Annotated in this window: 105 protein-coding genes, 2 pseudogenes, 1 riboswitch and 1 other annotated feature (1 of these 109 running past the window's edge); of the genes and pseudogenes, 24 read left to right on the plus strand and 83 right to left on the minus strand. The window is 37.4% G+C overall.

The annotated features are described in order from the left end of the window. Positions 1-270: 270 nt before the first annotated feature. From AC3CH7_RS12790 to zapA, 5 genes are read right to left on the minus strand one after another with little or no spacing between them, the layout of a single operon-like run. Positions 271-684 (minus strand): DUF350 domain-containing protein, encoded by a 414-nt coding sequence (locus AC3CH7_RS12790; RefSeq protein WP_008179180.1) that lies wholly within the window; start codon positions 682-684, stop codon positions 271-273. Positions 685-706: 22 nt separating this feature from the next. Next, positions 707-3,073 carry an endonuclease MutS2 gene (locus tag AC3CH7_RS12795; protein WP_200990586.1) on the minus strand — a complete coding sequence of 789 codons (2,367 nt, stop codon included), beginning with the start codon at positions 3,071-3,073 and terminating at the stop codon, positions 707-709. Between the two features lie 18 nt (positions 3,074-3,091). Then, positions 3,092-4,801, minus strand: coding sequence for a DNA polymerase/3'-5' exonuclease PolX (polX, locus tag AC3CH7_RS12800; RefSeq protein ID WP_488381764.1), 1,710 nt, complete (start codon positions 4,799-4,801; stop codon positions 3,092-3,094). A gap of 59 nt (positions 4,802-4,860) precedes the next feature. Then, positions 4,861-5,400: a CvpA family protein gene (locus AC3CH7_RS12805; protein ID WP_012295574.1), complete on the minus strand. Its 540-nt coding sequence runs from the start codon at positions 5,398-5,400 to the stop codon at positions 4,861-4,863. Positions 5,401-5,405: 5 nt separating this feature from the next. After that, positions 5,406-5,666, minus strand: coding sequence for a cell division protein ZapA (gene zapA, locus AC3CH7_RS12810; protein WP_012295575.1), 261 nt, complete (start codon positions 5,664-5,666; stop codon positions 5,406-5,408). 135 nt (positions 5,667-5,801) lie between these two features. Here zapA and rnhC point away from each other — a divergent pair, with 135 nt between their 5' ends. Together rnhC and AC3CH7_RS12820 are read left to right on the plus strand one after the other, a co-directional pair. Beyond that, positions 5,802-6,728, plus strand: coding sequence for a ribonuclease HIII (rnhC, locus tag AC3CH7_RS12815; protein WP_197223716.1), 927 nt, complete (start codon positions 5,802-5,804; stop codon positions 6,726-6,728). Between the two features lie 402 nt (positions 6,729-7,130). Beyond that, positions 7,131-7,775, plus strand: a pseudogene (locus AC3CH7_RS12820) (transposase); the annotation flags it as partial. Between the two features lie 159 nt (positions 7,776-7,934). Here the strand turns inward: AC3CH7_RS12820 and pheT are convergent. From pheT to AC3CH7_RS12835, 3 genes are all read right to left on the minus strand, one after another. Beyond that, positions 7,935-10,352, minus strand: coding sequence for a phenylalanine--tRNA ligase subunit beta (gene pheT, locus AC3CH7_RS12825; protein WP_036217381.1), 2,418 nt, complete (start codon positions 10,350-10,352; stop codon positions 7,935-7,937). Positions 10,353-10,364: 12 nt separating this feature from the next. Continuing rightward, positions 10,365-11,402: a phenylalanine--tRNA ligase subunit alpha gene (gene pheS / locus AC3CH7_RS12830; protein WP_012295579.1), complete on the minus strand. Its 1,038-nt coding sequence runs from the start codon at positions 11,400-11,402 to the stop codon at positions 10,365-10,367. A gap of 391 nt (positions 11,403-11,793) precedes the next feature. Continuing rightward, on the minus strand, positions 11,794-12,558 hold the full coding sequence (locus tag AC3CH7_RS12835; protein WP_012295580.1) for a TrmH family RNA methyltransferase: 765 nt from the start codon (positions 12,556-12,558) through the stop codon (positions 11,794-11,796). A 193-nt stretch (positions 12,559-12,751) separates the two neighbouring features. Here AC3CH7_RS12835 and AC3CH7_RS12840 point away from each other — a divergent pair, with 193 nt between their 5' ends. Then, the gene (locus AC3CH7_RS12840) at positions 12,752-13,147 is read left to right on the plus strand and encodes a (deoxy)nucleoside triphosphate pyrophosphohydrolase (RefSeq protein ID WP_031416407.1); all 396 of its coding nucleotides are present in this window, start codon (positions 12,752-12,754) and stop codon (positions 13,145-13,147) included. 7 nt (positions 13,148-13,154) lie between these two features. Here AC3CH7_RS12840 and AC3CH7_RS12845 read toward each other — a convergent pair whose 3' ends face one another. The 3 genes from AC3CH7_RS12845 to AC3CH7_RS12855 form a co-directional block, all read right to left on the minus strand. After that, the gene (locus AC3CH7_RS12845; protein ID WP_031416408.1) at positions 13,155-14,132 is read right to left on the minus strand and encodes a sensor domain-containing diguanylate cyclase; all 978 of its coding nucleotides are present in this window, start codon (positions 14,130-14,132) and stop codon (positions 13,155-13,157) included. A gap of 26 nt (positions 14,133-14,158) precedes the next feature. Then, complete coding sequence (locus AC3CH7_RS12850; protein WP_488381765.1) at positions 14,159-14,950, minus strand: alpha/beta fold hydrolase; 792 nt, start codon at positions 14,948-14,950, stop codon at positions 14,159-14,161. A gap of 148 nt (positions 14,951-15,098) precedes the next feature. Then, entirely contained in the window at positions 15,099-16,448 is a 1,350-nt protein-coding gene (locus AC3CH7_RS12855) for an FAD-binding oxidoreductase (RefSeq protein WP_488381766.1), read from the minus strand. 165 nt (positions 16,449-16,613) lie between these two features. Between AC3CH7_RS12855 and AC3CH7_RS12860 the strand changes: the two genes are divergently transcribed. The 3 genes from AC3CH7_RS12860 (at position 16,614) to AC3CH7_RS12870 (ending at position 18,515) form a co-directional block, all read left to right on the plus strand. Then, positions 16,614-18,023, plus strand: coding sequence for a LysM peptidoglycan-binding domain-containing protein (locus tag AC3CH7_RS12860; RefSeq protein WP_012295585.1), 1,410 nt, complete (start codon positions 16,614-16,616; stop codon positions 18,021-18,023). A 120-nt stretch (positions 18,024-18,143) separates the two neighbouring features. Continuing rightward, positions 18,144-18,311 (plus strand): YfhD family protein, encoded by a 168-nt coding sequence (locus AC3CH7_RS12865; protein WP_139015345.1) that lies wholly within the window; start codon positions 18,144-18,146, stop codon positions 18,309-18,311. A gap of 12 nt (positions 18,312-18,323) precedes the next feature. Further along, on the plus strand, positions 18,324-18,515 hold the full coding sequence (locus tag AC3CH7_RS12870; RefSeq protein ID WP_012295586.1) for an H-type small acid-soluble spore protein: 192 nt from the start codon (positions 18,324-18,326) through the stop codon (positions 18,513-18,515). 45 nt (positions 18,516-18,560) lie between these two features. Here AC3CH7_RS12870 and AC3CH7_RS12875 read toward each other — a convergent pair whose 3' ends face one another. Both AC3CH7_RS12875 and AC3CH7_RS12880 read right to left on the minus strand, forming a co-directional pair. Further along, positions 18,561-20,711 (minus strand): bifunctional diguanylate cyclase/phosphodiesterase, encoded by a 2,151-nt coding sequence (locus AC3CH7_RS12875; protein ID WP_227256899.1) that lies wholly within the window; start codon positions 20,709-20,711, stop codon positions 18,561-18,563. A gap of 187 nt (positions 20,712-20,898) precedes the next feature. Continuing rightward, positions 20,899-21,576 carry an RNA polymerase sigma factor gene (locus tag AC3CH7_RS12880; RefSeq protein WP_488381767.1) on the minus strand — a complete coding sequence of 226 codons (678 nt, stop codon included), beginning with the start codon at positions 21,574-21,576 and terminating at the stop codon, positions 20,899-20,901. Between the two features lie 101 nt (positions 21,577-21,677). Here AC3CH7_RS12880 and sspI point away from each other — a divergent pair, with 101 nt between their 5' ends. Beyond that, positions 21,678-21,887 (plus strand): small acid-soluble spore protein SspI, encoded by a 210-nt coding sequence (sspI, locus tag AC3CH7_RS12885; RefSeq protein ID WP_008179231.1) that lies wholly within the window; start codon positions 21,678-21,680, stop codon positions 21,885-21,887. A 78-nt stretch (positions 21,888-21,965) separates the two neighbouring features. Then, complete coding sequence (locus tag AC3CH7_RS12890) at positions 21,966-23,345, plus strand: FAD-binding oxidoreductase (protein WP_031416415.1); 1,380 nt, start codon at positions 21,966-21,968, stop codon at positions 23,343-23,345. A gap of 41 nt (positions 23,346-23,386) precedes the next feature. Here AC3CH7_RS12890 and AC3CH7_RS12895 read toward each other — a convergent pair whose 3' ends face one another. From AC3CH7_RS12895 to AC3CH7_RS12950, 12 genes are all read right to left on the minus strand, one after another. After that, complete coding sequence (locus tag AC3CH7_RS12895) at positions 23,387-23,899, minus strand: GNAT family N-acetyltransferase (protein ID WP_012295590.1); 513 nt, start codon at positions 23,897-23,899, stop codon at positions 23,387-23,389. 17 nt (positions 23,900-23,916) lie between these two features. Then, a complete protein-coding gene (locus AC3CH7_RS12900; RefSeq protein ID WP_036164447.1) occupies positions 23,917-24,624 on the minus strand; it encodes an amino acid ABC transporter permease in 708 nt (235 codons plus the stop codon). An 11-nt stretch (positions 24,625-24,635) separates the two neighbouring features. Beyond that, positions 24,636-25,340, minus strand: coding sequence for an amino acid ABC transporter permease (locus AC3CH7_RS12905; protein ID WP_036164450.1), 705 nt, complete (start codon positions 25,338-25,340; stop codon positions 24,636-24,638). Positions 25,341-25,364: 24 nt separating this feature from the next. Continuing rightward, on the minus strand, positions 25,365-26,183 hold the full coding sequence (locus AC3CH7_RS12910; RefSeq protein WP_012295593.1) for a transporter substrate-binding domain-containing protein: 819 nt from the start codon (positions 26,181-26,183) through the stop codon (positions 25,365-25,367). Positions 26,184-26,202: 19 nt separating this feature from the next. Further along, on the minus strand, positions 26,203-26,481 hold the full coding sequence (locus AC3CH7_RS12915) for a glutaredoxin family protein (RefSeq protein ID WP_012295594.1): 279 nt from the start codon (positions 26,479-26,481) through the stop codon (positions 26,203-26,205). Positions 26,482-26,493: 12 nt separating this feature from the next. Next, positions 26,494-27,507, minus strand: coding sequence for an LLM class flavin-dependent oxidoreductase (locus tag AC3CH7_RS12920; RefSeq protein ID WP_488381768.1), 1,014 nt, complete (start codon positions 27,505-27,507; stop codon positions 26,494-26,496). Positions 27,508-27,553: 46 nt separating this feature from the next. Next, positions 27,554-28,882: an LLM class flavin-dependent oxidoreductase gene (locus AC3CH7_RS12925; RefSeq protein WP_036164455.1), complete on the minus strand. Its 1,329-nt coding sequence runs from the start codon at positions 28,880-28,882 to the stop codon at positions 27,554-27,556. Positions 28,883-29,067: 185 nt separating this feature from the next. Then, a complete protein-coding gene (locus AC3CH7_RS12930) occupies positions 29,068-29,964 on the minus strand; it encodes a LysR family transcriptional regulator (protein WP_012295597.1) in 897 nt (298 codons plus the stop codon). Positions 29,965-30,271: 307 nt separating this feature from the next. Next, the gene (gene argF / locus AC3CH7_RS12935) at positions 30,272-31,237 is read right to left on the minus strand and encodes an ornithine carbamoyltransferase (protein WP_031416420.1); all 966 of its coding nucleotides are present in this window, start codon (positions 31,235-31,237) and stop codon (positions 30,272-30,274) included. A 294-nt stretch (positions 31,238-31,531) separates the two neighbouring features. Beyond that, the gene (locus AC3CH7_RS12940) at positions 31,532-33,052 is read right to left on the minus strand and encodes a thiol-activated cytolysin family protein (RefSeq protein ID WP_012295599.1); all 1,521 of its coding nucleotides are present in this window, start codon (positions 33,050-33,052) and stop codon (positions 31,532-31,534) included. Positions 33,053-33,284: 232 nt separating this feature from the next. Further along, complete coding sequence (locus tag AC3CH7_RS12945; protein ID WP_008179256.1) at positions 33,285-34,373, minus strand: M42 family metallopeptidase; 1,089 nt, start codon at positions 34,371-34,373, stop codon at positions 33,285-33,287. A gap of 97 nt (positions 34,374-34,470) precedes the next feature. Continuing rightward, a complete protein-coding gene (locus AC3CH7_RS12950) occupies positions 34,471-34,956 on the minus strand; it encodes a dUTP diphosphatase (RefSeq protein ID WP_488381769.1) in 486 nt (161 codons plus the stop codon). Between the two features lie 105 nt (positions 34,957-35,061). Here AC3CH7_RS12950 and AC3CH7_RS12955 point away from each other — a divergent pair, with 105 nt between their 5' ends. After that, a complete protein-coding gene (locus AC3CH7_RS12955) occupies positions 35,062-35,454 on the plus strand; it encodes a hypothetical protein (protein ID WP_008179260.1) in 393 nt (130 codons plus the stop codon). 29 nt (positions 35,455-35,483) lie between these two features. Here the strand turns inward: AC3CH7_RS12955 and AC3CH7_RS12960 are convergent, their stop codons facing one another. The 23 genes from AC3CH7_RS12960 to citZ form a co-directional block, all read right to left on the minus strand. After that, positions 35,484-35,747: a DUF1294 domain-containing protein gene (locus tag AC3CH7_RS12960; RefSeq protein WP_012295601.1), complete on the minus strand. Its 264-nt coding sequence runs from the start codon at positions 35,745-35,747 to the stop codon at positions 35,484-35,486. Positions 35,748-35,880: 133 nt separating this feature from the next. Next, a complete protein-coding gene (gene rplT / locus AC3CH7_RS12965) occupies positions 35,881-36,240 on the minus strand; it encodes a 50S ribosomal protein L20 (protein WP_004226314.1) in 360 nt (119 codons plus the stop codon). A gap of 55 nt (positions 36,241-36,295) precedes the next feature. Then, on the minus strand, positions 36,296-36,496 hold the full coding sequence (gene rpmI, locus AC3CH7_RS12970; protein ID WP_004226312.1) for a 50S ribosomal protein L35: 201 nt from the start codon (positions 36,494-36,496) through the stop codon (positions 36,296-36,298). A gap of 31 nt (positions 36,497-36,527) precedes the next feature. After that, positions 36,528-37,031, minus strand: coding sequence for a translation initiation factor IF-3 (gene infC, locus AC3CH7_RS12975; protein ID WP_012295602.1), 504 nt, complete (start codon positions 37,029-37,031; stop codon positions 36,528-36,530). Between the two features lie 413 nt (positions 37,032-37,444). Continuing rightward, positions 37,445-39,376 carry a threonine--tRNA ligase gene (gene thrS, locus AC3CH7_RS12980; RefSeq protein ID WP_036217398.1) on the minus strand — a complete coding sequence of 644 codons (1,932 nt, stop codon included), beginning with the start codon at positions 39,374-39,376 and terminating at the stop codon, positions 37,445-37,447. Positions 39,377-39,801: 425 nt separating this feature from the next. Next, positions 39,802-40,731, minus strand: a complete 930-nt coding sequence (dnaI, locus tag AC3CH7_RS12985) for a primosomal protein DnaI (RefSeq protein WP_257216206.1) — start codon at positions 40,729-40,731, stop codon at positions 39,802-39,804. Positions 40,732-40,758: 27 nt separating this feature from the next. Further along, positions 40,759-42,123: a replication initiation and membrane attachment family protein gene (locus AC3CH7_RS12990; protein WP_036162294.1), complete on the minus strand. Its 1,365-nt coding sequence runs from the start codon at positions 42,121-42,123 to the stop codon at positions 40,759-40,761. A gap of 16 nt (positions 42,124-42,139) precedes the next feature. Next, a complete protein-coding gene (gene nrdR, locus AC3CH7_RS12995; RefSeq protein WP_008176873.1) occupies positions 42,140-42,610 on the minus strand; it encodes a transcriptional regulator NrdR in 471 nt (156 codons plus the stop codon). 185 nt (positions 42,611-42,795) lie between these two features. After that, the gene (locus tag AC3CH7_RS13000) at positions 42,796-43,818 is read right to left on the minus strand and encodes a glyceraldehyde-3-phosphate dehydrogenase (protein ID WP_008176871.1); all 1,023 of its coding nucleotides are present in this window, start codon (positions 43,816-43,818) and stop codon (positions 42,796-42,798) included. 203 nt (positions 43,819-44,021) lie between these two features. Further along, the gene (coaE, locus tag AC3CH7_RS13005; protein ID WP_031418638.1) at positions 44,022-44,615 is read right to left on the minus strand and encodes a dephospho-CoA kinase; all 594 of its coding nucleotides are present in this window, start codon (positions 44,613-44,615) and stop codon (positions 44,022-44,024) included. 13 nt (positions 44,616-44,628) lie between these two features. Further along, positions 44,629-45,501, minus strand: a complete 873-nt coding sequence (mutM, locus tag AC3CH7_RS13010; protein ID WP_488381770.1) for a bifunctional DNA-formamidopyrimidine glycosylase/DNA-(apurinic or apyrimidinic site) lyase — start codon at positions 45,499-45,501, stop codon at positions 44,629-44,631. A gap of 12 nt (positions 45,502-45,513) precedes the next feature. Next, a complete protein-coding gene (polA, locus tag AC3CH7_RS13015) occupies positions 45,514-48,141 on the minus strand; it encodes a DNA polymerase I (protein WP_488381771.1) in 2,628 nt (875 codons plus the stop codon). Between the two features lie 379 nt (positions 48,142-48,520). Further along, complete coding sequence (locus AC3CH7_RS13020) at positions 48,521-48,937, minus strand: hypothetical protein (RefSeq protein ID WP_031418637.1); 417 nt, start codon at positions 48,935-48,937, stop codon at positions 48,521-48,523. A gap of 184 nt (positions 48,938-49,121) precedes the next feature. Next, on the minus strand, positions 49,122-50,132 hold the full coding sequence (hflC, locus tag AC3CH7_RS13025; RefSeq protein WP_012295611.1) for a protease modulator HflC: 1,011 nt from the start codon (positions 50,130-50,132) through the stop codon (positions 49,122-49,124). After that, positions 50,132-51,094 (minus strand): FtsH protease activity modulator HflK, encoded by a 963-nt coding sequence (gene hflK, locus AC3CH7_RS13030; protein WP_031418636.1) that lies wholly within the window; start codon positions 51,092-51,094, stop codon positions 50,132-50,134. Before hflK ends, hflC begins: the two co-directional genes overlap by 1 nt. 99 nt (positions 51,095-51,193) lie before the next feature. Next, on the minus strand, positions 51,194-51,907 hold the full coding sequence (locus tag AC3CH7_RS13035) for an LrgB family protein (RefSeq protein WP_012295613.1): 714 nt from the start codon (positions 51,905-51,907) through the stop codon (positions 51,194-51,196). Further along, positions 51,904-52,272, minus strand: coding sequence for a CidA/LrgA family holin-like protein (locus AC3CH7_RS13040; protein WP_036162295.1), 369 nt, complete (start codon positions 52,270-52,272; stop codon positions 51,904-51,906). The genes AC3CH7_RS13035 and AC3CH7_RS13040 overlap by 4 nt, the downstream gene beginning before the upstream one ends. A gap of 376 nt (positions 52,273-52,648) precedes the next feature. Next, a complete protein-coding gene (gene pnpS / locus AC3CH7_RS13045) occupies positions 52,649-54,181 on the minus strand; it encodes a two-component system histidine kinase PnpS (protein ID WP_036164475.1) in 1,533 nt (510 codons plus the stop codon). Next, a complete protein-coding gene (locus AC3CH7_RS13050) occupies positions 54,178-54,894 on the minus strand; it encodes a response regulator transcription factor (protein ID WP_012295616.1) in 717 nt (238 codons plus the stop codon). Before AC3CH7_RS13050 ends, pnpS begins: the two co-directional genes overlap by 4 nt. Before the next feature lie 53 nt (positions 54,895-54,947). Continuing rightward, positions 54,948-55,388, minus strand: coding sequence for a MaoC/PaaZ C-terminal domain-containing protein (locus AC3CH7_RS13055; protein ID WP_008176852.1), 441 nt, complete (start codon positions 55,386-55,388; stop codon positions 54,948-54,950). A 284-nt stretch (positions 55,389-55,672) separates the two neighbouring features. Continuing rightward, positions 55,673-56,611 carry a malate dehydrogenase gene (gene mdh / locus AC3CH7_RS13060; protein ID WP_012295618.1) on the minus strand — a complete coding sequence of 313 codons (939 nt, stop codon included), beginning with the start codon at positions 56,609-56,611 and terminating at the stop codon, positions 55,673-55,675. A 183-nt stretch (positions 56,612-56,794) separates the two neighbouring features. Beyond that, a complete protein-coding gene (icd, locus tag AC3CH7_RS13065) occupies positions 56,795-58,057 on the minus strand; it encodes an NADP-dependent isocitrate dehydrogenase (protein WP_031418629.1) in 1,263 nt (420 codons plus the stop codon). Positions 58,058-58,136: 79 nt separating this feature from the next. Continuing rightward, positions 58,137-59,252, minus strand: coding sequence for a citrate synthase (gene citZ / locus AC3CH7_RS13070; protein WP_025114482.1), 1,116 nt, complete (start codon positions 59,250-59,252; stop codon positions 58,137-58,139). Between the two features lie 238 nt (positions 59,253-59,490). Here citZ and AC3CH7_RS13075 point away from each other — a divergent pair, with 238 nt between their 5' ends. Then, positions 59,491-60,456 carry an AI-2E family transporter gene (locus AC3CH7_RS13075; RefSeq protein ID WP_036162296.1) on the plus strand — a complete coding sequence of 322 codons (966 nt, stop codon included), beginning with the start codon at positions 59,491-59,493 and terminating at the stop codon, positions 60,454-60,456. On the opposite strand, the gene AC3CH7_RS13080 is transcribed toward AC3CH7_RS13075, so the two are convergent. The 8 genes from AC3CH7_RS13080 to AC3CH7_RS13115 all read right to left on the minus strand — a co-directional run bounded on the left by AC3CH7_RS13080 (position 60,440) and on the right by AC3CH7_RS13115 (position 70,768). Then, the gene (locus AC3CH7_RS13080) at positions 60,440-60,829 is read right to left on the minus strand and encodes an FxsA family protein (RefSeq protein WP_012295621.1); all 390 of its coding nucleotides are present in this window, start codon (positions 60,827-60,829) and stop codon (positions 60,440-60,442) included. The genes AC3CH7_RS13075 and AC3CH7_RS13080 overlap by 17 nt on opposite strands. 226 nt (positions 60,830-61,055) lie before the next feature. Further along, positions 61,056-62,816: a pyruvate kinase gene (gene pyk / locus AC3CH7_RS13085; protein ID WP_031418626.1), complete on the minus strand. Its 1,761-nt coding sequence runs from the start codon at positions 62,814-62,816 to the stop codon at positions 61,056-61,058. A 26-nt stretch (positions 62,817-62,842) separates the two neighbouring features. Further along, the gene (gene pfkA, locus AC3CH7_RS13090; RefSeq protein WP_031418625.1) at positions 62,843-63,802 is read right to left on the minus strand and encodes a 6-phosphofructokinase; all 960 of its coding nucleotides are present in this window, start codon (positions 63,800-63,802) and stop codon (positions 62,843-62,845) included. 311 nt (positions 63,803-64,113) lie between these two features. After that, entirely contained in the window at positions 64,114-65,070 is a 957-nt protein-coding gene (locus AC3CH7_RS13095; RefSeq protein ID WP_012295624.1) for an acetyl-CoA carboxylase carboxyltransferase subunit alpha, read from the minus strand. Next, positions 65,063-65,920, minus strand: coding sequence for an acetyl-CoA carboxylase, carboxyltransferase subunit beta (gene accD / locus AC3CH7_RS13100; RefSeq protein WP_012295625.1), 858 nt, complete (start codon positions 65,918-65,920; stop codon positions 65,063-65,065). Before accD ends, AC3CH7_RS13095 begins: the two co-directional genes overlap by 8 nt. 24 nt (positions 65,921-65,944) lie before the next feature. Then, on the minus strand, positions 65,945-66,586 hold the full coding sequence (locus tag AC3CH7_RS13105; RefSeq protein WP_012295626.1) for a FadR/GntR family transcriptional regulator: 642 nt from the start codon (positions 66,584-66,586) through the stop codon (positions 65,945-65,947). A 132-nt stretch (positions 66,587-66,718) separates the two neighbouring features. Next, positions 66,719-69,802 carry a DNA polymerase III subunit alpha gene (gene dnaE / locus AC3CH7_RS13110; RefSeq protein ID WP_036164479.1) on the minus strand — a complete coding sequence of 1,028 codons (3,084 nt, stop codon included), beginning with the start codon at positions 69,800-69,802 and terminating at the stop codon, positions 66,719-66,721. Positions 69,803-69,823: 21 nt separating this feature from the next. Continuing rightward, a complete protein-coding gene (locus AC3CH7_RS13115; protein ID WP_031418623.1) occupies positions 69,824-70,768 on the minus strand; it encodes a DHH family phosphoesterase in 945 nt (314 codons plus the stop codon). Between the two features lie 90 nt (positions 70,769-70,858). Between AC3CH7_RS13115 and AC3CH7_RS13120 the strand changes: the two genes are divergently transcribed. Then, the gene (locus AC3CH7_RS13120; RefSeq protein WP_031418622.1) at positions 70,859-71,164 is read left to right on the plus strand and encodes a YtpI family protein; all 306 of its coding nucleotides are present in this window, start codon (positions 70,859-70,861) and stop codon (positions 71,162-71,164) included. Between the two features lie 52 nt (positions 71,165-71,216). Here AC3CH7_RS13120 and AC3CH7_RS13125 read toward each other — a convergent pair whose 3' ends face one another. Both AC3CH7_RS13125 and AC3CH7_RS13130 read right to left on the minus strand, forming a co-directional pair. Continuing rightward, positions 71,217-72,524 (minus strand): DRTGG domain-containing protein, encoded by a 1,308-nt coding sequence (locus tag AC3CH7_RS13125; RefSeq protein ID WP_031418621.1) that lies wholly within the window; start codon positions 72,522-72,524, stop codon positions 71,217-71,219. A gap of 152 nt (positions 72,525-72,676) precedes the next feature. After that, entirely contained in the window at positions 72,677-73,360 is a 684-nt protein-coding gene (locus tag AC3CH7_RS13130; RefSeq protein WP_488381772.1) for a metal-dependent hydrolase, read from the minus strand. 231 nt (positions 73,361-73,591) lie between these two features. On the opposite strand from AC3CH7_RS13130, the gene AC3CH7_RS13135 reads away from it, so the two are divergent. Further along, positions 73,592-74,680 (plus strand): M24 family metallopeptidase, encoded by a 1,089-nt coding sequence (locus AC3CH7_RS13135; RefSeq protein WP_012295632.1) that lies wholly within the window; start codon positions 73,592-73,594, stop codon positions 74,678-74,680. 173 nt (positions 74,681-74,853) lie between these two features. Here the strand turns inward: AC3CH7_RS13135 and ald are convergent, their stop codons facing one another. Next, positions 74,854-75,969 carry an alanine dehydrogenase gene (gene ald / locus AC3CH7_RS13140; RefSeq protein ID WP_031418618.1) on the minus strand — a complete coding sequence of 372 codons (1,116 nt, stop codon included), beginning with the start codon at positions 75,967-75,969 and terminating at the stop codon, positions 74,854-74,856. Between the two features lie 401 nt (positions 75,970-76,370). Between ald and AC3CH7_RS13145 the strand changes: the two genes are divergently transcribed. Further along, positions 76,371-76,820 carry a universal stress protein gene (locus AC3CH7_RS13145; RefSeq protein ID WP_008176818.1) on the plus strand — a complete coding sequence of 150 codons (450 nt, stop codon included), beginning with the start codon at positions 76,371-76,373 and terminating at the stop codon, positions 76,818-76,820. 58 nt (positions 76,821-76,878) lie between these two features. On the opposite strand, the gene AC3CH7_RS13150 is transcribed toward AC3CH7_RS13145, so the two are convergent. The 5 genes from AC3CH7_RS13150 to mbcS form a co-directional block, all read right to left on the minus strand. Further along, positions 76,879-77,808 (minus strand): class I SAM-dependent methyltransferase, encoded by a 930-nt coding sequence (locus AC3CH7_RS13150; RefSeq protein ID WP_012295634.1) that lies wholly within the window; start codon positions 77,806-77,808, stop codon positions 76,879-76,881. Between the two features lie 89 nt (positions 77,809-77,897). Next, positions 77,898-78,401 carry a thiol peroxidase gene (gene tpx / locus AC3CH7_RS13155; protein WP_012295635.1) on the minus strand — a complete coding sequence of 168 codons (504 nt, stop codon included), beginning with the start codon at positions 78,399-78,401 and terminating at the stop codon, positions 77,898-77,900. Between the two features lie 137 nt (positions 78,402-78,538). Then, positions 78,539-79,165: an RDD family protein gene (locus AC3CH7_RS13160; RefSeq protein WP_012295636.1), complete on the minus strand. Its 627-nt coding sequence runs from the start codon at positions 79,163-79,165 to the stop codon at positions 78,539-78,541. Between the two features lie 12 nt (positions 79,166-79,177). After that, positions 79,178-80,191 (minus strand): signal peptide peptidase SppA, encoded by a 1,014-nt coding sequence (gene sppA / locus AC3CH7_RS13165; RefSeq protein WP_012295637.1) that lies wholly within the window; start codon positions 80,189-80,191, stop codon positions 79,178-79,180. A gap of 183 nt (positions 80,192-80,374) precedes the next feature. Beyond that, positions 80,375-81,958, minus strand: coding sequence for an acyl-CoA synthetase MbcS (gene mbcS / locus AC3CH7_RS13170; protein ID WP_036164489.1), 1,584 nt, complete (start codon positions 81,956-81,958; stop codon positions 80,375-80,377). 187 nt (positions 81,959-82,145) lie between these two features. Beyond that, positions 82,146-82,244: riboswitch (TPP riboswitch) on the plus strand. A gap of 85 nt (positions 82,245-82,329) precedes the next feature. Between mbcS and thiM the strand changes: the two genes are divergently transcribed. From thiM to thiE, 3 genes are read left to right on the plus strand one after another with little or no spacing between them, the layout of a single operon-like run. Continuing rightward, a complete protein-coding gene (gene thiM, locus AC3CH7_RS13175) occupies positions 82,330-83,097 on the plus strand; it encodes a hydroxyethylthiazole kinase (RefSeq protein ID WP_031418614.1) in 768 nt (255 codons plus the stop codon). Continuing rightward, positions 83,085-83,909: a bifunctional hydroxymethylpyrimidine kinase/phosphomethylpyrimidine kinase gene (thiD, locus tag AC3CH7_RS13180; protein WP_488381773.1), complete on the plus strand. Its 825-nt coding sequence runs from the start codon at positions 83,085-83,087 to the stop codon at positions 83,907-83,909. The genes thiM and thiD overlap by 13 nt, the downstream gene beginning before the upstream one ends. Further along, positions 83,899-84,540 carry a thiamine phosphate synthase gene (gene thiE, locus AC3CH7_RS13185; RefSeq protein ID WP_036164492.1) on the plus strand — a complete coding sequence of 214 codons (642 nt, stop codon included), beginning with the start codon at positions 83,899-83,901 and terminating at the stop codon, positions 84,538-84,540. The genes thiD and thiE overlap by 11 nt, the downstream gene beginning before the upstream one ends. A gap of 70 nt (positions 84,541-84,610) precedes the next feature. Here the strand turns inward: thiE and AC3CH7_RS13190 are convergent, their stop codons facing one another. The 5 genes from AC3CH7_RS13190 to ezrA form a co-directional block, all read right to left on the minus strand. After that, positions 84,611-84,829, minus strand: a complete 219-nt coding sequence (locus AC3CH7_RS13190; protein WP_012295642.1) for an alpha/beta-type small acid-soluble spore protein — start codon at positions 84,827-84,829, stop codon at positions 84,611-84,613. A gap of 152 nt (positions 84,830-84,981) precedes the next feature. Next, on the minus strand, positions 84,982-86,196 hold the full coding sequence (gene thiI / locus AC3CH7_RS13195; RefSeq protein WP_036164493.1) for a tRNA uracil 4-sulfurtransferase ThiI: 1,215 nt from the start codon (positions 86,194-86,196) through the stop codon (positions 84,982-84,984). Next, entirely contained in the window at positions 86,196-87,350 is a 1,155-nt protein-coding gene (locus tag AC3CH7_RS13200; protein WP_036164495.1) for a cysteine desulfurase family protein, read from the minus strand. Before AC3CH7_RS13200 ends, thiI begins: the two co-directional genes overlap by 1 nt. Before the next feature lie 116 nt (positions 87,351-87,466). Beyond that, on the minus strand, positions 87,467-87,934 hold the full coding sequence (locus AC3CH7_RS13205) for a GNAT family N-acetyltransferase (protein WP_031418608.1): 468 nt from the start codon (positions 87,932-87,934) through the stop codon (positions 87,467-87,469). Positions 87,935-88,017: 83 nt separating this feature from the next. Continuing rightward, on the minus strand, positions 88,018-89,721 hold the full coding sequence (ezrA, locus tag AC3CH7_RS13210) for a septation ring formation regulator EzrA (RefSeq protein WP_012295646.1): 1,704 nt from the start codon (positions 89,719-89,721) through the stop codon (positions 88,018-88,020). Between the two features lie 162 nt (positions 89,722-89,883). On the opposite strand from ezrA, the gene hisJ reads away from it, so the two are divergent. Next, positions 89,884-90,678 carry a histidinol-phosphatase HisJ gene (gene hisJ / locus AC3CH7_RS13215; protein WP_099805814.1) on the plus strand — a complete coding sequence of 265 codons (795 nt, stop codon included), beginning with the start codon at positions 89,884-89,886 and terminating at the stop codon, positions 90,676-90,678. A gap of 24 nt (positions 90,679-90,702) precedes the next feature. Beyond that, on the plus strand, positions 90,703-91,182 hold the full coding sequence (locus AC3CH7_RS13220) for a GAF domain-containing protein (protein WP_012295648.1): 480 nt from the start codon (positions 90,703-90,705) through the stop codon (positions 91,180-91,182). 82 nt (positions 91,183-91,264) lie between these two features. Here the strand turns inward: AC3CH7_RS13220 and AC3CH7_RS13225 are convergent, their stop codons facing one another. After that, complete coding sequence (locus AC3CH7_RS13225) at positions 91,265-93,145, minus strand: sensor domain-containing diguanylate cyclase (RefSeq protein ID WP_488381774.1); 1,881 nt, start codon at positions 93,143-93,145, stop codon at positions 91,265-91,267. Positions 93,146-93,613: 468 nt separating this feature from the next. Between AC3CH7_RS13225 and rpsD the strand changes: the two genes are divergently transcribed. Beyond that, positions 93,614-94,216, plus strand: a complete 603-nt coding sequence (gene rpsD / locus AC3CH7_RS13230; protein WP_008176787.1) for a 30S ribosomal protein S4 — start codon at positions 93,614-93,616, stop codon at positions 94,214-94,216. A gap of 391 nt (positions 94,217-94,607) precedes the next feature. Here rpsD and AC3CH7_RS13235 read toward each other — a convergent pair whose 3' ends face one another. From AC3CH7_RS13235 to AC3CH7_RS13260, 6 genes are all read right to left on the minus strand, one after another. After that, positions 94,608-95,030, minus strand: coding sequence for a hypothetical protein (locus AC3CH7_RS13235; protein WP_036164614.1), 423 nt, complete (start codon positions 95,028-95,030; stop codon positions 94,608-94,610). 9 nt (positions 95,031-95,039) lie between these two features. Next, a complete protein-coding gene (locus AC3CH7_RS13240; RefSeq protein ID WP_036164616.1) occupies positions 95,040-95,399 on the minus strand; it encodes a hypothetical protein in 360 nt (119 codons plus the stop codon). A gap of 709 nt (positions 95,400-96,108) precedes the next feature. Then, on the minus strand, positions 96,109-97,791 hold the full coding sequence (locus tag AC3CH7_RS13245; protein ID WP_012295671.1) for a methyl-accepting chemotaxis protein: 1,683 nt from the start codon (positions 97,789-97,791) through the stop codon (positions 96,109-96,111). A 38-nt stretch (positions 97,792-97,829) separates the two neighbouring features. Beyond that, the gene (locus AC3CH7_RS13250; protein WP_488381775.1) at positions 97,830-99,002 is read right to left on the minus strand and encodes an ATP-grasp domain-containing protein; all 1,173 of its coding nucleotides are present in this window, start codon (positions 99,000-99,002) and stop codon (positions 97,830-97,832) included. A gap of 463 nt (positions 99,003-99,465) precedes the next feature. Then, the gene (locus tag AC3CH7_RS13255; protein ID WP_036162313.1) at positions 99,466-99,645 is read right to left on the minus strand and encodes a hypothetical protein; all 180 of its coding nucleotides are present in this window, start codon (positions 99,643-99,645) and stop codon (positions 99,466-99,468) included. A 107-nt stretch (positions 99,646-99,752) separates the two neighbouring features. Beyond that, positions 99,753-100,475 carry an SDR family oxidoreductase gene (locus tag AC3CH7_RS13260; RefSeq protein ID WP_012295674.1) on the minus strand — a complete coding sequence of 241 codons (723 nt, stop codon included), beginning with the start codon at positions 100,473-100,475 and terminating at the stop codon, positions 99,753-99,755. Between the two features lie 125 nt (positions 100,476-100,600). Here AC3CH7_RS13260 and AC3CH7_RS13265 point away from each other — a divergent pair, with 125 nt between their 5' ends. Further along, positions 100,601-100,957 (plus strand): winged helix-turn-helix transcriptional regulator, encoded by a 357-nt coding sequence (locus AC3CH7_RS13265; protein ID WP_012295675.1) that lies wholly within the window; start codon positions 100,601-100,603, stop codon positions 100,955-100,957. 506 nt (positions 100,958-101,463) lie between these two features. Here the strand turns inward: AC3CH7_RS13265 and AC3CH7_RS13270 are convergent. Beyond that, positions 101,464-101,726: pseudogene (locus tag AC3CH7_RS13270) on the minus strand (ATP-binding cassette domain-containing protein); the annotation flags it as partial. Between the two features lie 747 nt (positions 101,727-102,473). On the opposite strand from AC3CH7_RS13270, the gene AC3CH7_RS13275 reads away from it, so the two are divergent. Both AC3CH7_RS13275 and AC3CH7_RS13280 read left to right on the plus strand, forming a co-directional pair. Further along, on the plus strand, positions 102,474-103,682 hold the full coding sequence (locus AC3CH7_RS13275) for an iron-containing alcohol dehydrogenase (RefSeq protein WP_488381776.1): 1,209 nt from the start codon (positions 102,474-102,476) through the stop codon (positions 103,680-103,682). A 140-nt stretch (positions 103,683-103,822) separates the two neighbouring features. Next, positions 103,823-104,626: a cobalamin-binding protein gene (locus AC3CH7_RS13280; RefSeq protein WP_488381777.1), complete on the plus strand. Its 804-nt coding sequence runs from the start codon at positions 103,823-103,825 to the stop codon at positions 104,624-104,626. A 52-nt stretch (positions 104,627-104,678) separates the two neighbouring features. Here the strand turns inward: AC3CH7_RS13280 and tyrS are convergent, their stop codons facing one another. Further along, positions 104,679-105,947, minus strand: coding sequence for a tyrosine--tRNA ligase (gene tyrS, locus AC3CH7_RS13285; protein WP_031418597.1), 1,269 nt, complete (start codon positions 105,945-105,947; stop codon positions 104,679-104,681). An 85-nt stretch (positions 105,948-106,032) separates the two neighbouring features. Then, positions 106,033-106,241 (minus strand) — a binding site (T-box leader). Positions 106,242-106,343: 102 nt separating this feature from the next. On the opposite strand from tyrS, the gene AC3CH7_RS13290 reads away from it, so the two are divergent. Continuing rightward, positions 106,344-109,400 (plus strand): transglycosylase domain-containing protein, encoded by a 3,057-nt coding sequence (locus AC3CH7_RS13290; protein ID WP_012295681.1) that lies wholly within the window; start codon positions 106,344-106,346, stop codon positions 109,398-109,400. A 112-nt stretch (positions 109,401-109,512) separates the two neighbouring features. Beyond that, positions 109,513-110,394 (plus strand): NAD-dependent epimerase/dehydratase family protein, encoded by an 882-nt coding sequence (locus AC3CH7_RS13295; RefSeq protein ID WP_481276613.1) that lies wholly within the window; start codon positions 109,513-109,515, stop codon positions 110,392-110,394. 49 nt (positions 110,395-110,443) lie between these two features. Here AC3CH7_RS13295 and argD read toward each other — a convergent pair whose 3' ends face one another. From argD to acsA, 5 genes are all read right to left on the minus strand, one after another. Next, entirely contained in the window at positions 110,444-111,574 is a 1,131-nt protein-coding gene (gene argD, locus AC3CH7_RS13300; protein ID WP_488381778.1) for an acetylornithine transaminase, read from the minus strand. A 73-nt stretch (positions 111,575-111,647) separates the two neighbouring features. Beyond that, complete coding sequence (gene argB / locus AC3CH7_RS13305) at positions 111,648-112,433, minus strand: acetylglutamate kinase (RefSeq protein WP_488381779.1); 786 nt, start codon at positions 112,431-112,433, stop codon at positions 111,648-111,650. After that, positions 112,396-113,628 carry a bifunctional glutamate N-acetyltransferase/amino-acid acetyltransferase ArgJ gene (gene argJ / locus AC3CH7_RS13310; RefSeq protein WP_488381780.1) on the minus strand — a complete coding sequence of 411 codons (1,233 nt, stop codon included), beginning with the start codon at positions 113,626-113,628 and terminating at the stop codon, positions 112,396-112,398. The genes argB and argJ overlap by 38 nt, the downstream gene beginning before the upstream one ends. Positions 113,629-113,672: 44 nt before the next feature. Further along, positions 113,673-114,707: an N-acetyl-gamma-glutamyl-phosphate reductase gene (gene argC / locus AC3CH7_RS13315; RefSeq protein ID WP_488381781.1), complete on the minus strand. Its 1,035-nt coding sequence runs from the start codon at positions 114,705-114,707 to the stop codon at positions 113,673-113,675. 234 nt (positions 114,708-114,941) lie between these two features. Further along, positions 114,942-115,343: the 3' portion of an acetate--CoA ligase gene (gene acsA, locus AC3CH7_RS13320; RefSeq protein ID WP_373561630.1), read on the minus strand. It continues 1,326 nt past the right edge of the window; 402 of the gene's 1,728 nt are visible here — the last part of the coding sequence; its start codon lies beyond the right edge, outside the window; it ends in the stop codon at positions 114,942-114,944.

A 115,343-nucleotide genomic window follows, 5' to 3' on the forward strand; every position in this document is an offset into this window, starting at 1 on the left:
CGGTTAGATACGATGAACACTCATTCATTCTCAAGTCTTTCAGATTAAAAATAACCTACGTATTTCTATATTTGAAAAATATTTTTTCTCTCAAGTCTTTCGTAAATTTAGTTGAGGCTACCTGCAATAAGCTAGCTCAATAAAAAACGCACCCTTTAAAAGGATGCGTTCAAATGTTTAAATAGTCATCATATAATAGACGCCCACTGCCAAAAATGCGATACAGACAATGATTAGTACCTTTGCTAATTTTTCCATGTCATGACACTCCTATGCAATACTTGCCCCAATTACAAACGATAGACCAACTGAAATGGTAAAGGAAATGAAACCAACTGAGCGATTATCATTGGCAATCTCTTGATCAACATTAAAACGAGGTGTCATAAATTCAAATAAGAAATAGGCAACAATTAACAGCGTAAAACCAAAAAGACCCCAGCCAATCATTTCACTTAATGTACTATGACGAGCAATGGAAAAACGAAAAATATTACAAATTCCTAGTATTTTTCCGCCTGTTGCAAGTGCCACAGCTACATTACCTTTTTTAATTTCTTCCCAATTTTTATACTTCGTCACGACTTCGAACAATGCCATCGACACGACTAAACATAACACAACAACACTAAAGTATCCTGCCGTTTCGATAATTGGATATCGCCAAAAGCCAGAATTCAGCATCTTTCTCCGTCCCCTTTATAGCTTATTTCAATTCAACAACTGTGACGCCTAAGCCCCCTTCGCCGGCTTCACCAAAACGGAAGGATTTCACACGCTTATTGTTTTTCAAATAGCTTTGAATACCTTGGCGTAAAGCCCCAGTACCAACACCATGGATAATAGATACACGACCATAATTCGCGAGTAAAGCATCATCAATATACTTTTCTGTCCTTAAAATTGCATCTTCATAGCGCTCTCCACGCAAATCCAATTCTAATTTCACATGGCCATTTCGATTTTTTACACCAGCTGTTCGTACAATAGGCTCTTTTTCAGGTTTAATATACTCCAAATCACTATCAGAGATTTTCATTTTTAAAATCCCCATTTGGACAACCCATTCAGTATTCGAAACTTTTTCTAACAAAGTACCTCTTTGACCATAGCTTAACACCTTTACCTCATCCCCGACAACTAAGTTTTGTGCACGGGCTTTTACTTGTGCAGCTTTTTTTAGTACTTTATTATTTTCAAGCGGTGTTGCTTCTTCCAAACGTTTACGTGCTTCAATCAGTTCGTGCTCTTTAACAACTTGGTCGGCATTTTTACGCATTTCTCTCAGCTCAGCAATAATACCTTCCGCTTCACGTTTCGCTTCTTCTACAATTTTACGAGCTTTTTCTTTAGCTTTCTTATCAAGTGCCTCTTTACGCTCTTCATAGGCTTGCAATTTATCTTGTAGCTCTTTACGTAAGCTCTCTGACTCTAACAATAATGCATGGGAACGCTCTGCATCATCCTCCGATTGACGACGTGTTTCCTCTAATGAAGCAATCATCGATTCAACCTCATGTCGATCTGTTCCTGTAAAGCCTTTAGCACGCTCAATAATGGACTCTGGGAGACCAAGGCGACTGGATATTTCAAATGCATTTGAACGTCCAGGAACACCAATTAATAAACGATAGGTAGGACTCAATGTTTCAATATCAAATTCTACACTGGCATTGGCAACACCAGGTCGATTATAACCGTATGCTTTGAGTTCAGGATAGTGAGTTGTAGCCATCACACGAGCACTACGACCATGCACCTCATCTAAAATAGAAATGGCTAAAGCTGCCCCTTCTTGTGGGTCCGTCCCTGCTCCTAACTCATCAAATAGAACAAGTGACTCATGATCAAATTTTTGTAAGATGTCGACAATATTGACCATATGAGATGAGAATGTGGAAAGCGATTGCTCTATAGATTGCTCATCTCCAATATCAGCAAACAATTGTTTAAACACAGCAAGCTGAGATCCATCCAATGCTGGTACCGGTAACCCTGCTTGAGCCATTAATGTACACAAGCCAACTGTTTTTAAAGTGACCGTTTTACCACCTGTATTTGGACCCGTAATGACTATTGCTGTTATGTCTTTCCCAAACTCAATATCGTTTGGCACAGCTATATCTATTGGTAACAGAGGGTGGCGTGCACGAACAAGGCGGATATAGCCGTCCTGATTCATTTTAGGCATTGTACACTTATTGGCTTGGCCATACTTGCCTTTAGCTAAAATGACATCGATATCCCCTAATACCTTTACTAAGTTAAATAAATCTGGTGCTACATCTTGCACCATTGCACTTAAAGCTAGTAAAATTCTTTCAACCTCAGCCTGTTCTTTCATTTTCAAACGATGAATTTCATTATTCGCTTGGACGATAGAATCTGGCTCAATGAATAATGTTTGTCCAGAAGAGGATTGGTCATGGACGATTCCACCGTAATGATGACGATATTCTTGCTTGACAGGAATGACAAAGCGATCATTCCGAATTGTAACAAGTGTATCAGATAGCATTTTCGATGCATTACTGCCACGGATTAAGCTCTCCAATTTAGAACGCACCTTGGCTTCTTCCGAGCGTAAGGATTGGCGAATAGTTCGTAAAGTTGTACTAGCCGAATCTAAAACGGCTCCGTTATCATCAATACAGTTATTAATTTCATGCTGTAATCCCGTTAATACAGGCATTGTTTCCTTTTTAGCGATGAAATGTGGAATCTCAATTACTTCATCGGCTTCTAAATCCTCGATAAAATTGCGGAGAATTCTACTAGCTCGAATTGTACTAGAAATTTCCATTAGCTCTATCGCTGCTAACATGCCCCCTATTTGTGCTCTTCTTGCAGATGGTCGAACATCAAATATCCCACCCATCGGTACATTACCTTTTACACGTAAAATGGATAAACCCTCATCCATTTCTTCTAATAGTTGTACTACTTTATCATAATCAGTCTGTGGTACAAGCTCCTCGATGGCTGATTTCCCAATTGAAGAAGTACAATAGGTAGCCACTTGTTGCCGTACTTTATCGTATTCTAGTGTTTTCAATGCGCGTTCTGCAATCACTGAGAACACCTCCTCAACCTATTTATTTCGTCGTATGAACGCTTCAAATTGATCACGCGTCCATGTATTCACAATCAAATCTTTTGGTATCCATGCTCTATTGGCATAGCGAACTCCAATATCCATAAAACGTAAATGTGTCGAATCATGGGCATCCGTATTAATTGCTATTGGTACACCTGCTGCTAAAGCCATTTCTAAATGTTCAACACATAAATCAAGACGGTAAGGGTTGGCATTTAACTCTAAAATTTTACCATATTCCTTCGCCCAGGCAATTAACTGTTTCATATTAGGATTATAGCCATCACGATCTTCAATAATTCGCCCTGTAGGATGGGCAATCATATGGACATAAGGATTTTGCATAGCTGTCAGTAGGCGTGCCATAATTTTTTCCTGTGATTGTGTAAAACTTGAATGGATAGAAGCAATCACAAAATCTAATTCCCGCAATACTTGATCATCAAAATCTAAGGTTCCATCCGGTAAAATATCCATTTCTGTACCTGTAAATAAATGAAATTCTGGGTGAGCTTCATTAAAAGCTTCAATTTCCACTCGCTGTTTTTTTAAACGCTCTGGTGTTAAACCATTTGCGACTTTTAGAAATTGAGAATGATCCGTAATAACGCCATATTGATAGCCATGTGCTAGTAATGCCTTGCCCATTTCTGCAACAGAATATGCACCATCCGACCACGTCGTATGCATATGCAAATCAGCCTTAATATCCTCAAGTCGAACTAATTTTTGTATTTCCTCTGTTTTGTCAAACTCCTTTGTCCCTGAACGTAAGCTAGGTGGAATCCAAGGTAAATCAAAATGAGCAAAAAATGCCGCTTCATCTTGAAATGTTAGAACCGTACCATCTTCCTGCTCAACACCATATTCACTAATTTTTTCTCCTCGCGCTTTTGCAAGTTGGCGCATGCGTACATTATGGTCCTTAGAGCCGGTAAAATGATGCAAGGCAGTTGCATATTCCTTGTCCTTCACTAAGCGAAAATCAACGCTGACTGGCTCATCTAAATCCAAAATCACCGAGATTTTTGTATCTCCTGCTGCAACAACCTCTTGAATGGCTAATGTATTTATTAAATTTTCACGGACTACCTCAACCGCTTCTGTTACAACAATAAAATCAATATCTTTACTAGTCTCCACTGCCCGCCGGAAACTTCCAGCTACTGAAAAACGTTCCACTTCCTCCATACTATCTAGAAGGGCCTCTATTTGTAAAACCACAGGCTCTAGCTGCCAAATGGGTAAACGCTCAGAACGATTAGCTAAATTGGCAAGCTCCTTTAAAATTTTCTCTTCTGTTTTGGCAGCAAAGCCGGCTAATTCACGAACCTTGCCTGCTTCACAAGCCTCCTTTAAGCTTTCCGCTGAATCGATGCCTAGCTCTTGGTGAAGCTTGGCTATCTTTTTTCCACCTAAACCTGGCAACTTTAACAATGGCAATATTCCTTTAGGTACAATCTCTTCTAGGTCTTTTAGCAAACTCGATTCACCCGTTACCATCAAATCCTCAATAACAGCAGCCGTCCCCTTGCCAATACCTTTAAGTTTGGTTACATCATCCATTTCACTTAATGAACGCTCGTCTCCTTCAAGTGCTGCGGCTGCTTTTCGAAAAGCAGATACCTTGAATGGATTTTCACCTTGCAATTCCATGTACAGAGCAATTTTTTCGAGTGTACGAATAATGGTTTTTTTATTCACCAATAATTCCTCCTATCGTAAAAACACTTCTCTCAAAACAGAGAGAAGTGCATAGTTGACTATTGCATATAAATATACCACCAGTTTTGGAACATCTTTGTAATGACCGGTGTATGCTCTAAAATAAGACCACTTAACAATGACTTCGACATTAAATTTTGTATGCTATCAATCGGTAGTAAAGCGCATACGTATAGCAAAATAAACATAATTAAATAGTTTTCAATCATGCCGAACAGCGCTCCTAGCCAACGATTTACTGTGTTCAGTACAGGTAAATAAGCGATAAAGTCAAAAATCGATGCCACAATTTGCAATGTTATTTTTACGGCGAAGAAAATTACCGCAAAAGCAATTACACGATAGAATGTGCGGTCTAAATCTAGACTGTCTATCACGACACCAAGACTACCTGTATCAGTAACTCCTGGATATGGAACCCAAAATACAAATTTTTGTGCTAATGGCTTATAATAAATATACGCAACAATTAGGGCTACTATAAAGCTGACAATGTGCATCATTTGTACAATAAAACCACGTTTTGCACCGACACCAATTCCAGCTAACAGTACCACTAATATGATTAAATCTAACATTCTCTTCAACCCTTTAATTTTTTCAATTCTTCTTCCAGTTGCTCCAGCCGCTCTTTTAATAGTAAATTATCATGTACTGTATTTACTGCTGTCAGAACAGCAAGTTTTGTGCTATCAAGTGAGGGATTATGTACGTTCATCTCGCGCATACGGTCATCAACAATCGAAGCAACAAGTCGCATATGGCCAATGGATTCCAAGCCGACCATTTTATATGTATGACCATATATTTCCACAGAAATTTTATTCTTTTCTTGTTTTTCCATAGTCGCACCCTCCTATAAATTCGATACTCGCAAGATTTTTTTCGCTTGCTAGCACCATCACACAAAAAAGCTATTTATTATCATACCATGAAAGGTATAAAATTGTGAACAATGAGGACAGAAAGGATCGATTAAATGTCAAATATTGTGCTTTCCATTTCAACAAATATTCAAAAAGAGGTGATGGCATACTATGCAGCCAACTATATTGAACGTAAGGCTGCTGGTGTAATCTTCGCCGCAAAACTACCAGATACCTCCATAACAATGTATAAATCAGGAAAATTAATGTTTCAAGGTGGTGGCGCTGAGCGTGAAGCTGCCCGCTGGGGGACAATTGAAAAAACACCGAATTCGAAATCAGCTATTATTGGGGCAAAGGGGGATACACTACCAGACCAATTTGCATCGATGTCCGTATTAGGCTCAGATGAAACAGGCACAGGGGATTATTTTGGCCCCATGACAGTAGCTGCCGTGTATGTACCTTCATCCAAAATTGAACTAATCAATGAGCTTGGTGTCAAAGACTCAAAAATGTTATCGGATGATTATATGCGGAAAATTGCTCCTGATTTACGAGCAGCCTGCGTTCATAGTGTTCTCATCTTACGCAATGAAAAATATAACAGCCTACAAGCAAAAGGCTATTCACAAGGGAAAATGAAAGCCATGATGCACAACAAGGCACTGCACAACACCCTGGCAAAAATGGCTCCCGAAACACCTGAATATATCTTAATTGATCAGTTTGCAGAACGGGGTGTTTATTACAATTACTTAAAAAACGAACGAGAAATTGTACAGGAAAGCGTGTACTTTTCTACTAAAGCCGAGCAATTGCATGTAGCCGTGGCCACAGCATCCATTCTAGCTCGTGCTGCGTTTTTAAAGGAAATGGATCGTCTAAGTGATATAGCAGGTCTAGAGTTAATGAAAGGGGCCTCAAACAAGGTAGATGTGCAAGCTGCACGTATTTGGCGTAAACAAGGCGAAGAATTTCTACGCTCCATTACAAAATGGCATTTTGCTAATACAGAAAAAGCGAGAAAGATGATTTAAAAAACTACTATATATAAATTAACCACTAAAAAAGATTGTCTATATGACAGTCTTTTTTCTTTTACAATGAAATAAAGTAAAGCCGTTGATTTCCACTACGGGCGGATGCTTTCCGCGGGCGGGGTCGAGCTGCTTCCCTCGCTTCGCTCAGTCCAGGATCTCGACTTTCCCGCTTTTCCCACAGGAGTCGCTGCCCTTCGTTCCAATCAACTTCTACATAAAGTACTCCATCTACATAGGGTGTTGAAAAGTAAATTTTTGAGGTGATAAACGATGATGACGAAGAATCCATCCAATGAACGAGAACAATTAGAAATGTTAACGATTGATCCATTAGTTCCCAACAATCATTTAGTGCGAAAACTAGAGGCTGCTATTGATTTTTCATTTATCTATCCTTTAGAAGGCTTTGTCTTAGGTGCCATTGTGACTCTGGAAAATGTGCACGATAGCCATGTATTGTAGCCACTTGTGGAAAGGGTCATTCAAAACGTTCAAAAACCATTAGCTGTTGCTGCAGACGCAGCCTATAAAACACCAGCGATTACGATCTTTTTGTTAGAGAATCAAATGTTGCCTGTTCTTCCATATACACGCCCTAAAACGAAAGATGGATTCTTCCGAAAGCATGAGTATATATATGACGAGCACTATAATTGTTATCTTTGCCCACAAGGGCAGATATTGAAGTATGCGACAACGACGAAGGAAGGATATCGCCAATATAAATCGAATCCTTTGATTTGTGCGAAGTGTCCATGCCTTTCCCAATGTACAGAAAGTAAGCATCATCAAAAACTCATTCAACGTCATATTTGGGCGTCGTATGTGGAGGAAGCTGAACATTTACGCCATTCCTATGACATCAAACAAATTTATGCCAAGCGCAAAGAAACGATTGAGCGTGTCTTTGCGGATGCAAAAGAAAAGCATGGTAAGCGATGGACAACCTTAAGATGTCTAAAAAAATGGTCCATGCAGGCGATGCTTACTTTTGCTGCCATGAATTTAAAGAAACTAGCTATTTGGACGTGGCAGACAGCTTAAGAGAGCATCTATGCTCGAAGAGAATGTTGGATAGCAATGATTTACTAAATATTGAAAATAAAAGAGAAAGAAAAATGACAAAAGTCATCGAGAGTAAACTTCTCGATGACTTTTGACTAAGTTTAAGACCATCTAAAACGACAGTCTTTATTATAAATTTTAGCGTACCTCTGTACCGTCGATTGTAGCAATTGCTTTTAGTACTTTATTGTGTGCAGCTACTACTTCTTCATCTGTTAACGTACGTTCTGGGTCGAAGTATGTGAGTGAGAATGCTACAGATTTTTTCCCTTGCTCCATTTTCTCACCTTCGTAAACGTCAAATACACGGATATCCTTCAATAATTTCACGCCGGCTTCATTAATAGCTTTAACGACTTCACCTGCAGTTGTTATACGGTCCATAATGAGCGCAATATCACGAGACATTGCAGGGAAACGAGGTACTGGTGTATAAGCAAGTGGCGCTTCTTGATTTGTTGCATTTAATAGAGCAACGAGATTCATTTCCATGATATAAGTATCTTTTACACCCCATGCTTTTTCCTCTGCAGGATGTAGTCCACCTATGATCCCAACTTGCTCGCCATCTAATAATATGCTAGCTGTACGACCTGGATGTAATCCATCAATTTGTGCTTTTTCAAATGAAATACGATTTCCTAGACCAAGCTTGCCAATGACACCCTCGATAACACCTTTTAAGACGAAGAAATCTACAGCCTTTTTCTCACCTTGCCATGCGTGATCTAGCCATTTCCCTGTAAGGACTGCTGCTAGATGCTCTTCTTCGAAAGGCTGTCCTTCCTCCGATTGACCAAGAAATACTGAGCCAATTTCATATAGTGCTACACTGTCTGCTTGGCGGGCAACATTATAGGCTGCTGCTTCGATTAAGTGTGGAACTAGGCTTTGTCGTAGTGTAGAGCGATCTTCGCTCATAGGCATTAGTAAACGAGTTACTGGCTCGGCTTTCAATGCAAATCGTTGTGACAGCGCATCAGATGTTAATGAATACGTCACAGCTTGATACAGACCAGCACCCTCCATATAGCTACGAACAACACGACGATTAGCTTGATAAGATGTCAAACTACCTACTTGTGTTGCACCTTCTGGTAATGTCATTGGAATCTCATCATAGCCATAAAGTCGAGCAATTTCCTCTACGATATCCTCTTCGATTTTAATATCCTGACGACGTGTTGGTGCATCAATAATTAATAAACCATTTGCAGCTTCTACTCCGAATTTTAGGCGCTCTAAAATAGAAAGCATATCCTCTAATGCGATCTTCATGCCTAAACGTTCGTTAATAAAATCTGGTGAAACGACAACACGTGCTGGTGTTTTGTCTAACTCGTCTACTATACATGTTCCTTCCAATACTTCACCACCAGCTAATGCAGCAAGTAATGTTGCAGCACGTTCGGCAGCAGGTAAAACACGGTTAGGGTCCACCCCTTTTTCAAAGCGAGCAGATGCATCTGATCGAAGGCCAAGATGACGAGATGTTTGACGCACTGTTAAGCCATCGAAATAAGCTGATTCAATGACAACAGTCGTTGTAGAATCCGTTACCTCAGAATTAGCACCACCCATTACACCAGCTATAGCAACTGGCTCTTTGCCATTCGTAATAACTAAATCTGACGCTCTTAATGTACGTTCTTGATCATCCAAAGTTGTGATTTTCTCACCATCTGTCGCTTTACGAACAACGATTTCACCCGTTGCTAGGCTATCATAGTCGAAGGCATGAAGTGGTTGACCATATTCCATTAACACATAATTCGTCACATCCACTACGTTATTATGCGGGCGCACACCTGCTGCCATCAAACGATTTTGAAGCCACATTGGAGACTCACCAATTTTGACATTTTTCACAACTTTTGCGACGTACATTGGATTTGCTTGCATATCTTCCACGCGAAGCTTTAGTAAATCCTCTGCTTTTTCATTGGCAGCTTGATAAGCGATATTTGGATACTTTACTTCCTCTGACAGGATAGCACCCACCTCATACGCTACACCCAGCATTGAAAGTGCATCTGAGCGATTTGGTGTTAAACCAAGCTCTAGCACCGTATCGCGTAAGCCTAGAATGGCTAGCGCGTCAGTTCCTACTTCCGCATCCTCCGGAAGCACGTAAATGCCCTCAGAATAAGCTTTAGGAACAAGCTTTCCTTCAATACCAAGCTCTTGTAATGAACAGATCATGCCATTTGATTCATGTCCTCGGAGTTTAGCCTTTTTAATTTTAATACCGCCTGGCAAATGGGCACCTGGGCGAGCCACAATTACTTTTTGACCAGCATCTACATTGGGAGCACCACAAATAATTTGTTGAGGCTCTTCTTCTCCAACATCAACTTGACAAATATTTAATTTATCGGCTTCTGGATGTTTATCCTTTGATACAACATATCCGACTACAACTTTATCCATTGCATTCGCACGATCAATGACTGCGTCTACTTCAATCCCTGAGCGTGTAATTTTTTCTGCTAATAGCTCAGGTGCTAAGTCCTGTGTATTGACATATTCTTTTAACCATTCTAATGATACTAACATATTTTATCCCCCTTACGCCTCTGTTCGCTCGAATTGTGATAAGAAACGAGTGTCACTTGTATAGAAATGTCGAATATCGTCGACACCATATTTCAACATGGCAATACGCTCTGCACCAATACCAAATGCGAAACCAGAAACTTTCTTCGGATCATAGCCAGCCATTTCTAAGACGTTTGGATGAACCATACCTGCTCCTAGTATCTCAATCCAGCCAGTGCTCTTACATACGTTACATCCTGCACCACCGCATTTAAAGCATGAGATATCCATTTCAACAGATGGTTCTGTGAATGGGAAGAAGCTCGGACGAAGTCGAATTTCACGTTCAGCACCAAACATTTTTTTTGCTAAGGTATCTAAAGTTCCTTTTAAATCACTCATACGAATATTTTCCCCAATTACTAAACCTTCAATTTGCATAAATTGATGTGAGTGAGTGGCATCATCATTATCACGACGGAATACTTTTCCTGGACAGATGATACGAATAGATTCACCTTTTTTAGCTTCCATAGTACGAGCCTGTACAGGTGATGTATGGGTACGTAATAATATTTCCTCGGAAATATAGAACGAGTCTTGCATGTCACGAGCAGGATGACCCTTTGGTAAATTTAATGCTTCAAAGTTATAGTAGTCCTTCTCTACTTCAGGACCCTCTGCAATTTCATAGCCCATGCCAATAAATAAATCTTCAATTTCTTCAATAACACGTGTCAATGGATGACGATTCCCGACTTTTATTGCACGTCCAGGTAAAGTAACATCAATCGACTCACTTGCTAATTTTTCAGCAATAGCCGCTTCTTCAAGTACAGCAGCCTTTGACTCTAATACTGCCGTTACGTTTTCACGAACATTATTCACTAAAGCACCCATTTTTGGTCGCTCTTCAGCTGATAATTTACCCATACCTTTTAATAAATCAGTAATGGGCCCTTTTTTCCCTAAATATGCAACACGTACTTCATTTAATTCTTTTAGACTTGCTGCCGCTTCAATTTTAGCAAGTGCTTCTTGCTCTAATTGCTTTAATTGCTCTTCCATGTTAAAACCTCCCTAGAAAATTAACGCCTGTTTTTAGGCATAAAAAAACTCGCCCCTAAAAAAGGGACGAGGACATATTCGCGGTACCACCCTAGTTATTGCAAGGCCCAATATCCTTACAATCACTTCATTGACATAACGACTTGATAAAGCCGGCTTACCTTTACAGCATTAGACTGGTCCCGGTAGCTGCTCACGGGCTGAATTCAAAATTGCATCGGTACGGCGTTGGCTCTCAATCTCCGGCCACACGCTCCCTGTCGTCCATTCACAATTTTTACTACTTCCCGGTCATAGCATTTCATATTTAAACTTACATTTTAGAGTTAATTATACAATAATAAACTGTTGCAAATCAAGGGACAACTAGCAACAAGCATGAATCACATAATTATCTCACAAAACCATATAGAACTATACCGGTTGCAACAGCTACGTTTAGTGATTCTGCCTGACCCAAAATAGGAATGATTATATTTTGGTCTGTCATTGCTAAAAGCTGTGGCTGAATACCACTTCCTTCATTCCCCATTATAATCGCAAATGCACCAGTATGATGAATGTCGCTATAAGGCACCGCGTCTTCATCCAATGCCGTACCAAATACAGGTACTCCTTGATCCTGTAAAAAGTCGACACATTCTGTTAATTCTTCACGTACTACAGGGATGTGGAAATGTGAGCCTTGTGCAGCTCGTAATGTTTTAGGATTGTAGATATCGGCACAACCCTTCCCTAAAATAACAGCGTCTAACCCAGCAGCATCAGCTGTACGTATCATTGTCCCAATATTACCTGGATCTTGAACAGCATCGATCAATAGCACTTTACGCCAAGATGTCTTCGCTTCCTCCTCTAAAACAGGTTGTTTACAAATAGCAAAAACACCTTGTGACGTTTCTGTTTCAGCAAATTCCTTCGCTACTACTGACGTCACCTCTACAATAGCGATTCCATCAATTGGCCATAGCATCGGTAAATCTACACCTTCACGCACAATAATCTGTAGGACTTGCTCCTTATGTTTTAATGCTTCTTCTATGAGGTGAAAGCCTTCGACTATGAATTCACCTGATCGTTCCCGCTCTTTTCTTGTTGTTGCCAATTTTTTCCAATATTTCACTAACGCATTTTGCGTAGATTCGATTCTCTTCATTGCTACCTATTACCGCCTTTTTCCTATATATTGACCATTATTATACCTTAGGAAATACCAAATTTCATAGCTATGTGAGAAAACTGTTATTTTTCTAAGACAAGTATAATTTTAGTACAGCTCTAATAAATCCATTATGCTATAATCATACATATTTCTCAGTAATTTTACAGTATCAAAAAAGGGGATGCGGATGAAAAAAACAATCCATGTAGTTGGTGCCATAATTGAAAATGATCGACAAGAAATTTTTTGTGCTTTAAGAAATACCCATATGGTGCTCGCTAATTATTGGGAATTCCCTGGTGGTAAAATTGAATCCGGCGAAACTCCTCAGCAAGCACTTTATCGAGAAATCCTTGAAGAATTCAACTGCATCATTCAAGTTGGTGATCCAGTAACGCAAACTCTTTATGAATATGAACCATTTTTCGTTCACCTAGAAACTTATCTAGCCACTATTGTCGAAGGTACTCCACAAATATTGGAACACGCTGAAGCAAAATGGGTTCCTCGTCAGCAATTGCTTGAGCTTTCTTTCGCTCCTGCAGATTTACCTTCCATTCAAAAATTATTAGCGGAACAATAAAACACATTTACTTCATATCATAAAAATGGGTCACTTGGTTACGACCATTTTTTTTCGATGCATACAAGGCGTCATCCGCATTCTTTAGCAAGGTCGTACCAGTATCTTTAGATGTGACGGTTGCCAAACCAATACTTATGGTCACTTGACCAGCTGGCCAATGATCTAACGCAACGGTTTTTCTTATTTGCTCCCCTATCTCTTTTGCTGCGGCAATCTCGGTTTCCGGTAAAATCATAACAAATTCCTCACCACCATAACGAACGACGGTATCTTCTTTACGCGCTCGTTGTGTTAATAGCTGTGCCAATTGAGCAAGAACATCGTCACCTACTTGATGTCCAAACGTATCATTAACCTTTTTAAAGTGGTCAATATCAAGAATGCATAGAGAGAAAGGCTTAGCTGATTCATAATAACTATTGAGCTGTTGTTCAAGTTTTTCTTGGAAGAATCTCCTATTTTTTAAACCCGTCAGTTTGTCTGTCTCTGATAATTCAACTAAGGAAGCATTCACGGTTAATAATTTTGCCTGTTGTTGTTCGATTTCTACATATATTTGCTCCAAATTGGCTAACGCCTGTTCTTTTTCTTGGTAGGCTGCCTCTAGTAGCTTCTTAGCTGAACGTAACTCTTGTTCATAATCAATACGCTTTTGCATTTTGACTAAAATACAATCAATTCGCTCTACCGTATCTTCCGTATACAATCTAGCATTCATTAGAAAAGGTATGGCCATACCTTCCTTATGTTTGAGATGAATAAACAATTCCTCTACTTGCTGTTCTAAATTTATCGCCGGATAAAAATAGGAGTGAAAAATTAATTTATTAGGAGTAGATAGAAGTATTTCTAAATGTTGTTGTAGCAAATCCACCTGTTCAAAGCCTATCCATTTTAGTAAGGTGTGATTGACCTCAGCAATCACTCCTTCATGAGTGATGGAAAGAAAACCACAGGGCGCATCATTAAGTCGTTGTTCCATTTACAATAATCCTTTCATTATCTTCTCTACAAAAAATCCATAATACACTGAATGGTTTCATTTGGGTGACTAATGTGAGGGTAATGTCCTTTCGCTTCCATTAAGCTAAAAGTACTGTCTTTAATATGTTTATGTAAATAATCTCCTACACTTATGGGCACAATACTGTCCTCGGAGCATTGTATAATTAAAACAGGGACTGTTACCTGTGATAATTCATTTCGATAATCCGATAAAAATGTTACCTCGGCAAATTCTCTCGCAATGACAGGATCTGCAGATTTAAATGTTTGTTTGAGTTCATCCGTTAATGCTGGATTTTCAGGATTGCTCATTGCGATAGGGGCCATATAACTTGCCCAACCCGCAAAGTTCATTTCCATCATCTCTAATAATTCCGAAATATCACTACGCTCAAATCCACCAATATATTCACCATCATTTAAATAACATGGAGAAGGACCAATCATAATTAATTTTTTAAAGTATTCCGGTCTTTTGATGGATGCAAGTAATCCAATCATGGAACTAATAGAATGTCCTACAAAAACACTTTGCTGTAATTTTAAAGATTCAATAATATCCAATAAATCTTGCATGTAGCCTTCCAAATTTTTATATTTCTCTGATATATAGGCATTTTTATCTGATCTTCCAGAGCCGGCATAATCGAATAAGATAATTTTATATTTGTCTATAAATGCAGGCGTAATATAACGCCACATGTTTTGATCACAGCCAAAACCATGTCCAAAAATAATCGATTGATCTCCTTGTCCAACTATTTTCACATGATTACGAACAACAATATTTTCCATCCAACTAACTCCTTTTAGAAATATATGTAATAGTTTTATTGTGAACTTTGGTACGGTAATTATCAAGATTAATTTCCACTTGTAGATTGGACATACTTTGATCATTAAAAAGAGCAGCAATGCGTCCGCATACTGCTCATCATATTGTCTATAACCATTTTCTAATTGGCGGAATACTTTGCGGAAAGTGAAAAACATTAAATGGATCATATTTTGTTTTCACTTCTCTCAGCCTTCTAAAATTACGACCATAATAGGCTGTTGGCCAATCCTGAATAAATCGATCTGGGAAATTGACATAATCACCAGTGGTATATGGAGATAAAGCTCTTCGTATGTTCTCCACCCATTCGATATTTTTCTTTTCTTCAGCTGGCTTTTTCCAAGAAGTATTGTATTCTTGAGCCATTATTGCATTTCGGTAATAATAGGCTGTGCGAGTTGGCGAAATTTCACTGACTGCTCCTCTTAAGGATTGTTGCCAAATTGTCGTATTTTGATTAGGGGCAAGCGTTAAAAAATCCTTCATTCTTTTAATGGCCTCAAAAGGAAGTGGTCTCTCTATAAAGGAACCTGATCTTTTATAGAGAACTGGTTGATTACCACTCGGTAGATCAAAAAATTCTACAGCCTTGATATAGGGTACTTCCTTTATCCATATATTTGTTGGTGAACCTGCCTTCCTTAGAGGTCGAAGAAGTTTTTTTAACTCAGCTGTAGGACCCACAAATTCCCCTTGTGCTACAACCTCTCCAACTTCCTTAGTCTTTAACTCAATTTGCGATGTCAAACGCTTATCGGTAAAGGGAGCCCATTTTTGCCAAGTATTAAAAGCAAGCTCAAAATCGTCCCATCCCCATGTGATAGAAAAGAGCGAAACTTCACTGATAGCATGAAGCTTGAATGTTAATGAAGTAACAATCCCAAAATTACCGCCGCCGCCACCACAACTTGCCCAAAAGAGGTCATTATGATTTTGCCTATTTGCTTGGATGATTCTAGCCCCATCCTGTCCACTTGCCGTCACTATCTCTACTTCGAGGAGATTATCACAAGTTAGCCCAAAAGGTCGTGACAGCATGCCAATCCCCCCACCAAGAGTTAAGCCAACTACACCAACGCTACTTTCTGTGCCAGCAGGTATCGTTACACCATTTTCCCATAATTCTCTGTACACCTTTCCTAAATTGGCTCCAGCATCGATTTTGACCGACATATCTTGCAAATTAATAGCCATGTGATTCATATCACTTATATCAATGACAAGTCCTTTATTTAATATCGAATAATTTTCATAGCTATGGCGGCCACTGCGAACCCTGAAAGGTTCATTGTTTTCTCTTGCCCATCTCAAGGCATTCACCACATCTTTTGTTCTTTGACAAAATACAATTATTCTCGGATATTTTGGATTACTTAAATTATTATTCGTCCTGGCTTGTTCATAATTCGGATCTTCAGGAGTAACGATTCTGCCTGTAAGTTTCGCTTTTTTCACCTCAAACCCCTTTCCTATCATACCTAACTTATGTCATATCCTATGCTAGGTATCATAGGGAAAGAATTTGAAGTTTTAAGCATTTTACTTTTCTCTTATAAAAATACTCATTTCTTCATTTGAATCATATGATGCAGTAATGAACTATCATGTAGGAGGTGTTCTATGATTATTCATGTAGTAAGTGCTGGGGAAACGCTATGGCATATTGCCAATCGTTATGGGGTATCTGTGCAATCTATTACCTTATTAAATGCGTTAGCCACACCAGATCAATTAGCCATCGGACAATCACTTGTTATACCGTCACCCTATACCACCTATACCGTTAAAAGCGGAGATACATTATGGGCAATTGCACAGCAATTTGGCGTTCCGCTAGAAGCCATCATTGCAGACAATCATCTAACTAACCCTGATATGTTAACCCCTGGCACTAAATTAATTATTCCACCAATCATTCATATTGTGGAGCCTGGAGAAACTTTATGGCAAATAGCTCAAGAGTATGAGACGACCATCCAAGCAATTGTTGCTGTAAATCATATAAACAACCCTAATATGATTTATGTCGGCGCTCAGTTAATCATCCCTAGAAAATTACCCCTCATTGAAGTAAATGCTTATTCTTACCAACCATCTGAGGAAGCGATTGATTCCATTAATGCCGTTGGTCATCTACTTACTTATTTTAGTCCTTTTGCATATATGATGAAGGAAGACGGTACACTACAGCCTATAAACGACGAAAAAATGATAGCAGCTGCACAGGCTAAAAACATCATTCCTATGCTAACGCTCACTAATTTTACTTCTACAGAGGGTGGCTCTAATTTAGCACATGTTGTCTTGTCCAATGAAGATTTACGTGTCAAGGTGATGAATAATGTTTTGCAGGTAATGCAAGAGAAGGGCTATCAAGTTTTGAATATTGATTTTGAAAATGTTTTACCAGCAGATCGAGAAAATTACAATGCGTTTATACAATTAGCTGCGGATACGCTTCATCCAATGGGCTATCTCGTGTCAACTGCACTCGCACCTAAAACAAGTGCAACGCAAGCTGGAACGTTATATGAAGCACACGATTACGCGGCGCACGGTCGAATAGCAGATTTTGTGGTTTTGATGACCTATGAATGGGGGTATCGCTTTGGTTCTCCTCAAGCGATTTCCCCTATTAATGAGATGAGAAGAGTTGTGGAATATGCACTGACAGAAATACCAGCAAATAAAATTTTATTAGGCTTTGAGCTATATGCTCGTGATTGGCTATTACCCCATGTCAAAGGCCAAGAAGCCGAAACTTTTAGTCCACAGCAGGCTCTTAATCGAGCCATTGAATATGGCGCTACTATCCAATTTGACCAAACAGCACAATCCCCATTCTATCGTTATGTCGATGAACAAGGGAGAAATCACGAGGTATGGTTTGAAGATGCAAGAAGTGCCCAAGCTAAATTTGACTTAGTCAAACAATATAACCTTCGAGGAATTAGTTATTGGGCTTTAGGTTTCCCATTTCCACAAAATTGGGTACTTTTAAATGAAAATTTTTCTATAATAAAACCTTAGCTTTTTCTTATTGTGTACTCAACTAATAAAGATATGCTACATTTTCCCGATTTTTTCCCATGATAAAAAGCTCATTTCAAAGCCATATTAAGATATATCAATTTGAAAGGAGCAACTCACATGGGAAGAGACAATAAACAAGGTCAAAGTAACAATAAAGGTTCATTACCTCAAACACCAAAAAATCAGAAGATCGCCCCTAATAAGGTTAGCGAGGAATTTTCTCAAGAGTTCATGGAGCTGATTAATTCAGTAACCCAAAATCAGCACAATAAGAAGAAAAAATAAGGGGGGCTTCTGTTGGATTATCAACGTGCACATGAAATTGTCGCCTCACCGTTAGAATATGAAGTGAGCTATAATGGTGTATCCGTTTGGATTGATAAACTCCATGATGATGAGAAAACAGCGACTGTTCACCTACGACGCTCTTTAGAGGAGCGTTCTGAAGTAGATATATCCGAACTGAAGGAAGAATATCTCGTTCACTAGAAAAGAAAGAACCTGCTTCATCACTAAGCAGGTTCTTTGCATTGCTTACACACTATAATTTTCTTTATATTGAAGCTGCATCAAGACGTCATTTACATGGTGGTGCAAATCATGAAAGGTTTCCGAAATTTGCTGAGGTGAAATCGGTTTACTAAATAAGTAACCTTGAATATAATCACATCCACCTTCCATCAGAAACGAAAGCTGTTCAACCTCTTCAATCCCCTCCGCCACAACCTTCAAGCGTAAATGCTTGGCCATCGAAATAATCATCGATACAAGTGCTTCATCATTTGGATTATGTGGAACATTTCTAATAAAAGTGCGGTCAATTTTTAGACAATCTATTGGAAAATCCTTTAAATAGGATAAAGATGAATATCCTGTTCCAAAATCATCTACTGCTATTTGAATGCCAAGCGCCTTTAATTCATGCAGTAGCTGTGTCATTTGATCAATATTCATTGTCATACTTTCTGTAATTTCTAATTGTAGATAATGAGCATCCAATTTTGAACGTTGTAATATTCCAGCCACCATTTCAACTAAATCCTGTTGAAATAATTGTCCAAGTGAAAGATTAACAGCTACTTTGATTGGAGGTAACCCTTGTTCCTCCCATTGTTTCGCTTGCTGACAGGCTGTTTCTAATATCCATTTTCCAAGAGGAATAATAAGACCACATTCTTCAGCAATCGGAATAAATAATTCAGGTGACACAAACCCCCGACTTGGATGTCGCCAGCGTACTAATGCTTCAACAGATTCAATCGCACCACTCTTTAAATTTACCTGTGGTTGATAATCTAAATAAAATTCATTATTGGCTAATGCATTATGTAAATCTTGCTCAAGCAATATACGATCTGCAATTCCTTTAGACATGTATGGCTTATAAAAAAGAAATCTTTGAGGTATTTGTCTAGACTCTCGCATGGCTAGTTGGGCATGCATCAATAGCTCTTCCCCCGACCACTTTTCCTCTTGTAGGGCAATTCCCATATTCAAATTGCCATTTAACGAAAATAATTGTACCTGTAAAGGTTTTTTCATGGCACTTTTTAGATTTAAGCAAAATTGTAATAGCTCCTCAACAGTCTTTACATGGTGAATGTAAATGACAAATTGGCCCTCTTGTAGTTTGGTCGCAAAATAGTGCGGTGGTAAAATCGTTTGAATACGGTCTGCCACTAACTTCATCATTTTATTAGAATGACTGATTCCTATGGAAGAACGAATGGCTGCAAACCGATCAATTTCTATCGCAATGATTGCCTTTTGAAGTTCGTTTTCATGTAATTTTTCCTTTAATGTTTTAAGTAATAAATGCTCATTTGGCAATAGTGTAATATCATCATGATAGGCTTGAAATTGAAGCTCCCGTTGTGATTGTTCAAGATCTTTTTTGATTTTCAACAGTTGTTGAAACGGCTTTTCAACCGATGTATAATAAATTGCCTTTAAGAAAAAGTAAAATGCTAAAAATTGATAAATAAGGGCGGAGAAATCCCAAATAGCATGTGTATCTTGGCTTATTATAAAAAGCGTATCACTTACAATAAGCGATATAGCCGCACTGATGAGCCACATGGAACGCTTTGGCATTTTCTTAAAAAACCTACTAATAATATTTATTGTGATCAGTTGAAGAACAATAGAAAATAGGTGTACCATATTATCAATAGGATCTATCCATTGTACTGGCAAAAATTTTGGTGAAATAAATACTAGGAGAATACTTGCTATAACAAAAAGTAGAGAACCGCTATAACTAAGGATTCTATACTTTATTGTTAATTGTTTTTTAGGATATAAAATAATGAATAAAAAACCAAGTGATAAGTAAAAACGTATTAAGATATGTAAAGTGCCATCTATATAGTCCCATTTAATATAATGGTTATGGCTAAAAAATAAACTTACTAATTCAAGTAATGCTAAAATAAAAAACACATTTCCTATGTATAAAGTCTGATTGGATAGTAAGTGAGAAAATACTAAATAGGATTGTATGGCTATTGCCATTGTAAACACAATAATCAATACTTGTATAATCAATTTTAAATTTGTATAAATTTCACCTTGAAAAACATCATATACTTGATTGCTAAAAATTAATAATGGTATGACCAGTAGTAATGGTAATACCATGTACCAAACCTCTTTTTTATCGATCTGATTAAACCATTTGCCCAACACAAACCCTCCATACTACTATGTAAAATCACTAGGTATTTTTAACCACTGAAACTGAATAATTTATGTAAAATTGTATTTTTCTTTGACTACTTACAAATCATAACACTTTTATCGTAATTTGTATGCAGTCAAGAGAAGCATGCTAATATTCATTTTGTTACAATATTAGCATACTTTTGATATATTATTGCTTTTTTTCCACTCTAGAATCCTTATTTCTTAACTTCTTAATGATTCTTTCCCTTCTTTTTTTACTGGCTGCTACGGAAAAACCTAGTATATTAGCGATGTCTTGATCACTGCGATCTTCTACATAATATAAATATAAGATGCTTCTTTCTACCTGTTTTAACTGTCCTATCAAATTCTCTAGAAAGTTGGAACTTTGTGGATGGTTATATTCCTCTCGCTCGAACTCACTACGAAGATAATCAAGTGTTTCATCATCAACTGTTGCTATTTTCTCTAAATAGTTTTTTTCCTTTATTAATTCATTTAATATTTCTCCTTTTATGTTGGAATAAATATAACCAGATAATTGTCCTTTTGCTGGATCTGCTTTTAACCATGCCCTCCAAACAGCAATAGTCGCTACTTGGCGATAATAATCATAATCTTTATAAATTCTAAAGCTTGTAAGAATAGAACTAATCATCGGTTGCACACTTTCCAATATTTCTTCAAATGATTGGGTAGTTGTGGGCTTTCGATTGTTATGGATAGTCATTTGTCTCTTCCTGTCAACTATGCACAGTCTGATATTCCTAGGTGATGTTATCTTAAAATGGATATATATATAAATCGAATGTTCACTTTTATCATTTAATCGCTCAATATGATTCAAATTACTAGCAGTATTCATCATAATTACACCTTGTTTTTGTAAATTTGAACTATTTTCTTTGGTATTTCGTACATATTAAAACGATACTTGGACAAATTACTATTAAGGAGGCGAAATAGATGAATTTTCAAATTAGAGATGCGATTACAGCCAATGTACACGGTCAATCTGCAGCAGAAATTAAAGATATTGTTGAAGATGCCATTAGCCGTGGAGAAGAGCATTTACTCCCAGGACTTGGGGTATTTTTTGAAAAATGGTGGAAGCAATCAAGCTCTACTGAACAAGAAGCATTCGTTCAAAAGTTAGAAAAAGCATTTGCAAACTGATTTTTTATAAGCAATGCATTCCCTTTCCAATAAATGCATGATAATGTTTTACTTATCAGAAAATTTGGAGGGATTGGAATGACTGTTGTAGTAGAATTTATTGTCAATCAACTCAAACAGGTATTATTAGAAGAGCAAGTGTCAACAAACGAAACGGTACGACAGCTACATGGTAAGGATGAATCCCATCATGCGATGAGCTTACCTGATATCGTTGTTTTTCCACGTTCCACCGCTGATGTCAGTGCCATCTTAAAAGTCGCGCATGCACAACGTGTTCCGGTTGTACCATTCGGTGTTGGCTCAAGTCTAGAAGGAAATGCAATTCCCATTGCAAATGGTATTTCAATCGATTTCTCTGAAATGAATGCTATTTTAGAAGTTAGACCTGAAGACCTTCTTGTAAAAGTACAGCCAGGCGTCACACGTTCACAATTGAATAAAGAATTAAAAAAGCATGGGCTACAATTTACAGTGGACCCGGGTGCTGATGCCACACTAGGTGGTATGGCAGCTACTAATGCTAGTGGCACTACTGCTGTTCGCTACGGTGTTATGCGCGATCAAGTTCGTGATTTAGAGGTAGTATTGGCAGATGGCTCTGTGATTCATACTGGAAATTTAGCAGCGAAGTCCTCTTCTGGCTATCATTTAAACGGTTTATTCGTTGGCTCAGAAGGTACGCTTGGTTGCTTTACTGAGCTTACACTGAAAGTATATGGAATACCTGAATTTGTGACCGCAGGACGGGCTGTTTTTAATACAGTGGGCGATGCTGTCAGTTCCGTCACTGCATTATTACAAACAGGAATAATGGTTGGTCGGGTGGAGTTAGTTGATGAAGCCTCCATTCAACAAGTCAATACTTATCATGACATATCCTTTAACGAAAAGCCGACACTATTTTTAGAGTTCCAGGGAAATGAGGCAGGTATGCATGCAGATATAGCATTTGCCACAGAAATTTTTAAGGATTTTCATTGCCTATCTGTTGAATTTGAACAGGATAATGCTGGACGTAATAAACTTTGGGAAGCACGCCATTCATTGGCCTATGCCTATATGCATGCTCATCCTGGTAAAAAGCTTATGTCAACAGATGTTTGTGTTCCTATTTCCATGCTTGCCGAAACCATTTTATATGCAAGGGAGCAGCTAAATAATGTGGGACTAGTAGGAGGAATTGTCGGGCATGTAGGAGACGGTAACTTTCATGCGCTATTAATGTTAAACCCCGATGATGCGGAGGAGCAGACAAAAGCCGATCGCTTCAACGAGCAAATTGTTCAATATGCTCTGCTTCGAGGTGGCACATGTACAGGAGAACATGGTGTTGGCATTGGTAAGATGAAATATCAAGCTACTGAACATGGTACCTCTCTTGCAGTGATGAAAAGTATTAAGATAGCACTTGACCCCCTTAACATAATGAATCCCGGGAAAGTCTTCTCCCTATAACCATAAACAAACCGCCGATTCCAACAATCAGCGGTTTTTATTTATAAATCATAGCGGAAGCTCTTTACTAATATATCTCCCTTATAAAATTCCTTTGACTCGTCTCTTACAAAACCTAAAGATAAATAAAGATTAATAGCAGCCTGCATAATATCTCCTGAATGCAAGTATAGTGCCTGATCCTGTCTCTTTCTTGCAAAGGCAAAGCTTTCATGCAATAATTTCTTAGCAACTCCCTGCCCTCTTCCTTTTGGATGAACCCCCAATAAACGAACGATGGTCGATTGTATATTAAGCTCTGGCAGCCCATATGCTTTCTCTGCATCGGTAAATAATTGCAGTCCCCCTAAAATCTCATCCCCTCTCCTTGCTATTAGAATAGTTTCGGCGTTTGGATTGCCAACGGATGCTCGAATATCATTTAAATAGGACGCCCATTGCTCTGGGTCCTTATAATCCTTTTCATATTGCCCATAGCTTTCTACTAAAACCTTACGATAATCTGCATACTCTTCCTCTTGTAAATGTTCAATAACAATTTCCGCTGTTGTCATATATTTTCCCCTTTCAACTAAAGCCCACTTTTACTATAGGCCATTACTCTTTTTTCAATACGATGTGAGATCGATTCTGTAATAATCGAAATCCCCCAATAAATGATACCAACCGCAATGAAAGCCTCTAAAAATTTCAAGTTCACAGAAGCAACAATGTTCGCCACTCCTGTCAATTCTTTGATGGACAGAAAAAAAGCTAATGATGTGGCATGTAAAAAACCAATAAAGACATTAGTAAAGTTAGGAATTGACTTACCAAATGCTTGTGGTAAAACATAACGTCGCATTGCTTGTGTAAATGTTAAACCTATTGCATATGCCGCTTCTAATTGCCCTTTGGGGACACTTAAAATACCAGAGCGAATAATTTCCGATGCATATGCCCCTGCACTGAATGTGAGTGCAAGTATTACAAAAAATAATATAGGAATTGAACTGGATTGAAATGATAAGTGAAAAGTATTTACCACACCATCCACTAGCATGGGTAATCCAAAATAAACAAGCATGATATGCATAATAATAGGTGTGCCTCTGAAAAAGGAAACATAAAAATTTAAGAAGGGCGTCAAAAATCTTATTTGTTTTATCCGTACAAAGGCTACCATAATTCCAATTACAATACCCAAAAAAACTGGGATAAATGTCATGAATAGTGTTAGCGGTATTACTTTACTAATTTCTCGTAAAGCCTCCATCACAAATACAATATCAATGGTCATAGCACATCCCCCTAATAAGTTTCAACTTCTTTTGGCATATAGCGATTGAAATAACGTTCATTGAATTTGAATATTTTTTCAAGAATTATGACAATCGCAAAGTAAACGATCGATAATGCCACATATATTTCAAAAGCCCGTGTTGTGGACGCAATTAAAGTCTCTCCGCGCCCAACCATATCCATTACACCTATAGAAAAAGCGAGTGAGGTATCTTTTAATGAACTAATCATGGTGTTCGCTATATTTGGAAAAGCAACGCGGATTGCTTGAGGGAAAACAATTCGCAAAAAGGCTTGAGGCCCGTTTAAGCCCACGGAAAAGGCTGCTTCTATTTGCCCACGATCAACAGTTAATATGGCTGCACGAAATATTTCAGCAAAGGCTGCCGCATTGCTCAGTGTATACGTAATAATGACAAAATACATAGCATCCAATCGAGTAACATCAATATGAATGAGCTTTAGGAGTGCTGGTACTCCATAAAACACTAAAAACAATTGCACTACGATTGGTGTGCCACGAATAAATGAAATATAAATTGTAATAATTTGCTTTAATAGCGCTACGTTTAAAAGCTTTGGTATTGCTAGCATAATTCCTAGCACTATACCAAAAATTATGGAGAACACTAGTATTTCTGCAGTTACTGGTAAATACTGAAGCAATGTTGGAAGTACTTTCGCAATGAGTACAAAATCAAGATTATTATCCATGCCTCTTTCTTCCTTCCTTGATTGTTAGAAGTCTACTGTATAATCATCACCTAACCATTTTTTACTTAGTTTGCTAATAACCCCCTCTTTCTTCAGCTCAACAATAGCCTCATCTAAACGCTCTTGTAACTTCACCTCATCCTTATTTAATAAGAAATAAACCTTCGAATTTAATAATGCATCCCCAACAACCTTTTGCTGTGCTTCATTGCTTTCGTTATAGTATTTCACGGCAAAGGGTGTCGTAATAATGGCATCAATACGGCCACTTGCTAGTTGATTATTGACATCGACTGAACCTGAAGAATACACGATATTCGCGCCTAAATGATGGTCCTTATTATATTTTTCAAGAAAGACAGCGGAGTTACTTGTTGGCGAAACACTTACGTTTTTCCCTTTCAAATCTTCAATAGATTGGATCTCATTATTTTTTTCATTTACTGTCACCTTTAATGGGAAAACATTATACGGTTCTTTATTAAATAAAAACTTTTCCTCTCGTTCACTATTAACTTCCATTTGATGGGCGATGAAATCTATTTTTCTTGTTTCTAAACTTAGTAATAAATTTGAAAATTCCATTGTTTTCAAGTCAAATTCATACTCAGGTAACTTTTCATCAATTGCTCGAACTAGCTCCACATCATAGCCGGTTAAGTTGCCTTTTTCATCGATAAAACAAATATTTGGAAACTGTGTACCTGTACCAACGATAATTTTTTGGACATCTTCTCCTCCTTGCGCTGTTTTTTGTTCATTCGAATCTCCGTCCGATTTTTCTACACATGCTGTTAAAAGCGCCGTCAGCAAAAGTAGCATATAAAATAATATTTTTTTCATATAATTCCCTCTCCTTCTTCTATGTTTGTGAGGGTAAGCTCACGGCAAGTGCATTCTTTACGTGTTCTAAACCAATTTCTGTTATGGCTCTATAGACACCACTTTCTCTCGAGCCAATTTCTACAATGGGCACGTAACGAACACCATATTTTAAGTCAAGAATATCTCTAAATGAATCATGATTTGTTACATCTACCGTTTTATAAGGAAGGTGCTGTTCTTGTAAATACGCTTTTATATCATCGCAATAGCTGCATCCCTGCTTTGACCAAACAATTATATCTCTAGTCACACTCATTATTTTTCCTCCTTATTTTACTGTTACTTGTTGCTGCAACTTTAAATGAATAGGACTTAAAAGTTCAAAGGAGCGTTGCCGTTCAAATTCCTTTCGTACAGGCGTGTGCAAAATGAACTCATCTATTTGGTATTGAACGTGAAAATGATCAAGTAGATTTTTAATTTCTTCTGGTGATCCATAAACAATATCCGCATCATATTGTTTGACCGTATATTCCTCTCCAGATTCCTGCCCAAATTTTTCTGCTAGCTCTACGGATTGTAGAGTCAACGTCCTACCGCTTGCTAAATGAACTTTTGTAATTTTTTGGTCTTCTATCAGTCCCTTTGCTTCTTTATTTGTAGGTGCTGCAACAGCTGCGATTGAGACCACAAAGTGGCCTTTAGGATGATGTTCACGATAAATACTAGACGCCTGTGCTAGTAATTCATTGTCACTATTAATAAATCGTGCAAAGACGAATGCAATACCAAGTCTTCCAGCAAGTTCTGCACTTTGTGGACTTGCCCCTAATAAGAATAGTGCCGGACTTACTTTTGGGATAGGTGTGGCTTGCACACCATGAAGATCATGATCCGTAGGTACATTTTGTTCAATTAATTGCTGTAAAAATGTGAGTCTCTTTTCAAAATCCTCGCCTTGATTGAGCGTGCCATATTGTAAGGCTTTTGTAGAAAGCGGTAAACCACCTGGTGCCTTCCCAACACCTAAATCAACACGCCCCGGCTCTAAGGATGAAAGGACATGAAAATTTTCAGCTACTTTGTATGGACTGTAATGCTGGAGCATGACTCCTCCAGAACCAATACGAATAGATGCGGTTTTTGCAAGTAAATAGGACACTAATACTTCGGGAGATGACCCTGCTAGTGCATCCGAATGATGATGTTCCGATACCCAAAAACGAGAGTAGCCTAACTGCTCTGCATTCTGTGCCAATGCGACAGTTTTTTGTAATGTTTGCTCATTTGTAGCTCCATCCATAATTGGACTTTGATCTAATATGCCTAATGTATAACTCATACACAGCCTCCTTAATTTCACTTATTCAAATAAATTTACTAGGTTTTTAAACAGACTGTTTGATATACCTACTTTTCTTAAATGGCAATCCTAAATTTCCACGCAATGTATCAGCTTCATAGTCTTCTCGATAAAGCCCTCTAGCTTGTAATATCGGTACTACTTTATCAACAAAATCCTCTAAGGCACCTGGTACCGTTACACCGATTATGAAGCCATCTGCTGCCTCCTGCTCAAACCATTCCTGTACAAGATCAGCCACTTGCTCTGCCGTCCCAAAAAATGCCGTTTTCGGAGTCGCCTCACGTAAAGCAACTTGACGTAATGTAAGCCCCTCCTGCTTAGCATAGCGTTTAATATAATCAGTCGTACTTCTAAAGCTATTTGACCCAATTTCTCCCAGCTCTGGAAACGGCGCATTCACATCATACTGTGTAAAATCATGATGATCGAAGTAACGACCAAGATAAGCCAAAGCACGGTGAATGGAAACTAATTCAACGATTTCCTGATACTTTGCCTCTGCCTCCTCTACTGTATCGCCAATGATTGGAGAAATACCCGGAAAAATCTTTACTTCATCTGGATTTCGCTTAAATGCTGCAACCTCAGTCTTTACTCTTTTATAAAACTTTTGTGATTCTTCTATAGATGTCCCATGTGTAAAAATGGCATCTGCATCCTTAGCAGCCAATCGAATCCCAGCATCAGATGCACCCGCTTGGAATATAACTGGCTGGCCTTGCCTTGTTCGCCCAATATTTAGTGGACCTTGGACTGAAAAATACTGCCCTTTATGATGTAACGTGTGTAATTTTTCTGGATCAAAAAATTGGTCATTTTCGACATCTGCAATAAAGGCATCATCTTCCCAGGAGTCCCATAATCCTTTAACAACCTCTAAATATTCTTCGGCGATTTGATAACGTTCTGCATGACTAGGATGTTGATCTATTGTTTTATTGTAGTTCAAAGCTGTACTTTCTAAAGGAGTAGTTACCACATTCCAGCCTGCACGCCCTGCACTAATATGATCTAAAGAGGCAAATTGACGTGCCACTGTGAATGGTTCGCTATAGGATGTCGATACCGTTCCAACTAGCCCTATATTATTGGTTGCTAATGCTAATGCCGATAATATCGTAATAGGCTCAAAACGATTTAAAAAATGAGGAATCGATTTTTCATTAATAAATAAGCCGTCCGCAATAAAAGCAACATCAAATTTCCCTTCCTCTGCTTTTTGAGCCTGCTGAATATAAAAAGGCAAGTTGACACTTTGATTGCTCGCTACCTTTGGATGACGCCAGCTTGAAATATTACCACCTACTCCGTGAATAATTGCTCCCAAACGAATTTTGTCTTGTCTAGCCATATCAATTCCTCCTTATTTTTATTTTTTACTAAACATAGTGGTTAAGTATGTTTTCGAGTTAAAAAAATATTTATTTACGATCATTCATAAATAAATTTGGATTGAGAATGATATTACAGTTCATTCAGACAATATGCAATAGGTTAAGTAATAGAAAAAATTTATCGGCTACATAAAAAATTTTATCACTCCATCATTTGTCCCCTTTCAAAATCCTTCGCTGTATGACAAATTGTCTCCCAAAAATCTGAAATCAATGTATCTTTATTTTTATAAGTTAGGAATATATGTTGATTCATATCCAGTAAATGCTTCACATCTACCTCAACAAATTCGCCGCTTTCAAGCTCATTTTTGACACAAAGCTGTGGTAAAAAGCTAATATAGTTTTTTGTGCGAATGAAGGCCTTAGCGATTTCTAAATGATCTGTTCGAACCTCTATATTGGCTGCTACACCCTCTACCTCGAACATTTTATGCACATAATTCCAATCAAACGCTCCACACTCAAAAAACACCATTTTCTGTTGTACCAATTCTTTCGCCTCGATGCATTCATATTGTGGTAAAGGATGTTCACAATGCTTCACAAGTTTCACTGCATTTTTTAATAATAACTCGTTGAATATTCCTTCTCTGTGCACATACTGAATGAAAGCTACATGTATTTGGTGACTCTCCAATTTTTCTAATAGCATAGCTGTTGAGCCTGTCACCAATTGAAAACGCAAATTAGGAAATTGTTCTTTCCATTTAGGTAACGCATCCGCTAAAAAATACTGAGCTGTTACGCCATTTGCACCAATACATACATCGTCTGTTTCCTGTGTCTTTTCCAATTGCTTCTTTCCTTGCTGAAATGTTTGCACGATTTGAGTGGCGAAAGGTAAGAAATCTTTGCCTTTATCTGATAAGGTTACACTTCGTCCCTCTCGATAAAATAATTCAACCCCTAGCTCCCTCTCCAATGATTTGATGCGTGCAGTCACCGTCGGTTGAGAAAGAAACAAAGCGTTGGCTGCCTTATGCGTACTCTTGTAATGGACAACATATAAAAAAGCCTCTATATGGTCTATATTCATGTGAGTTCCATCCCTTCACTCCTTATTTAAATCTATTATATAAATAATTTTTTATATTCTCTATACTTTATAGGAAAACTTAGTTTTTAGTCCTCTATCACTCCATACAAAAGAAAAAAGTAACCCAGCGTCTCCCAGGTTACTTGACTATGTAGCGATGTAGCCATCCATCTTGACAACAAGCATCGCGCGTGGTGATCATCCCTCTGTCTGTCAGCCACTTGTAGGTTATTCATATGGGCACCCTCTGTTGCGCATATAAACTCTATTTATTGTACTTTTCAACTCGAAAAGTATAGTTCAAATCTTACGCTAGAATTGATGCAAGAACTGCTTTCTGTGCATGAAGTCTGTTCTCAGCTTGCTCAAAAATGTAAGAATTAGGGCCATCAATAACAGATGTTGCCACTTCTTCCTCACGATGTGCTGGCAAGCAATGCAGGAACATGTAGTTCGGTTTCGCATATGCTACAAGCTCATCATTGATTTGGTAATCTGCAAAATCTTGCAAACGTTTTGCTGCTTCTTCCTCTTGGCCCATCGAAGTCCAAACATCTGCATAAACAACATCTGCCTGTAATACAGCTTCCACAGGGTCATGTGTCACCATAATTGTACTGCCATTTGCCGCGGCAATTGCTTGTGCGTTAGCGATCACTTCCGCATCACATTCATAGCCTGCTGGTGTCGCCACAGCTACATTCATCCCAACATGTGCTGAAGCCACTATTAAAGAATGTGCTACATTGTTGCCATCTCCTACATAGGCAATTTTAAGTCCCTTTAAAAAACCTTTGTTTTCTGCAATTGTTTCTAAGTCCGCTAAAGCTTGGCATGGATGATAAATATCTGTTAATCCATTGATGACGGGAATAGCCGCATGCTCTGCTAGTTCCTTCACCATTGCGTGGGAATTTGCTCGGATCATAATCCCATCCAAATAGCCTGATAAGACATGTGCTGTATCGTAAATGGATTCACCACGGCCTATTTGTAAGTCACGTGCATGCATAAACATACTTTTTCCACCTAGCTGATTCATACCAACTTCAAAGGAAATACGAGTACGCGTTGAATGTTTTTCAAAGATCATACCAAGTGTTTTGCCTTCTAGTAATCTTGGACATTTCCCCTCTTTGGTAATCATTTTAAGCTGAGTTGCTAATTCAATAAGTTCTTTAACTTCTTGACTTGTATAGTCAAGCAACGTTAATAGGTCTTTTCCTTTTAAACTAGAAACTAACTTTAGCTGTACTTCTTCGAGTAATTTCATGGCCTTCGCTCCTTGTTTCATTGCTGTTGAAATCAGTATATCATGCATAAATATAAAATCAACTGAATTTTTATAATTTTTTTCGATAAATATTAAATGTGACAAAAATTCGTCATATTGAATATTTATGCATAATAACATTTTTTAAGATTGAATCCTTTGTAGTTTAATTATAGAAAGGGGTATGAATAAAGAAGGAACATGGGGCAGTTATTGAAAGAACTTGAAAACGTAAAAACCTCCTAACATTAATTTGTTAGGAGGTAAAAATTCTTTATCTTTATATACGGCTACTTACTCGATACTGCCTGTTGGGTATAATGTAGTTCCTCCAATGGAGACTTTGATTTCATTAGACAATGGAACATTATATTCATCAATAACCGTTCTCCACCATTCCCAAGCAAGACCTGTACATTCTCTTGCATAAATTCTTATATTTTTCGAATTAGCCGGAAGCGGTATGACTGTAGAAAAATGAGCTGTTTTATCTCTCCAGTTTCCATCCCACGTTTTATGAGTTAATACTTCATTTCCATTCTCATCATAGGAAAATTCGTCCCATGCTATTTCAAATTGAGCAACGTATGCACCATAATGATCAAGGATGATCTTGCCTTTAGAATATTCTGTAGCTGTCGTCTCAATATAATCTGTATTATTATGAACAGCAGCAATTGAATGATCCTTTAAGAAAACACTTGTATAGGAAATTGGATAAGCTGGATTTTTAAGACTAAATTCTCCATTATCTTTAATGACTTCTCTAATATCATTAAAGTCCTTTGAGACAATTTGATTATGCTTTTGTGAATCTCCGCCTAATACTACAGCGGTAAAGGAACTTTCCTCAAAAATATCCTTGTATTGTGCACTAGTTTCTACATTCGTGTTAACATTCTTCAGTAATGCTTTAAATGCTGCTTGTACATCCTTACTCTTAGAGCTTGTTTCTAATTTCACATAAATTGTTCTACCATAAGCTACATTCGACACCATTACAGGAGGAGCATCATTGCTTACCCCTTTACGAGTTAGCTCTGCAAAATCAACACTATCATCGAAAAGATCTGATGGATTGTTAGGCAGTTCTGCACTTACCGTATAAAAAATTTGTTTATATGCGGCAACCATCACTTTTTTCTCTCCATTCGCAATCGCATTAAAGTCAATTCCCAGTGAATTGTCGAGAACTTGGGCGTTTACATTCAAAGCGCTTGCTATTTGAGATTTGCTATAAACCATTGATTCTGAATATTGTAGTCTTGCAGGTAAAGTATGTGTAGAGGAATATTTCTCGCTCCAAGTAGATACTAACTCATCCACGGCTCCAGATACATTACCATATGTTGGATTATCAACAGTCAAAGTATTTTCTCTTTTCATACCAGGTAAATCAATGCTAATATTTAGGGGTTTTCTTTTAGCCACCAATAAGTTGGGTTGATTGTCTACAAAAGCTTGGTTGGCAAGTTGTAGGGCTCCTGGATATGTACGATTCGCCATCGAATCAATAATTGATATATCCACTGGTGAAGTTGTCAGTGATTTCTTATTGCGCTCCACCACTATAAATTTATCATTGGAGTTAAGCCCTTCTTTTGGAACAAAGCTATCAACTCTGTCACCATTCACTGCTAGTACTTCCCTGTTGTTGTAGTTCAAGTTTGCTATACCCGTATCAATGTCAGATTTGCTTTTTACACTAGAACTATTAGTATCAAGTGTTTCAGCAAATGAAATACTTGGATAATTTAGAATGCATAAACTAATAGATAAACATAATATAAACTTGATTGTTTTTTTAATTCCCAAATAAATCCACTCCTTTTATAGGAAATTATACCATATAAAAATAATTTTCAAATATAGTATTTTCGTTTCATTTTTTATTGTGCAAATAATATGTACTTATGATTATTATGATAACTATTATGTTAATTTTGTGCGATATGTCTACTATCTTTTTTCATTAACAAAAAAGCCTTCTAACATTTTAGTTAGAAGGCAAAACTACTGTTTATCTATTTAGTTTCTCTCCATTCAATCAGTCGAATGTAATTTTATTGACTGCATCACGGTCTAATTTTTTAATGACTTCAACCATTAATTTAACAGCGTTATCATAATCATCACGATGTAGGATACCTGCATGTGAATGGATATAACGTGTCGCAATACCGATGGATAATGCTGGTACACCATTTGCTGTTACATGGATGGAGCCAGCATCTGTACCGCCGCCAGCCATTGCCTCAAATTGGTATGGAATATTGTTTTCGTCTGCTACGTCTAATACGAATTCACGTAAGCCACGGTGTGAAACCATAGATGCATCATACACAACGATTTGAGGACCTGCCCCCATTTTACTCGTTGATTCTTTAGCTGTTACTCCTGGAGTATCTCCTGCTACACCTACATCAACGGCAAATCCAATATCCGGTTGGATTTTATGTGTAGCTGTTTTAGCACCACGAAGTCCAACTTCTTCTTGCACATTTCCTACAGAGTAAAGAATATTAGGGTGTTTTTCATTTTGTAAAGCTTTCATTACATCAATAGCAATGGCACAACCAATACGATTATCCCAAGCTTTGGCCAATAAATATTTTTCATTTTTCATAACATTAAACTCGAAATATGGTGTTACCATATCGCCAGGACGTACGCCCCATTCAAGCACTTCATCTTTAGAAGCTGCACCAATATCAATAAACATATCTTTAATGTCTACTACTTTATTGCGGACATCAGCAGGTAAAATATGAGGTGGCTTTGAACCGATAACCCCTATTACTTCATCACCTTTACGTGTTGTAATTGTCACGCGCTGTGCCAGCATAACTTGGCTCCACCAGCCACCTACTGTTTGGAATTTGATAAAGCCTTTGTCATCAATTTGTGTAACCATGAAACCTACTTCATCTAAATGTCCTGCCACGACGATTTTAGGTCCGTTTTCATCGCCTACTTTTTTAGCGATTACACTACCTAGGTTATCTGTTTCTACAGTATCTGCATACGGTGCAATATATTTTTTCATGACCTCACGCGGTGCACGTTCATTACCTGCAATACCATTTGCATCTGTTAAATCTTTAAACATTTGTAATGTTGGATCTAGTTGTGTCATTCTTTTGCCTCCTACTTCTTATATCTATTTTATTATACTTCGTTTACCGAAATATTCCTAGCTTAATCGTCTGAAAATTGGTGTATTTCTTAATTATTTAATATCCTGTACGCTGACGATTATAATTTTCTTGGTTTTTTTCAATATAAGCATGAACTACATCTTCGAAAGTAAAACCAAGATTGTATGCAAGTAAACCATAGCATTGCCAAATTGCTAGATATCGATCCTCTGTCGGTAGCTCGATAAAAGCTAAAATAGCACTTTGTGTCTCTATAAATGTTGCTGTTAAATGTCTCTGTTCTTCTATCACAGGCCATTTTTCGATGGTTGTATAGTTCTTTAATAAGCCTAAGGAAAGGATAAAATGAATAGAATCCACATATTCTTCTAGAATGACTTCTCGTGCTGAAGGCCCTTTTGTACTCCAAAATTTAAAGCAGCGCGTTTCATTGGCTAGCTCAGCTAGCTCTACCAATAATGCTAGTCCTTTTTCTTGAAATACATCTTGCTGAATATTTTGAGTTTGCTCAATGAAATCATCCAGCTCTTTTTGCATCATAAACAATTGTTGTATATTCATTTTTTTCTCCTAAATTTCTAAAAAATATTTAAATAAAAGTGAAACTATTTGACCTCCCCAATCGTATAGGAAAGAATAACCTTTCTTCAAGGGGGAAATTTAAACATGTTGCCGTTACTAATTCGACTTGCTGTAATAGCGCTTATTATTTATGTATTTTATAAAGCGATTCGTTATATAACTGATCCTAAACGCAAACTTGACGAAGCCTATGAAAAAGGCCAATATTACTTTTATGATGACGTTAAAAATGTCCGGAAAAATTTCTTTATTTCCTATAAGGGTGCTCTTTTTGAAGGCGAAAAATACTTAGGTACAACAGAGGATGCCTTCGAGGTTGTCACTATTTTTGTCGGCGCACGTGATACTGCAACATTGCAGGGCTTTACAAAAGGCGACTTTGAATATTTACAGCAAGAAATACTATTGAATTATCCAAGTGCGAAAATCAATTGGAAGCAGCCCATTGAACAGCTTATGCGTAACACATCCTCTTGATGAGGATGTGTGTTTTAAAATGTTTTTATTTATATCCAAAGCTGTACGATAATAAAAATTTGGATGGCTGCCAGTAGAGGAAATCCAAAGGCAAAACTATTATGGCGTGTTTTGTGACGGAATAAATACATGCCAAGCACTCCACCTACTGCCCCTCCTACGATGGCTAGTGTGAACAAAGTACGCTCTGCAATACGCCATTCATGCTTTTTAGCACGCGATTTGTCCATCCCCATTAAAATGAGCAACACAATCGATATAATACTCATATAAGCTAATACTGCTTGTCCCATTTTCTACTCCTTTATCAAAAAACGTATATGATTAATCTAACACAAAAAAGACTGATGGAAAAATCCATCAGTCTTTTTCTTCACCTATCGCATTCGCTTTCGGTGCAGAAATAATATTTAACTGAGTCAAATATTATTTAGCTACTGCTTTTTTAGCAGCGTCTGCTAATTGAGTGAATGCAGCAGCATCAGTTACAGCAAGGTCAGCTAACATTTTACGGTTAACTTCGATACCAGCAACTTTTAAACCGTGCATTAAACGGCTGTAAGAAAGACCGTTCATACGAGCAGCTGCGTTGATACGAGTGATCCATAATTTACGGAAATCACGTTTTTTCTGACGACGGTCACGGTATGCATATTGACCTGACTTCATTACTGCTTGGTTAGCAACTTTATATAATGTATGTTTTGAACCATAGTAACCTTTAGCTAATTTTAATACTTTTTTACGACGTTTGCGCGTCACTGTTCCGCCTTTTACGCGTGGCATATGAATTACCTCCTGCTTTTCATTAAAAAATGAATGTTAGTATTTTTGTAGTCAATTATTTCATGTAAACAAGTAAAGATTTGATGCGTTTGAAGTCACCAGATGAAACGATGTTTGCTTTACGTAAGTGACGTTTTTGTTTCGTAGATTTGTTTGCGAATAAGTGGCTTCCATAAGCACGGTCATATTTTAATTTACCTGAACCCGTTTTTTTGAAACGTTTCGCAGCTCCACGGTGAGTTTTCATTTTTGGCATGTCGAATTCCTCCTAAACTGTTCGTCTAATATTATTTCTCGTTCTTTGGTTGAAGAACTAAGAACATGCTTCGGCCTTCCATCTTCGGTTTTTGTTCTACCGTTGATACTTCAGCACAAGCTTCAGCAAAACGATCTAACACACGTTGACCAATATCTTTGTGTGTAATCGCACGACCTTTGAAACGTAGGCTACATTTTACTTTATCGCCTTTTTCAAGGAATTTAATCGCATTACGTAGCTTCGTTTGGAAATCATGTTCATCGATTGTCGGGCTCAGACGAACCTCTTTCATTACGATGACTTTTTGATTTTTACGAATTTCACGGTCTTTCTTTTGCTGTTCAAACTTAAATTTACCATAGTCCATGATACGAGCGACTGGCGGCTTGGCTTGAGGGGCCACAAGGACAAGATCCAAGTTTACACGAGCGGCGATTTCTAGCGCTTCATTACGTGTCTTTACACCAAGCTGGTCACCATTGTGATCGATTAATCGAAGTTCACGTGCGCGAATGCCTTCGTTTACATACATGTCTTTGCTAATAGTAATCCACCTCCAAGTAGTTGTCGCGAATACATGGTTTGGGCAAAGCCTTGCCCGGTTGAACGGTACATCCTCTTGTCATGTCCATAAAAAAAGGACGGACATTTTGAAGATGTCCGCCCGCTATATGTGCATGCGCAAGTCTACGCAAAACAATTCAACGTGTCATACCTGTTCACAGCCTTTAAAGCGTTGTATCAGGTGAGAAGCGGGCAGCCTCTACTTCAACCACAAACTTTGTATTCATTAACCTTAATTATATTAGCATGTATATGATAAGCTGTCAAATACTAATTTTCTTATCATTTCTAGATTGACCTACTATTAAATAATTTATACAACAGCAAGATTCATTTTATACAAAAAACCTCACTTATGCAAGTGAGGTTTTTTAAGAAAGATTATTTTGTAATTTCTGCTTTTATAGCTGCTAGGAAATTCTCAAAGCTAATTGTTTCGGAATCTTTTGAGCCATAGCGACGAACATTAACACCATTAGCTTCAACTTCTTTATCACCAATGACAAGCATATACGGAATCTTTTTCATTTGTGCTTCACGAATTTTATAGCCTAATTTCTCTTCACGATCATCCATTTCCACACGTAAGCCCGCTGCTGTTAATTGCTCTTCGATTTGTTTTGCATAATCGAAGTGTGCTTCATTCGATACTGGAATGACTTCTACTTGGACAGGAGCTAACCAAGTTGGGAATGCACCTTTATATTCTTCAATTAAGAAGGCAACGAAACGCTCCATTGTTGATACAACGCCACGGTGAATAACGACTGGACGATGTGGTTTGCCATCCTCCCCAACGTAGCTTAGGTCGAAACGTTCTGGTAATAAGAAGTCTAGCTGAACTGTTGATAAAGTTTCTTCTTTACCAATCGCTGTTTTTACTTGCACATCCAGTTTAGGACCATAGAATGCTGCTTCACCCTCAGCCTCGAAGTAATCTAAGCCAAGCTCATCCATTGCTTCTTTTAACATACTTTGTGCTTTTTCCCACATAGCATCATCATTAAAGTATTTTTCAGTATCAGCAGGGTCGCGATATGATAAACGGAATGAATAATCATTTAAATCGAAATCTTTATACACCTCTAAGATTAACTGCACGACTTTTTGGAATTCTGCTTTAATTTGGTCTGGACGAACAAAGATATGTGCATCATTTAAAGTCATCCCACGTACGCGCTGCAGGCCAGAAACTGCTCCCGACATTTCATAGCGGTGCATTGTTCCAAGCTCAGCAATACGTAATGGTAAGCTACGATAAGAATGCATGCTATTTTTGTAAACCATCATATGGTGAGGACAGTTCATTGGACGCATAATTAATGTCTCATTGTCCATTTCCATTGGTGGGAAAATAGAATCTTGGTAATGATCCCAGTGACCTGAAGTTTGATAAAGCTCTTTTGAACCTAATACAGGTGTATAAACATGCTTATATCCAAGAGATAATTCTTTATCGACAATATAACGCTCAATAACACGACGAATTGTTGCACCATTTGGTAACCAAAGTGGTAAACCTTGGCCGACCTTTTGAGAAGTTGTAAATAGCTCTAATTCCTTCCCGATTTTACGGTGATCACGTTCTTTTGCTTCTTCTAGCATTTGTAGGTGATGTTTTAATTCTTCTTTTTTGAAGAACGCTGTACCATAAATACGTTGTAGCATTTTGTTATCAGAGTTCCCTCTCCAATAGGCACCTGCTAATGATAGCAGCTTGAATTCGCGAAGTTTACCAGTAGATGGTACGTGAATACCACGGCAAAGATCGAAAAATTCCCCTTGATAATAAATGGACACTTGCTCATCTGCAGGGATTGCCTCTAGTAATTCTAATTTATATTCATCGCCAATTTCTTCATACATTGCTTGTGCTTCCGCACGACTTACATTTTTACGTTCTACCTCTAGATTTTCAGCAATAATTTTTTTCATTTCCTTTTCAATTGCTGGTAAATCCTCGGCAGTGATGGGTGTAGGAGAATCAATATCGTAGTAGAATCCACCATCAATGACAGGACCAATACCAAGCTTTACATCTGGGAATAAACGTTTAATTGCCTGTGCTGTTAAATGAGCTGTTGAGTGACGTAAAATCTCAAGTGCTTCTTCATCATCTTGTGTAATAATGGCAATTGTAGCATCTTCTTCGATTGGTGTTTTTAAATCTACCAATACACCATTAATTTTACCTGCATAAGCTTTTTTTCGTAAGCCAGGGCTAATTGATAAGGCTACGTCATCTGTTGATGTACCTTTTACAAATTCCTTTACAGCGCCATCTGGGAAAGTTAATTTAATCATTTCTGACATATTCTTTGCACTCCTTTGTTAAGTTGAATACATAATGATTGATTGTAGACTAATAAAGTGATTCAGCTGCCTATATGAGCGCTCTCCACAATTGGTCTAAGCGAAGTCTCCACATCTAAAATAATAAAAAAAGCCCCGTCCCTCACAAAAGGGACGAAGCGTATGCTCGTGGTTCCACCCTTCTTCCTTCCGACTTATCAAGTCAGACGAAGCTCAAGGCTAGCTAACGGGCTAGGGACCGGCGAAAGATTATCCCTTTCGCTGCTCAGCAGGTAGTAAATGATGCGTTCAAACTAGGAAGCTTTCAGCCGTTGACTTCCCTCTCTAGAAGCTGATACACAAAATTCATGTCCTCATCAATGCATATTGATATTTAGTATATGAGTCAGTATACGCTCGATTGTCGAAAAATGCAACTACCAATGTTACATCCTACGGTTATTGCCACGCATTTCAATTGGCTCTGTCAAGGCTTTAATACGCTCCATTATACGGCCTGCCTTAACAACCTCAATATCACCTTTTTGTGATTGAGCTAAATGGTGCTCTAATTCTCCATAATTAAAATTTGATGTAATAAACGTTGGCAATTGTTCCGCCATACGATAATGGAAAATAGTCCCTAAAATTTCATCCCGTGTCCAGGCGGTCATTGTTTCTGCACCTAAATCATCGAGCATTAAAACAGGTGCCTTTTTAATATAATCTATTTTTTCATTCAATGTATTATCGCCAATAGCATTTTTCATTTCCCGTAAAAATTCTGGCACGAAGACAACCACTGAACGTATTTTAATAGACGCTAGCTCATTGGCGATTGCACCAAGCACAAAAGACTTCCCCACGCCGAATTTACCGTATAAGTAAAAACCCTTTGATGGTAAATGACCTGATTCTTTTGTCGCTTTTACAAATTGTGCTGCTTTTTGGGCAATCATCACCCGAGACTCATCATCGATACTTAAATCTTGAATAGTTGCTTGAAGCACATCTTTTGGCATATGCATACTTGCAATCATATTCGCGACATCCCGACGCTCTTCTTCCCTGATCTTTTGCTCACAGCGTACATAATCAATTTCAACTGTATTCCGAACTACCCTTAGAGTAGGGAGGAAGCCTTTTAAATAGTTTGTACAATGTTCTGTGTTATCACAACCACAACATTCCGTAGATTGACTAATAAATTCATGCAGCTTAGGTAAATTTCGTTCGATATTATCATAGCTTAATTCATCTGCATGACGTGCAAGAAATTCCTGTACTCGGGGATTATCTAAAATTTCACGTCGCATAGCTTCATAGCGTTCTTGAAACGAGGGTACATTAATAGCTCGTTTTAATGGTCCATTTATTGGTTCGATTGTTGTTCACCTTCTTTACTATTCACTTTTCCCTAGCATTTCTAATATTTTTTGACGTTCTTTTTCAAAATCTATCGTGCTAGAAGTACTTTCCTCTTGTTTCTCATCACGTTTATAAAACCACTCAGGAACTTTTTCTTCTCGTTGATGTCCTGAACGTCCCTTAACACGCTGACTCGTTTTAGTGGTCGTTTGAGGTTTATTTTTCCAAGTTGTATATTTATCATGCTCTTGGCGTGCAAGTTCCATTGCTTCTTTAGCGGTTTGAATATTTTTACGAACCCAATGATCCGCAATCGTTTCCACATATTTTTTAGGTAACTTCATATCCGTTGTTAACATAACATACTCTAGCAAAGCATTGACTACCCCAACCGGCATGCCATGCTGTACAATCAAACTTTCCGCAAGTTGTACAGAGGTTTGCAAAGGTTCTTTTCCATTATTAATGTCACGTAACACTTGAATAGGAGCTGTAGTCTCTAAATAGTGTTGTAGCTCCTGATCCTTCGTTTTTTGTCCCGTTTCTTCTAATGGCAACTGTTCGCTAACTCTCGCTATTTTGGGCGGCTCTTTTGACACAGTTAACTTATAGAAATCAGCAGCTGCCTTGCGTAAGCGCTCTTGAGAAATTCCTAAATCATCGTCTAAAGCAAGAATCACCACTTTTTGCATATCGAGCGCTGTTAAATGATATAAAAATGCTAGCTTTGCGATAGCCTCACGAACTTCTAATGTCAGTAAACTAGACGGTACCAATTGCTCGGATAACCCTGCTTGTAACAAATCGAAGTCAAATTGCTCCAAATAAAAAGGATACACCCTTTGTTGTTTATCCTTACGATTCGTATCCACTTGTAAATCTGATGGAATATTGGAATGAACGGGCTTATAGACATCTATAAAGGCACGAGATACATCCTTTAACTCCGCGTCCCTTACAGGGGATATAAAACGTTGACGCAAATTACGATATGCCTGCTCTCCAATTTTGCTAAATAAAAACATCGACAACAACGGGTCTTTCATAAAGCTTTCTGCATCTAATGGACGCTGTAGCTCATATAAAAAACTCCGCTCACCAGCATTTTCTTTTTTCCATGTACGTAGTAAACCAATCGCTTCAAGGGCTATTCGTGCCTCAAACACTTTACCAATGGGCAGACCAAGCACATTCATTAAATAATAATGTGTCATTTGCTGCTTTGGTATCTGCTCTGCTTCAGCCCATAAAGTTAAGTATAGGCTGATGGGGTCTGAGCCCGTTAACGGTTGATAGAATAATGTTACTAATTGACGCTCTTGAGTAGAAAATGCATGAGGTAGACGAATGTCAAAAGGATCGCCAGGCTGCAATTCCTTATATAAATGAATCAACGTCATTCATCCTCTCTATTTTCTATGATTTCTGCTCCGTTTGACGTTGAATAATATCTTTAATTTCCTCGATAAAGACATTGATATCTTTAAACTGTCGGTAGACCGATGCAAAACGGACATACGCCACCTCATCAATTTTGGCTAAGCGATCCATGACCAATTCACCGACATCTTCTGAACGTACCTCCGAATTTCCAATACGACGAAGATCTTTTTCAATTGATAGGACAAGTTGCTCCAGTATATCAAGCGCAACTGGGCGTTTCTCACAGGCACGAATAAGGCCACGAAGTACCTTTTCACGGCTAAATTCCTCTCGTGAACCTTCTTTTTTCACTACAACTAATGGGGTCTCTTCAATTTTTTCAAACGTTGTAAAACGGAAGCCACATGACTCACATTCACGACGTCTACGAATTTCTTTGTTATCATCTACTGGCCTCGAATCCACAACACGCGTTCCGTTAAATTGGCAAGATGGACATCTCATATAATTACTCTCCTGGTTTACAACAATTTAATATTTCTATTATAACAAATTTCCTACATATAAGAAAAGTGCATTCACGTAGTGAGCTCATGATAAACCTAAAGCACCTAAAGTACAAGGAAAGTTTTTTAAAAAAAGCACATTGAAACCCGTTAGATTTCAATGTGCTCAAGATAAAAATATTATTATGCGTTAACTGTTTCTAATGCATTAGCTACTTTTTTCACTAGGTCCACAACACGCGCAGAGTAACCCCATTCATTGTCATACCAAGCAAGTACTTTCACTTTACGGTTACCTAATACCATTGTGGAAAGCCCATCAACTGTTGATGAGTAAGTCGTTGTGTTGTAATCAGAAGATACTAGTGGTTCAACTGAGAAATTTAAAATACCTTTCATTGGACCTTCTGTTGCAGCTTTTACAAAAGCTGCATTAACAGCATCAACTGTTACATCTGTATTTAAATCTACTACAAGGTCCACTAAAGAAACATTTGGTGTTGGAACGCGAAGTGCCATACCATGAATTTTACCTTCTAATTCAGGTAGAACTAATTTTAATGCTTTGGCAGCACCTGTAGATGTAGGAATAATTGATTGTGCGCACCCACGTGCACGACGTAAATCTTTATGTGGATTATCTAAGTTCTTTTGATCGTTTGTATAAGCATGAACAGTTGTCATCAAACCATTTTCAATACCAAATGTATCATTTAATACTTTTGCTACTGGTGCTAAGCAGTTTGTTGTACAAGAAGCGTTTGAAATTACATCATGTTTAGCAATATCAAGTTTGTCATCATTAACACCTAAAACAATTGTTACATCTTCGTTTTTACCAGGTGCTGTTAAGATAACTTTTTTCGCGCCAGCCTCTAAGTGCATTGCTGCTTTGTCACGTTCATTAAATTTACCTGTAGCTTCTATAACGATATCAACACCCATTGTAGCCCAAGGTAATTTTAATGGGTCGCGTTCGCTAATAATTTGAACTCGTTTGCCATTTACAACTAAAGCATCGCCTGCTGGTTCTACTGTACCTTCAAATGTTCCGTGATTTGTGTCATACTTAATCAAATGTGCTAACGTTTCTGCTGGATAGCTAGCGTTAATAGCAACAATATTTAAATTTTCTTGTACGATCGCTTGGCGGAAAACCATACGTCCGATACGTCCGAAACCATTAATAGCAATTGATACTGTCATTTAAAAATCCTCCTGTGAGTACATACTCAGATTAATTATATACTTTATGGTGATTAGTATAACACAATTTTAAAAAAGATGAACATTATATACTCATATTATTAAAGTTCTTATTTTCTGAAAAATTATCTCTTATTATGGCATTCACCCATAAAAAATGTGTAGCAAGATGTACTTGCTACACATTTTTAGTCTGAAGCCATTTAAATTACACCCCAGAAAGCTAGAATTTTCTTTAATTGTTCCTCTGTATTTTCCAGATTCTCATTATTATAAATGACTGCATGAGCTCCCTTTTCTTTCACAGACATAGGCAACTGTGAATGCATGCGCGCCAAGGCATCCTCTTTTGTTAAATGATTGCGTTCCATTAAACGTCGAAGCTGAACCTCTTCACTTACCGACACTACAATGATACGCTCTACAAAATGCTGAAGCTTACTTTCAAATAACAGGGGAATATCCATGACAACATGTTCATGACCGCCCTCTAAATAGGCATCCCGTTGACGTAGCATTTCCTTTCTAATGGCCGGATGCATAATATCATTTAAAATTTTTCGTTTGGCTGGCTCATGAAAAATAATATTTCCAAGCATTGTCCGATTCAAATTGCCATCCTCTAGTAAAATATCTTGGCCGAAGTTTTCTGCAATAAATGCCAATGTCTCCGTTCCTGGTTCGACAACATCTCGCGCTACAATGTCTGCATCCACAATCGGTAATCCTAGTTCGAGCATCATTTTTGCTACTGTACTTTTTCCGCTTGCAATACTTCCTGTAAGTCCGATAATCATTGTTAAATCCCCTTTAATGTTGACAATTTGGGCAAAAAGACGACGTCCGCCCACCAATCGTCATTTGACTTGTTGCTGTTTCACAGGCGGGGCATATTTTTTTCCCATACATTTTCAAACGATTCTGCATGCTCCCAGCTTCCCCATTAATATTTCGATAATCAGAGATAGTTGAACCACCTGCTTCAATACTTTGACGTAAAACAGCAACGATCTCCTCAAATAATGCTCGTTTGCGCTTCTCACTTATGCGGTTCATTTTTCGTGCAGGATGAATTTTCTGAGCGAATAGCGCCTCCGTTGCATAAATATTGCCACAACCCGAAATGACTTGACCATCCATAATCACTTCTTTTACGGCCTTATTCGCATATTTCGGTAATGTAGATTTTGTTATAAAAAATTCACACGCTAATTCATCAAAGGGCTCTGGTGCCATTTTTGTTAATGGTATATGATCTTCAATTTTTGCCAAAAATCGTAGTTCACCAAAACGTCGTATATCTGAATAAATTAAGTAACCACCATCAGCCATCTTAAATGTTGCATGTATATGCTTTTGGAATTTGGCTTCGTTGATGTCTTCTGGTGAATTTACAACAAACCATGCACCTGTCATTCCTAAGTGACTAACAAGAACATAAGGAACCTCATCTTTCAATAAATGAAAGAAAATATATTTCGCACGTCGTTCAATTTTTGTAATCGTCATTTCAGACAATGTTAATTCAAATGCATCAGGCTCCGCTTGTTTAACAATACATTGTTTCCCCTCACTAAAAGAAAAGTGTACCCTTTCAGATAGCTGAACATCTTGAATTGTACGTCCTTCAACCTTTGGCTTCAATGCCTGGACGACACCTTCTACCTCTGGTAACTCAGGCATTTGAACCCCTCCTTATTTTGCTTCATACCATGTCGAACCATGGTTAAAATCTACTTTTAGCGGTACGGAAAGCTCAATCGCATTTTCCATTACCTCTGGTACAATTTTTTCTAACATCGCAATCTCTTCCTTAGGTGCTTCAAAGATTAATTCATCATGCACTTGTAAGAGTAGCTTTGCCTGCATATTTTCCTTTTTTAGTCGAGCATCCATATCAATCATTGCTTTTTTAATAATATCCGCAGCACTTCCCTGAATCGGGGTATTCATAGCCGTACGCTCAGCAAAACTTCTTAAATTAAAGTTCGAGCTTGTGATATCTGGTAAATACCGACGTCTATTTAAAATCGTTGTGACATAGCCATTGAACTTCGCATTTTGCACAATATCATCCATATACTGTTTGACGCCTGGGAAACTAGCGAAATATTTCTCAATAAAAGTTGCCGCTTCCTTACGGGTAATATCTAGATTTTGTGATAGACCATAATCACTGATCCCATAAACAATCCCAAAGTTCACAGCCTTTGCTGCACGACGCATATTACTATCAACTTCTTCTTCGGATACATGGAATACATCCATCGCTGTTCGTGTATGAACATCCATCCCTTCACGGAAGGCCTCTACAAGGTTTTTATCTTCCGACATATGAGCGAGTACACGTAATTCGATTTGCGAATAATCCGCAGAAAACAGGATCCAATCCTCTTTTGAAGGGACAAATGCTTGACGGATTTTACGTCCCTCCTCTAAACGGATAGGGATGTTTTGTAAATTTGGATCTGTCGAGCTTAGTCGTCCTGTAGCGGTTAGAGCTTGTTGGAAACGAGTATGCACCTTGCTATCCTTTTCATGTATTTCCTTTAGCAACCCTTCAATATAAGTAGATTGTAATTTACCAAGCTGACGATATAACAGAATATATTCAATAATGGCATGCTCTGATTTTAATTTTTCTAATACATCAGCAGCCGTCGAATAGCCCGTCTTCGTTTTTTTAATAACAGGTAAGCCCAATTTATCGAATAAAATAACACCTAATTGTTTTGGTGAATTAATATTGAAGGTTTCTCCTGCCTCCGCATAAATTTCTTGTTCAAGTACGACAAGCTTATCGTTAAGCTCTTGTCCCATTTTTTCTAGCGTGGAACGGTTAACAGTAATGCCTTCACTTTCCATCTCACCTAAAATGGCTGCCAGAGGCAATTCCAACTCTTTATAAAGGTCAAATTGTTCATTTTCTTTTAATAATGCCTCTAGCTTCGGCTGTAATGACCATACAGCATAGGCTTTTCGGCTAACATGCTGAGCAAGCTTATCTATTTCAGGTACAGCACGTTTAGCTCCCTTTCCATAGACCGTTTCATCTGCTTGTACATCATAATACCCAAGCTCTCTTGCAAGAGTGGCAACATCATCTCCACTAAGTCCGGGATTATTAATATACGAAGCAAGCACTAAATCAAAATCAACGCCAGCTAATTGAATACCTGCTCGTTTTAATGCCGCTTTAGACGCTTTGGAATCAGACATATATTTTATTTTTGATGAATCCTCTAACCAGCGACGTAGTATATCTGATTTTGCCGCAATCTCAAAAGGAATGTATTGAGTCTTTGTTCCATCAGATAATGCCATCCCTAGTAGCGCACAAGTGTGGTAATGTTCATTCTCTAGCTCCACATGCACAGCCATCACATCTTGTAAGTCTTCTTGGCGTACTTCTTGAACTTGTTCAAAATCAAAAGGTGCTTGCTCTTGCTCTTGCACAGTAAAATCACTTTTCTCGAGCAGTGATTTAAAGCCCAGCTCACGCCATACATTCATTAATTCTTCTTCATTTGGTCCGTTGTAAGCGAGATCAGTTAGTGAAATGGTAATTGGTGCATCTGTATAAATCGTTGCCAGTTTCTTACTCATAATAGCCTGCTCTTCATTGGCTACCAGCTTTTCTTTCATTTTAGAAGCTTTCAATGTATCCATCGCCTCATAAAGTGCCTCAACGGAGCCATGCTCTTTTAATAGTTTGACGGCAGTCTTTTCACCAACACCTGGCACACCAGGAATATTATCTGAAGAATCACCCATTAAGCCTTTCATATCAATAATCTGTAGCGGCGTTAAACCGTACTTTTCTGCAATAAAGGCCGGAGTATTTCTCTCAATTTCTGTAATCCCCTTTTTCGTTATATAAACTGTTACTTGCTCCGTCGCAAGCTGTGTTAAATCACGGTCACCAGAAACGATAATCACATCCATATCCTGTGATGAAGCTTCTTTCGCCAGCGTCCCGATAATATCATCCGCTTCATATAAATCTTGCTCGTATTGTTTTATTCCATAAGCATCAATTAGCTTTCGTATATAAGGGAATTGCTCCGATAATTCTGGTGGAGTCTTTTGTCGTCCACCTTTATATTCTGTAAAGGTTTCATGACGGAAAGTTGTTTTTCCTGCATCAAAAGCCACTAAAATTTTCGTTGGTTGTTCTTCCTCTAATATTCTTTGTAGCATTGTTGTAAAGCCGTATACAGCATTTGTATGAATACCACTATCATTCGTCAACAATGGCAACGCAAAAAACGCGCGATATGCTAAACTATTACCGTCCAATAATAGTAATTTTTCTTTTGTCATAATATGATCCTCCTGCGTTGTCTTCTACTTCCTTCTACTTTATCATAACAATACATTTCAAGTAAAAAAAAGCAGACGGTCATCCCCTTGGATATTCGCTACTTTCGAGTCGCTATCCATTATTCTCTTGGTTTTACCCGTCACTTTTAAAATCCTATCCATTACTTCTGTATTTCAATCTATAGCGACAAGCCAATCAGTGAAATTTTACTGATCATACAAAATAGAATGCGTTCAGTTATCGACCTTCTCTGAACAGTAAAGAAAGTTAATTATTTCCATATTAACAGGGTAGATGATTCTACGTATTCAATGCAAAAAACGTAAAAAACTTTCATTCGTGGAGAAAACTCCTGTGAATGAAAGTTCTATAATGGATTTATTGATTAGCTGTTCGATAAAAAATTTCTTCATATATAATCGTTAAGATAAATGCATTCATAAAGGCAAATACTAAAAATAATGGCATTCCACCCAGCTGTGGCTGTGTTAACTCTTTACTAAATACCATCACAGCACTAATTTGTGCTAAAAAGAAAATAAAGCCAATACCGACTTGCCATATAGGACGCTTGACCTTCCGTTTTTCATACCAAAACAACTTTTTAAACAGATTTCTTACATCATTCGCAATAATAATACTCACTAAAAAGATACTGACAAAAAATACAGGTATATGATAAACACTCTTTGTCATCCATGCAAAATCAGATAGGCGGAAAAAAAGAGTCAATAACGACGCTATACTACAAGCAATTCCTACATTTTGGAGCCATGTGCTAATTCTTAATTTCACAACTATTACCCCCAACAGTTCTTTTTTAAACATTATTATTCTATCAAATTATAGGCGGTTGGGGAATAGAAATTTGTAAGTTTCTATTATTTTCACAATATAACAACCCAATTGTATGGATACTTATAATTTTCATATTTTAAAAAAGTCGCCCTCCTAATAGGAGAGACGACTTTACTATCTATTATTTTAAATAACCAGATAAAATTTTCGCATAAGGTGATGACGCTGGCAAAATAATGACCGTATCCTCTCCAACCGTTTTCTTATAGGATTCTAGCGTGCGGTATAGGGAGTAAAATTCAGGATCTTGAGAAAATGATTTATTGTATATTTTTGCAGCTTCTGCTTCTCCCTCAGCTTGAATAATGGATGCCTCCTTATTCGCTGTAGCTAACATTGCCTGCACCTGTTGATCAGTTTGCGCTTCGATACGTCGTTTATCTGCATCCCCCTCAGAAAGATATAATTGAGCCGTTGATTCACGCTCTGAAATCATACGGGTAAATACAGATTGTTCATTTTCAGCGGGTAAGTCTGTACGACGAATACGTACATCCACTACTTCTACGCCATATTTGTCGTTTTGTAACAATTCATTAACTCGCTCTGTTACACGATCGTTGATGCTTCCTCGTGAGGAATTTTCATCATTAATAATTTCATCGTATCGTAGTTGCCCTAGCTCTGTTCTAATTACTGAGTAAATAAACTCCTCCATTCGAGTCTCTGCCTTACTAAGTGTACCTGCATTCGATATTAAAGCTTTTGGATCCGTAATACGCCAAACAGCATAGTTATCGATGATAATTCGTTTCTTATCCTTTGTATTAATTTCTTCTTCTGAAATATTATAGGTCATCTGATTTTTTGGTAATCGTGTAACACTTTGAATAAAAGGAATTTTCATTTTTAAGCCTGGATCTCGTTCAAATTTTACTACCTCTCCAAACTGGCGAACAACGGCATACTCAGATTCCTTTACAATATAAACATTAGCAAAGATAGTAAGGGCTGCCGCAAAGACAATTGTTAATGTAATGGCAAGAGACAGATATTTTTTAGGATTGAGCGTGCCTTTTTTCTCCATTTTCACGACATTGTCTCCCGAGTTACCGTCTGTTGGAGCCTTTTTTTTACTTTTTCCTGATAAAAAATTGAGGAATTTGTCAAGGTCCTTATTTTTTTGGTCCATTAATTCCCACTCCCTTCTTTTTTATCTGTTTGTGGCTGCTGAGGCTGTAATGGCTGTAGCGGTAAGTACTTCATTGTACTACCATCATCATTCATAATATATATTTGCGCCTTCGGTAAAACATTTTCAAGTGTCTCTAAAATTAATCGTTCTCGTGTAATTTGTTGATTCCCCTTATATTGCTCATACATCTTATTAAAGACAGCTACATCACCTTGAGCTTGCTCAATACGGGCTGTTTTTGCACCTTGTGCCTTGGAAATAATAGCATCTTTTTCACCCTCAGCTTCACTTTTACGCTGATTCATATACTTTTGTGCCTCATTCGTTTTTGTATTCTTTGTTTCACGTGCATCTGTTACTGCTGTAAAGGCAGCTCGCACTTCCTTGTTCGGTAATTCAACATCTTGCAACTTCACACCTAATACGCCAATACCAATATCATATTTTTCGATTAAGGACACTAGTAAATCGCGTGTTTTTGCTTCAATTTCAGCCTTCCCATCTGTTAATGCTGCATCAATTGTAGAGCTACCAATAATTGAACGAATGGCGCTTGATGTGGCGCTATGTAAAATTTCTTCGGGGCTTTGCGCGTTAAATAAAAATTTACGAGGATCAGTAATTTTCCATTGTACAACAAGGTCAGTTAATACAATATATTCATCGCCTGTAATCATCTTTGTCTCAGCATCATAGGCCTCTAGCTCTCCTGCCTTATTTTGCTTATAGCCAAACTGTAAACTGAACGTTTCTTTCGATAAAATTTCAACTGATTGAACTGGCCAAGGTAATTTAAAATGTAGTCCTGGGTTTGTAACCATTTCATCGGCACGACCAAATGTAATGACAACCGCTTGTTCTGATTCATCTACAGTGTACCAAGATGTAAATACGGTAATAAGTGCAATAACTCCAAAAATCCCAAGTCCAACCATCATTAGTGTCCTTTTCACACTCATGTCTATTCCTCCCTTTTATTATTTACTTATGTTTACGGGAAAGTCTTATAAAAAGTTTCAAAATATAGTGAATTTAGCATAAAAAAATCCTGCTACCTTTTATGGTAACAGGATATTAATAACTAGATGTTCAAAGACTGGGAAAATGGTTGTGGTTAATACAATGCTAATTAAAGCAGCCACAATCATTGCTAAGCTGGCAAATGTTCCTTCTAGTTCACCAAATTCAAAAGCTCTTGATGTACCTGCCCCATGTGCGCCCATTCCTAACATTAAGCCTCTAGACGATGGGTTGTGGAATCGACATATTTTAATAACGATAGGTGCTAATAGGCTTCCTAAAATGCCTGTCGTCATAACAAAGACAGCTGTTAGAGTAGGGGAGCCCCCAATCATATTTGAAATGTCCATTGCAATAGGTGTTGTCACTGAACGTGGCACTAAACTATGCACAAGCTCATTGTTTAACCCTACTACTATGGCCATAATAAAAGATGAAATAATAGCAACTGTTGAACCAACCGCAATACTTATAAATATTTCGAAGGCATGTTTTTTTAATAAATTGATGTTTTTATAGATAGGAACCGCAAAAGCAACTGTTGCTGGTCCTAGTAAATTTGTTAAAACACTGGCTCCTGCATTATAAGATTTATATGGTATACCTGTTAGTAATAATAAGATAATAATGACAATTGGCGTCACCAGCATCGGTGTCAGCCATTCTTTTTTATATTTCTTATAAATCATTTTACAAATATAAAAAATAATAATTGTTCCAAGTAAGCTAATACCGGCTATCCCAAAACTCATACCGTATCACCCTTCTTTCGATGTTCTAGCCATTGTGCCGTATAGCCCGTTACAAACATCACAATAATCGCGCTTCCAACAATGACCAATACAACCTTCATGCCTTGGACACCGAATAATGCATCATAATCGATGACACCAATAGCAGATGGGATGAAGAAGAGTAAAAGTTCACTTAGTAATAATGCTGCCCCTAGCTCAATCCATTCAAGCTTGATAATATGAAACTGTAAAAGTAAAAATAATAGAACGAGTCCTATTATGCTCCCTGGAATCGGCAAGTGAAGTAGGCGTGCAATACTATTTCCAATCAATAAAAGGAAATAAAGAAAGCCAATTTGCACGATACTTTTGACGATTTTCATGGTCATCCTTCTCTCATTTTTTTCTCTGCTTCAACAGTCAGAAAACACGATTCAAATGAAAAGAAGTTATGCTTTCACTGACTGTTCAAGCTGTAATTTGACAAACAATCTACAATGGATTGATGTTAAACTTTTATGCTACTATACTTTACACCTATTTACCCTCTCTGTAAAACAGAAAAAAGAATCTAGTGCCTAATCATTAGACAATAGATTCTCCTGTAGTGAAAAATAAAGCAGTTATTAAAAAATCCCCCAACACAAAGATGGTGAGTGATTTTTTAGGTTATAGTCTTAACAATCATATAAGGGGGTTTCTACTGACAAGTATAGTCCCCAAATATGAATGTAACATTTTGTTCATGTAAAGGATTTGTTAATTTTTCGGAATCATCACAATCATTGTTGTCCCTACTCCAACTTCACTTTCTACTTGAATACGTCCATGATGGGCCTCAACAAGATGCTTTACAATCGCTAAGCCTAGACCTGTGCCGCCTGAATTTCTGCTTCTCGCGCGATCAACACGATAAAAGCGCTCAAACACGCGGGCAATTTCATGCTTTTCAATGCCGATTCCTTGATCTTCAATTTCAATAATCCCATATGTTTCATTTTCCTTTAAACGAATAGACACCGTTGTATTTTCTGGGGAATAGGTGATCGCATTGGTAATTAAATTCGTCACTATTTGAATAATACGATTGGCATCTCCCATTACTTGTACGTCACCGTCAATATCCACTTGAAAGCTCATATTTTTTTCATCTAAGCGTGGCGCTGTTAGCTCTGCTCCACGAATCAGCACATCCTGCAAGCCCATTGGCATAATGTTAACCGTGAAGCCATGCTGCTCAATCTTAGAAAGCTCTAATAAATCCTGAATGAGCATTTGAAGACGATTACTTTCTTTATAAATAATTTCTAAGAAAGATATTAACATTTTTTCGTCTTTATAGGCTCCATCCAATAAAGTTTCGGAAAAACCTTTAATAGAGGTAATCGGCGTTCGCAATTCATGAGATACATTGGCAACAAAGTCTTTGCGAATTTGCTCTAAACGGACAAGCTCCGTTATATCATGCATAACGATAACAACGCCTAGCCATCGTCCATGGTCCCCTATTACAGGTGCTCCATATACTTCTTTATTATATAGCTCCTGCTTTATCTCCATTTTAATCTGCTGTCGATAAGGCATCTCTGTAAGAAATACGTGATCGATAAACTGCTCTAATGATTTGGGTAAACCAATTGTCCGGAAGACCTTTCCCTGAACTTCATCAATCTGCATACCAAATCGCTCTAAAAAAACGCGATTTACGATTGAAATATTGCCTTCACGCCCAATCATCATGAGAGAGCTGCCCATATTTTCGATTAACGTTTTCAGCCTCTCTTCCTCTACTTCACGGACAGTCGTAATATCCTGTAAATTACGAGCTAAAATATTAATCGAATGACTTAATGGTATCATGCGTTCATATTCATTTTCCTGTGCACGTGCACGATAGTTCCCCTTTGCAAGTTCAAGAGCCGTTTCCGTAACATTATCGATTGGTGCTGTAAAATTTCGAATCATATAGCGACTGACAATTCCGATTAAAATCAGTGTGATAGTGAAGAGAATTGCCAATATGATATAGAGCCTCGCCCGCACAAAGGTCAAAGAATCCTCTTGATCCAAGCTCAGTGATGCAATTAATGCTTCTTGATCTTCCTGTGAAAGTTGAATCTTGCGTTCATCTATTATTTGAGTCATTAATGCTTGTTTATGAGTATTTGCTTCCTCATTGTGTTGCTTAATATAAACAGGAAAAAGCTGACCTATAACAATCATTAGGACAGCTAGTATCGTTCCAAGTAAAAACATGAATGTCAAAAATAAGCGGTTGCTCATTGATTTCATGACGTTTTCGGCTCCTCAAATTTATAGCCCAGCCCTCTAATTGTTTTAATAAACATTGGCTTACGACTATTTTCCTCTATTTTATCGCGAAGGTGGCTAATATGAACATCCACAATTCGAGTATCGCCAGCAAAATCGTATTTCCATACAGCGCTTAATAGCTGATCACGTGTTAATACACGATTTTTATTTTCTAGTAAGTAAATGAGTAATTCAAATTCCTTTGGTGTAAACTCCAATGCTTCATCTTGTAAAAAGACTTCAAAGCGCTCTGGAAATACACGCAATTGCCCAAACTCAAACATTTTCTCTTGAGGCTCATCTTTCTCATCTGATACAACATTTTGTGTAAAACGTCTTAAAACAGCCTTAACTCGTGCTAATACTTCCCGCGGACTAAAGGGTTTAGTCATATAATCATCTGCACCTAATTCTAGACCAAGTACTTTATCAAATTCATCATCTTTTGCTGTTAACATAATAATGGGCGTATTCATACGCTGCTGACGTATTTGTTTGCATACTTCCATACCATCTAGTTTTGGTAGCATCAAATCTAACAGGATTAAATTAGGCTGTATGTCAATTGCTTTTTCCAGACCTTCTTGTCCATCCGCAGCTGTTTCCACTAAATAGCCAGCCTGTTCTAAATTATATTTCAATAATGTTGCGATTGAAAATTCATCTTCAATAACTAATATCGTTTTTGTCATAATATAATGCCTCCGTTAGTGATTTGAAACCCCCATTTCAAATCTCAAGACGTCTATAATGCAAGTGGTGGTGTCACCAACAACATACCTTCAATCACAAGCTGCTTTTGCTCATTATAAGAGTGAACAGACACAGTAATCGTATTTTCGTATTTATTAACTGCTGTTACCTCTAAAAGCGTATCAAACAATTCATAATGATAGAGAGGACCTAAATATTTTAAATGTTGCTCAATAATTCGTGCACCTGGTCCAGGAATATACTTTGACACAGCTGATGTAATAATACCATTTAACATGATGGTCGGGACAATCGGTTTTTCAAAAGGTGTCATCGCCGCATAATCATGTTGAATGTATAGTGGATTACTATCATTCGTGAGCCCCAAATACAACAACAGATCCCTATCCTCAATCTTTTCAGTGATATGGATCTTTTCGCCAACTGTAATTTCATCAATTGTCAGACCAAGTTTACTATTTTTTTGAAGCAAAGATACGCCAACCCCTTTTCTATCATACTACATTCATAGTATCAATTTTATGCCAAAAGTACAACGAAAAGCCGAAGTACCCTAAGTCTCACAACACGTATACATAAAAAAACGAGCAGGAGTTACCTACTCGTTTTCTTAATCCAGCAAATACTCATGTACCACTGTTGAACTTCAGATACAGAGACACTGCTATATATTTTTTCAATAGCTGAAATAAAGAGAGATCGATATGCTCCCCTAAAGTTTCTGACGGACAGCACCTTGAGTCGGACATTATTAACCTAAACTAGAATTTTCATCACGCTGCGTACTGCATCTGCCGATTGGTCTAAAGCTTCTTTTTCTTTGTCTGTTAACTCAAGCTCAAAGATTTTTTCAATACCATTTTCGCCAAGTAATGTAGGAACACCCAGATATAAATCGCTATAGCCATATTCACCTTCTAAATAAGCAATAGATGGAAGAATACGCTTCTGATCTTTTATAATAGCTTCTGCCATTTCAATCAATGCTGCAGCAGGTGCATAGTACGCTGAACCGTTACCAAGTAAGTTAACGATTTCAGCACCACCATTACGTGTGCGATCTACAATTGCTTCTAGACGTTCAGCAGAGATTAATGATTCTAATGGAATACCACCTGCAAACGAATAACGTGTTAAAGGCACCATCGTATCTCCATGACCACCTAATACAAAACCAGTAATGTCTTTCACTGACACATTCAACTCTTCTGCGACAAATGCACAGAAACGCGCCGTATCAAGAACACCGGATTGTCCGATCACACGATTTTTTGGGAAACCAGTTTCTTTATAGACTGTATAGGTCATGGCATCCACTGGATTGGTAAGTACGATAATTGTGGCATTTGGTGAATGTTTGGCAATCTCTTTGGACACCGTTTTCATGACGCCTTGGTTGATTTGTACAAGATCATCACGACTCATACCTGGTTTACGGGCTACTCCAGCTGTAATAATGACTACGTCAGAATCCGCTGTATCCGCATAATCGGAAGTACCTTTTACATACGCATCATACCCTTGTATAGGCGCTGCTTCCCACATATCTAAAGCTTTTCCCTTTGTAGGATTTTCTGCTTGAGGGATATCTACTAATACAACGTCACCAAGTTCTTTCTGAGCTGCTAAGAACGCTGCTGTAGCACCTGTAAATCCTCCACCGATTACTGATAATTTTTTACGTTTCAGAGACATTTGAATACGCTCCTTTAAAATGGGGTTATATATTTTAAAAGAGGGAGGAGAAATACATCTCACTCCCTCGATTAAACAAGTTCATCGTAAATATTTTATTTAACGAAAATTCACTTTTACCCTAATTATATCGGCATTTATAAGCACACTTTTACGTGAAAATTTCTATATCAGAATAGAAAATTATAAGTTTTTGATTAACTCATTAGCGAATTCTGAACATTTCACTTCTGTAGCGCCATCCATTAAACGAGCAAAGTCATAAGTTACAACTTTAGAAGAAATTGTTTGCTCAACAGATTTAGTGATCATGTCAGCAGCCTCTTGCCATCCTAAGTGTTCAAGCATTAATACACCTGAAAGTAATACTGAAGATGGGTTTACTTTATCTAAACCAGCATATTTTGGAGCTGTACCGTGAGTAGCTTCGAAGATCGCATGTCCAGTTACATAGTTAATGTTAGCTCCTGGAGCGATACCGATACCACCAACTTGTGCAGCAAGTGCATCAGAAATATAGTCACCATTTAAGTTCATTGTAGCTACTACATCGAACTCAGTTGGACGAGTTAAGATTTGTTGTAAGAAGATATCTGCGATAGAATCTTTTACTAAGATTTTACCTGCTGCTAAAGCATCAGATTGTGCTTTGTTTGCTGCTTCTTCACCTTGTTCAGCTTTGATTGCATCGTATTGATTCCAAGTGAAAGTTTGATCAGCAAATTCTTTTTCTGCTAATTCATAACCCCATTTTTTGAATCCACCTTCAGTGAATTTCATGATGTTACCTTTATGAACTAAAGTAACAGATGGGCGTTTATGTTTAATTGCATATTCAATAGCAGAACGTACTAAACGCTCAGTACCTTCTTTAGATACAGGTTTTACACCGATACCAGAAGTTTCTGGGAAGCGGATTTGATTTACACCAAATTCAGATTGTAGGAAGTTGATGATTTTTTGAGCTTGTTCTGAACCAGATTCGAATTCAATACCAGCGTAGATGTCTTCTGTGTTTTCGCGGAAGATAACCATATCAACGTCTTCTGGGCGTTTAACTGGAGAAGGCACTCCATCAAAGTGACGTACTGGGCGTAAGCATACATATAAGTCAAGTTGTTGACGTAATGCTACGTTAAGAGAGCGGATACCACCACCGATTGGTGTAGTAAGAGGACCTTTGATTGCAATTAAGTATTCATTAATTTTGTCTAAAGTTTCTTGTGGTAACCATTCACCAGTTTGGTTAAATGCTTTTTCACCAGCTAAAACTTCTAACCATTCAATTTTCTTTTCACCGTTATAAGCTTTTTCTACTGCTGCGTCGATTACGCGTGATGCTGCTGCCCAGATATCTGGACCAATTCCATCACCTTCGATGAAAGGAATTACTGGATTATTTGGTACATTAAGTACGCCATTTTCAACTACAATTTTGTTTGACATTCTGTTGCCTCCTAAATTCATAATCATAGGACTGTGTTAGTGATAACACAGTCCCAAACATTCTAGCATATTTTCCAAATTAGCGCTCGCTGATTGGAACATATTTTTGCATGCCTGGTCCAACATACTCAGCACGTGGACGGATTAGGCGGTTATTTGCATATTGCTCAAGGATGTGTGCCACCCAACCTGAAGTACGTGATACTGCGAAAATTGGTGTGAACAGGTCATGATCAATACCTAAAGAATCATACACTGACGCAGAGAAGAAATCTACGTTAGCTGGTAATTTCTTTTGTTCTACGATCATGTCATGGATTTTAACTGACATTTCATAAAGCTCTGGTTTACCAGTTAGTTCAGTTAATTTTTTAGACATTACGCGTAAATGTGGTGCACGAGGGTCGCCTTTGCGATATACACGGTGACCGAAGCCCATGATTTTTTCTTTGTTGTCTAATTTATTTTGAATGTAAGATTCAACATTTTCAAGTGAGCCAATTTCAGTTAACATTTTCATAACTTGCTCATTTGCTCCACCATGAAGTGGCCCTTTTAACGCGCCGATTGCCGCAGTTACCCCTGAATAAACATCTGATAATGTAGCTACACATACACGTGCAGTGAATGTAGATGCATTTAACTCATGGTCAGCATGCAATACTAATGCTTTGTCGAAAGCTTCAATTTCAATATCTGCTGGCTCTTCGCCTTTAAGCATGTATAAGAAGTTTGCCGCATATCCTAGTTCAGGTTTTGGTGAAACTGGTTCTAAACCTTTACGAACACGCGCAAATGCAGTCACTACTGTAGCAATTTTAGCTTGAAGACGAATTGCTTTACGGTAGTTTGCTTCTGGGTCCATAACATCCGCTTCTTCATCGAATACACCAAGTAAAGATACTGCAGTACGTAGTGCAGCCATTGGATGTACAGTTGAAAGTGGGTATGTTTTGAATTGGTCGACAATCGCTTGCGGAATTGACATATTGTCTGCCAATTGTTGTTTTAATTCAGCTAGCTCGTCCGCTTTTGGTAAACGAGTATGCCATAACAAGTAAATTACCTCTTCAAATGACGCATTTTGTGCTAAATCATCAATGTTGTAACCAACATATGTAAGTGTGTCATCGATAATTGAACTGATTTTAGATTCCGCTGCTACGATACCTTCTAAACCTTTAGTTGCTGACATAAATTATCGCTCCCTCATATTTATATTTTGTTGTAAATGCGTTTTTTTCTTGCATTTACGGATTTTGCTCATATGAACCATTAAGTAAATCGCTTACATTGCTATTATAATCATTTTTGACAGCTTTGTGAATGAAAATCCTCCAAATAAAGAAAAAGACGTCCGAACGACTATATATATGCCCTAAAGAGTTTTTTTTGTATTTTTTGACATTATGATTTGAGGTGATTTTGTTAAAATGAGGAATTTAAAGTATTTTTCATACGAAAGAACCACAAGTATTTTACTGTTTATCTTTTATTTAGTCATACTTTGGTTCGTGCTGCCAGTTTCACTCGCGATTTTTTTATCATTTTCGACGTATCCTATCATAAATTTTTTGCATAAATATTGTAGGATCGCCTATTGGATAGCAGCAATAATTGTGGAGGTATTGATTTTAACTTGTATTTTTTTGCTTGTCGTCATATCCATCAACAGTGTAATTGTCATCTTTCCGGAGATACGTAATACATTACAAAACTTCCCACTTTTCAGTGAATATGAATCGATGTTTATACAAGTTTTAAAGGAGAAATCACTTTCTATTTTTGATTCGATCATTATATATACAGCTGATCTTTTCCAATTATTAATGAAACATGTCATTGAGGTATTCATTTTCTTGGTAGCTTATTATTTCGCTTTACTTGAAACACGTAAATCACGCTATTGGTTTTTTCAATATGTGCCAAAGAAATATCGTCATGAGTGGCAATCACATTTTGCGAAAATCATGCAACTTTTTCATTATTTTATATTTGTGGAATTTCAATTATTTACAATTACCTTACTTATTCTTTGTGGAGGCTTTATGATCCTTCAGTTTGAACAAGCTATTATTAAAGCTTTTATTGTCGCATTTGCAGATGTACTGCCATTTTTCGGTATTGGTGTATTTCTTGTACCGATGAGTATTTATTTTTATTTCAATGGTAATACATTTTTATGTGTAGCCATTTTACTATTGTATTTATTTGTACAATTAACAAGGCAGCTAGCTGACTCCATGCTTTGGTCCAACACGCTTCAATTACGTACATTCCATACATTTTTCATCAGCGCCGCCTCTATTCTATTATTTGGCTTTTATGGAATATTACTTAGCCCAATCTTTTTATTTTTAGCAGTTAAGCTAAAAGAAAACTCTATCTTTGAACGATAATAAATTGACCTTTTTTCATTTTTTTACGCATCCAATAATAGACAACTGGTTGGAACATTTTTCGTGAAAAAGGCAGAAGCAGTAGTAAGCCAATAATATCTGTAATAAACCCTGGTAATGCTAAAAGTAGCCCACCACTAAAAGTTAATAATGTATCTACCAACGCAGATCCCGGAGCCTCTCCACGTGCTAATGTATTTTTTACACTTTGGACAGAATTCATACCTTTATTTTTCATTACATAAATCCCAAGTACACTAGTGACAATAATGAGTAATAATGTACTTAAAACACCAATGTTTTGTCCAATAACTATTAATAACGCTAATTCGGCTAATGCGTAGACAATGAAACCAAGAAAAATTTTTCGCATATTTTTCTCCTTTCTACTTGAAAAGGTATACCTTATATACGTTATTATAGCCCATTTAGTTTCATAAAAAAATGAATGCCTCTCATCAAATAATACCAAATCACTTTTGTTTATTAATGGAGATATAATAAGAAGATTTCCATATAGCACTTAATATAGTTAATTTGTACAACCCTTATTAAAAAGCTCTAGTACAACAAATCACACTAGAGCTTTTTGTTTATTATTAAAGAACGCTAGCATGTCCTTTATAGATAACGCCTGTTTCAGCATCCATCGTAATTTCTTGACCATGGCGTAATAATGTTGTTGCTTCTTTTACACCAACAATTACAGGGATACCAAGACTTAGTCCAACTACTGCAGCATGACTCGTTAGTCCACCTTCTTCAGTAATTAGCCCTATACAATTTTCTATTGCTGGCATCATTTCACGGTCTGAACCCACTGTTACAAGAATACTTCCTTCTGTATCATAAGCAAGTGCTTCAGCTGCATTTTTAGCGATTACCGTTTTACCTACAACGGATGCCTTGCCAATTCCTTGACCACGAGCAAGTAAATCGCCAATAATGTGTACTTTCATTAGGTTTGTTGTTCCTGCTTCTCCAACAGGCACACCTGCTGTAATTACAACAGCATCACCATGTGTGACGAAACCATGCTTCAAGCTTTCATCCACAGCTAATTCTAAAATCTCATCTGTTGTTGTAACACGTTGGCAAACAATTGGATGCACACCCCATACTAAAGTTAATGTTTGGGCTGTATTTGTTGAGCCTGTTACTGCAACAATTGGTACACCAGGTCGATATTTGGCAATCATTCTAGCTGTATTACCACTTTCTGTTGGTGCTAATACGGCTTTAACACCTAAATTAATGGATGTATACGCGACTGCTTGTGAAATAGCTTCTGTCATATTGGCTTCTTTTTCACGACTACGTGTAGAAACAATCGATTTATAATCTAACGAATTTTCAGTACGTTGAGCAATTTTATTCATGGTTTGTACTGACTCCACTGGATATAGACCTGCAGCAGTTTCTCCTGACAACATAATCGCATCTGTACCATCAATGATTGCATTCGCTACATCACTTGCTTCTGCACGTGTTGGACGTGGGTTACGTTGCATTGAATCCAACATTTGAGTGGCCGTAATAACGGGTTTCCCTACTTGATTACATTTTAAAATTAATTTCTTTTGTACAAGTGGTACTTCTTCTGCTGGAATTTCAACACCAAGATCTCCACGTGCTACCATTAATCCATCAGACACAAGGATAATCTCATCTATATTATCGACACCCTCTTGGTTTTCAATTTTAGGAATGATTTGGATATGCCCACCGCCATTTTGCTCAAGCAACTCACGAATTTCTAGTACATCTTTGGCGCGACGAACGAATGAAGCAGCAATGAAGTCAACGCCTTGCTCAATACCAAATAAAATATCCTGTGCATCCTTTTCTGTAATACCTGGAAGCTGTACAGATACACCTGGTACGTTAACACCCTTTTTATTTTTTAATACACCAGCATTTTCTACAATCGTATGAATTAAACCTTTTTCAACATCTGTAGCTAATACACGTAATTGAATAAGACCATCATCAAGTAAAATAATGGAGTTTTGTTCAACATCTTCTACTAATTGCTCATACGTAACAGAAAAGCTTGTCTCCGTGCCTTCCACTTCAGTCATTGAAATATCAATCACTTGACCAGCTGTTAAATGAAGCTCACCATTTTTCATGTTATGCGTACGAATTTCAGGACCTTTTGTGTCTAATAAAATTCCTACTGGTTTATTTAACTTTTGTGCCACTTCACGAATTAAATGAATTCGCCCCGCATGCTCTTCATGAGAGCCATGTGAAAAATTCAAGCGGGCTACATTCATACCTGCTTCAATTAATTTTTCTAATGTTTCTGATGACTCACTTGCAGGTCCAATTGTACATACGATTTTTGTTTTTCTCATTTTTTGCCCACTCCGTTTATAACAAATTATATTGATAGTTCTTTCATAAGCGTGTATAGACTTACATCTGCCTCATGATTCTTTTCAAAGGCCTCAGGCATATCATAATCAATAACTTGATGATTGCGAATACCTACTGCTCGGCCATACTTGCCTTCCATTAGTAACTCCACTGCATGTGCGCCAAACTGACTTGCCAATACGCGATCACGTGCAGTTGGTGAACCGCCACGCTGAATATGACCTAACACCGAAACTCTAGTTTCTTTTCCAGTCTTTTCTTTTATCAGCTTAGCTAGTTCATTTCCAGACATAACACCTTCTGCCACAATAATAATACTATGCTTCTTCCCACGTGCTGCACCACGATCTAAGCGTGCCACAATATCATCTAAATCATAATCCTCTTCTGGAATTAAAACTGTTTCAGCACCCGCAGCAAGCCCTGCCCATAAAGCAATATCCCCTGCATCACGACCCATAACCTCAACTATGAAGGAATTTTCATGTGAAGTAGCTGTGTCTCGGATTTTATCGATGGATTCTACTACTGTATTGAGTGCCGTATCAAAGCCTATCGTATATTCCGTCCCTGGAACATCATTATCGATAGTCCCTGGTACACCTACAGCAGGGAAGCCTTTTTTCACTAGATCCATAGCCCCTCTATAAGAACCATCACCACCAATGACAACAAGACCTTCTATTCCGGCAGCTCGTAAGTTTTCAATTCCTTGTTGTTGCACGGCATCTTCTTTAAATTCTGGACATCTGGCAGAATTTAAATGGGTACCACCACGCTGAATAATACCACCAACTGAGCCTAGATCAAGTTCTTCTAAATAACCTTTTACTAAGCCCTCATAACCATGTTTAATTCCGACAACATCAATTCCATGGAATGCTGCCTTACGAACAACCGCTCGAATAGCTGCGTTCATTCCAGGCGCATCTCCACCACTAGTTAATACAGCAATTTTTTTCATTGTCGAACCTCCTGCAGTTACTATTATTATTCACATTAACATGAAAAAACAAACTATGTAAGGGTTCTGATGATACAAAAACATAACTTTTACATAAAAAATGAAAAGAATGCGCTTTCACACACTCTTTCCATCCAAAAACATCCTAAATCTAACATTTTTTCAAGAAGTCTGACGTTCAGATTGCGTACCTAGCTTCTTTATTTTTTATAGCTTTTTAATAGGTTAAGAAACAATTTTTGTCTCTTAACGAGCAAATTCATATCCCCATAATTGTTGATGCTATCAAAAGAAAGCCTTAAAAAATGGTTTTATACTTCTGTATATTGTCCGATTTTTTTGAACTTTTCATAACGATCGTTAATTAATTGTTCTCCATTTAGAGAATTTAATGCATGAAGTGTAGTGCTAATGCATTCTTTAATATAAAGTGCCTGTTTTGCTACATTGCGATGCGCACCACCAATAATCTCAGGGATGATACCATCTATAACACCAAGCTCTTTTAAATCCGGTGCTGTTATTCGCATTGCTTCAGCCGCTTGCTTAGCAAGGCTACCATCACGCCATAAAATCGACGCTGCTCCTTCTGGAGAAATAACGGAATATGTTGAGTTTTCAAGCATAAAGACACGGTTTGCTACACCTAATGCTAAGGCACCGCCACTTCCTCCTTCTCCAATCACAATACTGATGACTGGAACTGTTAAGCCTGCCATTTCAACAAGGTTTCTAGCAATTGCTTCACTTTGCCCTCGTTCTTCTGCAGCTTTACCTGGATAAGCACCTTTTGTATCGATAAAACAAATAATTGGCCGTTTGAATTTTTCTGCTTGCTTCATCAAACGTAAGGCTTTACGATACCCTTCTGGGTGAGGCATACCAAAATTACGTCGTATATTTTCTTTTGTAGATTTCCCACGTTGGTGTCCGATTATTGTTACAGGTTGCCCTTCAAAAATACCAATTCCACCAAGGATTGCAGCATCATCACCAAAAGTACGATCTCCATGCAACTCAATAAAATTCTCACATATCGCTTCAATATATTGTAAAGTAGTAGGTCTTTCTGGATGTCTTGCTACTTGCACACGATCCCACGGCTTCATATTCGCATAAATAGATTGCTCTAATTGTGATAACCGTGTTTCTAATTTCTCAATCTCACCTGTCATATCTACATCTGCTTCAGTAGCAATTGTTTTTAATTCATCAATTTTTTCTCGTAGTTGGATAACTGGTTCTTCAAAAGCTAAATTTTTAGACATGTTGCACGCCGCCTTTCGTATGCATTTTTACAAGTAATGAAACTTGTTTACGTAAATCTTTGCGAGGGAAAATGGCATCCAATTGGCCATGCTCTAATAAAAATTCGGCTGTTTGGAAATCATTCGGTAGTTTTTCTCTTACAGTTTCTTCAATGACACGACGACCAGCAAAGCCAATCAATGCTTGTGGTTCTGCAATATTTATATCACCTACAGAGGCAAAGCTTGCTGAAACCCCACCAGTTGTAGGATGCGTTAAAATAGAAATAAACAATAAGCCTTGATCACTATGACGCTTTAAAGCAACACTTGTTTTTGCCATTTGCATTAAAGATAGTACACCTTCTTGCATACGTGCACCACCACTAGCCGTAAAGATAATAAAAGGCACACCTAACTCAGTTGCTTTTTCTACTGCACGAGTAATTTTTTCGCCCACAACTGAACCCATGGAACCCATACGGAAGTGAGAATCCATAATGGCCACAACAATTTCCTCTCCGTCTAATGTACCAACACCCGTTAGCACAGCTTCATTCAAGCCCGTTTTTTCTTGGTCAGCTGAAATTTTCTCCACATATGCTGGGAAGTTTAATGGATTGCTTGTTTGTAAATGGTCATCCATCGAAACAAATGAACCTTCATCCAAGAAGTAGTCTACACGTTCTTGTGCAGTCATTTTGAAATGATGACTACATTTCGTACACACTTTATGATTTTTTTCTAGTTCTTTCGTTAATTGAATATGGCGGCATTCAGGACATTTTGTCATTAATCCTTCTGGAAATGCTTTTTCCTGTCCATCCTCTTTCTTTTTTCGGTTACCACTAAATAAGCTACGTATTGCCATGTTTGACTCCCCCTTTGTTGTTGTCTAAGTGCTTTGTACAGTACTCATCCACTGCTCATAAGCTTTTAGTGCTTCTTTTTCGTACCCTAGCTGCATCGATTTCAACATGGTTTGAATGATTATTTTTTCATCTTCTGTTGAGTTTCGATTTAAACGGTCGCCATCGTAAGCTGCCAACTGAAACCAGATTTTTAATGATAAACGATTGCCTGTTGTGATTAGAAGTTCTCGCAATATATCACGACAATTAATCATACCTTCTAATTCTAGTTTCACAAAAAAACTATCCCACACAGGTAGTGTGCGAAGAATCTCTGTACAACTTATTACGCGAATAGCTTCCTTTTCATGAATTTGTCGCGTAAATTCGACATCTTTTTTCGATTTTTCATCTTCTAATATAAACATCGACAGTATTTCTACAAGCTGATGCTTATGTGTGGAAGCAAGAAAAGTACCACCACCATGCCTCGTTTCAATAAGACCTAGTAATTCTAGACTTCGCAATGCCTCTCTGACAGAGGATCGCCCGACACCTAGACGCTCCGATAAGACTCGTTCGGAGGGAAGCTTTTCACCTGCTTGTATTTTTTCCATTTTAATGAGTTGACGTAGTTGTTGGACGATTTCTAAAAACACTTTTTTTTGTTCGGTTTTTTTATCCATACGACTAACTCCCCTTATCAAAAAAGTGGTCTGACCACTTTTTAACGTTGACTCTAGCTTACAGAATAACTGTTAAAAAGTAAAGAAAAAACTGCATAAAATTCAATGCAGTTTCTTAATTCTTGTTTCATTTCATATCTTTTTCGTCGCTTGCGCATGTTTTACTTTAATTTGTGGTTTTCCAAAACGTCTTTCTAGATTCCCTTCTACAACCAGAATTTCATCTTCTACTAACAAATCTTGAACGAATTGAAAAACTTGTGGAAATAATGTAGCAGAAACAGATCCATGCTCATCCTGTAACTGGACAAAGGCCATCTGCTCCCCTTTTTTGGTACGAATTTTTTTTACTTCTTCCATGACACCAATCATTTTCACATACGTACCATCTCGCATTTGCTTTAACTCACGACTTGTACAATTCACATCAGCCCAATATGGTCTTTCTTGCGTAACCGGATGGGCAGAAATGTAAAAGCCTAAACTTTCCTTCTCATGTATCAATTTTTCCTTTTGTGGCATATCATCAACTTGCATATATTTTGGCTTTCCAAAGTTAAATTCTGTAGCAGTTGATATATCAATATCCTCATTTGGCCGTAGTAGTTCAGCGTGTTTTAAGGCAGCATCTATTGTCATGATTAGTACTGCACGGTCCTTTTCTAGATAATCTAGGGCTCCAGCATAAATTAATGATTCTATTACTTTCGGTTTAAAATGCTGTGCACTTAATGCCACAGCTAAATCAAAAAGGTTATATAATGCCTGAGGGTTCGTTTGGCGCAATGTATTGATACTTTCAATAAAAGTATGAGGGACGCCTTTAATCCCTGCTAAACTATAACGGATCCCCTCCTGCTCAACCGTAAAATATTTTGTACTGTCCTTTAATGAAGGTGGATAAAACGGGATACCTTTGTCTTTGGCCTCTTGTACTAGCTGTTGAATTTTATCTACATTTCCCGTTGCATTAGATAATAATGCAGCATAAAAGCTTTGAGGGAAATGTGCCTTTAAATAAGCCATTTGATAAGAAATAATACTATAAGCTACAGCATGACTTTTAGGAAATCCGTAATCAGCAAAGCGGACAATTAATTCATACACCTCTGTCGCCACATGCTGATCATAGCCTTGTTTTAATGCCCCTTGTACAAAGGTAACCTGTTGCTCCTCCAGGACTTGACGATTTTTTTTGCTAACGGCACGGCGAAGTAAATCTGCTTGACCCATTGAAAATCCTGCTAGCACAGAGGCAATCTTGATAATCTGCTCTTGATAGACAATAACACCAAAAGTCTCTTGTAGAATTGGCTCTAACACAGGGTGAGGCATAACCACTAATTCTTTACCGGCTTTTCGTCTAGCATAGACAGGTATAAATTCCATTGGACCCGGACGATAAAGTGCGTTCACAGCCACAATATCTAAAAATTGAGTAGGATGAATGTCTCGTAATGCTTGTTTCATTCCTTCCGATTCTAATTGGAAAATACCTGATGTATCACCACTTTGCAATAATTGAAAAGTTTTTTCATCATGCATAGGAATTCGTTCAAAATCAATCCAAGGTCCACCCGCTTTATAAATGGACCAACGAATTTGCTCTAAAATAGTTAGATTGCGTAAACCTAAAAAATCCATTTTGACAAGCCCGCTCGCCTCTACATCACCCATCGGCCATTGTGTGCAATATATGCCTTCATGTCCATCCTCAATAGGGACTGTATTGACTAAGGAGGAAGGAGCAATAACGATGCCTGCCGCATGGGTAGAGGAATTTCTAGGCAGACCTTCTAATTTTTGCGCTACTTCGAACCAACGCTGATGCTGGTGATCCTCAGAGAGCCACCCCTGTAAATCATATGATTCTTCTAAAGCCTTTTGCAATGTAATCCCCGGTTTATTCGGAATCATTTTTGAAATTTTCTCTAATACCTCTGCACCAAAACCAAATACTCTTGCGACATCTCGAGCCACTGCTTTGGCAGACAATGTACCGAATGTAATGATTTGGGCGACATTGCCTTTACCATATTTTTGTGCAACGTACTGAATCACTTGATGTCGTTTACTATCGACAAAATCAATATCAATATCAGGTAAGGATATCCGTTCAGGGTTTAAAAATCGTTCAAATAATAAACCATAGGCTAGTGGATCTACTTGCGTAATAGCTAGACTATAGGCAACTAGTGACCCAGCGGAGGAACCACGACCTGGTCCAGTTAAAATGCGATTGTCTTTGGCAAAGCGCATAAAATCAGCTACAACTAAAAAATAATCAGCGAAGCCCATTGAACATATTATTTCAAGCTCATATTGTAGTCTTTCTCGGTAACCATACGGAATGTCCAGCTGGTTAAATCGTTCCTCTAATCCAGAAAATGCTTCTTTAACAAGTAAACTCTCAGCTGTTTCACCTACTGGCACAGGAAATTTAGGCATTTGTACAGACATTTCAGGAATGATAGCACGACAGCTAGCAAGCATTTGTCCACAGGTCTCAAGCCATTCTGGTCGATCAGTAAACCAACTTTGCCACTCTTGTGCTGTTGGTGCAAAATAACCCTGTAATTTAGCTGTTAGCATCGTATCTCCAAGCTTGTCTCCCGTATCGATTGCTCTTGCTACTTCGTATGCAAAATGATCTTCAGGTCGTAAAAAATAACAGCTCTGAACAGCTACAAGTGGAATCCTCTGTCCCTCACACCACTCTACAAGCTCATTCTCATTAGCTAGCGCCACCCCTCCAGGTCTGGTAATTCCCATATAAAAGTGATGCTGAAAGAGATGAGCTAAGGCAGATACTACTCCATGCCAATCTTTTAATTCGGCTAAATCATCGGATGAAAGCAATGCCAAGCAGCCTGCTGCATAGCCCTCTAGCCATTTCCAAGGTAGCACTCCGTCTTCCCTAATTGAAGCCGCACTGCTAATTTTCAATAACTGTTGATAGCCCTCCTGAGACTGTGCATACAGTACAAGAGGAAGCGTTGTGTCATGCCATTGCACATTAACAGAAAGCCCCATGACGGCATGTATTTTTGCTTGCTGCATGGCTTTACAAAAAGGCAAAAGCCCGTACAATTTCGTATTTACGATTGCACAGGCCTGCGTCTTTTGTTCTAGTAAAAAAGGAATCAATTGCTCAAGCCGAATTGTGCTTTTCAATAAATCCGCGCTCGTATGCATCTTTGTGTATACATGTGTCAAATGAATCCCTTCCTTTTCTTTTTAATGATACGCTTTACAAATCTCTTGTAATCTTGTGATGACGTTATCTGCTTCTTTCCATGAATAAGCCGTAGCTCCAGAAGCCAGCGGATGTCCACCACCATTAAACTCTTTTGCTAATGTATTAATAATAGGACCCTTCGAACGTAAACGTACACGAATTTGATCTACCTCTTCAATGAATACAACCCACGAGCAAATCCCCTTAACACTACCTAGGCAACCTACTAGCAGTGATGCTTCTGACGGTACAATATCATGTTCTGCTAATAATTCTTTTGTTAGCTTCACATGAGCTGCTCCATATTCATCCATTTTAAAGTTTTGATAAATATAACCTTGTAAATTAAGCAGTTTTTGCTCCATTTCATACATACCATCAAAAATTTGATTTCGATCAAAATCATATGTAATCAGGTCTGCAGCCACTTTAAATGTTTTAGCCGTAGTACTTGGGAATTGGAATCTACCTGTATCTCCTACAATTCCAGCAAATAATAATCGTGCAGCAGTATCAGACATTTGCCAGTTAGCCACTTCCTTACCTTCCTCATACAGTTCGTAAATCATTTCACTGCAAGAACTTGCTGTCGTATCGACCCATAAAAGGTCACCATAGGCATCATCATTAGGGTGATGATCAATTTTAATAATCATTTTCCCCTTAGTATAGCGTGGATCGTCAACACGTTCGGTATTGGCCGTGTCAGTCACAATTACTAAAGCATGGTCATAAACATCATCAGCTACTTGATCAGGCTGTGCCATAAATGTTAAGGAAGTATCATGCTCACCTACAGCAAAAACCTTTTTATCTGGATAATTTGTTAAAATCAATTCTTTTAATCCTTGTTGTGAGCCATAAGCATCTGGATCTGGTCGTACATGACGATGAATAATGATTGTTTCATAGGCAGCAATTGTGTCGATGATTTGTCTTTTCACAATAAATTCCTCCAAAATGATAGTAAGAACCGTTAGCATTTTTCCAGAATTATCGTTACAATAATGTCTAGTTATGCTAGGAGGTTTACTATGCTCAATTTAATATTTGTGTTTGCGATAATTATATCTTTTGTCTTTTATTTTTATTTTAAAACAAAACAGTTCCGTTCATCATTACCAATCGCTAAAAATTGGTATAAAAGTAAGGCGAATATCGGCTTCGGTTCCTTCCTACTGTTTTTCGGATTTAATCAAGCCTATTTATTCCCTAGCTTATATACATTTGTAATTGTAGCAATTCTTGTCGTGCTAGGCATCTTTGTCGTAGTAGAAAATACGAAAAAAGCGCGTCATTATGGTCAATTTGTTGAAGAAGAATTCCGCATTAATCGATAATATGTAACAAAGGGATGACCAAGCAATTGCGCTAGGCCATCCCTTTTAATACTTAACGTTCTAAAAGCTGGAACATCATCATTGCCTTACCAACAAGTATTTGTTGATTATACACTTCAAAATCCATTTTCACAAACTTACGACTCATGTCTAAAATTCGTGGCTTGACTGTAAGTGTACTTTCCATCTGTACCGGTTTAATAAAATAAATGGTCATATTCTCAGCTACTGCATCCCCTCGTTTGCGACGCTTTAATGCAAATGAACCCACTTCAGCAAGTAGAGTGGTGAAAGCACCGTAAGAAATTGCCCCGTATTGATTTGTCATTTGAGGTGTAACTTTAAATTCCACGACCAGCTCATCATCACCAAGTACCTTCATCTCATTTTTCACTAAATCATCTATAGTTTCACCATGCTGTGGCTGCCTTTGAGCTAGCTGCAATGCTTTAAGCACGTCCTGACGACTAATGACACCCTGTAAAATGTTGTCGTCATCTACGATAGGTAACAGATCAATCCCTTCCCAAATCATACGATGCCCAGCTGAAGCAACACTCATTTTCATGGAACCAGCAATTGGATTCTTCGTCATAACCTTTTCAACTAACTCATTTTCTTCTCGACCAATAACGTCTTTTACAGTAATCATTCCGACAAGTTTATTTTGATGAGTGACAACTGGAAATGCACCATGTGTGGTGCGTTCATTTAACTTCTGGAAATGACGGATGGTCTCATCATTTTTTAACGCTGCTGTGTCAGTCATTGGAACATAAATATCTTCAATAAATAAAATATCCTTTTTGATGAGCTGATCATAAATAGCTCGGTTAATCATCGTTGCTACAGTAAACGTATCATAGCTAGTTGAAATTATAGGTAAATCTAATGAATCAGCCAGTTGTTTATTGGCATCTGTTGTATCAAAACCCCCTGTAATTAAAACAGCAGCACCTGCTCGAAGTGCATTTTCATGGGCTTTAAAACGATTCCCTACAATCAATAAGCTACCCGCATCTGTATACCGCATCATATCTTCTAATTGCATTGCCCCTATAACAAATTTCGTTAACGTTTTATGTAGACCTGATTTTCCACCTAAAACTTGACCATCTACGATGTTGACAATTTCTGCAAAAGTTAAACGTTCAATGTTTTCTTTCTTTTTCTTTTCAATACGAATTGTTCCAACACGTTCAATTGAACTTACTAAGCGACGGTTTTCTGCTTCTTTTATAGCACGATATGCAGTCCCTTCACTCACTTGCATTTCTTTCGCAATTTGACGTACTGAAATTTTATCGCCCACAGGTAGTGACTCGATGTATTGTAAAATTTTCTCATGTTTTGTAGACAAAATATCACCTATTTCCTAAGCTTCAATTCTGCTCTTAGTGTACCATATTTTTTATAAAAATATTTAATATAAAGTGATCAAATTGTTTAAAAAACCCTATCATTCCAACTACCAGCGTGGTGTCAATTCATATAGTACAGCATAATCAACGATTAGAAACAGTTTACTTTCTCACCAGCTTTTAAAATTTGAACCTCTGAGTTTTGTACTAAATCAGCAAAAATCTGTGGATCTTGCTCGATAGGTGGGAATGTATTGTAATGAATAGGTACAACTATTTTAGGCTGTAAGAATGAAACTGCGCATGCAGCGTCTTCTGGACCCATTGTAAAATTATCACCAATTGGTAGGAATGCTATATCTATTGGATGTCGCTCCCCAATTAATTTCATATCACTAAATAGAGCTGTGTCACCTGCATGATAAATCGTTAGCCCTTCAACAAATAGTAATATCCCAGCTGGCATTCCCATATAAATAATTTCTTTTGTATCTGTTACATAAGAAGAGCCATGGAAAGCCTGCGTAAACTTTACCTTCCCAAAATCGAATTCCTTAGCCCCTCCAATATGCATTGGGTGTGTTTTAACTCCTTGCCAGGAAATCCAATTGGCTAATTCATTTGGAGCAATGACTAGCGCATCTTTTTTCTTCGCTAGTTCTATGGTGTCTCCAACATGATCATTATGACCATGTGTTAATAAAATAATATCTGGTGCTTCTTTAGCAACCTTTAAATCTGTTTGTCCATTACCGTTAATAAAAGGATCAATTAAAATTGTTTTCCCATTTGTTTGAATTTTGACAATTGAATGTCCATGATAGCTTATTTCCATCTTAATGTCCTCCTCGTTTATAAATGACAACCCCTCCATTTTAATTCGCTACCCATGCGCTTTTTTCCTTTTTTTGATATGCTTGTACAGAGAATAATCGTATCACTCTCTAACAATTTTATACTTTGTTAGATCACAATTATTCAGTGATAAAAAGGAACAGCCCTTTTCTTTAGAAAGTCGAAGGTTCCTCATTAAAATTTTCCATGTACTAAAAAGGAGGACATATTTATGTCAAAGGTTGAAGAAATCCAAAGTTATTTACAGCAAAATCACATTGATGCAGCATTTATCACTACACCTGACAATGTTTTTTACGTTTCAGGTTTTAAAAGTAATCCACATGAGAGATTACTAGGTGTCATGATTTTTAAAGATGCTGAACCTTTTCTAATTTGTCCGCAAATGGAGATTCCAGATGCAAAAGCGGCTGGTTGGTCTTATGAGGTTATTGGTCACCAAGATACTGACAATTCGATGGAAGTGCTTGCACAAGCCATTACATCACGTGAAATTCAACCAACTACGTTTGCCATTGAAAAAGCACAGCTCATTGTGGAACGCTTAGAGGCACTACAGCAATCCTTCCCACAAGCAAATTTTGTACGTTTAGACGAAAAAATTAATGCAATGCGCGTAATTAAGGATGAAAGTGAATTAGACAAATTACGCAAAGCTGCGGAGTTAGCTGATTATGCTATTGAAATCGGTTGCAAGGAAATTGCTGAAGGTAAAACAGAAATGGAAATTTTAACAGCCATTGAAAATGCTATTCAAGATAAAGGCTGTAAAATGTCCTTTGAAACAATGGTACTAAGTGGACCAAAAACAGCCTCTCCTCATGGTCATCCAGGCGCACGTAAAATAGAAAAAGGGGATATGGTGCTATTTGACCTTGGTGTCATTTATGATGGCTATTGCTCTGATATTACGCGTACAGTTGCCTTTGGTGAGCCAAGTGAAGCACAAAAAGAAATATATCACGCTGTGTTAGCGGCCAACCAAAATGCTGTTTCAGCTGTGAAGCCTGGTGTTCGTGCCATGGACTTAGATAAAATTGCACGCGATACGATTACAGAAGCAGGTTTCGGAGAGTATTTCACACATCGTCTTGGACATGGTCTCGGCATCTCTGTACATGAATTCCCATCCGTTACAGGAACAAATGATATGACAATGGAAGAAGGCATGGTCTTTACGATTGAGCCTGGTATTTATAAATCAGATGTAACAGGTGTACGTATTGAGGATGATGTTGTTGTAACAAAAGATGGTGTGGAAGTACTAACAAAATTCCCGAAAGATTTAATCATTCTATAATATAAAAAAGGAAGCATCGAATTTGTCTTCCTACAGACTGTAGACAAACACAAAATTTTTGAGAGCTTGCCTATAAAAGCGTCGTTGATCTTTACTTGGGAAATGTTTGTAAGAAAAATAACAAAATCCTTCGAGAGTGAATTTCTCGAAGGATTTTTCATTTTTACAGGAAATTATTGAATAAGCTCATCCACATTGACATATGGAATTCCTTGTGAATCTGCTACAGCTTTATATACTAGTTGTCCATCTAATGTATTCACACCTTTTTTTAGTGCAGCATTGTCTAGGCAAGCTTGTTTATAGCCTTTATTTGCAATTTGAAGTGCGTAAGGAATTGTATTATTTGTTAAAGCAATTGTTGATGTACGTGGTACAGCTCCCGGCATATTCGCAACTGCATAATGGACAACGCCGTGTTTTACGTAAGTTGGATCATCATGTGTTGTGACACGATCTGAAGAAGCAAAAATACCACCTTGGTCAATAGCGATATCCACTACTACAGAGCCAGCTTGCATTGATTGAATCATTTCTTCAGACACAAGCTTCGGTGCTTTTGCGCCTGGAATTAACACGGCACCAATTACTAAATCGGAAGTTTTCACAGATTCTGCAATATTATAAGGATTAGAAATCAAAGTTTGAACATCACGGCCAAACATATCTTCTAATTGGCGTAAACGCTCAGGACTTAAATCGATAACTGTTACGTCTGCTCCCATGCCAACAGCGATTTTCGCAGCGTTCGTTCCCGCGATACCACCACCGATGACTGTCACTTTACCGCGTTGTACACCTGATACACCGCCAAGTAAAATCCCTTTACCAGCATGATTTCTCTCTAAGAACTGTGCACCAATTTGTGTAGCCATTTTACCTGCTACTTCACTCATTGGTGTTAATAACGGTAGTGAACCATTTGCTAATTGAACGGTTTCGTAGGCAATCCCTACAACTTTTTTATTTAAAAGTGCCTGAGTCAATTCAACTTCTGGCGCTAAGTGTAAGTAAGTGAATAGGATTTGACCTTCATAAAAGTAATTATACTCAGAAGCTACAGGCTCTTTCACCTTCATAATCATCTCTTGTGACCAAGCTTCCTTAGCAGTATTCACAATATGAGCACCAGCTGCAATATAATCAGCATCCGTAAAGCTTGATCCTAAGCCTGCTCCAGTTTCAATGTACACCTCATGGCCTGCATGTGTTAAAGTAACAACTCCTGCTGGTGTCATCGCTACACGATTTTCATTGTTTTTAATTTCCTTTGGAATACCAATTTTCATAGTTCCCTATCCCCTTCCATTACGAAAAAAATCAGCATCATTTATGTAATTAAAAATAGATGCACCCCTTGCAATTCCATATTACCAAACAAATAAAAAAAAAGCTTTAATTAAAGTAAATACAAATAAAATTTCTAACATTTCCAAAATACAAAATATTTAAACGGTAATTCCAGCTAATAAATTACTATATTTAAAAAATAAAAAGGAAGCTTATAGCAATAGGAACTAGCCATTCCGAAAGCCAAAAATACGTTTGCACGCTGCAAATAGTGGGAATGAAGTAATTATATTTTCTTCATGAAATGCCTTCACTTTTTCATAATTTTTCTTCCGGAAAGTATTTCCTTTAGAAAATCATTTGGTATAATCAACATATACAAATCAGGGAGGTTTTTCAAATGGCTAATCATTATAAAAGCATTGTGGTTGCAGTAGACGGTTCTAAGGAAGCTGAATACGCCTTTCGTAAATCAATTGACGTGGCGAAGCGTAATGAAGGTTCGGTATTAAATTTAGTAAATGTTATTGATACACGTTCATTCGCTGCAATCGAAGCATACGACCGTTCTATTGCAGAACGTGCACAAGCATTCTCTGAAGAACTATTAAATGGTTACAAAAAGCAAGCTGAAGATGAAGGTATCGCAAACGTTAACCTAATCATCGAATATGGTTCTCCAAAAAATATTATTACTAAAGAGCTTTCTAAAATCGTAGACGCAGATCTAATCATTTGTGGTGCCACAGGTCTAAATGCAGTAGAACGTTTCCTAATTGGTTCAGTATCTGAAGCAATTGTACGTTCAGCTAATTGTGACGTTCTTGTAATCCGCACACCTGAAAACTAATCAGCAATACATAAAAAGGTATCCTACAGTAGGATACCTTTTTGAATTCTATGAGCAATTACTTGCCTTCTTTCCACATTTTCACTTTTTCAAAGAATAAGGCAAGTGCTTGTTTATTTTGCATATTTGGTACCTTTGCTAAAAGCACTTCTTTAGGTGATTGACATTCCTTCGATTGCTTTTGCAAAATGACAATGCTCTTTTCTAATGATTTATTAGCAAACATGGAATCAGGTAGCTGAATAATTGCTTGAATCCAAGCGTGCTTTTGAATGTACTTGTGAAGTTGCTTAGACTGCTCTGAATCAAACAGATGTGATGGCGCAAGGAAAAATAAGTAGCCACCTTCCTTTGTATAATTCATAGATTGCTCCATAAATAAATGGTGGGCATAGCTCATTCCCTCTGACGAGCACAATTCATACTCAAGGGCAATTTCTTCATTTGGATAATAACCAACAGGTAAATCACAAACAACTGCATCAACTGGATTTGCTAGTAAATCTTGCAAGGCATCCTGTCGATATAAAGAAATTGGCTGCTCTGTTAAATCAGCTGTAGCTGCCGCTAAACGTATAAGTAGCTCATCTACTTCTACACCTGTAGCCTCGACTTTTCCATCTAATAAATTCATAACTGTTAGCAATAAATTTCCCGTACCTACTGCTGGATCCATAATCGATATTTTTTCTTGCTCAAGACGTTCAGCAAAGATTTGCTCAACAAAATAGCCCACTAATAACCCTAACGTATCAGGTGTCATTTGATGGTTTGGTTGAGAGCTTTTACGCATTCCTTTTAGAATGGCAATTTGTATAGCCTTGCGAATATCCTCTTTCGTTGCATCTTTTTGTGAGAAATCAACCTCGCCATCAAGCCATGCCTCTAGCCCATCTAGCAACCCCTCTAACAAAGTTGTATTGTGCTCTTTTTCGATTTTTTCAGCATGCTCATTTAACATACCAAATAATTTCTCGATATTTTCCATAGATAACTTCCTTTCAAGCAGAAAAGAGCCGTGACAAACACTCGTCACAGCCCCTTTGTCTAGTATTATCTTAGCCTAAAAGCAGGCCATTATGCTAGTGCTTTGACAGCTGCAATAGCCGCTTCATAGTTTGGATGATCTGTTGCCTCAGGTACATACTCAACATATGTTACTTTATTGTTTTCATCCACAACAAACACAGCACGTGTCAGAAGACGTAATTCTTGAATATACACGCCATAAGCCTCACCAAATGAAAGGTCGCGGTGATCAGAAACCGTTTGAACCGCATCAATACCTGCTGCCCCACACCAACGTTTTTGAGCGAATGGAAGATCTACAGATACTGTGTAAATCACTACATTATCACCTAAGTTAGCTGCTTCTTCATTGAAACGACGTGTTTGAGCATCACATACACCAGTATCTAATGATGGTACAACACTAAATAAACGAATTTTCCCCTCTGAATCTTTTAATGTTACAGGTGAAAGGTCATTCGCTAATACTGTAAAAGCTGGTGCTAAATCGCCCACCTTTACTTCATTACCTACTAGTGTCACTGGACCATTTTTAAATGTTACTTGTGCCATATAAACGCCTCCTAATCATCATATGTACATAATATTACTAAATGAAGGGAATTAATTGCAACTAAGATAGCTTACTTTATTCAAAGTGTTAGCTAGCAATAGAAAAGACTGTCTCATCGTTTGAGACAGTCTCTTGTTTATTGTTCATTTTTTTCTTCTAGTTTTTCTAGCTCAGGTTTTCCCTCTTGTTCAATAGAAGCTATCTTTTCATCTTTTTTCTCTATAGAAAGTGGCACTAAATTCTTTTCAATATAGACTTTCTCATGCACCACTGTTGTATCGGCGAAATAGTCATGCAGCCCTTGATTGTCTGGTAAAATAACTACCAAAATATAAAGAGGCATCACAATATTATTAATAATACGCCCAATCCATTCACGGAATAATACATCTGACCAAGTAAGGTTACCATGCTTTAATGAAATGACACGTAATCCAAATACCATCTTCCCTAGCGTTTGACCAAAGAATTTTGTCATAAGGACAAAATAACTATAATAAAGAACCGCTGAAATAATGGAGATTGGAGCATACCAAACTGATTCTGATAAGGACCAATCCATTAAATAAAAGATAGGATTAAAGAGTATTCCAACTACAGCAGACACAATAAACCCATCCAATAAAAATGCCCACAATCGAATCCAAAAGCCTGCTGTTTTTAATGTGTAGTTTTTTTGCCTTGCTAAATCTTCCGTGCCATTGTTAAAAAAGTTATTTTCCATTGAGGGTGAACCTTGCATAACAACTTCATTGTTTGTCATTGAACTCCCTCCTTAGTATTCCCCGTATAAATACATCATTTTAGGTGCATTGTAATCTGTCATAATTTTCATTAGCATTTTTTCCTCTGCTGAAGGACCGAACATGGAGCCAATTTTCATCCCAACATATGATTGCCATCCGCCCATATCATAAGCATATTCAAATAATACAGCATCTTCTAGTCCAAAATCGGCGCGTAAGGCTGCAATGGCAGCTTCTTCGTCGCCAATTTCATCGACTAAACCAGCTTCAAGTGCTTTTGTACCACCAAGAATACGGCCATCCGCCACTTTCTTCACATCGGCTTCTGACATATTACGTCCTTGTTCAACGATATCCACAAATTCTTCATATGTTTCATTGATCATATCCTGCATCATTGCACGTTCCTCTGGTGTCACATCACGCATTGGACTTAGCATATCCTTATGCTCACCAGATTTAAACGTTTCGAATTTGACACCGACTTTTTCAGCCAATGCTTGATAATTAATAGATTGCATGATAACACCAATTGAGCCTGTTATTGTATCACGATGTGCAAATATTTTGTCTGCTGGAGCTGAAATATAATAACCACCAGATGCTGCCATTGAATCCATTGATACATAAATTGGAATTTGTCTTTCTTCTTTAATTTTTAACAGCTTTTTATAAATTTCAGCAGATTCTTTTACCCCTCCACCAGGAGAGTTAACACTTAAAACAATTCCTTCAATCGTATCATCGTACAAAATACTATCCAATTGTTCTAGGAAAAATTGATGATCATATGCAACAGGCTGCCATAGTGAACTTGAGCCAATATCTTGGATCGTGCCATCCACCTTTAAATAGGCAATCCTTTTATCAAAATTATCCCCTTCGATTACATTTTCATATACATCTAAGTTATTTCCTGCCATTAAACTATCAAAATTACCTAGGAAATCTGCTTTAAATAGCGCAAAAATGGTATTAATCCCCAATGAAAACAGTAAAAGAACACCTGCTACTATTAATGCAACCCACCTTTTAACATTCATCTCTTTCCGCCTCCTTATGACGTAATACGTATGACTTGCTCATTAGTTTCATTTTTTTGCAATAATATGCAATTAGTTTTATTCTATTTATTTCCTCATAATACCTTACCTAAAATTACAAAAAAAATCAAAGTTCATTTCTTTGATGAACTCTGATTTTCGACATTATTTCCTAGGAAATGATTATTGTATACATTTTTTTATTTCTTGTTGCCTTAATTCGACACGTCTAATTTTACCAGATGCAGTTTTGGGTAACTCTGTAACAAATTCAATAGCACGTGGATATTTATAAGGTGCTGTTAATGATTTCACATGATTTTGAAGGGTTTGAATAAGCCCTTGATCACCATTAACACCATACTGCAGGATAATAAATGCTTTAACGATGTTCCCGCGAACTCTATCAGGGCTTGCAATGACAGCAACCTCTTTCACAGTCGGATGCTTCATCAACGCATCCTCCACTTCAAAGGGTCCAATTGTGTAACCTGAGGAAATAATGACATCATCCCCGCGTCCTTCAAACCAAAAGTAGCCGTCCGCATCTTTATAAGCTCGATCCCCTGTTATATACCAATCACCACGAAATTGTAAATTTGTACGTTCTGGATCATTTAAATATCTTTTAAAGAGTGCAGGTGTTTCTCGATGAACGGCAATATCACCTACTTCTCCTATAGCTACTGGCTCACCAAAATCGTCTATAATTTCAACGGTGTTGCCAGGGGTAGGCTTCCCCATCGAACCAACTCTTGCCTCCATACCTACCATAGTCCCTACCAGTAAGGTATTTTCTGTTTGACCATAACCATCTCGCACCTGTAGATGAAAAGTATCCGCGAATTTTTTTATAACTTCACTGTTCAAGGGCTCACCTGCTGAAACAGCTTGTCGAATTGAACTGATATCATACTCCTGTAAATTGTCAAGTGCTGCCATAAAACGATATTCAGTCGGTGTACAACATAAGATATTCATTTTAAATTTTTCAAGCAATGTTAAATAGGTTGCCGCATCAAACTTTCCTTTATAGACAAAAGCAGTGGCACCACTGCCTAAAATGGCGAGAAACGGGCTCCAAATCCATTTTTGCCATCCTGGTGCTGCGGTTGCCCATACAATATCATTTTCTTGTACTCCTAGCCAATGAGGAGCTGTTGTCCGTAAATGTGCATAGCCCCAGCTATGCGTATGCACTGCAGCTTTCGGATTTCCTGTTGTGCCACTTGTATAAGCTAAAAATGCATGGTCTGTACTTTTTGTTGGTGTAGAACTTATGTAAGTTGTTGGTTGCTTTCGCATTATATCTAACAATGGCTGCCATGGCTCATGAGCATTTCCAATAACAAATAGCTGCACCTCTTGTAAATTTTCTACTTGATCAAATTGCTGAATGTAAGGCTCAAAGGCCACAATTGCTTTAGCATCGGCATGATGAATACGATACTCAATATCTTTTGTTCTTAGCATTTCAGAGCTTGGAATGATTGTTAAACCCGCTTTTAATGCAGCAATATAGACAATGTATGCTTCTACTGAGCGTGGTACCATCACTAAAATGACATCACCTTTAGTTAATCCATTTTTTGTAAAGACATGTGCCGCCTGATTCGCTCTTTCAAGTAAATGTGCGTAGGTGATAAATTGTACATCAGAATGCTCTTCATAAATTATCAATGCATTTTTAGTTGAATCCTTAGCATATTTTTCAAATTCATCAGTTATGTTATACCATTCTGGTGCTACTAATTCTTGTCTTTTCATGGCAAATGCCCCCTTTTGATAAGACACATTATACTCCTTTCTTAGAATTTTCAATGGTTTACACTTGATTTGAGTAAAGTCATGACAACTATCATACTTACCTATATGGCATCAGTCACGTTTTGTTGATAGGAAAACTTGCTATTGAATACATATGAAAAGTATGGTACATTTTGGTCAACTAAAAGCAAGATTGCAGGGGGACTCATAAAGAGTTGAGAAGGTAAAACCTGACCCTTTGAACCTGTTAGTTAATACTGACGTAGGGAGCAATGAACATCTTTTTTTCAGATGAAAGGCTCTTTTTCGTGCATTTTTACACAAAAGAGCCTTTTTTGCGTGCTTACGTCCACCCATGAAGGAGGACTAAAATGATTTTTCAAACGATTCGTCAACAACAACCGCTTATACACTGTATAACTAATTATGTTGTGGCTAATTTCCAAGCAAATGGCTTATTGGCATTAGGTGCCTCTCCTGTCATGGCTGATGACAGCCATGAGGTAGAAGAAATGGTCGCCATTGCAGAAGCTCTTTTAATCAATATTGGTACACTGAATGATCGAACAAAGGAAGCGATGCTGTTAGCAGGAAAAAAGGCAAATACCCTTAGTATTCCTGTTATATTAGATCCAGTTGGCGCAGGTGCCACAGTTTATCGCAAGGAAACCGTACACCTATTACTTACAGACATACAATTTGCGGTCATACGCTGTAACAAGGGAGAACTTGCGGCATTAGTGAATGTGGAATGGCAACAAAAAGGTGTTGATAGTGGTGATGGATTTATTGACATAGAAACAGAAGCAACATTATTGGCTCAACGCTACAACTGTATAGTCATTGTTACAGGCGAACATGATTTTATGACAGACGGTGTGCAGAGCCAATGGATAACTGGTGGAAATTCACAAATGACAGAAGTCACTGGTACAGGCTGTTTACTTAGTGCTATATGTGGAGCCGCCTACTGTTCAGGAGAAGATCCATACAGTCAATTAGTGGAAACCCTCACTTACTACAAAAAAGCAGCTGAGCTAGCATCAGCCTTTACAGAGGATATCGGGGATATTCAAATTGCTTTGCTAAATGCCCTTCATCGTCTTTCAAAGGAGGGTGAGGCTTCATGCATATTGTAACGACAATTGCAGGCTCAGATAGTGGTGGTGGCGCTGGTATTCAGGCTGATTTAAAAACATTCCAGGAATTAGGGGTTTTCGGTACCTCAGTTATTACAGCTTTAACTGCTCAAAACACACGAGGTGTAACAGGGGTTTTCCCAATTGAAGTTGATTTTGTTGAAAAACAATTTCATGCATTACTAGAAGATTTTTCGATTGCTGCGATTAAAACGGGGATGCTTTATTCCTCGGATATTATTCAGACAATCGCACACATTTTACAGGATTTAAAAATCCCACTAATTGTTGATCCAGTTATGATTGCAAAAGGTGGAGAAAACTTATTGCAGCAAGAGGCTATTGAAGCCATGCGCATTTCTTTACTACCACTTGCTACAATTGTGACACCAAATATACCAGAAGCAGAGGCACTTACTGGAAGAAAAATAAATCAATTCTCTGATATGGAGAAGGTCGCTCAATGCTTTTTCCAACTAGGTGTTCACTGTGTCATCATTAAAGGTGGGCATCTCCCCAATTCGTTATATGCGATTGATTATGTATTTATAAAAAATGACAAATATTTTTCCATGCAGTCTCCTCGTATTCCAACGAAAAACACACATGGTACAGGTTGTACATTTTCAGCAGCTCTCACTGCTTTTATTGCTCAAGGTTTGACAATTGAAAAAGCTGTTATTGAAGCTAAAAAATTTATACAATTAGCTATTATGCATGATTTAGCCATTGGTAATGGTCATGGCCCTACAAATCATTTTGCTTATCGGCTGCATAATGGTGCCTGCGAGGTGAAGTTAGTTGAAACGTGAGGATTTACAGCTTTATTTTATTATGGGTACAAGCAATGTTTCCCATCAAGAGCCGTTAGTTGTTCTCGAAAAAGCGCTGAGGGCTGGCATAACCATGTTTCAATTACGTGAAAAAGGTCCTTACGCATTAACAGGACTAGCTTATGAGCAATTTGCCCGCCAGTGTCAACAATTATGTCAACATTACCATGTGCCGTTTATTGTTAACGATGACGTGGATCTAGCAGTACGACTTGGTGCTGATGGTGTCCATATTGGACAAGATGATGAACAGATTGCCATTGCACGGAAAAAAATGGCGAACCGGATTCTTGGCGTTTCCGTACATTCGCAGGAGGAACTACAAATAGCTATTGATCATCATGCTGATTATGTAGGTATCGGCCCTATTTTTGCCACAACATCTAAAAGTGATGCACAGCCACCATGTGGCACCAATTTTTTACAGAAGGCTTCCAAATTACAGCCTAACTTACCTATCGTGGCTATAGGTGGTATAAATGGGATAAATGCTGATATTGTTTTTCAAGCTGGTGCTGATGGAGTTGCTGTTATCTCTGCTCTCTGTGAAAGTGAGGATATTGAACAAACAGTATCCATATTTAAGTCTTTAAATCGCATAAAAAGATGATCTTTAAACAAACTAAAACCAGTGCCTTTTACGGTCACTGGTTTTAAGTTTATAAATGCTTATTTAGCATTTATTGGTTGTTGTTTGGCATACCCTTTAATTGAGATTCTGCCATTTGTACAAGACGTTTAGTGATTTCACCACCAACGGAACCGTTAGCACGAGCTGAAGCGTCAGCCCCTAATTGAACACCAAATTCTTGTGCAATTTCGTATTTCATTTGATCAAGTGCTTGTTGTACACCAGGTACTGCAAGCTGGTTTGAACTGCGGTTGTTGTTTGAAGCCATGTTTCTCACCTCCTTGTGAATATAGAATGTGCGTTATTAGATTTTTAATACAAAAAAAATAAAGGTAAATTGTACCTCTATTGGCATCTGCCGAACTATACAAAAAAAACCGTCTCAAATAGGCTATTTGAGACGGTTTTTGAACTTTTGATTTATAAAAGATCAGCAAACTTATCTTGCTGTTGCTCTTCTTCTTTCTTAGGGAAAATATAGACCTCACGATTTTTGACAGCACGTGCTATAAGTTCATCAAAATCAGAAAAGCTTTCGTAATGCTCAACCTTTTCGAGCTTAGGCTTTGTTTTAGGACTAGCAGGCGTAAAGATTGTACAGCAGTCCTCGAAAGGCTGAATAGATGTTTCATAGGTGCCAATTTGTTCAGCTAACTCAATGATTTCTAATTTATCTGATGAAATTAATGGTCGTAAAATAGGCGTATTCGTTACTGCATTTATAGCCGTTAAGCTTTCAAGTGTTTGACTCGCTACTTGTCCAAGGCTTTCTCCCGTGACAATCGCAAGAGCTCCGATTTCCTCACGTACTTGATCAGCAACCTTTAACATCATACGACGAGTTGTTGTCATTGATACATTAGATGGTACTTTCTCTTTAATCAATACTTGTATTTCAGTAAAAGGAATAACGTGCAAACGAATATTAGCACCAAATTTCGTTAACTCATTTGCAAGCACTTTTACTTTTTCTAATGAATTTTGGCTTGTATAGGGTGGACTAAAAAAGTGAATAGCTTCTAAACGGACTCCGCGTTTCATCATTAAATAACCTGCAACAGGACTATCAATACCACCTGAAAGCATTAACAATGACTTCCCATTTGATCCTACAGGCATTCCTCCTGCACCTGGAATGACTTGCGCCATCATATAGGTTGCATCATGACGGACTTCTACACGTAACTCGATATCTGGTTGCTTCACTTTCACCGATAAATTGTTAAATTGAGGTAAAACATATCCACCAATTTCCCGCTGAATCGCATGTGATTCTAATGGGAAGGTTTTATCAGTACGTTTCACTTCCACTTTAAACGTATATGGCTGGTCTTTAAATGTTTCCATTATCGTAATCGCAAGTTTTTTCATACTTTCCATATCTTTTTCACACGCTGCAACAGGGCTAAATGATTGGATACCAAAAATTTTAGGCAAACCTGTTACAAGTGTTTGCATTTGTGCGTCATTCTCTATTGCAATAAACATTCGATCACGTTCGGTACGAATATGAAGATGTCCTAAATCTGCAAAAGCATGACGGATATTCTCACGTAAACGGCGGATAAAATCCATCTTATTGCGACCTTTTGTAGAAAGTTCACCATATCGAATTAAAATTTCTTTCCAAATCATTACTTTATTTCTCCTTTAAGCTCTAGCATTACTTCTGCTAATACTTGTTTAAACTTTTTAATATCTTCGGCTGTGTTATGTGCACCAAAACTAATACGGATGACACCTTTTTTATAATGCTCATCTAGATGCAATGCTTCGACAACATGACTTGTTTTAGTTTGCTTCGAAGAACAAGCACTGGATGTTGATACAATCACACCTCGTTTTTGCATCGCATTAATGATGACTTCTCCTTTTAAATCGCGAACACTGAAAGATATAATATGTGACGCTCCCTGTGGAGTCGACAAAATATGAATAGCCTCTCCATATTCGTTTAGCTGTGCAAGAATTTCATCATGCCATTGACGGTATTTTTTTGCATGGTCATGCATGGTTTCAACCGCAATACGAGCTGCCTTAGATAAAGCCACAGCTTGTGGAACAGCTACAGTCCCACTACGCAATCCAAATTCTTGGCCACCTCCAAGTGCATAGGGCTGCCATCTTATCGCTTTACGAAATGCTAATACGCCAGAGCCTTTAAAGCCATGAATTTTATGGCCAGAGATCGAAATACAATCCGGTCCCTCTTCACCCTTAAAGGATACAGCTAATTTCCCGAAGCTTTGTACAGCATCCACATGTAAGGCTGCACGACTCATTTCATGGATTAATTTAGCTGCTTCATCAATCGGTTGGATAGCACCCATCTCATTGTTTACATGCATCATACTTACTAAAATTGTATCTTTACGTATTTTTGCACGAAGTTCATCCAATGAAATAATACCACGATGATCAACCTTTAAATATTCCACTTCAAAGCCCTCTTTTGCGAGCTGTTTCACAGTCTCTAAAACAGAAGGATGCTCAATTTCAGTTGTTAAAATATGCTTTCCTATATGTGTATTGCTACGCGCTATTCCAAAAATAGCCGCATTATTCGATTCCGTACCACCTGAAGTAAATAGCACATTTTTTGCTTCTGTTTGCAAAATATCTGCTACTTGCTCACGTGCCCGCATTAATAAATCATTTGCTTCAACACCCATAGCATGGATGGATGCAGGATTGGCATAATACTGCTCATTTACAACCATAAACGCCTGAAGAACTTCTTTTAATGGTTTAGTTGTGGCACTATTATCTAAATAAATTGTATCATTCATTATTTTTCACACACTTTCAAAACGTTGATGTAACGGTATTTATCATAACGCAATCTTTAGCGATTGACCACTAACTTTAACGATAATTCATATTTTAATCTCAAGAGTGATGGAACTCACAATTTTTTTAACATCGTAATAAATTCCGTTGGCGTACTAAATTCGAGCTCTTTCACAAATCCTAATTTTTCATATAGGAATATAGCTCGCTTATTGAATAGGGCGACTGTTAAACGGAGTGGCAGAGGATATTCTTCCTCCATATTCTTGATGATAAATGAAAAGAACTTTGTGCCAAAACCTTTTCCTGTTAGCGTTGGTTTCATGCCAATACCAATATCTATATAATCTTCTGAATAAGCATTATAATCATGTCCTTTTGGCACTTGCGCAGCTGACCCCGTGCAATAAAAACCGATTAAGTCCTCTTGCTCATTAATTATGGCAAAGTAAGGATTATCAAGAAACTCCCGCAAGGATTCCTCGGATAATTCATTATTATAAAAATCATAGGGCTCTTCATATTGCCAACATATAATTTCCTGAGCATACTTTTCATTCATTTTTCGAATGAACAATCCCATCCGTCTCACACCCTTATCCAAATTTAAAAAGAAAGCTGTCTAAAAAGTAATTTCTAAACTTTTTAGACAGCATAAATGTAGTTTTAATTGTTAGTCATAGTCTGCTCTGCTACCATTTCTTGAATACGTTTTAATGCACCTGGCTCCATTTCTTCCACAGCTGTCCCTGCTTCCTCTAATGCTTTGGAATAACGGAATTGATGGAATGCTTCCTCCGCCTCTTTTAAACGCGCATTTAATGTTGGATTGGATGCACGATGACGATTACCATACTGAATAATACGTTCTATGAGCATTACATTCTCTATTAACTCATGAGCTTTTGCTCTAACATCCTCTACACAAAGTGTTGCAGCATTTAAATTATTATGAACCGTTCCCATATTAAGCGGAACTTCCTGCAGACTTTGCATAACTACATATATATGCTCTGCCGCTTCATCAAGTCGTGCGTCCATCTCCTCTGGGACTCCTGGAATATTCGCCTTATTTAGTAGACGATCTGTATCTTGTAATATTTTCTTTAAGTTTTCAACTTGAGCGCGGGCCTTGTTTTCATCAATACGAAGTTTCTTCATTGTATTAGACAGATGACCTTGCTCTTCATGAATTCGTTCAAGCTCTTCACTTATTTCAATTAATTCTTCTTGTAAGCTTGAATACGCAGACTTTTCTTCTTTGACCCGCATGGCTAATAAATCGTAACGACGTTGCAGTGCTTCCAATTGCTTTAATGCTGCTTTTGGAATTTCAGCATCCTTTTCATTTAAGTGATAGCTTTGTTGTACATAGGTTGCCTCATCACTCACTGATTTTGTAGACGTAATAACATTTGTAATTGAGCTTAATAAACGATCACAATTTTGATCCACATAATTTTTGGCAATAACCTCTTTTTCCAGTAAATCATAAAAATGATCGATTTCTTCATTGATTTCTGTTACACGAGGTTTAACCACCATTAAATTTAGCTCTGCTAGGTCATTTTTTAACTTAGCAAATTCTTTTTCATAATTATTTAATGCCTCTGCTAATTCTAAATGCTGCAGATAGTAGGATTGGTCTTCCATTTCACGTTGACCATTACGCAATTCTTGAACGGCTCCCGGCAGCTTAACTTGTAATTCCGTCAAAATTGTTGGGACATCATTAATATATTCGAATGTCTGCTGGGATTCTTGATTTAAGCTAATCACAATTTCTCTCGCCTGCAAGTAATTACCTTCATTCGTCAGAACATCAAATTTTTCAAACTGCTCAACAAATTCCTCTAGCTTTTTCTCCAGTGCAGGTAATGCTACACCAAAGGAATGCTGGTGTGCTAGCAATGTTTTTCTTGCAGAACGGTAATATTCCTTTAACTGTTCAATTTCAATTCTATTTTTTTCTTCGCTGCCAATTAATTCATTTAATTCCTCTAAAATTTTATCTTTATCTTGGTCACATTTTTTGATATAGTCTTCGATTTCACGTTCAATTAATGTCGCTTTTTTAAAACGAAGTCGATTAATTTGATCTTCTGCATCAAATAAAAGTGAATCGATTTTAGTCATATGTACATCGATGACTTCATCCCAAATATTGCGCCATCGTTCAAACATTTCTTCCGTTTCACCGTTCATGTTCAAAGATTTTACTTTTGAAATTTCTTCATTTATAGGTTTATGTTGTATTTGTAATTTTTCATTTTCAAGTTTTGCAATAATTGCAACATGTTTTCTTCGCATCATAAATCCTACTATGGCTAAAATTAATAGTAGGATAATCGGAATGATGATATACTCCATCGTAAGCCTCCTATTCTACAATAAACGAATTGGCTAGTTGTATTTATTATATACTATGTTTTCGCCTTTTGTACTAAAATTTAAGTGATTTTCAGAAAACTGTATTTTTGCTATTGTAAAATATTAAGATAGCAGTCTATAGATCTAAAGGAGTGGTACATTTTGAAACGTGATGGGCATATACATAGTCCTTATTGTCCACATGGCAGTTCGGACACGTTCATTCAATATATTGAAAAAGCAATTTCTCATAATTTCACAGATATAACGTTTACAGAACACGCCCCATTACCAGCAGGGTTTATTGATCCTACCCCACTCCAAGATAGTGGGATGAAACCCGAGTATCTCATGCCATACATTGAAGAATTACAATGCCTGCAAAAACAATATGCAAAAGACATTCGAATTCGTATCGGATTAGAAGTTGATTATATCAAAGGTTTTGAACAAGAAACTCGTCATTTTCTTGATACATATGGACATTTTTTAGATGATGCCATCTTGTCAGTCCATTTTTTACAGTGGCAGGACACCTTTGAATGTATCGACTTCTCTCCTAAATGCTTTATTGATTTCTCTAAGAAAGTTGGCTCTATTGAACAGGTATATCATTTATATTATGATACAGTCCTACACTCTATAAAAGCAGACCTTGGTTCTTATAAGCCAAAAAGGATTGGGCACCCATCACTGATTCATAAATTTCAGCTAGCTCATCATGAGAAAATTAATGACGACATTCGACTTTACCAAGTTTTGGACAGTATGAAGCAAAATGGCTATGAATTAGATGTAAATAGTGCTGGTATAAGTAAACCATTTTGTCAGGAGCCCTATCCACCATTTGCCTTTATCAATTATTGTCAGGCGATTGAATTACCTTATGTATTTGGTTCCGATGCCCATAGTGTGACTGATTTACATCAACATTATAATGTTATATTACCGATCTAAATAACTTTTAAACGAGGTGCTTGTATGTTTACACAAATTAATTATGAAGGATCCATTGCTGACCAGTATCTTACACTATCTAAGCAATTAGACGCACTACTAACTGGTGAAAAGGATCAGATTGCAAATTTAAGCAATGCTTCTGCACTCCTCCATCAATTTTTAACAAATATTAACTGGGTGGGGTTCTATCTCTTACAGGAAAATGAGCTTGTACTCGGTCCATTTCAAGGTCTGCCTGCCTGTGTTAGAATACCAATTGGCCGTGGGGTTTGCGGAACAGCTGTGGCAACAAAAGAAACGATTGTTGTCAAAGATGTTCACGAATTCCCAGGACATATTGCGTGCGATGCTGCCTCCCAATCTGAAATTGTCATACCATTAATGAAACAAGGTGAGGTCATGGGTGTACTTGATATCGATAGCCCTACTGTGAATCGCTTCTCCAAGGAAGATCAAGCTGGTTTAGAGCATTTTGTTCAAACACTACTACTTCATATATAAGATGTTAAAAAATTGCCCTGAAATGCATTGTCATTTCAGGGCAATTTATTTTATAGAACCATTTACAAGAACTCCATCCATATTATTGGTTTTGAAAAGAACCATCATGGATGCAAAAACGATTTTTACCACTATTTTTTGCTTCATATAGAGCGGTATCAGCATGTAAGAAAACAGATTGGAATGCTGGTCGGTCTTGATCATTCCATGTAATGAGTCCTGCTGAAATTGTTACTTGAGGATCGGTGGCACTTGGAATTACTTCAACGATGGCTGATGCTAATTCCAAAGCTTCTTTTTCACTAATGTTAGGTACATATATGGACATCTCTTCGCCGCCCCATCTTGCACAAATTCCTCGACTACCTATTGTTTCCTTCAACTGAACGGCAATCTGCATCAGTATTTTATCACCTACTTGATGACCATACGTGTCATTTATGCGTTTAAAATTATCAATATCAATGAGCAAAAACATACCTGATTGATCATATTCAAGAGACTTTTCTACAAAATGATCAAGGTAACTACGTGCATATAGTTTCGTTAAATGATCCAAATCGACCATTTCCTGAAGCTGTGTTCGTAAAATAGAGTTTGCAATTGCTAAAGATGAGTGGTGGATTAAAGACTGCATTAATTTAAAGCTATCAAACGAAAAGAAATACGGCTCTTTATGTAAAACGATACTAAAGCCATTGATCTTTTCTTCCATTAGAATGGGGATGGCCATTATGGAACGATATTCAATTTGTTTAGAGGTTAATCGACTAAAATCAGCTATAAACAGCGGATCATTAGTTTGAGTAAAATGTTGTTCAACATGCTTAATATAGGTTTGACCCTCTTCAGAACTAAATAGCGAAGTACTTGCCCCCGCTACTTCAAAGGTGTCATCTTTTTTAAAGGCGAAGCAAACTTCCATTGGTTGGAAGGATTTCAGCAACTGCTTTTGCAGGAAAAGTAACATTTCATGAATGTCAATCCTCATATTTAAACGATGTGATGTTTCATTGATAAGTTGTAAGTCACTGACGAGGCGATGCGACTGATGATATAGCTTTGCATTTTCTAGTGCATTTCCTGACGCCTGCGCAAGCATCCGTACAAAATCTTTTTCAGTCGTTGAAAAAAGGTAAGTAGTTGGAGCACTCACTTGTAATATGCCATAAATAGCTTGCCTTCCTTTAATAGGGGCATTTAATAAACGGCAATTTAAATCAATCGCAAGTTCTGTTGTTAACTCTCCTGATACAAAAGCCTCAATAGTGGTAGGTCTTTCCGATAAATAATCAAAAAGCTTAATATCGATGGTCGTGTGTCGGTCTTGATCATTCGATAATATAAGCTCTACATTAAATTCAGGGAAGTTATCCCTTATATTTTTCAATACATTTTCCAAAATTAAATCAATATCCATTGTTGAATGAAATAAATCAGTCATGTTATATAGTTTTCTATATTGGTCTTCATTTATTTTTACATCTAAATTATCTTTCATCATTTGAAGAACCTGAGAAAGTATTTCTATACATTTTTCGCCGTAATCTGAGGTCATAAAGTCTGTCCAAGACTCTGTTGCCTCCACAAGTAATACACCAATGGGATTATTGCCCTCTGCTTGGAAAAGCACCATATCTGTCATCATTGAATAGGCCTGTCTTGCCTTTAATATATAAGGAATTTTCACTACTTTTTGTTGATAAAAACTAGCTTCAATCATCAGCCATGACACAGCATTTAGCTTTGTTTCAATCGTTAATGAAGCCATCTCCTCAATAGGTATTAAAGAATTACCTTCAAAACTAAGAAAAGCTACATTATCAATTTCCAAGTGTTTCTTAAGACACTGTTTTAATGAATAAAAATACCCATTAAAACTAGCTTGTTCTTCATTAGAACTCACCCAAAAGCTCAAAACATCAGATTTTATATATTTTAGCGTTTGTAAATGGTCTGTCATGAAATCACCTTTTCTATATAACGTCCAAATCAATTACTATTAACTTATAATATATTATACATAATTTGTGTCATTTTGACTATGTAAATTCTCCCTTACTTTTACATTTTAGATTTTACAGCGCATCTTTAACTATTTCTAACACATTAGGAATGGACAGTGAGAATTTTCTACTATATGCCTGTAATAAAATTTTAAATACTATTAATTGACGTACATGTCCTAAGCAGTTACAATGGAGGTTGTGTAAAATGAACGCAGCAGTGGTATAAGCTTATATTGTATTTTATTCCTCTATTTTCTTCTGTACAACTAATTAGATAGTCAACTTTTAAAAATAGATGGTGTATTGTGTAACCTAACGGCTGCATAGGCGAAAATACATGAAAATAAAATGCGTGTAAGAATGGGTACTACTGGTTTTTGTTTTACAACAAAAAAACCAAATTTAAAGGAGGAGACAACAATATGTCTCGTTATACAGGTCCATCTTGGAAATTATCACGTCGTCTTGGTATCTCACTAAGCGGTACAGGTAAAGAAATCGAAAAACGTCCTTACGCACCAGGACAACACGGTCCAAACCAACGTAAAAAATTATCAGAATACGGTTTACAACTTCAAGAGAAGCAAAAACTTCGTCACATGTACGGCATGAACGAACGTCAATTCCGTACATTGTTTAACCGCGCTGGTAAAATGAAAGGTGTACACGGTGAAAACTTCATGATCCTTCTTGAAACTCGCCTTGACAACTTAGTTTACCGTTTAGGTTTAGCTCGTACTCGTCGTGGAGCTCGTCAATTAGTAAACCACGGTCACATCTTAGTAGATGGCAAACGCGTTGATATCCCATCATTCAGCGTAAAACCAGGTCAAACGATTTCTCTTCGCGAAAAATCTCAAAACCTTGCTGTTGTTGGAGAAGCAATCGAAGTAAACAACTTCGTACCTGACTACTTAACTTTTGACGCTGACAAAAAAGAAGGTACATTCACTCGCCTTCCAGAGCGTTCTGAGTTATCAGCTGAAATCAACGAATCATTCATCGTAGAGTACTACTCTCGTTAATTTTTTAACGATAGAAATCTTCGGATTCTTAAACCCCGTAGCCTTGGTATACCAAGTGTTTACGGGGTTTTTGTTTTGTATTTTACTTTGGATAATTAGCGTTTTTTACTGGGGGTTTAGGGGAGCGAATGAGGGAACGTCACTTTAATTTATTTCAAAAAAATCAACGGACAGATGTACATTTATCTTCATTCCGAAGCACAAAACGAGCTACACAGGCTTACAGAGAAAAAAACAGAGATAAAACAAGGGAACATTCAGCGAAGAGTTCAGAAAAGAGTTACATTAATAAGTACTGTGATTTAGATGACTTGGCTGAATTAAAAAGTGAATAAATTAATAAAAACCAGGTACACACTTTCAATTGAGCGCCTGGTCTTTGCTTTAAATCCTAATCAAATTCTTTTTTTATCTGTAATGCAAATTCTTCAATAGATTTTCTATCTTGATAAATTGTAATACCAATACCGGAACGAGTAGCTCTATGAGAGTTATATTCTCCTGCATCAATCCAAAATTGGAATTGGTAAACCTGTTCATCAATTAGATCACTATTATTCGCTAAAATAGCAAATGAAAAAGATGGATCCGTTGAGTCCCATACTTCTGCTTCCAATAATTCGTCCCAATTATTTAATATCAGTGTATGCAGCATTATAAGGTCACTTCGTAAAACCAAAAACTTAAAATCTAAATGATGTTCACCACAATTAAGTTTAATCAAAATATTACTGGAAACAGTATCACTCGCTATATTAACAACTTCTAAACTTGTCTTTGAGGCATCAAATGATCTATCGTATAAGGTTGCCATAATTAAATCTTACCATCCCCAGTTACTATTAATAAATTTCTTAGCGATTTCCCCACTATCAGGTCTGTAAACCGTTGCAACCTCTTTTGAATTCCCTATAAACACTACATTAATATTTTGATCTTTATCGTAAATAGCTCTAGCACGTGTATGTTTATCCATGAATTTTCTTCCATTTACAATTACATCAGCAACTTGTTTGGAAGAAAGTTGACGTGCGTTAGCCTGTATAACTGCGTGTGAAGAAAATTTCACTGTTGCTTTTGGAATTTGTTTTACAACTAGTTTAACACATGTAACTGCAACGAACCATACAATCGGAGCGATCCTTGGAGCAACAATAAACTGTTCAGATTCCAGTGAATTCATAAAAGGAGTTCGTGCAGTGTTAAAAAGTATAGAGTGTGGCGTTCTGAAATTCTATTAGAAGATGGTGAACAGCTTAAAGAAAATGGTTATGTATTTATTTCTTCACAAACAAAAGAGCCGTATGCAGATAACAGTCTAAATAATGAAATCCCTCGGCCACGAAAAGATTGAAACGACTATTATTTATATGGAGAAGGTGTTTGATTAACTACTTTTCAATAATTAGGATAAAAGATAATAATTGCTCCTACTTCTACATCTACGAAGGGATTCAGGCAGTCCATCGTAGTATATTACACACCAATGTTATTATTATTAATTCTTCTAATACCTGTTTGACCGGGGTTCCTGCTAATCTCTTCTCAATTGCCTTCATTTTTACTTCTATTGGATAACCTACTTTTGTTCCCATAGAAAAAACACCTCCGTTGATTGTTTGGTTATCCTTATACCCGTATCTCAACAAAAGGTGTTTATATATATCATTTTTATAGGTCAGTGGGTCTTCATAGTAGCTTTTTACCGTATTGGTGATAATGCTTTTTGCTCTAGATATTTGTAAAATCTAAGACCTCTGAAATAATCTTCAATATAAGAATCTACTAATAAGACAAAGACATCGTCTTCACCACTTCCAATTCACTGACTTCTCCATCAGAACATACATTCCTGGTTGTAATTTCAAGAAATCCTTTTAACTTTGCTAGGATTACTTAATTTTAAAATGTGCAATTTGACCTTTTAAGTTTTCAACCATCTCGTTTAATTGATTAGCTGTTCCTAGCATTTCTTCCATAAAAGCAGATTGCTCTTGCATAGTTGAAGCAATATTTTGGGTACCTGCTGATGTTTGCTCCAATGATTGCACAGTTGTCTCAGTAGTCCCTAATACTTGTTCAGAGCTTGCTGATATTTGTTCTACTGTTGAAGCAATTGATTGCGTTCGCATACTAATGTTTGAAATTAGAGATGAGATTTTTTGAAAAGTATCTCCAGCCAATCTTATTGCGATAGTCTCATGATTAATTTCATCTACTACTCTCGTAATAGCTTCAACCGATTCATTAGAATTGTTTTGCATTTCAGAGATTAATTTAGTTATGTCATTAGCAGATTGGGCAGATTGTTCTGCTAAATGTCTTATTTCATCTGCGACAACAGCAAATCCTTTTCCGTATTCACCTGCACGAGCAGCCTCAATAGCTGCATTTAATGCTAGTAAATTAATTTGATCTGAAATACTTGTAATAACATTTGTAATTTGTCCTACTTCTTTAGAACGTCGATGCATTTGTTCTGTCATTTGCATAGAGGCTTTTGAAAGCTCGTTAATTGAATCAATTCCTTGTACGGATTGTTGAATGACATGATTACCTTGATTGGATTCTTCAGATGTTCTAATAGATTCATCAGAAACGTTTGTAGTAGATTCTGTGATTTCTACTATCCCCTCTGATATTTCTCTAATCGCAATTTGATTTTGAATAGCCCCAGTTGTTACCATTTCACTACTTACTGAAACTTCCTGAATTGCTGCTGATACCTGATTGGCCATTTCTGTCACTTGCTCTATACTTTGCGTCAATTCTTTAGACCCGCTTGCTACATAGTCTGCTGTTGAGGATACATGACCTATAACTTCTTTTAGCTGCACTTGCATACTATTAAAACTTGATGCAAGCTGACCAATTTCATCATTACTTGTATTTTTAATTTCCTGTGTTAAATCACCAGCAGCAATTACTTTAGTATAATCAACAAGTTCATTTAACGGTTTAGAAATTCTTTTAGCAGTGAAATATGCTAGTATACCACTTACCACAATAAATATAAGTGCTAATAACACACATACCTTTATTAATAAATTCTCCAGATCAACTATAAAATCTGCATCTTCATCTAACCCTAAGACAGAATCTGTTCCTGGAACTTGTAAAAATGTAGACTTATGAGCGCCGTAATCATCTATATAAATATCACTTGTAACCATTTTAGTTGTATCTAGCGCTGCTTTTTGTTCATCTGTAAACGCTAGTGGTGATAAATACTTATCGTCATTACCTAAAAATAAAATGACTTCTTTATTATCTACTTTACTCATAATATACACATTTTCTAATTCATACTCTTTTTGAAAGTCATTTCCTCTGGACAACAGTTCTTGATATGCACTTTTGTTTGTTTTAGCACTATTGATTAATTCTTTATCAAATAACTCTTCAAAGTCATCCATTTTCATTGTTAAGCTCTCTTCAAACTGAGGAATAATATATCCATCGATTAAACGCTCAGCTACAATAAATATGGCAAAACTAAAAATTGTGCTTATAACAATAATAGGCATTAATACGTTTAATAATATTTTCTTTCTAATGGTCATACCTTTAAACATCGTTAACGCTCCTAACTGTAATATAAAGTTAACTATTATTAAACAAATACCAATTCATTTAACGTAATATATTGATTCAGATCTAAATTCAATAACCTAGTATTTTCTTTTAAATCTGGTGATTTATGGAATATTACAGCAAAAGTAGAGCTTTCATTCACTTTCATCCGTCGATATTCTAAAATTTCTTCAAAATTTAGTTTAAACGCTTCATGATTAATAGACACAACTTTCTTACAATCAATAGATGCATCTATTTCAGCACAACAAAAACTATAAATTGAATCATCCATTTGATTAATTATATTTTCCCAATCAGGCTTTTGTTGTTTAAAAAAGTACTCGCATGCGTTGACACCATATGCATAAACGCCAAGTTCATTTGTACCGATACCAGCAAATCTAAGTGGGTTTACTTCAATAGGAACTATCTGTCCGAGATTATCGATGCGAATTTCAATATGTATAGGGACAAGCTTTAATGCGAAGAGCGATGAAATAGTTTTTAAAAATTGTTGAATGTTGTTGAGGGACTCATTTATTACTTGCTTACTCGTATAGTAAATTCTATCGCTCATGTCCTTCTCATGCCTAAACATTCTTTTAAAAATATTTAGGATAACAGGCTCGCCTTCTTCTGTAAAATATACGTCAACAGCGTATTCATCACCTTCAATTAATTTCTCAATTATAAAGGAGTGATTATTAATAACTTCGATTGGATACTCTGCACTTGTAACTTCCATTTCAAACTTAAGTTGTTCAATAGTTTCTTTATATTCTTCTACCTTATCAATACGATGTACTCCTACACTTGAATATCCTATAACTGGCTTAACAATAATAGGGAAAGGTAGTGAACCAGGATCTAATTCATCTAATTCTTTTAGAGATACTTCTGTGAAAAAGAAATCTTTAAAATGACTACTTAATGTTTTCCTGAAAGTAACTTTATTTTTCAAAATATCTGTAACAATTGTTAAGTAGTGATTAGGTGCATATTTAGATAAAATATTAAGTCCATTTTCAGAGTTAAAGAGAATTTGATAATTCTTCTTCTCTAATTCAATCAACAAATCGTCTACCTTTTTTAAACTTATAGTAGATTCATTTGGTATAAAAACTTCATTTAATTTGATAACTGGAATTTTATTCTTACTAACTGTGTGCGCTAATAAATCAGAAACATAAGGTCTATCTAGTATTATCAACTTTTACACTCCTATCTGTATATTTTTCTAAATATCCATAGCCTAAAATAATTATTAAAAGTATGTTAGAATAACTATCATCTATATTAATATAAAATACCTATAATATCCATAGTTTCGCATTTTATTATTTAGGTAATTTTACATCGTAATTGATAAAAAGGATATCTAACTACTAACAAGTATATTTACCTATATAATATAACTCTTATACTGTTAATCTTTTTTAATATTGGAGCATTCATTTTAGTACTCAACGTTGACACTTCCGCTATGGCCACTGTGTTTGTCATAATTATTAAGTGTAAATAATTCCATAATTTACCTACACGGAAATAAACTCCGTTAATTGATCAATCACTCAAAAATTTCTGCTCATTGCGTCCATTTCGTTAAAGAAACGGATGTTTTTTCAAGAGCCAAAAAAGAAAAAGAGCAGCTAGTGCTACTCCTTCGATAAATCTCACATTCGCTTTAAAATTTCCCTTCGTAATAAAGAAATATAGTCTTGTTCTTCAGGCGACTTAAAGTAAATACAGTTATAATAAATATACTCTTCAAACAATTCTATATCGACCATTTCAATTGGATTTTTCCATTCCAGATCTCCCAATAATGTTTGTTGCACCATTTTTTCACTCACACTATCAGCCCCGTTTTTTTCGCAAGAATACATAATTACTCACGCTAATATACCAGTATATAACATCAGTATAATAAAAGAGAGCGGTCTATATTATTCTTTTCATTTTATGCTTGTTGTTTTGTTGGTGCTAATACGATTTCTCTAATATTTACACTTTGAGGCTGATTAAATACAAAATAAATTGTTTCTGCTACTGTACTTGGATTTAAACCACCATGAATTGATTCCTTCCATTCTATGTAGTTCTCTTTAATTTGTTCATCAGATGTGTGTGATAGTAACTCGGTCTCAACCACACCTGGTGCAATTGTTATCACACGTACGTTATGCTTTGAAACCTCTTCACGAACATTTTCACTCATTGAATGAACTGCGAATTTCGTCCCCACATATGCCGCATGATCAGCAAATGTTTTCTTTCCAGCAATAGAACTTACATTAATAATAGTTCCTGTTTGACGTTCAATCATAGAAGGCAATACTGCTTGCATTCCATTTAACATACCTAACACATTTACATCATACATTTCTTTCCATTCAAGAGGATTTTGTTTAGCGATATCGCCCAATAACATACGTCCAGCATTATTTACGATTGCTTCAACTGGTCCAAATTTGTCTTCAGCTGCCATAAGAGCTTTATCTAAAGCCTCTCTATCTGTTACATCCACACTTGCTTTAATTACATTATCTCCTGTAAATTGATCTAACAAATGTGCACGACGTGCTATAACTAAAACGTTATACCCATTTTGTATAAACTTCTTTGCTGTTGCTTCACCAATACCTGATGAAGCACCTGTAATTGCAATATATCCTGTTTTCATTCTGATTGTCACTCCTTCTTTGATTTCTAAGTAAAATCAGTTTACAATTAAATCTACTTAAGATAAAGTAGGCACCTCTTTGTCCCTTAGTAACCTTAAGGTACTTAATAAAGGAGAGCAATGAATTGGATAAGAAAAAATATTTAAATGAGTTTGATGCTACAATGCAAATTATTCAAGGAAAATGGAAAATAATGATTTTATATGAACTATACGAAAACCCTCTCAAACGATTTGGAGAGCTTCAAAGATATATTGAGGATATTTCACATAAAACACTATCCAGACAATTAAGAGAACTTGAAATGGATGGATTAATAGTAAAAAATGTATATCCAGAAGTTCCTCCTCGTGTAGAATATTCCATAACTAAAAAAGGATTGTCCCTTATTCCTTTACTCGATATGATTTGTGAATGGGGAATTACTCATGTAAAGAAGGAACATTTAGAACGTGTGTTATGTGGGTTGGAGGAGAATTAAATAAACAACCAATTACTTGTTCATTGAAGAATATGTTGCTTTATTCTCAAGAGTATCATTTTCTAGAAATTGCATTTTGATAAATAGATTTTTTTATTTAACTAATGCTTAATGATTTCCCTTTATTGCTACAGAGATCCTTAAATTCAAAGAAAAGGGAATTAGTTGAGAGAAGTAAAGCCCTTATCACGTTAGATTTAAGTTAGAGAAGGATGGAAATCAACGTGTTATTATTGACAGAAAGTTGATAGTATTCTCGGTCAGAGAAATGCTGTTTTAATGTTTCCACTTGTTTAAGAGGTCGTTTTATCACCTTCAAGACACATGAGTTTTTAAACACTTTATAAAAAACTTTTTAGCCTCAGTTTGACTACCAAAACCCGCCCCCTTATTAAACAAAGACGAAGAAGGTACTGTGAAGCTCTAATTTCTCAGTACCCTAAATTGTTAAATGATATTTTCACACTATGTTCAAACAAAGTTAGGACAATCTTTTACCCCTTTTTTTAAAGATAGCAAGGATTTCCCATTTGTTCGATTCTTCCATTTTTTAATTGCACGATAAAATCAGCGATAGCATAGGCATCCTCTTCATCGTGTGTAACAAAATAGATGTAATATTTGCGCGCTTTAAAATGTCACGTAAATCTTTTCTAATTTTTACTTGAAGCTCGGTATCTAAGTTACTAAAAGGCTCGTCTAACAGTAGTAAACGAGGTTTAGGGGCAAGTGCCCTAGCAATTGCAATACATTGCTGTTGACCGTCACTCTAAGAGAGAATTGGATTCTTTATTATTTGTCATCAATGACTATCTTGGATTAAAAGAGCAGTTGAAAGGACTATAACTTAAGTTGAATAATGCTCTTTTATTGAACAAATTTTTAAAAATAATTTTTAACGAAATTGAAAAACTTCCATTTCAATCAATTTCTTGGTTGCGCTATTCAACAAATTAGCCATTTAAAAAATTTAAACTATCTGAAGATGAGGGCATTAACGAAATAAGCTTCTTTTCTTATATATCCCTTGGGTTCTCAGGGCGTAGAGATTGGTATGAGGGTTATTCTAGAAATACACCGTCCGTATATTCAGAATTTCTTAATATTATTATAATCAACAATCATAACTCCCTCTCACTTATGAAAATTTTATATACTTTAAAATAATAATTACATCGCTTCAAAATAACATAACCACTATCTTAATATTAAAAAACAAATATCAGTTATTTACTATTCTTAGACCCCTTCAAATAGAACCATTTCCAAAAAAATATATTTTATTTTTATAGTAAAACATTTTATAAAACATATTACAATCAGCATTCTTATACCTTTCACATTTTTAAAGAACATTTTAACAAGCTAACTTTTTTGTAAAATAATAACAAGGATAAAGCGAGCAATTTTAATAAAAATACGAGTTGAACTTTAATAAAAAATAGAATACGATGAATTCCGAAAGGTGGTTCACCATCATTCAAGCAATAATAATTTTTAAAAAGGGGTTGGAAGTATGTCAGACGTTCTAAAGCAATTTGTTATGCCGAAAAAAAACTTATTTGGACCTGGAGCAATTCAAGAAGTTGGTAAACACTTAAATGATTTAGAAGTGAAGAAGACATTAATCGTAACAGATGAGGGCTTACACAAATTAGGTCTCTCTGAACAAATTGCAAACATCATTACAGCTGCTGGAATTGATGTAGCAATTTTCCCTAAAGCAGAACCAAATCCAACAGATCAAAATATTGAAGATGGCATAGCAGCTTACCATGCTGAAAGCTGTGATTCAATCGTTTCTCTTGGAGGAGGGAGCGCTCATGATGCAGCAAAAGGTATCGGACTTATTGCTTCGAATGGTGGACGCATTCAAGATTATGAAGGCGTTGATAAATCACAAAATCCACTTGTGCCATTAATTGCTATTAATACAACGGCTGGTACTGCTAGTGAAATGACTCGTTTCACGATTATTACAGATACAGCACGTAAAGTAAAAATGGCCATTGTTGATAAACATGTGACTCCGTTACTTTCGATTAATGATCCCGAACAGATGATTGGGTTACCTCCTGCTCTAACAGCTGCTACTGGTGTTGATGCATTGACACATGCTATTGAATCATTTGTTTCGACAAATGCAACACCAATTACAGACGCTTGTGCTGAGAAGGTACTTCAACTAGTTCCTGAATTTTTACCACGTGCCTATGCAAATGGAGCTGATTTAGAAGCACGTGAACAAATGGTATATGCACAATTTTTAGCTGGTATGGCTTTTAATAATGCTTCACTAGGCTATGTCCATGCGATTGCTCATCAGTTAGGTGGCTATTATAATCTACCTCATGGCGTATGTAATGCCATTTTATTACCACATGTTTGCCGCTTCAATGTAACAGCACGTACTGAGCGTTTTGCTCGCATTGCTGAATTATTAGGTGAAAATGTGACAGGATTAAGTAAGCGTGATGCTGCTGAAAAAGCTATTTCAGCTATTGAAAAGCTATCAAAGGATTTAAATATTCCTAGTGGCTTCCGCGAACTAGGTGCAAAAGATGAGGATATTGAAATTTTAGCAAAAAATGCGATGTTAGATGTTTGCGCTGAGACAAATCCTCGTAAAGCAACACTAGATGATATTAAACAAATTATTACAAATGCAATGGGCCCTATCGTGAAAAAAGAGGAATCGCTTGAAGCTGTTGCTGCTCTTTCATAATTAATAAAAAAACAAAAGGTGGAGATAAACCAAGTTTTTCTCCACCTTTTTTCTATGCTCAAAGATGAAAATGATGTAAACACATTGTTTAGAATGGAAACTCTCGCTATACTTTTCTTAAAAAGAATAGGAGATAACAAATGCGTTTAATCTCGATATGTCCAAGCAATACAGAGCTTGTAGCCTATTTAGGACTGACAGACCAGCTTGTTGGAGTAGATGATTTCTCCGATTGGCCATCAAGCGTTAAAGATTTGCCACAGCTTGGTCCAGATTTATCTATTAATATGAACGATTTAGAGGCATTACACCCCGATCTTGTTCTTGCATCTTTAAGTGTGCCTGGAATGGAAAAAAACATCGAGGAATTGCAAAGAAGAAATATCCCTCATATTGTTTTTAATGCGAACTCGTTAGAGGAAATTGCACAAGATCTCCTTTCACTCGGGAGAGCTTGCCATGTAGAAGAACGTGCTAAAATAATCGCAGAAGAATATTTGCAATCCATTGACAAAATGCGTATAGTTGCTAATTCCCTCACGAAGAAACCTACTCTATACTGGGAATGGTGGCCAAACCCAATTTTTACACCAGGAAAAATAAATTGGCTAACAGAAATTAGTGCTATTGCAGGCGGAGTCAATTTATTTCACGATATAGAACTAGCCAGTGTTCAAACTGATTGGGCAGATGTTGTTAAACGAAAGCCCGACTATATCATGATGGCTTGGGTAGGTGTAGCTTTTGAGCGTATACAGCCGGCCAACTTATTAAAGCGTCCCCATGCAAGTGAGCTACATGCTGTGAAAATGGAACAGCTTCATGTAATGGAGGAATGGCTTTATTGTCGGCCTTCTCCCCGTCTTATTGAAGGGGCTATAAAACTGGCAAAAATACTGCACCCTCAGCAATATGAACACATAAAATCGCCAAGTTTTCTATAATAAAAAAACAACATCCCCTTTATGATCGGGGATGTTGTTTAAATTAAAATCATTATACAAACTTTACCATATGATATTTTTTCTTACCGCGACGAACAATGCTAAAGGCATCCTCTAGACGATCCTTTGCATCGACTACATATTCTAAATCCGTCACTTTTTCACCATTGACACTAATTGCACCATTCGAAACGTCCTCACGTGCCTGACGTTTCGATGATGAGATACCAGCTTCTACAAGAAGGTCCACAATATTTTTATCTTCTTTTGCCATTTCAATAGAAGGAACATCTTTAAAGGCATCCTTCATTTCTTCAGCCGAAAGTGCTTTTAAATCGCCTGAAAATAAAGCTGCTGTAATGCGAATAGCTTGCTCTAACGCCGCTTGACCATGAATTAATCGTGTCATTTCCTCAGCAAGTGATTTTTGAGCCTTACGTAAATGTGGCTCTTCTTCTACAGAAACAGCTAATGCTTCAATCTCTTCACGAGTAAGGAAAGTGAATATTTTCAAGTATTTGATGACATCTGCATCAGCAGCATTGATCCAAAATTGATAGAATTCATATGGAGATGTTTTCTTACCATCTAACCAGACAGCACCACCAGCTGTTTTACCAAATTTCGTACCATCGGCTTTCGTTACTAATGGAATCGTAATCCCAAAGGCTTTAGTTTCTTCTTCATGTGTCTTACGAATAACCTCTAAACCTGTTGTAATATTACCCCATTGATCAGAGCCACCTACTTGAATACGACAATTGTAGTGGTTGTATAAATGATTGTAATCAATCCCTTGAATTAATGTATAAGCAAACTCTGTGAAAGATATCCCCGTGTCAAGACGAGAAGCAATTGTATCTTTTGCCAACATGTAGTTAACATTAATTAATTTCCCATAATCACGTAAAAATTCAATCGTATTTATATTGCCAATCCAGTCACGATTGTTCACAAGCTGAGCGCCATTACCATCTTCAGCAAAGTCAAAAATTCGTTCTAGTTGACCGCGAATCCCTTGAACATTTTTATCGATTTGCTCCACAGTTTGTAATTGACGCTCTTCTGAACGACCTGATGGATCTCCAATCATGCCTGTAGCCCCACCCACAAGTAAAATTGGACGGTGACCAGCTTTTTGGAAGCGACGTAATGTTAAAAGCGGGACAATATGCCCGATATGCATAGAATCTGCTGTTGGATCAACACCACAGTATAAAGAGACGGACTGTTCTTCTAATAGTTTTGCCATACCATCAGCATCGGTTTGTTGGTATAGCAGCCCACGCCATTCTAAATCTTGTAATAATTCGTTTGTCATGATGATTCCTCCTAATTGATTGAAATTCGCTACGTGCATGGACAAGTTCATGAAATAAAAAAATCCCTACACGCAAACAATTGCATGCAGGGACGTTAAATTGTAAATTAACGCGGTACCACCCGGCTTGAAGATGTCATCCACCTTCCACTTCATTCAACCGCCTTTATCGCAGGCGCGCACGTCTAAGCTCCAAGCACGTAATTCGTCTCTACATTATGACCAGTTTTCACCAACCACTGGCTCTCTAAACAGGGAATATAGAAACTACTCCAAACTCTTCATCACTAGAAAACTATAAACATTATTCTATACGAATCTATTTCAAAGTCAATAACTATGTTCGAGCTAAAACAATATGTGCTATAATAAACAAGATTTTAGGAGGTCGATACATTGAAGGATTGGATTGAAAAAATCAATGCAAAGATCGATACATTAATTGAACAAAAATGGATGAAGAAATTACGTATTTCAGGTAGCGTTACCTGGAACTTATTTTTACTATTTTTAGTCTTTGCATTGGTTGGCACTGTATTTGTCGGTTCAGTAGGAGCTGGTTATTTCGCTTCTCTTGTAAAAGAAGAGCCTTTACGCTCAAAAGATGAATTGCGAGATCAAATTTTTAGCTATGAAGAAACAAGTGAAATTTATTTTGCCAACGATATTTATATCGGAAAATTACGGACAGATTTAGATCGCCGCGAAACTTCACTAAAAAATGTTGCACCAGATGTTATTAATGCAGTACTGGCAACAGAAGATGAGTATTTCCGTGAACATAACGGCATTGTACCAAAAGCGGTTGTACGAGGCTTATTACAAGATGTTACGAATTCTGCTACACAGACAGGTGGCTCTACCCTTACGCAACAACTTATTAAAAACCAAGTATTAACCAATGAAGTTTCCTATGAACGTAAAGCAAAAGAAATTTTACTTGCTATGCGTTTAGAGCATTTTATGACAAAGGAAGAAATATTAGAGGCTTATTTAAATATTATTCCATACGGTCGTAACTCTTCAGGGCGAAATATTGCAGGCGTAGAAACAGCCGCAGAAGGAATCTTTGGTGTCAAAGCTAAGGATTTATCACTTGCGCAAGCAGCTTACATCGCTGGTATTCCTCAGGCGCCATTTGCTTACACACCTTTTACAAATACGGGTGAACTGAAAAGTGAGGAAGCTTTAAAACCAGGTATTGATCGTATGAAAACAGTTCTTTATCGTATGAAAGAAGCTGGTTATATTGACGATGCTCAATATAAAGAAACACTGAATTATGATATTGCTGCTGACTTCCGTGGTCCAGAAATGCGAGCGGAGGATCGTTATCCATGGCTTACATATGAGCTTGAGAGCCGCGCAAAAGATATTATTGCAGAAAAACTCGCAGAAGATGACGGTATTGACCCAGAGCGATTAAAAACAGAAAAAAAATTAAAAGATAAATATAAAATCTTAGCAGATCGAGATGTTCGCTCAAAAGGTTATCGTATTTATTCAACCATTAACAAAGATATGTATGATGCCATGCAAAAAGCTGCTAAGGACTTCCAATATTACGGCCACACATATACTGGTAAAGGGAAAGACCCTGTAACCGGTGAGGAAGTTGATATCGAAATGCCCGTACAAGTGGGCAGTATTTTAATGGAGAATACGACAGGTCGCATTTTAAGTTTTGTAGGTGGTCGAGACTTTAATACAACTCAAGTTAACCATGCAACACAAGCTTATCGTTCAAATGGTTCTACGATGAAACCATTACTTGTATACGCACCTGCTATTGAGTATGGCGTAATTGGTGCAGGTAGCCCACTCGTTGACGTAAAATTCTCAATTGGTTCATGGAGCCCAAGTAACTATATTACTAGTGATGAGCGAGGACTTATTCCGGCGCGTGAAGCTTTAGCAGATTCTCAAAACATATCAGCGTTACGTTTATATAATGATATTATTAACAAACGACCAGCTGATCTATTAGTAAAAATGGGATTCACAAAATTACACCCCGATGATTTCACTAACCTTGCAACCGGTATCGGTGCTTTAAGTGAGGGGACTACTGTAGAAGAGAATACGAATGCCTTTGCTACTTTTGCAAATGGTGGTCAATTCATTGATGCTTATATGATTGATCGAATTGAAGATCAAGAAGGAAATATTATTTACAAACACGAAGTAGAACCCGTCCAAGTATTTAGTCCAGAAACATCTTATATTGTGACAGATATGCTACGTGACGTATTAACAAAAGGAACAGGAACTCTTGCTCGTAATACATTAAAATTCTCTTCTGATTTCGCTGCTAAAACAGGGACTTCTCAAGAGTATAAAGATGTTTGGTTAGTTGGCTATAACCCTAATGTATCTCTAGGTGTTTGGATGGGTTACGACCAACCTCGTACGTTGTACGCATTTAATAATACGTACCTACAGCCAAGTGTTCGTGTCAATAAATTATGGGGTACTTTAATGAATTCCGTTTACGATGTGGCTCCTGAGTTTATTGACCCACCAACAAGCTTTAAGGCACCTAAAAATGTGGTGACCGCTTCATTCTGCGGAATTTCTGGAATGGCACCTTCTGCTGCCTGTGCAGATGCAGGTTTAGTTCGTTCAGACTTATTTAATGCGAAAGTATTTTTACCTTCACAACCAGATGATAGCTTAGCTGCTTCAAGTGTTGTAACGATTAAAGGAAAAACTTATAATGCATTACCTAGTACACCAGCTGAATTTGTCAAATCAGGTGGCGCAGGTATTAATCAGGCGTTTATTAAACGTATGTTAGGCCGTCTTGGCGGTAACCCAGCAAGTTTATTACCGAAAAATTCAACTTTAACCAATTCATCTGTTTCGGCCGTTGATTTCCCTGCGGATGGAAGTGCACCTGCAGCAGTAACAGCATCCGTAAATGGCTCAACTTTATCTTGGACAGAGTCATCAAACGATGTAGTTGGCTATCGGATTTACAATGTTACAAATGGTGCCAACACATTAGTAACTTCTGTTCTTGAATCTACACAAAGTATAACGGTCGCTAGTGGACAGGCCTATGTTGTAGTGGCTGTAGATATTACAGGCTTAGTGTCACCACATTCTAATGTAGCCTCTACTGGTGGTAGTGAAAATGAACCTGATCCAGAGGATAATGGTCAAGAAACAATTCCACCTACAACACCGCCTACAAATGGCAATGGGTCTGGTAATAATGGTAACGGTTCTAACAATGGGAATGGATCTGGTGGCAATGGCAACGGCTCTAACAACGGGAATGGATCTGGTGGCAACGGCAACGGCTCCAACAACGGGAATGAATCTGGTGGCAATGGCAACGGCTCCAACAATGGGGATGGATCTGGTGGTAACGGATCAGGTCAACCTGAAGATGGCTCAAATGGAGGAGACAACGGCAATACAACTCCCCCTGAAACATCAAGGCGATAATCAGTTTCATTTTCTGTGTCAAACAGGCTTACTACAATTCACTTTTGATTTGTAGTAAGTCTATTTTTTTGTCATTATTAAGAAGACTACTATTTTGAAGGAGAGGAAAAATATGAACATTTTAGTTTTAGGGGGCACACGTTTTTTCGGAAAAAAATTAGTGGAACTTTGCATTGAGAATGGACATGATGTAACGATTTTAACACGTGGTCAAAGCGGCAATCCTTTTGGAACAGCTGTCAAACAATTAATGGTTAATCGGGATGATCGTGACGCATTAGAAAATGCTCTCGCTCATACAACGTGGGATATTGTTTATGATAATATATGCTACTCTCCTAACGAGGCACATACCATTTGTGAGCTTTTAAAAGGGAAAACGAAAAAACTTGTCTTTACTTCAACTCTTTCAACCTATGAAGTTGATGGCAAGATGAAAAAGGAAGAAGATTTCGATCCTTTTCATTATCAAATTCTCATGGGGGATCGAAATGAATTTTCCTACGGAGAAGGAAAAAGACAGGCAGAGGCTGTATTGTTTAAAGAGGCTTCATTCCCAGTTGTTGCTGTACGTTTCCCAATTGTCATGGGTGAACATGATTACACACGTCGTTTGCATTTTCATGTGGAACGTATTTTACACGATCAGCCAATCTCCTTACCGAATATCGATGCGCAGATGAGCTATATTACAGATGAGGAAGCAGCTAATTTCTTATATTTTGCAGGCATGACACCTATAGAAGGACCATACAATGCTACAGCATCTGGTGCCATGTCATTGAAGGAACTCCTTGCGTTAATTGAAGAAAAGAGTGGGAAGCGCGCAAAAATTTCACTTGTTGGTGGCGATGAAGAATCACAATCACCATATGGTGTACCTGCTGACTGGTATATGACAAATGCGAAAGCAGAGAAAGCAGGATTTACATTTAGTCAACTTCATGATTGGTTGCCAAAACTAGTAAATACATTAGTAAAACAGCTTCAATAAAAAAGAAAGACAAAGAGTCTGCTAAATAAGCAGATTCTTTGTCAGTAAATTAATATAATATGGTCTTTAAAATGGCTACTGCTTCGTCTATCTCTTTCTTCGTTACAGTTAGTGGCGGCAATAGTCGAATAACATTTGGCCCTGCCCCTACTAATAAGAGACCCTTCTCTTCTGCAGCAGCAATATACGCGGCTACTTCTGTTTCACCACAGCCAATTCCAAGCATTAATCCCTTACCCTGAATGGTATAATTAGAAGGTAAATGCGCTTTTAGTTGTGCGACAAAATAGGCTGACTGTTCTTGTACTTGCTGTAAGAATGCTGGCTCAAATACATGACTTAAGACGGCCTGAGCTACATTCATTGCAAGTGGGTTTCCCCCAAATGTAGTGCCATGTGTACCCGGACTAAAGGTTGCATAAAGCTCGGCAGTTCCTAGCATTGCCCCTACCGGAAAGCCACCACCTAAGCCTTTTGCTAATGTCACTATATGTGGCTTTAACACCGTTTGCTCAAACGCATAGCGTGTTCCTGTTCTTCCAATTCCAGTCTGTACTTCGTCAATAATGAGTAATATTCCCTTGTCATCACATGCTTTTGCAATCGCGGTAGCGAATTCTAACGATACACAATTAACGCCACCTTCTCCTTGAATCATTTCCAGCATAATGGCTGCTACAGAGTCATCAATAGTAGCTTCTAGTGCGGCAGCGTCATTGAATGGTAAAATCGTAAATTTTTCAACGAGTGGTCCAAAGCCGTTATGTATTTTGCCTTGACCTGTTGCAGACATTGCTCCGAATGTGCGACCATGGAATGATTTTTCGAAAGTAATCATATGGTTTTTCCCTGTATGCTTTCGTGCTAACTTAATGGCCGCTTCATTTGCCTCCGCTCCACTATTACAGAAAAAAGCATGTGCAAAATGCGTATGAGCGATTAATTTTTTAGCCACGGTTTCCTGACCAGGGATATCAAAAAGGTTCGATATATGCCACAGCTTTTCACTTTGCTCTTGTAGTGCCTGCACAATGGCTGGATGCGCATGCCCCAGACTTGCTACTGCAATACCACTAGTAAAATCTAAATATTGTTTTCCTGTAGAATCCTCTACAACGGTGCCTTGCCCTTTGACAATTTGCGCACGACGTTTACCGTAGTTCCCGAATAACGCACTCATGTTATCATCTCCGCTATTATTTGAAATGGTCTTCTTTCAACATCTATACTTTTCATAAGCTCTTATTAGAACACTAGGTAGCATGAAGTTTATCGGAAGTGACAATCGTAGTGCCAATCAATGTCTCTCCCACAATTTGCACGGAAGGTATACCTGCACGTAAACAATCGATCGCTCCTTGTACTTTCGGAATCATCCCTCCATATAGATGCCCTTGTTCTATCCATTGATTAATGCTAGTGGGTGTTGCCATTGTTTGATATTCATCATAGACTCGAATACCACTTACATCTGTAACGAGTAATAAGCTATCTGCCCCTAAGGCTAATGCTATTTCACTTGCGACTGTATCGCCGTTAATGTTTAAAGCCTGACCTGCTTCACTTACTCCAACACAAGCAATAACGGGTACAATTCCCACTGACAATAAAGCTTCAAGTAAGGCTGTATGGATGGCTTTTACTGCTCCTACATAACCATAAACATCTTTATCTAAATAATCTGCCACCATTAATTGACCATCATAACCGTTTAGCCCAATGGCCTCGACGCCAGCACTTGTTAAGTCATGAACTAAAGTAGGGTTAACCTGCCCAATTAGAGTGGATTGGACAACATTCATAGCTGCCTCATTTGTCACACGTATACCATTTAATGTATGCGATTCTATGCCTCGAGCAGCTAATTCACGATTAATAGCTGGGCCCCCGCCATGAGTAATAATAAGCTCCACACCGCTATCTTGAAGCTTTTTAAAATGATAAAAAAAATCTTTATTTAAGCCCTCCAGTGTACTACCACCGAGCTTAATCACCATTCGTTTACGAGCGGTATGATGCGTTGATTTGGACGTAGTCATACGTTAAGTCACATCCCCAAGCATGCCCCTTACCTTCACCCATACCAAGAGACACATATATTTTCACTTCATGCATTTTTAAAATTTGTATTAATTCATCCTCTGAGAAAGGAATTGGTTCGCCGTTTTCTACCATTGTAGCGCCTCCAATTTGAATCGTAATTTTATCTGGGTCTACAGAGGCACCACTATACCCTACTGCTGCAATAATTCGTCCCCAGTTCGCATCACAGCCAAAAACAGCAGTCTTTACAAGTGGCGAGCCTACGACGGTCTTGGCGATTTTTCGTGCCTCTTCATCTGCAACTGCGCCAACAACTTCCACTTCAATGAGCTTAGTTGCCCCTTCTCCATCCTTGGCAATCATTTTTGCTAAATCTTCGGCTACCGTTTTCAATGTGTAATAGAAATTTAACCAATCTGGATGATCAGGTGTTAACGTCTTATTTCCTGCGAAGCCGTTCGCCAATACAACAACTGTGTCGTTTGTAGATGTATCCCCATCTACGGTAATGGCATTAAACGTGAGATTGGTAATATCGGATAATGCACTTTGTAATACATCAGATTCTATTTGGGCATCTGTCGTAATAAAGCCCAACATGGTTGCCATATTTGGTTCAATCATGCCTGAACCCTTCGCAACACCAGCGATAATGATTTCCTTGCCATCTACCGTTGTACTATAGCTTGTGTTCTTCATAACTGTATCTGTTGTTAAGATTGCCTGCGCAAAGTCAATAGCACTTTCTAAATGGTCCTTCGGTTCTAGCTGTTGAATACCATTTACTACTGGCTCCAGCTTCATCATTTCGCCAATGACGCCCGTTGAACAAACTCCCACCAATTCAGGCGCAATCCCTAATTTTTCAGCCACTTGCGCCTGCATTGTTTGGGCATCCTTAACGCCTTGCTTCCCTGTACAAGCATTGGCATTGCCCGAATTCACGATTATCGCCTGCATTTTTTTTGTTGTGTAAACAACTTCCTTTGTTACTTTTAACGGGGCTGCCTGCACAGCATTTGTTGTAAAAACACCAGCAACACTAGCTGGTACCTCACTTACTAAAATGGCTAAATCTTTCTTCTTATGTTTTAAACCACAATGTAACCCAGCTGCCTTAAAGCCTTTTGGTGAAACGATATTTTTACTTGATAACTTTTTCATTACATTTATTGATGTAGTAACTGTCATCCATAATTCCTCCTTATTTTTCATCAAACTAAACATAAAAACTGTTAAATAAAGAACGGTACGACATCAAGACCTGTCGTTTGTGGTAGGTCAAATTGTACATTCATATTTTGGATAGCTTGCCCTGCAGCCCCTTTGACTAGATTGTCAATCACACTTACAATCGTGGCACGATTTGTACGAGAATCTACTTTCACCAAAATATCGCAATAATTGGACCCCTTAACACGATTAGTTCCTAAGCTAGTAGCATCTGTAACCATTCGAACAAATGGATGCTTTTCATACGTCTCCTGCAAGCAACCAACCAACTGAGCCTCTGTAACGCCTGCCATTACTGGCGCATAGGATGTCGCTAAAATCCCTCTTGTCATAGGTACTAAATGAGTATTGAAAGTAATGTTTGTTTCAGTATGAGCAAATACGGATAATGCCTGTTCTATTTCTGGTATATGTTGATGTGTATTTACTTTATAGATAGAGAAGTTCTCATTCGCCTCGCTAAAATGAGTAGTTTGTGACGGCTTATTACCAGCTCCTGAGATGCCACTTTTCGCATCAATTACTAAAAAGCTCGGATCAATTAATCGTTCCTTCACTAGCGGTAGTAATGATAATAACACCGCTGTTGGGTAACAACCTGGGTTAGCAATAAGAGTAGCCTGTCGAATATGCTCTGAATTCCATTCAGTTAAACCATAAACACTTTGCTGAACCGTATCAAATGGTGCTGCTTGTTTGCCATACCACGCTTCATAGCTTGCAAGATTTTTTAAACGGTAATCACCAGACAAATCTATAAATTTCGGACCCGTGTTAACCAATGATGGTAATAACTTACTTGTTACGCCAGGTGGTGTACTTGTAAAAACTACATCAAATTCCGCTAAAGTATCTTCCTCTATTTTCTGTAATGGCCTATCAATAATCGTCATAAGATGACCAAATTTTGAAGAAAAAAGAACTCCCTCCTCTGAAGAAGTAAATAACGCTAGCTGCTCTACAGCTGGATGATTATGTAAAAACCGAATAAGCTCTAGTCCACCATAACCTGTTGCTCCTACAATTCCTACTTTCAATGCACTCACCTCTGAAATAAGTTAAAAATAGTATACGTCTGCATAAATATTAAGTCAACTGAATTTTTATTTAATTCTATATTTTTTACGCATTTAAATACTTCTCGTTAATACAGCTCTTAAGCATTGTAAATGCAGAAAAAAGAAGGTAAGCATTCACTCGATTGATGAAAGAATGCTTGCCTTCTTTTTATGCATATGTTGTATAAATATCAATTGATGTTCTTTACTTTATCAGTCTTCCATCGTCGATAGGTCACCCGTAGGTAAATTTAACTCCCATGCCTTCAATACACGACGCATAATCTTACCACTGCGTGTTTTTGGTAGTTTTTCCTTAAAATCAATTTCACGTGGTGCTGCATGAGCCGATAACCCTTTTTTAACAAAATCTCTTATATCCTCAATTAATCGTTCGGAAGGTTCTACTCCTTCTCGTAAGGATACAAAGGCTTTGATGATTTCCCCTCGCACTGGGTCTGGTTTTCCAATGACTCCTGCTTCAACAATATCTGGATGCTCCAATAGCTTGCTTTCCACTTCGAATGGTCCCACACGCTCTCCGGCCGTCATAATGACATCATCCACTCGACCTTGGAACCAGAAGTATCCGTCATCATCCATATAGGCAGAATC

The sequence above is a fragment of the Lysinibacillus sp. F12 genome (genome assembly GCF_057773605.1).

Coding starts and splice junctions, on each gene's coding strand:
- AC3CH7_RS12790 (WP_008179180.1), bottom strand. CDS start 684: ATGCTGAATTCTGGCTTTTGGCGATATCCAATTATCGAAACGGCAGGA.
- AC3CH7_RS12805 (WP_012295574.1), bottom strand. CDS start 5,400: ATGTTAGATTTAATCATATTAGTGGTACTGTTAGCTGGAATTGGTGTC.
- zapA (WP_012295575.1), bottom strand. CDS start 5,666: ATGGAAAAACAAGAAAAGAATAAAATTTCTGTGGAAATATATGGTCAT.
- rnhC (WP_197223716.1), top strand. CDS start 5,802: ATGTCAAATATTGTGCTTTCCATTTCAACAAATATTCAAAAAGAGGTG.
- pheT (WP_036217381.1), bottom strand. CDS start 10,352: ATGTTAGTATCATTAGAATGGTTAAAAGAATATGTCAATACACAGGAC.
- pheS (WP_012295579.1), bottom strand. CDS start 11,402: ATGGAAGAGCAATTAAAGCAATTAGAGCAAGAAGCACTTGCTAAAATT.
- AC3CH7_RS12835 (WP_012295580.1), bottom strand. CDS start 12,558: ATGAAGAGAATCGAATCTACGCAAAATGCGTTAGTGAAATATTGGAAA.
- AC3CH7_RS12840 (WP_031416407.1), top strand. CDS start 12,752: ATGAAAAAAACAATCCATGTAGTTGGTGCCATAATTGAAAATGATCGA.
- AC3CH7_RS12845 (WP_031416408.1), bottom strand. CDS start 14,132: ATGGAACAACGACTTAATGATGCGCCCTGTGGTTTTCTTTCCATCACT.
- AC3CH7_RS12850 (WP_488381765.1), bottom strand. CDS start 14,950: ATGGAAAATATTGTTGTTCGTAATCATGTGAAAATAGTTGGACAAGGA.
- AC3CH7_RS12860 (WP_012295585.1), top strand. CDS start 16,614: ATGATTATTCATGTAGTAAGTGCTGGGGAAACGCTATGGCATATTGCC.
- AC3CH7_RS12865 (WP_139015345.1), top strand. CDS start 18,144: ATGGGAAGAGACAATAAACAAGGTCAAAGTAACAATAAAGGTTCATTA.
- AC3CH7_RS12880 (WP_488381767.1), bottom strand. CDS start 21,576: ATGAATACTGCTAGTAATTTGAATCATATTGAGCGATTAAATGATAAA.
- sspI (WP_008179231.1), top strand. CDS start 21,678: ATGAATTTTCAAATTAGAGATGCGATTACAGCCAATGTACACGGTCAA.
- AC3CH7_RS12890 (WP_031416415.1), top strand. CDS start 21,966: ATGACTGTTGTAGTAGAATTTATTGTCAATCAACTCAAACAGGTATTA.
- AC3CH7_RS12895 (WP_012295590.1), bottom strand. CDS start 23,899: ATGACAACAGCGGAAATTGTTATTGAACATTTACAAGAGGAAGAGTAT.
- AC3CH7_RS12900 (WP_036164447.1), bottom strand. CDS start 24,624: ATGACCATTGATATTGTATTTGTGATGGAGGCTTTACGAGAAATTAGT.
- AC3CH7_RS12905 (WP_036164450.1), bottom strand. CDS start 25,340: ATGGATAATAATCTTGATTTTGTACTCATTGCGAAAGTACTTCCAACA.
- AC3CH7_RS12910 (WP_012295593.1), bottom strand. CDS start 26,183: ATGAAAAAAATATTATTTTATATGCTACTTTTGCTGACGGCGCTTTTA.
- AC3CH7_RS12915 (WP_012295594.1), bottom strand. CDS start 26,481: ATGAGTGTGACTAGAGATATAATTGTTTGGTCAAAGCAGGGATGCAGC.
- AC3CH7_RS12920 (WP_488381768.1), bottom strand. CDS start 27,507: ATGAGTTATACATTAGGCATATTAGATCAAAGTCCAATTATGGATGGA.
- AC3CH7_RS12925 (WP_036164455.1), bottom strand. CDS start 28,882: ATGGCTAGACAAGACAAAATTCGTTTGGGAGCAATTATTCACGGAGTA.
- AC3CH7_RS12930 (WP_012295597.1), bottom strand. CDS start 29,964: ATGAATATAGACCATATAGAGGCTTTTTTATATGTTGTCCATTACAAG.
- argF (WP_031416420.1), bottom strand. CDS start 31,237: ATGAAATTACTCGAAGAAGTACAGCTAAAGTTAGTTTCTAGTTTAAAA.
- AC3CH7_RS12945 (WP_008179256.1), bottom strand. CDS start 34,373: ATGACACAACTAGATCCAACATTACAAATGTTTAAAGATTTAACAGAT.
- AC3CH7_RS12950 (WP_488381769.1), bottom strand. CDS start 34,956: ATGAATATACAACAATTGTTTATGATGCAAAAAGAGCTGGATGATTTC.
- AC3CH7_RS12955 (WP_008179260.1), top strand. CDS start 35,062: ATGTTGCCGTTACTAATTCGACTTGCTGTAATAGCGCTTATTATTTAT.
- AC3CH7_RS12960 (WP_012295601.1), bottom strand. CDS start 35,747: ATGGGACAAGCAGTATTAGCTTATATGAGTATTATATCGATTGTGTTG.
- rplT (WP_004226314.1), bottom strand. CDS start 36,240: ATGCCACGCGTAAAAGGCGGAACAGTGACGCGCAAACGTCGTAAAAAA.
- rpmI (WP_004226312.1), bottom strand. CDS start 36,496: ATGCCAAAAATGAAAACTCACCGTGGAGCTGCGAAACGTTTCAAAAAA.
- infC (WP_012295602.1), bottom strand. CDS start 37,031: ATGTATGTAAACGAAGGCATTCGCGCACGTGAACTTCGATTAATCGAT.
- thrS (WP_036217398.1), bottom strand. CDS start 39,376: ATGTCAGAAATGATTAAATTAACTTTCCCAGATGGCGCTGTAAAGGAA.
- AC3CH7_RS12990 (WP_036162294.1), bottom strand. CDS start 42,123: ATGACGTTGATTCATTTATATAAGGAATTGCAGCCTGGCGATCCTTTT.
- nrdR (WP_008176873.1), bottom strand. CDS start 42,610: ATGAGATGTCCATCTTGCCAATTTAACGGAACGCGTGTTGTGGATTCG.
- AC3CH7_RS13000 (WP_008176871.1), bottom strand. CDS start 43,818: ATGACAGTATCAATTGCTATTAATGGTTTCGGACGTATCGGACGTATG.
- coaE (WP_031418638.1), bottom strand. CDS start 44,615: ATGATTATCGGACTTACAGGAAGTATTGCAAGCGGAAAAAGTACAGTA.
- mutM (WP_488381770.1), bottom strand. CDS start 45,501: ATGCCTGAGTTACCAGAGGTAGAAGGTGTCGTCCAGGCATTGAAGCCA.
- polA (WP_488381771.1), bottom strand. CDS start 48,141: ATGACAAAAGAAAAATTACTATTATTGGACGGTAATAGTTTAGCATAT.
- hflC (WP_012295611.1), bottom strand. CDS start 50,132: ATGGACCAAAAAAATAAGGACCTTGACAAATTCCTCAATTTTTTATCA.
- hflK (WP_031418636.1), bottom strand. CDS start 51,094: ATGAGTGTGAAAAGGACACTAATGATGGTTGGACTTGGGATTTTTGGA.
- AC3CH7_RS13035 (WP_012295613.1), bottom strand. CDS start 51,907: ATGAGTTTTGGGATAGCCGGTATTAGCTTACTTGGAACAATTATTATT.
- AC3CH7_RS13040 (WP_036162295.1), bottom strand. CDS start 52,272: ATGAAAATCGTCAAAAGTATCGTGCAAATTGGCTTTCTTTATTTCCTT.
- pnpS (WP_036164475.1), bottom strand. CDS start 54,181: ATGAAATCAATGAGCAACCGCTTATTTTTGACATTCATGTTTTTACTT.
- AC3CH7_RS13050 (WP_012295616.1), bottom strand. CDS start 54,894: ATGACAAAAACGATATTAGTTATTGAAGATGAATTTTCAATCGCAACA.
- mdh (WP_012295618.1), bottom strand. CDS start 56,611: ATGTCTCTGAAACGTAAAAAATTATCAGTAATCGGTGGAGGATTTACA.
- icd (WP_031418629.1), bottom strand. CDS start 58,057: ATGTCAAACAAAATTGTAGTTGAAAATGGCGTACTTAATGTACCAAAT.
- citZ (WP_025114482.1), bottom strand. CDS start 59,252: ATGTCAGCAACTAAAGGTTTAGAAGGTATCGTAGCAGCGGAATCTAAA.
- AC3CH7_RS13075 (WP_036162296.1), top strand. CDS start 59,491: ATGAGGAATTTAAAGTATTTTTCATACGAAAGAACCACAAGTATTTTA.
- AC3CH7_RS13080 (WP_012295621.1), bottom strand. CDS start 60,829: ATGCGAAAAATTTTTCTTGGTTTCATTGTCTACGCATTAGCCGAATTA.
- pyk (WP_031418626.1), bottom strand. CDS start 62,816: ATGAGAAAAACAAAAATCGTATGTACAATTGGACCTGCAAGTGAGTCA.
- pfkA (WP_031418625.1), bottom strand. CDS start 63,802: ATGAAAAAAATTGCTGTATTAACTAGTGGTGGAGATGCGCCTGGAATG.
- AC3CH7_RS13095 (WP_012295624.1), bottom strand. CDS start 65,070: ATGTCTAAAAATTTAGCTTTTGAAGAACCAGTTATCCAACTACGAGAA.
- accD (WP_012295625.1), bottom strand. CDS start 65,920: ATGGCAATACGTAGCTTATTTAGTGGTAACCGAAAAAAGAAAGAGGAT.
- AC3CH7_RS13105 (WP_012295626.1), bottom strand. CDS start 66,586: ATGGATAAAAAAACCGAACAAAAAAAAGTGTTTTTAGAAATCGTCCAA.
- AC3CH7_RS13120 (WP_031418622.1), top strand. CDS start 70,859: ATGCTCAATTTAATATTTGTGTTTGCGATAATTATATCTTTTGTCTTT.
- AC3CH7_RS13130 (WP_488381772.1), bottom strand. CDS start 73,360: ATGGAAATAAGCTATCATGGACATTCAATTGTCAAAATTCAAACAAAT.
- AC3CH7_RS13135 (WP_012295632.1), top strand. CDS start 73,592: ATGTCAAAGGTTGAAGAAATCCAAAGTTATTTACAGCAAAATCACATT.
- ald (WP_031418618.1), bottom strand. CDS start 75,969: ATGAAAATTGGTATTCCAAAGGAAATTAAAAACAATGAAAATCGTGTA.
- AC3CH7_RS13145 (WP_008176818.1), top strand. CDS start 76,371: ATGGCTAATCATTATAAAAGCATTGTGGTTGCAGTAGACGGTTCTAAG.
- AC3CH7_RS13150 (WP_012295634.1), bottom strand. CDS start 77,808: ATGGAAAATATCGAGAAATTATTTGGTATGTTAAATGAGCATGCTGAA.
- tpx (WP_012295635.1), bottom strand. CDS start 78,401: ATGGCACAAGTAACATTTAAAAATGGTCCAGTGACACTAGTAGGTAAT.
- AC3CH7_RS13160 (WP_012295636.1), bottom strand. CDS start 79,165: ATGACAAACAATGAAGTTGTTATGCAAGGTTCACCCTCAATGGAAAAT.
- sppA (WP_012295637.1), bottom strand. CDS start 80,191: ATGAATGTTAAAAGGTGGGTTGCATTAATAGTAGCAGGTGTTCTTTTA.
- mbcS (WP_036164489.1), bottom strand. CDS start 81,958: ATGAAAAGACAAGAATTAGTAGCACCAGAATGGTATAACATAACTGAT.
- thiM (WP_031418614.1), top strand. CDS start 82,330: ATGATTTTTCAAACGATTCGTCAACAACAACCGCTTATACACTGTATA.
- thiD (WP_488381773.1), top strand. CDS start 83,085: ATGCATATTGTAACGACAATTGCAGGCTCAGATAGTGGTGGTGGCGCT.
- AC3CH7_RS13190 (WP_012295642.1), bottom strand. CDS start 84,829: ATGGCTTCAAACAACAACCGCAGTTCAAACCAGCTTGCAGTACCTGGT.
- thiI (WP_036164493.1), bottom strand. CDS start 86,196: ATGATTTGGAAAGAAATTTTAATTCGATATGGTGAACTTTCTACAAAA.
- AC3CH7_RS13200 (WP_036164495.1), bottom strand. CDS start 87,350: ATGAATGATACAATTTATTTAGATAATAGTGCCACAACTAAACCATTA.
- AC3CH7_RS13205 (WP_031418608.1), bottom strand. CDS start 87,934: ATGGGATTGTTCATTCGAAAAATGAATGAAAAGTATGCTCAGGAAATT.
- ezrA (WP_012295646.1), bottom strand. CDS start 89,721: ATGGAGTATATCATCATTCCGATTATCCTACTATTAATTTTAGCCATA.
- AC3CH7_RS13220 (WP_012295648.1), top strand. CDS start 90,703: ATGTTTACACAAATTAATTATGAAGGATCCATTGCTGACCAGTATCTT.
- AC3CH7_RS13225 (WP_488381774.1), bottom strand. CDS start 93,145: ATGACAGACCATTTACAAACGCTAAAATATATAAAATCTGATGTTTTG.
- rpsD (WP_008176787.1), top strand. CDS start 93,614: ATGTCTCGTTATACAGGTCCATCTTGGAAATTATCACGTCGTCTTGGT.
- AC3CH7_RS13235 (WP_036164614.1), bottom strand. CDS start 95,030: ATGGCAACCTTATACGATAGATCATTTGATGCCTCAAAGACAAGTTTA.
- AC3CH7_RS13240 (WP_036164616.1), bottom strand. CDS start 95,399: ATGAATTCACTGGAATCTGAACAGTTTATTGTTGCTCCAAGGATCGCT.
- AC3CH7_RS13245 (WP_012295671.1), bottom strand. CDS start 97,791: ATGTTTAAAGGTATGACCATTAGAAAGAAAATATTATTAAACGTATTA.
- AC3CH7_RS13260 (WP_012295674.1), bottom strand. CDS start 100,475: ATGAAAACAGGATATATTGCAATTACAGGTGCTTCATCAGGTATTGGT.
- AC3CH7_RS13275 (WP_488381776.1), top strand. CDS start 102,474: ATGTCAGACGTTCTAAAGCAATTTGTTATGCCGAAAAAAAACTTATTT.
- AC3CH7_RS13280 (WP_488381777.1), top strand. CDS start 103,823: ATGCGTTTAATCTCGATATGTCCAAGCAATACAGAGCTTGTAGCCTAT.
- tyrS (WP_031418597.1), bottom strand. CDS start 105,947: ATGACAAACGAATTATTACAAGATTTAGAATGGCGTGGGCTGCTATAC.
- AC3CH7_RS13295 (WP_481276613.1), top strand. CDS start 109,513: ATGAACATTTTAGTTTTAGGGGGCACACGTTTTTTCGGAAAAAAATTA.
- argD (WP_488381778.1), bottom strand. CDS start 111,574: ATGAGTGCGTTATTCGGGAACTACGGTAAACGTCGTGCGCAAATTGTC.
- argB (WP_488381779.1), bottom strand. CDS start 112,433: ATGACTACGTCCAAATCAACGCATCATACCGCTCGTAAACGAATGGTG.
- argJ (WP_488381780.1), bottom strand. CDS start 113,628: ATGACAGTTACTACATCAATAAATGTAATGAAAAAGTTATCAAGTAAA.